Here is a 114,438-nt window from a genome sequence, read left to right as displayed (position 1 = left end):
CTCCCAGCCGTCCGCCATGATGCTCAATTCACCTGTGCGCGAAGCGATCACCTCGCCGTGCACGAATACGAAATCGCCCAGATCGACATCGGACTTCCAGGCCGCCAGCGATTCGGCGCCGACGCCATTGAGGCTGATCATCGCCTGCAGCTTGGTGCCGTCACCCTCCTGCAGAGTGGCGAAACACAACTTGCCGCTATTGCGCTGAAAAATAATGCGACCCGCAACTCCGACCTGCTGACCGGTCTGCGTATCGGCGGGCAGATCCGGGTATGCGGCACGAATTTCGGCGAGACTGTGCGTCCGCCCGACCACCACCGGATAGGGCTCGCGCCCCTCGGCCAGCAACCGCTCCCGCTTCTCGCGGCGAATCCGCATCTGCTCCGGGACATCCTGTTCCACGAGCGGGGCCGCAGTGCGCTTTTGACCTGCGGATGACGTGGTGCCAACGGGAGAAGAGGGGGTGGGGGTGCTCACGGGGCTCTAGCCTATCTTGCGGCGGAAACCCTTTTCTTCCCACACCCGGGCAAACCGCAATCAGAGCCAGGCGAGTGTCGCGACCTCACGCTCGAAGTGCGGTGCGGTGGCCGCGACCATGAGCAGTCCGGCCGCTTTCAATGCCTGATATCCACCCACCAGATCGGTGGCGCGGCGCAGTCCCAACTGCTGCAGCGAGGAGGCAGCCAAACTGGACGTATAACCCTCGGAGCAGACGATTATCCACTCCCGATCGTGGTCGTCGGCCAGCGCCAAACGCGCCGAACTGGTCGGATCCAGCCGCCATTCCAGGACATTTCGCTCGATCACCAAGGCGCCCGGCAGGGTGCCCTCCCGCAATCGCTGCGCCTGCGGGCGAATATCCACCAGCAGCGCGCCGCGGGCAATGGCCTGGGGTATTTCCACCGGATACAGCCGTCGCAGCCGCTCGCGCGCCTCGGCGAGCATGCCGTCGATCGTCAAGTGGGTCATTCGAGTTCGCCTTCGGGCTGGTCGGTGAGGACGGAACGAGTGCGCCGCAGGGTGCCGTGACCGGTGACCTCGTAATAGGACATGGCCGTCAGCGGCGGCGAATAGGCATGCACGCTCAATGTCGGATCCAGCGGACCGGAGATTCCGGCCTCCGCCTCCGGGGCACGCACCACATCGTGCACCCAGCCCAGCGGGAAGGACGCCTGGTCACCGGCCGTCAAAGTGCGGCGGCGCAGTTCCGTTCCATTCCAGCGGAATTCCGACAGCGCGCCGGAGAGCACGGTCAGCGCACCCAGTGAACCGGCGTGATCGTGCAATTCGGTGCGTGCGTCCGGCACCCAGCTGATCAACCACAGATCGACCTCGTCGTCGGCGAGAAGCCTTACCGCCCAGCGCTTTTCGACGGGCCAGAGGCCATCGGCGGGAAGGAGATGATCGTAGCGGCCGGCCAGCGTGTCCTCGGCGCCCTCATCGGTGAGACGCAGCAGGTCAGCGGGACGGAGCCGGGTGGGCAGCGCGGAAGCGGTAGCCCGCTCGGTCACCTCGGGCAGCAGCCGCGAAGTACGAGCGAGGGTGGACGCCGAATCGGCGACAGGGATCGGAAGCAAAGAAGATCGCATGGGCGAAACTCCAAGAAGTGTGTTTTACGGTCGAGGGCTTGAAAACGCAACCTCGACAAAGCCGAGGCGAATCAGCCTCGACAACACTCCTGGGTGCTCACACGGGAATACACGTGGGCGAGCTTAGCAGGCCATCGCCGCGGAGCAATAGCACCCGCCGCAGAGGACTGCGTCACAAACCATGAGGTCTGCATTCTTTCCGCCCACCCCGCCTCAGCGCAGCCGGCGCTGCTGGTTGCGCTCGTAGACCAGGCGCAGACCCTCGAGCGTCAGATGCGGTTCGTGGTGGTCGATGGTCTCCGACTCCGGGACGATCAACGGCGCCGTCGCACCCGTCGCGACTACCGCATGATCACTTCCGGAGAAAATATCGAATTCATCGCGAATGCGGTCGATGAGACCGTCGACCATGCCGGCGAAACCGAAAACCGCGCCGGACTGCATGCACTCCATGCTGTTCTTGCCCACCACCGACCGCGGGCGGGCCAACTCGGCGCGGCGCAGGGCGCTGCGTTCCACCAGCGCCTCGGTGGAAATCTCCACACCGGGGGCAATGATGCCGCCGAGGAACTCACCCTTGGCCGACACCAGATCCACACAGATGGCGGTACCGAAATCCACCACGATCGCCGGGCGCTGGAAACGGTGATAGGCGGCAAGACAATTCACAATGCGATCCGCGCCCACCTCCTTGGGATTGTCCACCAGCAGCGGAATACCGGTGCGCACACCGGGTTCCACCACAATGTGCGGCACGTGCTCCCAATAGCGGCCCAGCATCTCGCGTAGCTCGCGCAGTACCGGCGGCACCGTGGACAGCGCCGAAACGCCCACCACCTGATCGGCGTCCGCGCCGATCAGACCCCGCACCTGCAGCGCGAATTCATCGGCCGTCAGCAGGGGGTTGGTGTGGGTCCGCCAGTGCCGCACCAGCTTCGAGTGCTCACCGCTGCCGGAGAACAGCCCCAGCTCGATACTGGTATTGCGGACATCGATGGTCAGCAGCATGGGTGTGCCCGGCCCTCCGTCAGTTCGCGAAGGTCAGGGAACGCGGCGAGATGAGATCCGAGCCCTCCGGCGCGTGCGCCGGATCGCTGCCCAGTTCCACCTGCCGGTTGCGGTCGTCGACGAACACCACGCGCGGCGCGTACGCCTGCAGTTCGGCCTCGTCCATCATGGCGTAGGCGATGAGGATCACCAGATCGCCCGGATTGACGAGATGCGCTGCGGCGCCGTTGATTCCGATGACACCACTACCGCGCTCCCCCGCGATGATGTAGGTCTCCAGGCGGGCGCCGTTGGTGATGTCGACAATGCAGACCTGCTCGCCCTCCAGCAGATCGGCGGCGTCCAGCAGATCCTGGTCGACCGTCACCGATCCGACATAGTGCAGGTCGGCGTGGGTCACCGTGGCGCGGTGGATCTTGGACTTCATCATGGTGCGCAACATCGGCGTTGCCTCCTAACGGGTTGCCGCAGCGGGCTGTTCGGGTGTGGTCGGATTGCCGTCGATCGGCGTACCGAGGGTGACGGGCAGATTGTCGATCAGGCGGGTACTGCCGATCCGGGCCGCGACCAGCAGGCGCGCATTGCCGCTGGCCTGTACCGCGCCCAGGTCGGAGCCACGCAGCTCCAGGTAGTCGAGATCGATGTCCGGTGCGGCCGCGAGCACCGAATTCGCCGCCGTCAGAACGGCTTCCGGGCCCAGCCCGGCGGCATGACGGCCGGCGGCCAGCGCCGCCGACAGGGTGGTGGCCAGCTCGCGCTGCACCGGATCCAGGAAGCGATTGCGCGAGGACAGCGCCAGGCCGTCCCGCTCGCGCACGGTCGGCACCGCGACGATCTTCAGATCGAAGTTCAGGTCCCGCACCATCTGCCGGATGAGCGCCAGCTGCTGATAGTCCTTCTCACCGAAGAACGCCTCGACCGGACGGCAGATCTGGAACAGCTTGGCCACCACGGTCAGCATGCCCGCGAAATGACCGGGGCGGACCGCGCCCTCGAGCTCGTCACCGATCGGGCCCGGGTGCACCGTGGTGCGCGGGCCCTCCGGGTACATCTCGGCGGCGCTCGGCGCGAAGACCAGCTCCACACCCTCGGCGCGCAGCAGCTCCACATCGGCGTCCAGCGTGCGCGGGTACTTGTCCAGATCCTCGCCCGCCCCGAATTGCAGGGGATTCACGAAGATCGACACAATGACAACCTGATTGGTGCGCTTGGCCCGCCGCACCAGCTCCAGGTGCCCCTCGTGCAGTGCGCCCATGGTCGGGACGAGCGCGACCGTACGCCCCACCGACCGCAAGGCCTTGGCAACCGAGGTGACCACCGCCGGATCGTGCAGCACGGTCAGCTCGCCGCGCTTATAAGTACCACGCAGTTTCGGGTCCATCAGTTACCTTCCTTCGGCTGCTCGGAGCCCTCCGTGGTTACGCTGCGCTGCCGCCTCCGGGCTTGACCGCCCAGCCGAGGTCCTTCCAGCAGATCGAAAAGGGCGGGATTGCTGCGCGCGCGTTCCGCCGAACGCAATGACAGGGCGCGATAGCCCGCTGCCAGCCGGGGATCCAGGGATTCCAGCGCCGTCAGATGCGCCGCCACCGCGGGCACATCGCCGCGCGCCACCGGACCGGTCAGCGCGGCCGGACCACGCCGCAGCGCATTGTCCAGCGCCGCCGAGGCGAGCGGGGCCAGCATTCTTTCGGCAAGCCCGTTGGGCTGATCGTCGATCACCTGCTGACCGAGCAGGCCGGGGCCCGCCAGAGCGGCACGCAGCGCCTCGACAGCATCCACCACGAGGGTCACCAGATGGTTGCTGCCATGCGCCAGCGCCGCGTGATAGAGCGTGCGGTTCTCCTCCGAGACCCGCACCGGCTCGCCGCCCATCTCGATCACCAGCGCCTGTGCGATGGCATAGCCGATGTCATCCGCGGCGGTGACGCCGAAGCAGGCGTTGGCCAGGCGCGCCGCATCCTCGTCATGCCCGGTGAACGTCATGGCCGGATGAATCGCCAGCGGCAGCGTCCCCAAGGCGGTGAGCGGCGCGAGAATTCCGACGCCGTTCGCACCCGAGGTGTGCACCACGATGGTGCCCGGCCGCACCGCCCGCGCAGCCGCCAAACCCGCCACCAGACCGGCCAATTCACTGTCCGGCACCGCCAGCAGCAGCAGTTCGCTGCGCGCGGCCACCTCCTCGGCGAGCAGGATCCGGGAGTCCGGTAGCCGGGTCTCGGCACGGCGAATCGACGCGTCCGAAATAGCGGAAACGCCGAAAACCACATGACCGGCGCGCTCGAGCGCCGCACCCAGGACGGAGCCGACGCGTCCCGCCGAGACGATTCCCACCGTCAACCGTGCAGGCGCAAGATCGGTTCCGCAGACATCCTTGTCCGAGGTCACCCTTGTCCTCTCGAAGTCGTTCCAGTCCCGCATGGCGGGTACCGGACGTTACGGCCCGAGAATATCGGCCCCGATACGCCGGGGCCACCGTGTGTGGGATGTCTTACAACACCCCTACCGATCACCCTCGGAACGCAGATTGGCCATGATCTCCGCGACCGACAGGCGGCGCGTGGCATCACTGCCCGCATCGTCGTCGGAACGGCGGCGGCGCCGCGCGCTCGCGGTGCCGATGGGCGCCGCGGGCGGTGTGGGCTGCGCCAATCGGGCGGGCGCGGGCTGGGATTCGGCGGCCGCGGGCTGCGGTTCAGCGGCCGCGGCCGACTGCGCGGCGGCATTCGCCGGCGGTCCGGTCGGCGGCACCGGGGCACTGCCACCGGCGCCGAGATCGGTCTCGAACCACGCGACCTGCGCCGGCTGACCCAGGGTGGTGAGCGGTTCGGTCCGCTTTTCCGTGGCCGCGCTCGCATTGTCCGGACGCTGCCCACCGGAACCGGCGCGCAGCGCATCGGCGGCCGTGCGGGCGGCGTCGGTGTCCTCCCGCGAATCGTCCTGCTCGGCTTCGGCTTTCGCCGCGGCGCCGGCGAGGTCGTCCTCGAAGGGCCGCAGGTGCTCGAAGTCGTGCGGGGGTTCGTAATCGCGGGTGCGGTCGGCCGGGTGATGCGGGATGCGCATGCGCTCCAGCGCCTCCGGAGTGACGATGGAGGTCTCCGCAGTCACCGGATCGTCGAAGGGGCTGGCGAAGGCCGGGGGCTCGGGATGATCGGCGTCGAAGACCGGGGTGATGCGGCTGCGCGGGTCCTGCTCCACCGGATCTGCGGGCGTCGACCACGGATCCCAGTCGCGGGTGTTCTCCCAGTTACCGTTCGCCGACGGACCGGGAATCTTATTGTCCGCACTGGGCAATTCCTGGACCCGGACGGCATCCGCACGCAGGGCGGGCCGCTCGTAGGGCAGGTCGCCGTCGAAGAGTCGCTGCAGGCTCTCGCGCAATACGGTCAATTCGACGCGCAGCGCGGCCATCTCCTCCGAGTCCGCGCCCACTTCGCGGCGGACCCGGGTTTCGACGCCGAGCTCGTACTCGCGGCGCGCAGCAACCTCACGTTCCAGCTGGAGTTGGTAGACCTTCTGGAGGTCACCCACTTTTGCCTTGTCCGTGGCCGACTCCCTGCGATAACGGGTCGCGGCGAGGGCTCCGATAGCGGCCGCCCAGAGCGCCGCAACCAGGCCCACACGGATCATGTGGACGTTGTCGCTGAAGACCAGGAAAACACTGGCAACCAGACCGAGAAGAAGCAGAACGCCGGTGAAGAATTTTCCCGCGTCCTCCCGTCGTCGACGGGAAGAGCTGCTCCGGGAGGGTGAAACCATGTCCACCAACATAGCTTGAACTAGTCGGTACGGCTTCAACCTTGCCGATCATCCTCGGCAATATGTTAACTATGAGGTAGCTGCTTCATCGGGCGGATCGATCGGCGCTCGACAGCAATATTCCAGCCACAGCGCCGCCGCGACCAGCACCAGACCCGCGATCAGACCGACGACCGCACCGGGCGTGTCCGAGGCCGCGGCCCGCATTTCCGGCCGCTGCGGCAGCAGCCAGATCAGGAAACCCAGCCAGATACCGCCCACCAGCGAACCCACCTGTACCGAGGCCTTCGCCAGCGCCACCGCCCGCGCCGCCGTGATCGGATGCAACTGCCCCGGCCCCGGCCCGATCCCCCGGTTCTCCACCCGGGACCGAATCACGAACGCCAGCACCACCTCCAGCACGGCCACCGGCAGCAGCGACGCCCCCGAGAACACCGAGATGGGCGGAAAACTCGAATACGCCACATTGGTCGCGATCCAGGCGACCACAGCCGCCAGCGCCACATTCGCACACAGATCCAGAATGCGAGTCGGCTTCACGCGGGCCAGCCCAGCGTGTGCTCGGTGCGGCGCACCCCGTCGACCTCGGCGGCATCGAGTGCGGCGAGCAGTTCGCGCAGCAATTGCGGGACACCGGCGGTCACCTCCAGCGCGGCCTCCGGCTCCACCTCCAGCCACGGCACCAGCACGAAGGCGCGATGCTGCGCCTGCGGGTGCGGCAGCGTGAGGGTCGGGTCGGTGCTGCGGCAGGGCACCTCTCCGTCGCGGCGGTGCTGTGCGGCCCAGACGATATCCACATCGAGAGTGCGCGCACCCCAGCGGACTTCACGCACCCGCTCGGCGGCCTGCTCCAGCTCCTGGCCGACCCGCAGCCAATCACTGGGCTCCAGATTCGGATCCTCCGCGATCAGCACGGCATTCAGATAGTCCTGCTGCGGCACCCCGCCCCACGGCGGCGTCGAATACACCGAGGACACCGCGAGCAGCCGCGGCCGCAGCGCCTCGATCACGCTGCGCAGATGCGCGAGCCGATCACCGAGGTTCGATCCGATCGACAGGACTACCCGGCTCACCGCTACTCCTCCACGCTTTGCTCGAGCCCCGTCCGGCGACGGGACGTGACCACCCGGACATCCTCGAAGGTATGCGGAATCGGTGCGGAAGGCTTGTGCAGCACCACTTCCACAGCCTGAATTCGCGGGTCGTTCATCACCTCGTCGGCGATCTCGGACACCACCGCCTCGATCAGGTCCCGCGGTTCGCCCGAGACGATCCGCACCACCTGATCGGCCAGCTCGCCGTAGTGCACGGTATCGGCGACGTCGTCGGATTTCACGGCGGCCGTGAAGTCCGTCCAGAGCGTCACGTCCACCAGGAACTCCTGGCCGTCCCGCTTCTCGAAGTCGAAGACGCCATGGTGGCCGAAGACGCGCAAGCCGCGCAGTTCGATCCGGTCTGTGCTCAAAGCTGTTCTCCCTGTGCACTTCCCGGCCCGCCGGACGCGGAGCGGGGATTCGTCCATGTCCATCTGTCCACCGGAGTGCGCGCCGCCGCCCGCCGGGCCGCATTGCGCCAGGCATCGTTGACCGCGATCGCATCCAGCGAGGCGCGCACATCGTGCACCCGCACGCCCCAGCCGCCGTGCTCGGCGGTCAGGGCGGAAATAGTGGCGGTGGCGACCTCCCGGCCGTCGGGCGGACGCGGCGTATCGGCATCGGCCAGCAGCGATCCCAGGAAGCGTTTGCGTGAGGCGCCGATCAGGATCGGCAGGCCGGTCGCCACGAATTGCGGTAGCGCACCGAGCAATTCCCAATTGTGGCCGGCGTTCTTGGCGAAACCCAGGCCCGGATCCAGCACCAGCCTGCCCGGATCGACCCCGGCCGCGACGGCCAGATCGACCTGGGCGCGCAATTCCGCGAGCACCTCGGCGACCACATTGTCGTAGTGGTCGGCGGCGCCCGTGTGGTGATAGTTCGCCCCCGCCCGCCAGTGCATGAGAATCCACGGAACACCGGCCGCGGCAACAACTTTCGCCATATCGGCATCGGCGCGGCCACCGGAGACGTCGTTCACCACGGATGCCCCGGCCTCGACGGCCGCCTCGGCCACCCGGGCGCGCATGGTGTCCACACTGGTGGGCACCCCGAGCGAAACCAGTTCGCGAATCACCGGAGTCACACGACCGGCCTCGGTGTCCGGATCGACGCGGGTGGCGCCGGGCCGGGTGGATTCACCGCCGACATCGATGATGTCCGCGCCCATGTCGTAGAGCCGCCGGCCGTGCGCGACGGCCGCACCCACATCCAGGTAGCGGCCGCCGTCGGAGAACGAATCCGCGGTGACGTTCACGACACCCATCACGACACAGGAGCGGCCGCCACGGGGAACAACCAGTTGTGCCCCGCGCGAACCGCTTTCGGTCATGGTGGGAGCGCTCACTTCCGCAGAATGAGGTCCAGGGCCTCGGAGCGCGAGGACGCATTGGTCTGCAGCAGGCCGCGCACCGCCGAGGTGGTGGTGCTGGCGCCCGGCTTGCGAATACCGCGCATGGCCATGCACAGATGCTCGGCCTCGATCACGACGATCGCGCCGCGCGGATCCAGCTTGCGCATGATGGCATCGGCGACCTGACTGGTGAGCCGCTCCTGCACCTGGGGCCGCTTGGCGTAGAGATCCACCAGGCGGGCCAGCTTGGACAGGCCGGTCACCCGGCCGTGCGCACCCGGGATGTAGCCGACGTGCGCCACCCCGTGGAAGGCCACCAGATGGTGCTCACACGTGGAGAACATAGGGATGTCGCGCACCAGCACCAGTTCCTGATGCCCCTCGTCGAACGTGGTGTTGAGCACCGAGTCCGGTTCGGTGTAGAGACCGGCGAACATCTCGCTGTAGGCCCGCGCGACGCGCGCGGGGGTCTCCGCCAATCCGGGCCGATCCGGATTCTCGCCCACCGCGATCAGCAGTTCGCGAACGGCAGCCTCTGCCCGCGCCTGATCGAACGGCCGGCCGGTATCGAGTGCGATCGGGCCGGAGACGACACGGCTGTTGGCCGACAATCGACACCTCCTGTATTGAATTGCCGCACCTGCGAGCGCGGCGTGTTCGCGGCTGTACAACCCGTTTGCGGGCGGATTACATTCCGCCCGCAAACGGGCCTGACCCGAACCTGTGGATCGTATCGGGGCCGCGATCAGCGACGCCCGTTCGGTCCGTCCCATTCGCTGTTCTCGTCCTCGGCAGCAGGCTGCTGCCCGGACGGGTATTCCGGCTGGCCGTATCCCGGCTGCGAGTACCCCGGCTGCCCGGGCTGATACCGCTGCCCGCCGGCCGGAGCCCAGCCGCCGTACGCCTGCCGTGGCTGCTGCGCACCGCCACCCTGCTGCGCCTGCGGGTCGTCCTCCTGCGGAGGCCAGCCCGGCGCCGACCAACCGGCCGGGGCGCCGTAATCCGGACGCGAACCGTGCGTGCCACCGTGCCGCGGTTGCTGCGGCAGCGGATAACCCACCGGTGCGGGCGCGGCCGGATAACCGCCGTACTGCGGTTGCGCGGCGGGATAGCTCGGATCCGCCGGATAACCGTTGGCGGGCTGCCCGACCGGAACGACCGGACGCACCGGCTCCTCCGGCCACGGCTCGCCGCGTTCGGTGGCCAGCTCGCGCGGGGTCTTCACCGGCGGGCGGTCCGAGGGGGTGCGACCACCGAAATCGTTGAAAGCGGTAATGCGCGGCCGCTTTTCGATGGTGGCGAGCACCACCTCGAGATCCTTGCGGTGCAGGGTCTCGCGCTCGAGCAGTGCGGTGGCGAGGGCATCGAGCTCATCGCGGTAATCGTTGAGCACCGCCCACGCCTCGGTGTGCGCGGCCTCGATGAGGTTGCGCACCTCCTCGTCGATCTCGCGGGCCACCTCGTGCGAATAGTTCGAGTTGGTGCCCATGGAACGGCCCAGGAACGGGTCGCCCTGCTCCTCGCCGTAGCGCACCGCACCGAGGCGGGCGCTCATGCCGTACTCGGTGACCATCGCCTTCGCGATCTTGGTGGCCTGGTCGATATCCGAGGACGCACCGGTGGTCGGCTCGTGGAACACCAGTTCCTCGGCCGCACGACCACCCATGGCCATGACCAGGCGGGCGATCATCTCCGAGCGCGTCATCAGGCCCTTGTCGTCCTCGGGCACCGTCATGGCGTGGCCGCCGGTGCGACCGCGGGCCAGGATGGTGACCTTGTAGACCGGCTCGATATCGGGCATCGCCCACGCGGCCAGGGTATGCCCGGCCTCGTGGTACGCGGTGATCTTCTTCTCGTGCTCGCTGATGATGCGGGATTTGCGGCGCGGGCCGCCGATCACGCGATCCACCGACTCCTCGAGCGACGCACCGGTGATGACGGTGCCGTGCTCGCGGGCCGTCAACAGCGCGGCCTCGTTGAGCACGTTCGCCAGATCAGCGCCGGACATGCCGACCGTGCGCTTGGCCAGACCGTCCAGATCGGCATCGGGCGCGACCGGCTTACCGGCCGAGTGCACCCGCAGAATCGCGCGGCGACCCGCGAGATCCGGATTGCTGACCGGGATCTGACGATCGAAGCGGCCCGGACGCAGCAGCGCCGGGTCCAGGATGTCGGGCCGGTTGGTCGCGGCGATGATGATGACCCCGGTGCGCTCACCGAAGCCGTCCATCTCGACCAGCAGCTGGTTCAGCGTCTGCTCACGTTCGTCGTGGCCACCGCCGAGGCCGGCGCCGCGCTGGCGGCCGACCGCGTCGATCTCGTCGACGAAAATAATGCAGGGGGCGTTCTGCTTGGCCTGCTCGAACAGGTCGCGCACCCGGGAGGCGCCGACACCGACGAACATCTCGACGAAGTCCGAACCGGAGATGGTGAAGAACGGGACACCGGCCTCACCCGCGACCGCGCGGGCCAACAGGGTCTTACCGGTGCCGGGCGGGCCGTACAGCAGCACGCCCTTCGGGATTTTCGCGCCGAGGGCCTGGTAGCGGGCCGGCTGCTGCAGGAAGTCCTTGATTTCGTAGAGCTCTTCGACGGCCTCGTCGGCACCCGCGACATCACCGAAGGTGGTCTTGGGCATATCTTTCGACAGCTGTTTGGCCTTCGATTTACCGAAGCCCATCATGCCGCCGCGGCCACCGCCCTGCATGCGGGACATCACGAAGATGAACAAGCCCAGCAAAATCACCATGGGCAGCATGAACAGGAGAATCTGGCTCAGCCAGGAATCCTGTTTGACGGAAGTGTTGACCTTCGCACCCGAATTCTGTGCGGCTTGGAAGACCTGTTGAGAGATCTCACCGCCGCCGGGATACTTCGCGATGATCTTCTTGTCACCGCCGGTGGCATCATTGCCGTTCTTCAGCGTGATGCGCAGCTGCTGCTCTTTATCGTCGATCTGAACCGAGTCGACGTTGGACTTATCTTGAAGCTGAGAGAGCGCCACCGACGTGTCGACGCTCTTCCAGCCGCGCGTGTCGTTGCTGAAGTAGCTGACCAGGTAGATCACGAGCAGGAAGCCCGCGACTATGGCCAGGTTGCGGAACACAGTCTTGCGGTTCATAGAGCGTCGGCCGACGGCCAGTCCTTTCCGGGGGGTGTATCCGGTTTGCCTGCGATGCGTTCGTGGCGCGCCCGTTCCGACGAACGGATGCGGACATGCCACGTTACCGCGTACGGTCTAGTCGATACATCGCGCAGTTCGCCAGCTAGTGCAGTTCAACAGGTAAACGGCTAAAGAACGCAGGTGGTTCCCCGACCAACTGCGGCAACACGTCGGATCGATCACCCCCTGGTGTCGGACCGAGTGGTCACAATGATGGCATGGTCGTCCAATCGTGAGCGACGACACAACAGAGCGCAGGGGGTATGGACATAGTCGAGCTACGGACACCCACAGCGATTGTGCGGCACGGCAACGGGCGTCTGACGGTGCTGCGCCCCGGAACGGACGGCGAGCGAGTACTCGACGTCCCGGTCGCCGAGCTTCTCAAGGTGCGGTTGAATCGCCGCGCGGATGATGCGGTCGTGATCGAGATCTATCTCCGCTATCCCACCCCGGTTCTCACCGGCGTCCCGGCCGACCGGACGCCGCTTCCCGTTCTGATCGCCGAGCACGATGTGCCCGCCGCGACCGTCATCGTGCAGCGGATCAACAATCAGATCCTGGGCACGCAGCGCCTGGATGTGGCCGCTCCCGATCTGACTCCGCCCACTCCGTCCTGGGGTCGCGGCGGCCCGACCCGCGCCGATGTGGACCGCGCGGTGCGGCGCATGACGCCCAAGCGGGATGCCAAAACGGCCGTCGCCGCCCTGCACCGCTATGTCACCCCCGACGAGTTCGTGCTGGAATCGGCGATCGTCAGTGCGCAGCCGCCTGCGGCGAAAGGCGCCGGGCTGCTTGCCATCACCACCACCCGGATGATTTTCGTCTCGCTCGGTGCGAGTAAGCGTTTCGCGCACGAGCTACCCATCGCGGCGCTGCTGTGGGCCCGCACCGCGGACGAGGCGTCCACCACGGTGGCGGTGCCGGGCGAATTCGGCGTCGAGGTCAATGACGGCAATCTGACCTGGCATTTCACCGCCGCGGATCATGCCGATATCGAACGTGTCACCGGTGCGCTGAATTTCGCGATCCAGCGCGAATCCGCGGACGGGGCGGCCGGTCCCGCCGATCCCGGTGTGCAGAAGCTCTATTCGGAGTGGGAACTGCTGGTGGAACGGCATTCCCTCGCCATGGTCGACGATGCGCAATTCCAGCGCTACGGCCGCGGAATTCTCCGATCCCTCCCGGATTGACCTCAGGGCCAAAGGAATTCGGCCTGTCCGACCCGCCGGGATGGCGGGTCGGTTTGCTGCCGTCTAGTCCTCCGGCTCCGGCACTTCCTCCGCCTGCAGTTCGATGCGGCGCCAGGGGCTGGTCGGGCGCATCCAGAGGCGGAGCAGTTCCATGCGGCGGTCCACGCCGCCGGATTTGAGTTCGGCGAGGTCTTCGCAGGCCTGCCAGTAGGTCCAGCCGGCGAGGTAGGCGTCGCCGAATTGCCGCCAGTTGCGGTATTTGCGCTGGGCGAGCGGCAGGGCGCGCATGAGGTAGTCCCAGGCGACATTCGCTTCCAGATACCCGGCCGTATAGGCCATGCGGCTCACGGCGACCACGCGGGCGAGATCCCAGGCTTGGATATCGGTGGGCAGCGGGCGGACCAGATGTTCGGTGAGGCCGAGTTTGATGGCCTGGGACCAGATGTCGTAATCGCGGACCAGGGCTTCCGGATTCTCCATCCCCCGGAACGAGCCGACCTGACGCAGGAAGGCGCGATGCCGGTCGGCGCGCTCGCCGAAGCGATCGCGTTCAGGGGAGTTGATGCCGGCCATGACGAGTGGATGCACCAGCGAGTAGAGCGGCGAGTGCATGCCCTCCAGCAGTTGCTCCATGGATGCCATGGCCTCGGTGCCATCGGTGATGCCCCAGGCGCCGGTGAGCGTATCGATGGCGAGTTCGCGGCGGTCGCCGAGGGGATGTTCGCGTTCGGGGCCGAGCAGCAGGGCGTCGTGGAAGGCGTCCCAGCGGGCGGAGTAGAAACCGCCCAGCGCCAGAGCGCGCAATTCGTCGTCGGAGACCTGCGCGCCCGACCAGTGGTCGTCCTCGCGCTGGTCGAGCTCCGGGTAGGGGAAGGTCGTCAGCGTGGGCACGTCGCGGGCGGGCATACCTCGATTGTGTCTCATCGATCTTGGAGTGGCCCAGTATTCGCCGATAGCGTGTGGCGGCTGTCTCGGATGCGCTTTCGTGTGACTCCTGAGCAACCGCCTGATTCTTCACCTGTCACACAATGAAATCCGGCACTACTCTCTGGGCCATGTGTAGAAATATCACCATCCTGCGTGGGCTGGAGCCAGCCGCTACGGAGCAGGAAATCTACGCGGCGGCGCAGGAATTCGTGCGCAAGGTCAGTGGCGTCTCGGGTTTGACCACGGCGACGAAACCAGCGGTCGACAAGGCGGTGGAGGCCATTGCGGCAGCCACCACCCAGTTGCTGGCGGAGTTGCCCGATCGCCAGGCGCCGCCGCCGTCCGAGCCGCCGCTGCGCCGGATCGCCGCCCGGAGCGCCGCCCTCGACGAGGATGCGAGTTAACCCCCGCTAGACGCCGTAGACGGCCACGCAGTCGAGCGCGATTTCCAGACGCGGGCCGCGCTGGTCGAGCGAGCGCCCGAGGAGTTCCTCGATGCGCTGAATGCGGTAGCGCACGGTGTTCTTGTGCACGCCCAGCATTTTCGCGGCCGCATCCGGACTGCGCCGCGCGCGCAAATAGGCGTGCAGCGTTTCGCGCAGGCGTGCGGAGTGCGCGTCGGGCGCCGCGAGCGCGCCCAATTCCCGTTCGATGAGCGCCCGCATGGCCGGCTCGTCGGTTCCGGCCAGGTAGGCCACTTCGATCTCCGGATAGTGCAGGACTCGCGGCAGGTCCGGCCGGGCGCGTTCGGCGACCTGCCGGGCCGCGATCGCCTCGCGGTGGCTGCCGCGGAATCCGGTCACGTTCGCCGCGGGCATTCCGACTGCCACCCGGACGGGCGCGTCCACCGGCCAGTCGGCCAGTACGGGGTCCGGGAGGTCGTCGTCCAGGCCGATCCAGGCCCAGAGCGCGGAGGCACCGGACGGGACGGCCAGGACGCTGCCGTTGCCCAGCGCGAGCGCGCACCGGGTCGCCACGCGATCCAGCAGCCCCGCCACATCGTCGACGCCGTCGGGCGGGGCCAGGCCGGGGCGTTCCTCGGTCCAGAGCACCAGTGCGAGATGCCGTTGTGCGAGCCGGTATCCGAGCCGCGCCGAAGCGAGTTCGATATCGAGGTCGCCGACATCGAGCAGGGCGCGCACGATTTCGGCGCGCTGGTTGAGGGCGGCGCGCAGTCCGCTCTCCCGCTCCTGCATGTAGGTATCGGTGAGGGTTTCCACCGAAGTACTGATCCAGCGGGTGGAGCGGTCGAAAAGCCTTAGCAGTACGGCTCTTTCGATGTCCTGCGGCAATTGCTCCTGTCCGAGGACGACATCGGTCATATAGTCGAGCAGAGCCTCCTGGCCGACGTGGTAGACGCGCAGCAGCAGGCGTACATCGTGACCGCGGCGGGCGATGGTGCGGGCGAAGGCGTGCGCCTGTTCCGGCACCGGGTAGTCGAAGCGGTCCTGGGTGAGCCCGCTCAGCACTTCGAAGGCGTGGGCGCGGGTGCTGGCGGCGAGATCGCGGCGCATATCCCGGTCGCGCAGTTCCGGGATGCGGGCGATGATGACATTGTCGAGCTGGGTGATCACCTGCTCGAGGGTTTCGGTGCGCAGGGTTTCCGCGACGAAGTCGGCGATCCACTGCCGCACGACCGGGCTGGTCTCGGCCATAACCACGAGTGGACCTCCAAATTTATGCCGAAAGTACAAAACCGCACGGAATCCTTGACTCCCCAGGCCAAGAATGTGCCACGGAAATTGTGTCACGATCATAGTTCAGTGAGTTGTCGCACAGTTCACAGAGCCGATCCGGTTCGCAATGCAGCGCACGTGGGAGAGCACATCGTGACCAATACCGAACCCGCCGAGACGGGCACCGTCCGCAAGACCGCGGCACGTAAGCCCGCCGGTACCAAGACCGCGCCGAAACCGGCCGTCGCGACTGCCCCGCAGCCTGCCGCGCCGACCGAGTTCGAGGTCCGCAATCCCGCGACCGGTGAGCTCGCGGGCACGGTGCCGATCGATTCGGCCGAGACGGTCGCCGCGAAGGTCGCGCAGTTGCGCCTGCATCAGCCGGAATGGGAGGCCATCGGGGCCGACGGCCGCAAGGAGTGGCTGCTGAAATTGCAGGACTGGTTCGTCGACAACACCGATCACCTCGCGGACGTACTGCAGTCGGAGACCGGTAAGGCGCGAATCGACGCCCTCATCGATCCGGCGTTCTCCATCGACCTCACCGGCTACTACGCCCGCCGGGCCGCGAAATTCCTTGCGGACGAACATCCTTCACCGCACAGCCCGCTGGCCCGGGTGAAGTCGCTGACCCGGGTGTTCCGGCCGTATCCGGTCGTCGGTGTCATCACACCGTGGAACTTCCCGCTGGCCATGCCGGTCATCGATGTGATCCCGGCGCTGGCGGCGGGCGCGGCCGTCATTCTGAAACCCTCTGAGGTGACACCGCTTTCGGCGATGGAGCTGGCGCGGGCCTGGCGTGAGATCGGCGCGCCGCCGGTGCTCGAGGTGGTCACCGGTGCGGGCGAGACCGGTGCGGCCGTGGTCGGCACTGCCGACTACGTGCAGTTCACCGGCTCCACGCCGACCGGTCGCAAGATCGCCGCGGCCTGCACCGAGCGCATGATTCCGTACAGCCTGGAGCTGGGCGGTAAGGATCCGGCCATTGTGCTGGCCGATGCCGATCTGGATCGGGCCGCGCACGGTATCGCCTTCGGCGGGCTGTTCAATGCCGGTCAGGTGTGTATCTCGGTGGAGCGGGTGTACGTCGAGGCCCCGGTCTACGACGAATTCCTGCAGAAGCTGACCGCCGCCGTCAAGGAGGTCCGCCAGGGCGTCGACGGCCGGGAACCCAAGTACGACATGGGCGCACTGGCCAACGAGGCGCAGGCGAATATCGTGCAGCGGCATGTCGAGGAGGCCGTGAAGCAGGGTGCGCGGCTGCTCACCGGCGGTAAGCGCACCGGTGTGGGCACGCTGTTCGAGCCGACCGTGCTGGCCGATGTGGATCACTCCATGACCTGTATGACCGAGGAGACCTTCGGCCCGACGATTCCGGTCATGAAGGTCGCCGATGAGGCGGAAGCCATTCGTATGGCCAATGATTCGATCTTCGGTCTCTCCGCCTCGGTGTGGAGCGGTGACAAGGATCGCGCGGAACGCATTGCGCGCCAGCTGAATGCGGGCGCGGTGAACATCAACGATGTGTTCTCCAATATGTTCAGCTTCGCACTGCCCATGGGCGGCTGGGGGCTGTCCGGGGTGGGTGCGCGCTGGGGTGGTGCGAACGGCGTGCGCAAGTACTGCCGCCAGCAGGCCATCACCAAGCCGATCCTGCCCACGCAGACCAAAGAGCTGCTGTGGTTCCCGTATTCGCCGACCAAGCTGGCGTTCTCGCTGGCGGCCATGCGGGCCGCGGGTGCGCGCGGGCTGCGCCGGTTGAGCGTGCAGGCGGTTTTCGACACCGTGAAGGGGACCAAGTGACCGACTTCAGTTCGATCACCGGCAAGGTCGTGGTGATCACCGGCGGTGCGCGCGGTATCGGCCTGGCCACCGGTAAGGCGCTGCAGGCGCTGGGTGCGAAGATCGCCATCGGCGATATCGACGAGGTCAGCGTCAAAGAGTCCGGTGCGGCACAGGGTTTCGAGGTGTACGGCCGCCTCGATGTCACCGATCAGCAGTCCTTCGAGGCGTTCCTCGACGAGGTCGAGAAGCAGCTCGGGCCGATCGATGTGCTCATCAACAATGCCGGGATCATGCCGACCGGGCGCGTGGTGGACGAATCCGATCAGGTCACCCGGCGCATTCTCGATATCAATGTGTACGGCGTGATTCTCGGTTCCAAGCTGGCGCTCACGCGCATGCTGCCGCGCGGGCGCGGGCATGTCATCAATATCGCGTCACTGGCGGGTGAGACCCATATTCCGGGTCTGGCCACCTACAACGCGAGCAAGCACGCGGTGCTCGGCTTCACCGATACGGTGCGGGAGGAGTACCGGGGCACCGGATTGCAGTTCTCCTCGGTGCTGCCGACGCTCACCAATACCGAACTGGGATCGGGTGTCACGGCTCCCAAGCTGCTGCGCCCGGCCGAGCCGGAGGAGATCGCGGACGCGATCGCCAAGCTGATCGTGGAGCCGAAGGCCAAGGCGCGGGTGACCGCGGTGGCCGGAATCATCTCCCAGGTGGTCGGGCTGCTGCCGCAGTCGGTCGGCGATGCCATCGGGCGGGCGCTGGGTGCGCAGAGCGCCTTCCTCGACGATGTCGATTCCGATGCCCGCAAGGCGTACGAGTCGCGGGTGCGCGGGACCGGTAACTGACACTCGCACACTACGATCGGGCCGCGAACGGGGAAATCCGTTCGCGGCCCGCGTATTTCGTGTGCCCGGTCAGTGCACAGTGGCCAGGACGAATCGCTTGCCCGGATCGACCATTTTGCTGACCGTCGCGCCGTCGCCGTATTCGCCGAGGGCGGTCATATTCCAGCCCTGCGCGCTCCGGGTGAGCATGCACATGAACAGGCCGGTGCGCGCCTCGCCGCGGGACAATTCGAAACGCACCAGTTCGGCGCCGGAGTTGTCGTCCACCAACCGGCAGAAGGCGCTCTTGATCTCGTCGAATTTCTGGCCGGAGTACGAGTTCACGGTGAATACCAGCGCATACACATCGGGCGGCAGCGCGGACAGGTCCACCGAGATCACCTCGTCATCGCCTTTACCGGCGCCGGTGAGGTTATCGCCCGAATGCCGAATGGCCCCTTTGAAGCCCGTGAGTTTGACGAACCAGACCTTGCCGAGATCCTTGGCGCGTTTGTTGTAGGCGACCACGGAGGCGTCCAGATCGATGGATTTGCCGCGCCGTGCCGGGTCCCAGCCGAGCGCCATGCGCACCCGGGTGAGCGACGGTGCGCCCTGTTTGGTGAGTGAGACGGTCTCCCCCTTGCTCAGGGAGACCCGGCCCTTGTCCAGGTTCACCGTCGACTCGCCGAATCTCGGCGGCGGCGCGGGGACCGGCGGCGGTCCGCCGGGCGGCGGTGTTCCGATCGGCGGAAAGGCCGACGGCTGTGGATAACCCGGAGGCTGTGGATAACTCGGCGACTGTTGGTAGGAAACCGGTGGTGGGGGCACTGGTTGTGGATAAGTCGCAGGCTGTGGATAAGTCGGCGGTGGCCCGTACGGCGCGGGCTGTGTGTACACCGGCGGCTGATAGGGCGCGGCCGGGCGATACGGCGGCGAGGCGGTCGGCGGCATCGGCTGCGGGACCATCGGCGGCACGGGTGCGGCCTGCGGCAGGGGTGGTGGCGCATCGTCGACGGTGATCCCGAAGTCGGTGGCAATGCCCGCGAGCCCATCGGCATAACCCTGGCCGACCGCGCGCACCTTCCAGACACCCTGCCGCCGGTACAGTTCCACCGCGATCAAGGCGGTCTCGGTGGTCAGATCGGCGGGGGTGAAGGTGGCCAGGGTGGTGTGGCGGCGCGGATCGATGAGTGCGACGCTCAGCCGCCCGGCGGTGCCCCAGTTGGCGGGCCCGGAACCGTCCAGACTGGCGGTGACCACCACCTTGTCGATATCGGCGGGCACCTGGCGGGTGGCGATCCGGATGGTATTGGGCGGTTGCGCGGTGACGCCCGGCCCGTTCGGCTGGTTGTAGAAGATGAAATCATTGTCGGAGCGGACTTTTCCCGCGGCGGTGAGCAGCAGCGCCGCCACATCCACCGGCGCCGACGCGGTGACCTCGACGACGACCTCGTCGGTATCGATCGGCGCATTCGCGCCCTTGGTCAATTCCATTGTCTGCCTTATCTCCCCGTTTCCTCAACGGTAGCCCCGTATCGTCGGCGAATGAACAACAACGGAGCGGTGTTCGCCGGACTGTCGACGCTCGATCTCGCCTATGCCGTGCCGCGGTATCCGGCCGAGGACAGCAAGACCCAGGCCGATGAGCTGTTCCTCGGCGCGGGCGGGCCGGCCGCCAATGCGGCGGTGGCGTACGCGTTCCTGTCCGGCCGGGTGCCCACGCTGGTGACGGCGCTCGGCAAACATCCACTGGCGGAACTGATTCGCGGTGATCTGCAGCAGCACGGGGTGGGGATCACCGATCTCACGCCGGACGGTGATCAGCAGCCGCCGGTGTCCTCGATCATTGTCGCCACCGCCGCGGCCACCCGCACCATCGTGTCGCTGGACGGGTCCCGGGTGCATGCCCCGTTCGACAGCACCGCCGCCGAACATCTGCATCATGCGGCGGTGGTGCTGCTGGACGGCCACTATGCCGAGCCCGCACTGCGTCTCGCGGCGGCGGCGCGGCGGGCGGGCGTACCGGTGGTGCTGGACGCCGGACGATGGCGCGCGGTGCACACCGAACTACTACCGCTGGTCGATATCGCCATCTGTTCAGCGGCCTTCACACCGCCTGGTGTGCAGGCGGATTCGGATGATGCGGTGGTCGGCCACCTGCACGGTGTAGGCGTGCCGCAGGTCGCGATCACCCATGGCGCGCAACCGATCACGTACTCGATGCCGGGTGAACGCGGCACGATCGCGGTGCCGGCGACCGAGGCGGTGGATACGCTGGGCGCGGGCGATATTCTGCACGGCGCCTTCTGTCACTTCCTCACCGCGGCTGAGCCTTTCCCGCTCGCACTGCGGCACGCGGCGGAGGTGGCGACGCGGTCCTGCGCTTCGGTCGGCACGCGGGCCTGGATGCGCCGCTAGACGATGCGGTAGGCCCGGCCGGATTTGCGCAGCACCAGATCGGCACGCAGCCGGGTGCCCTCGACGAGCCGGGCATTGACCAGATCACTCTGCGCGACTTTGATTTTCGCGGCCTCCGGAGTGCGGCCGCCGCGAATATGCCTGCGCAGCAGGCGCTGTTCGATGATCGGGCGCGGGACGTCCAGGTACCAGGTCTCGTCGAGCAGCGGGCGGACGGCGGACCAGCCGGGGCTGATGTCATCGTCGAGCAGCAGATAGTTGCCCTCGGTGATGGCAATGGTCTGCTGGTCGAAAACGACTCCGCCGGGGACGGGTTCGTGGATTTCACGGCTGTAGGTGGGCCAGGGCACCGGGCTGCCGAGAGGCGCGCAGCGCAGCGTGCGCAGCAGGTCGACGTACGCCCCGGCGTCGAAGGTATCGGGTTCGCCCTTGCGGCTCATGTCCCCGAGCGCGACCAATTGCGCATTGGTGAGATGAAAGCCGTCCATGGGCGCGACTTCGGCGATCGCCGCACCCTCCGCCAGATTGAGTTCATCGCGAACGCCACGGGCAAGAGTGGATTTGCCCGCACCAGGCGGTCCGGCGATCCCGAGGACGAATCGGCCGGAATGACCGTCCGCCCGCCGCCGGATACGCGCCGCGAGTTCCGCCAGGGAAGTTTCGACACTGCCGCGGTTCACGGGGGCCAACCTTACGTAATCACCGGGCGCCCCGGGGTATGGCGCGCACCAGTGCCTCCAGGTCCTCTTCCAGCACCCGGAACAGCCGGTAGGAGACCACGAAGGCCAGGATGCCGCCCACGCTCAACCACCGCACGGGCACGATCACCAGTTCCAGATCGACCGGCGAGACGAAGGTCGCGGTGGCCACGCCGAGCAGCGGCACCGAGGCCGCCGCGGCCAGATACACACTGCTGCGCCGGGCCAGCGCCGCGAGTTGCCGCCGGTCGGCCGCGCCCACCGCACCGCGCGCCAGCAGCTGCGGATACAGCGAGCGCACCGAATACACCGTGATCAGGAAGTACGGATACGCCAAAGCGATAGCCGCACAGACCAGTTGGGCCGCGAGGAAATGCGCGAAGGTGTGCCGCGGCAGATGCGCCCCCGCGGCCGACAGCGCCAGCGGCCACACCACGCCCGCGATCATCCAGGCCGCGAACGGCACCCATACCGCCCGCTCCCCGATCAGCAGGGTGTCGGATCGGGCCCGCGCCAGTTCGGCGGCGCTGTACCGGCGGCCGTGCGCCAGCCGGTAGGACACGGTGAGCGGCCGCCGGGCCAGCCAGAAGAGCAGCAGCGCGGCGAGCGGGAAGGCGATGGCATTGTTCACCAGCGCGACCGTCTCGAAGCGGTGCTGGTCCGCGATCGGCATGCGGTCCACGATGAGGCTCTGATTGAGCCGGATGTTGTACATGCTCGCCAGCGCATTCGGCAGCCCGACGCAGACGGCCGCAATGGGCACCGGCCAGCGCCGGGCCCGGACGCGCAGGCTCTTCGGCGGTGGGTCCACCAGATCGCGGGCGCGGGCGTCCAGGCACAGGTCGAGCTGTCCGGCCAGGTCCGCGCCGTTCTGCCAGCGGCTCTCGGGTTCGGGATGCAGGCATTCCAGCAGTACGCGCCGAAGTGCGGCCGGGGTGTCCGCGGGCAGCGCGGCAAGCGCGGACTCCGGCACCCCCGCCCGCCGCCGGGCCAGCATGTCGGTCACCACCTCGTGCCCCGGCGCACCGTCCGGTGCCGGATCATCGAAAGGTGCTGTGCCGGTGAGCATCTCCCATAGCAGTACAGCGAGCGAATAGATATCGCTCCGAGTGTCGGGCAATGTCGCGGTGGGATCGAGCCGGGCCGCGAGCGCCTCCGGCGACCGCCAGCGCAGCCCGGCCGGATCATCCGCCGTCACACCCGCGGCACCGGGCAGCCCGGTATTCCAATACAGCGCCCCGAGCGCGAAATCCGCCAGCTTCGGCACGCCCTCCGCCGTGAAAAGCACATTGCCGGGCCGAATATCGTGATGCTGCACCCCGTGCCGCTCGGCATGATCGAGCGCCTCCGCCAATCGCCGCCCCACCCACGCCACCGTCTCCGGCCAGCTCAATGCCGAAATATCCCGCCGCACCCGGGAATCCGCCGGCCGAATCTCGCCCCGCTCCTCCATGGCCGCATCCACCGCCCGCAGCAGCAGCGCTCCCCCGAACGCAGTCCCCTTCGCCACCGTGCCGATATCCCCCGCGACCTGAATGTGTGCGCCCGCCGCATGCGCCTCGTCTGCACCCGCTCCGGCGTCCCCGACAGTCCCGGTCCCATCGGCGGCCCCGGCGGCAAGGGCAGCTTCGACACGATCGAACTGCTCAGGACTCCCGGAATACGATTCGGCGCCCGAACTTTCCGCCACTCCGGGCGCGTTCACCGCGACGGATACCGCTGGGCCGGAGACCGCGGCTGCCCGTCGGGCGCGCAGGAGGGTGAGGACGCCTTCGGCGGTGCCGCCGGGGAGGTACTGCATGTACAACAGGCGCAAAGGTTTTCCGGTGCTGCCGTCGGCGATGAGCCGCTGATCGAAGACGCGGACTATGTAGTGGTGGTCGAGTTGGGCGACGGTGGGGGCGTCGCTGTCGCCGCCGGGTTCGACGCGGACGGCGACGAGGCGCTGCATGGAGAGCTGGCGGGCCAGGAACATGCGGCTGTTCTCGGCGCCGCCCAGATCCGTGAGCAGGTCGAAATCGTCCAGGCGGCGGCCGATTTCGATGCCCTCGGGGAGGGTGGGCGCCGGGGCCGCAGCGGCACCGTCGGCATCGGCGAAACGGCGGCGGATCTCCCCCGCGACCTCCGGGTACTCGGCGCTGAAGGTTTCGATGTCGAGGGGCCGGTAGCGGCTGCGGACCAGGTATTCCTCGCACACCAGATCGGCGAACTCCGGACTGTCGCTGACTTCGGGAAATTCCCTGCGGTAGTCCGCGATTCGCTTCTCCAGGCCCGCCCGCCGCCACCGCTGCCGCATATCGATGCGCACCAGCGTGGCGAGAACGTCCAGCCGCAGTTCCCGGCCTTCGGGCACATACACTTCCAGTCGCGGCGGCTCCTCGCGATCACCGCGCAGCGTGGACTCCCAGTCCGCGGCGAAACGCGAGACTGCCAGTCCCGGAGACTCGTTCACGATCCGGCGCCCGTCGGTTCCCCGGCATGATGCACCCGATGCCCCGGCGCCACCACACGCTCCAGCGCCTGCAGATCGGCCTCGAGGGCCCGGAACAGCACGTACACACCCACGAATGCCACGATCCCACCGACGCTGAGCACTCGCACCGCGACGATCACGAGCGGAATGTCGGTAGGCGGCAGGAAGGTCACGCCCGCCACGGCAAGCAGCGGCACCGAGGCCGCCACCGCCAGATACGTGGTGCAGCGGCGGCCCAGCCGGCGCAGCCAGACGGCATCCTCGGCGCTGATATCGCCGTGCCGCAGGAAGATCGGATAGATGCAGCGCACCAGATAGAAGGTGACCAGGAAGAACGGATACGCGACGGCCATGGCCCCGCACACCACGATCGACACCACGAAGTGCACCATGCCGCGGGTCGGTATCTCACCGGTGGCCAGGCGCAGGGCGATCGGAAAGGTGACGCCCGCCAGCACCCAGGCGGAGAACACCACGAACGAAATGCGTTCCCCGCACAGCAGTACATCGGCGCGGGCCCGCCGCAGCGTCTCCGGATCGTAGACGCGGCCCTTGCGCAGCCCGCGCGGTACCGAGATCACATACCGGCACAGGTAGATGATCAGCGCGATGCCGATCGGATAGAACAGCCCGTTCACCGTCGCGGTGACGAGGGTGAACGTGTGCTGGGCGTCGGCCGGGAGGCGGTCGATGATCAGCGTGTTGTTGTGCATGATGTTGTACACGGTGGCGATCAGGTTCGGGATCGCGACGGCAATGGTCACCAGCGGAATCAGCCACGGCCGCAACCGCATCCGCCAACTGTGCGGCGGCGGGTCGACGAGATTGCGGGCGCGTTCGTCCAGGCACATCTCCAGCTGGGCGGCGAGCAGCGCGCCGCTGCTCCAGCGGTCCTCGCGATCGGGCGCGAGGCAGGTGAGCAGGACCCGGCGCAGCGCGGCCGGGCAGTTCCCGGGCACCCGTTCCAGCGCGGCCGCGTCGACTCCGCCGCGCCTGCGGTCCAGCATGGCCTCCAGGGTGGTGCGGTCGCCGTGGTCGCCGGGTCCGGCGGTGGAATCGTCGAATGGTTTTGCGCCGGTGAGCAATTCCCACAGCACCACGCCGAGCGAGAAGATATCGGCGCGGGTGTCCAGGTCGGCGGCGGCGCGGGCGCGACCCGGGTGGCAGGCCTCCAGCTGTTCCGGCGACATGTAGGACAGCGATCCGCCGAAGTAGGCCACCGGGCTGGCGTCGTCGAGATTGCGGCTGAAGCTGATATTGAAATCGGCCAGTTTCGGCACGGCTTCGGCGGAGAGCAGCACATTGGCGGGCTTCACATCGCGGTGCAGCACCCCGTGCCCGTCGGCGTAATCGAGCGCTTCGGCGAGCCTGCGGCCCAGCCAGGCAACGGTTTCCGGCCAATCCAGCCCGGCGAGCTCGGCGCGCACACTGGAATCGGTGGGGCGGATCTCGCCCTTCTCCTCCATGGCGGCGTCGACGGCGTCGAGCAGCAATTGCCCGCTGCGTTCGGCGTTCGGGGTGGCGCGCACCCAGCGCAGCACGCTGAGCAGGGTGCCGCCGGGCAGGAACTGCATGTACAGCAGCCGCAGCCGTCGCCCGGATTCGGTGCGGATACCGGAGATGATCCGCTGATCGAACACCCGCACGATGTAGTCGTGATCGAGCTGCGCGAGCGTCTGCGGTTCGGTCCCGTGATCGGCCGAGACCTTCACCGCCACCAGCCGTTGCAGCGACCGCTGCCGCGCCAGGAACACCCGCGCGAAGGCGCCGCTGCCCAGCTGGGTGAGCAGATCGAAATCGTCTATGCTCTGGCCGATTTCGATGCGGTCGAGCAGTTCCCCGGTTTCGGGTGTGCTGAGACCGCCGCCGGTGGCCCGGGTGCCGTCGTCCGGCTGGAGGGTCGGCTGCGCGGCGTCGGTGTGCTGGGTGAGTTCACCGGCTTCCGGGACCCGCGTGCTGTCCCCGTCGAGCGGAGTCCCGGCGTGCGTGGATTCGCCGAATGCGTCTGTGCCCCGGCTGGATTCATCGAGCGGTCCGCCGACGAAGGTGGATTCGCCGAAGGCGTCCCCGGCGGCGCGGGTGAGCTCGTCGAGCACCTGCGCGGCCCGGGTGAATTCCTCGGACGGTGCGCCCGCACGGGTGGACTCGTCCCCGCCCGCGCCGATGGGCTCGCCCCCGCCCGCCGCCGTCGCCTCCCCGGTCGGGGATTCACCGAGCCCTGCCCGGGTGGATTCCTCCAGCGCCGCCCGCCGGGTGCTCTGGTCCTCGTCATCGGCATCGGCATTGAGCAGTTCCCGCAGCTCGGATGCCTGGTCCGGATATTCGCGCAGGCAGTCGCGCGGGTCCACGCGGGCGCCGCTGTGCCGGCGGATGACGAATTCCTCGTACACCAGCCCGGCGGGCAGATCCGCCGGCGTGAGTTCGGGGAACTCCGCACAATATTCGGTGAGCCGCTTCCGCGGCCGATCGGGCGTAGCGCCCGGTCGGCGCAGCCAGCGATGCCGCATATCCACCCGGATCAGGTCCAGCAGCGCGGCGCGGCGCAGGGCGCTGGCATCGGGCAGGAAGTCGGCGATCTCCGGCGGCGCGGCTCCGGCGCCCCAGGCCGCCGTGAAGGCGGCGATCACACTGAATTCCGTTCCGGCCGAGTGACGGCCGGAGCGCTGCTCGGAACCTGAAGCCATGTCCGCATCCCTCTGGCTCGAGTACGGATAATAATCCGCCACACCCGACATCATCATCCCCGAGCAATTGCCGGAATGATAACTTGCGGCTGAACAGCGGATCACCCGATTTCGAACTCGAGGCGACGGGGGAACACCAGCATGTACGACGAGGGCACCGCGCTAGCGGGGCTCACCGCGGTGAGCGAGGCAGCAGTGAATGCGAACGATAAGACCGATAAGAACATCGATCTCGAAGCGCAACCGACCGCAGACAGCGACACCGGCTCGACCTCCCCCCTCCCCGCCGACCCCCTCGCCCAGGCCCCCGAAGTCCTCGATTCCCCAGCTCTCGCCGCAGCGGTCCCCGCGGATTCGGTCCACACAGCCCCCGATGACTCGGTCGCACCGGCCCTCCTGGATTCGGGCGCGCCGGACCCCGCGGAGTCGGATGCGGCCGATATCGCCCTGGACTCCCTCCCGCCGCTGGACACCACGACCGCGATCGGTATCGCCGCCGCCGTGCAGAACGGTTCGGTGACCGCCGAACAGATGGTCGAGCAGGCCCTGGGCCGTATTCACGCGCTGGATCGGAAACTGAACGCCTTCAGCCTGGTTCGCGACGATGCCGCCCGCGCCGAGGCGCGGGCGCTGGCCGAGCGCCCGGATCTGGATGTGCTGCCGCTGGCCGGGGTGCCGGTCGCGGTGAAGAACAATATCGATGTGCGGGGTGAGGTGACCCGGGCCGGTTCCCGGGCGGGCACGGATGCGCCCGCGGCCGCCGATCATGTGATCGTGCGCCGACTACGGTCGGCCGGCGCGGTCATCGTCGGCCTCACCACGGTTCCCGAATTCGGCCTCTGGGGTGTCACCGATACCCCGGATCGCATTACCCGCAGTCCCTGGAATCCCCGCTTCAGCGCGGGCGGTTCATCGGGCGGTTCCGGCGCCGCGGTCGGCTCCGGCATGCTCGCCGTCGCGCACGGCAACGACGGCCTGGGTTCGGTGCGCATTCCCGCCGCCTGCTGCGGTGTGGTCGGCATGAAGCCGGGCCGCGGCCTGGTGCCCGCCGACGTCGGCGTGGATTCCTGGGGCGGCATGACCGAAAACGGTGTACTGGCAACAACTGTCGCGGATGCGGCGCTGATGCTGTCGGTGCTCGCCGACCGTCCCGCACTCGCCGAACTGGGTTCGCCCAAAACGCTGCGCATCGGCCTGGCCACCGCGCCGCCGATCGCGCTGTCCCGGGTGGATCGCGCCTGGATCGCGGCGGCCGATCGCGCCGCCTCCGCCGCGTCGCTCGCCGGGCACACCATCGGTGTGGCCGAACTCCCCTATCAGGGTGCGACTTTCGCGCTCGCGCTGCGCTGGCTGGCCAATGCCGCGCGCGAGGCCGCCGTCGTCCCGCATCCGGAACTGCTGCAGCGCCGCACCCGCACCCATGTGGCGCTGGGCAGGCTGGTGCTGAAATCCGGAATCCTGCGCCCGGCTCAGGTGGATCGGGTGGAGGCGCGGCTGCTCGATTACTTCGAGCGCTACGACGTGGTCATCACCCCCACGCTCGCGGGACCGCCGCCCCGGGCCCGCCGCTGGCATTCCCGGCCGTGGCCGGCCAATGTTGCTGCCAGCGTGAGGTTCTCACCGTTCACACCGCTGTGGAATCTGGTCGGCTGGCCCGCCATTTCGGTGCCGATGGGTGTGCACCCGCGCACCGGGACGCCCTTGGCCGCACAGCTGGCGGGCCCGCCCGGCAGCGAAGGCACGCTGCTGGAGTTGGCGGCCCAGCTCGAGGCCGCACAACCGTGGCAGCGCACCGCACCCTGAGAGCTGCTCCCGCCGCACAGCTTCCTCGTCACAGCTCCCCCGTCTGCATACAAGAAGAGGCAGTCCCGCCGGTTCAGGCGGTACTGCCTCTTTTCGTTGTTGCCCGCACGGTGACGGCATTGCCTCCGACTCATTGCCGTCGCCCGCTCGGGCTCGGTCGCTACTGTGCGGCGACCGGCTCCCGATCGGCGAAACCGCCGTCGAGCACGCGGGCCGCGAACTCGAGGATGGTCGGTCGATCATCGTCGGCGCGCCAGGCGACGGCGAGTTCGCACGGTGCCAGTCCGGAGACGGGTCGTGCGGTCAGGCCGGGCCAGCGGTACATCGGCACATTGTTCTCGGCGAGCAGGCAGACACCGAGTCCGAGGGAGACCGCCTCGAGGCGCTCCTCGGCGGTGGCCGCTTCCGCGCCGATCTTGGCCTGGCGACCGCCGCGGGCGTCGGCGCCGAGCCAGAAGTCACGGGCCGCACCGGCTTCGGCGGGCATCGCGACGAAGGCTTCGTCGGCGAGATCCGCGAATTCGATGGTCTCCTGGTTGGCCAGTGCGTGGTTCTCCGGCAGCAGCACCCACCGTGGCTCGGTACGCAGCACCTGCCAGCGGTAGCGGCCGGTGTCGGGTACGGGCAGCCACATGAGCGCCAGATCCGCCTGGCGGCCCGCCAGGCCACTGGACGGGTCGGTCCAGGACGCGGAGTGCAGGGCGAGCCGATGCCCGCTGGCGCTCTCCAGATCCGTGATCAACCCACGCCCGATGGAGGACTGGATGCCTACGCGCAGCACCTCACCGGCCTCCTGCAGGGCGACGTTGGTGACCTCCCAGAGCTCGAGGATGCGCCGGGCGCCCTCGAGCAGTTCTTTGCCTGCGACAGTCAGTGCCACACTGCGCTGATTGCGGTCGAACAGGACCACGTCGAGCTGACGCTCCAGCTGCCGAATCTGCCGGGACAGTGTCGGCTGTGCGATGTGCAACCGCTGGGCGGCGTTGGTGAAATGCAGTTCCTCAGCGACGGCGACGAAATACCGCAGGTCGCGCAAATGCGGGTCCATAGCCCCTTGCTATCAGAATCGGTCTTGAATTGCCAGCGGTATCCGACCCAAAAGTTTGAATGAGAAGCGGAAAACAGCCGTCAGGTTTGTTACAGACAGCATAGGTCCAGCCCGAAACATTCCGGTAACCGGCACCGCGAACTCCTGGCCATTGCGCCTTGTGGGCGGCTCCGGAATCCATACGGACATGTGACCAGCAGTAACACAAACCACGCTACACACCCCCGCCGACCGGCGCGACTCCACCGCCGACACCCAGCAACAGCCCCTGGCTACCGTCCACGCGGTAACCCTCGAGCGGCAGTGAGTTTCCTCACATCAAGGCAAAAGCCGCCCGCCGGAAAGGCAGGCGGCTCAGCCGCGAAGATCGATTCCAGGCGCCGGAAGCGGCGCCGCGGAGAGTTTTCTAGCCCCCGTAGACCTTCGGGTCCAGGGTGCCGATGTAGGGCAGATCGCGGTACCGCTCGGCGTAGTCGAGGCCGTACCCGACCACGAACTCGTTCGGGATATCGAAACCGACCGCCATCACGTCCACCTGGGTGCGCAGCGCGTCCGGCTTGCGCAGCAGCGTCACGACCTCGAGCGAGGCCGGATTGCGGCTGGAGAGATTGCGCAGCAGCCAGGACAGCGTCAGACCGGAGTCGATGATGTCCTCGACGATCAGCACATTGCGCCCGGCGATGTCCTTGTCCAGATCCTTCATGATCCGCACCACGCCCGAGGACGAGGTGGAGGACCCGTAGGACGAGACCGCCATGAACTCCATCTGGGTGGGCACGGTCAGCTTCTTGGCCAGATCCGTCATGAAGAAGATGGCGCCCTTGAGCACACCCACCAGCAGCAGATCACCCTCGGGCGAATCGGCGGGATAACGCTTGGCGACCAAGGCGGCCAGCTCGTCGATCTTTTCCGCGATCTGGTCTTCGCTGATCAGCACTGACGCGATGTCATCCCCGTACACGTCCGCTGGTTTCCCTTCAGTGATGATGTCGACCCCGATCAGATTCGCCGTGGTCCGAGCCCAGTATGAGCCTGCCATGTTCACGCGCGGCAACCAACCTGGTCCCGGTGGCCGAACCGGACACCGCGACCCCGCCCTGCCCATGCCAGTCGGTGACCAGCGCCTCCACCGCACGTAAATTGCTGTCGGTCAATGATTTTGCGCCGCCGCCCAGCAGCCAGGCGCGAATGACGCGCCGCCGCAGCGCGGGCTCGGCAGTGGTGAGCGTCTCGAGCTCGAGCCCACTGCCATCACGGACTGCTTCCAGCAAATTCTCGGCGACCGAATCCAGGGCCGCGCAGTCCTCCCGCAGCTGGGCGGCGGTGCGGGCCAGCGCGGCCGCCACTCCCCCGCCGAGCACCTCCTCCAGCAGCGGCAGCACCTCGGTGCGCAACCGGACCCGGGTGAACTCCGGCGCGCTGTTGTGCGGGTCCTCCCAGGGCGTCAGCCCGAGATCCGTGCACAGCTGCCGGGTCACCGCGCGCCGCACTCCCAGCAGCGGCCGCCCCCACGGTTCCGCGAACTCCGTCATGCCCTGGATCGAGCGGCCGCCGGACCCGCGCGCCAATCCGAGCAGCACGGTTTCGGCCTGATCGTCGAGGGTGTGCCCGAGCAGTGCGGGCAGCCCGTCCCGAGCCTCGTCCAGCGCCGCATAGCGCGCCCGCCGGGCCGCCGCCTCGATGCCACCGGCACTCCCGACCTCGACGGCAAGCACCCGTGCCGTGCGGCAGCCCAGACGCAGCGCTGTGGCGGCAGCCTCCGCCGCCACAGCGCCGGACCCGTCCTGCAACCGGTGATCCACGACAAGGGCATCCACGGCCTCGGCCTCCGCCACGGCGGCAGCGGTCAATGCCAGCGAGTCCGCCCCGCCCGACAGTCCGATCGCCACCACCCCGACCGGGGCATACCGGCTCAGCCAATCTCGCACGGCATGACGCATTTTCAGCGCCGCACGCGTCTCAGGCAGCCGAGGACGAGAGTTCACGCCCCGATCGTCGCACGCCCGCACCGCTCATCGACCCGGCACATAGCCTGTTCAGCCCACTCGGCACCGGCACGGCCGGAGTCCCCCGTCATTCCGGCATGCTTTCGGCCGGAATCTACGCACAGCGGCAGCCGCGGACCTGTGGATCCCGGCCGAAAGCGCGCCGGGATGACGAGGGTGGCTCAGCCCAGGACGCGGGTGACCCAGCGGTGCGGTTCGCCGATCTCGTCGGTGCGCGGGAGGGTTTCGGCGTCGGTCCAGATGGTGTTGAAGCGTTCCATGCCAACGGTGTCCACCACCTCGTCGACGAAGGCCTTGCCCCGAACGTATTGCGCCACTTTGGCATCCATGCCCAGCAGCGCGCGCAGTAGTCGCTGCAGCGGATTACCGGGCCGTTTGCGGCGCTGGTCGAAGGCCGAGCGAATGCGGGTGACCGACGGGACCACGGCCGGGCCGACGGCATCCATGATGTGGTCGGCGTGACCCTCGAGCAGGGTGCCGAGCATGAGCAGGCGGTCCAGGGCCTCGCGCTGTGGTTCGGCCTGGGTGGCGCGCAGTAGTCCGACCATGCCGCCGGCCGGATCCTCGATCCCGCGGCGGCGATCCCTAACGGCCTCGGCCAGGCGGCCGAGCACATCGGCCATGGGCTCGTCCCCGGCCTCGCCGAGCAGTTCGACATTGCGCTGCATGTAGTCGGCCAGCCAGGGCGCGGAGGAGAACTGCACCCGGTGCGTGACCTCGTGCAGGCACACCCAGAGCCGGAAGTCGCTGGGCGGCACACCGAGTGCGCGTTCCACGGCCATGATGTTGGGCGCGACCAGCAGCAAGGTGCCGTCGGGCCCGCTGAACGGGTCGTACTGCCCGAGTATGGCGGTGGACAGGAAGGCCAGCATGGCCCCGGCCTGCAGTCCGGCCGGCTTACCGGCGAATCTGCCCTTCGCGCCGGATTCGACGCCGGTGCCGGTGAGCTGCGCCATGGATTCGGCGGCGGCGGCGATCCAGCCCGGCCGGTCCACGATGCGGGCCTCGGGTATCGCGGAGCTGTCGAGCAATCGGCTCACCTCGCGCACCGGGCCCTCGGCCCGCCGGGAGGCCGCGGCCAGCTCGACGACCGCCTGTTCGGCGGAGTACCTGGAGGTTTTCGGCCCCGACGGCACCAGCAGGGTGCCGGTGCGGGCGGCCAGACTCCAATCGACGGAACCGGCCAGCCCGGATTTGGCGGGGCGGGGCAGTTCGCGAATTCCGGTGCTCACCAACGCCTCTCCACGATCATCAGCGCCCGGCCGGGCGGCAGGGAGTTCGGGTCCGGTCATAGTCATCCACCCGTCAGGAGCAGCCACAATTGCGCAGTGTGGTCGCGATGGCGTCCAATGCCGGGCGGCTCTGTTCGGGCAGCCGCTGATTCGACATCAACGCGAAGGTGAGTACGCGCCCATCGTGGTCCAGCACATACCCCACCAACGCGCTTGCCACGTCCAGAGTTCCGGTCTTGGCTCGAACCCAGCCCGCGCCCACCCGATCCTGGCCCGTATAGCGGTCCGACAGCGTACCGGTGGCGCCGGCGACGGGCAGGTAGTCCAGCAGGGTCGCGAGCGGGTCGTCGGCCGTGCCCGCGGCACTGACGCCGGAGGAATTCGACTGTCCGCCACCATTGTTCGGCAGCGCGGCCACGGTGACGATGCGGTCCAGCAGCCGCGGCGGAATGGTGTCGTCCACCGAGAGCCCGCTGGCATCGTGCAGGGCGAGGCCGGTGGTATCGAATCCGGCGGCGCGCAGGGTCGTGGCCATGGCGTTCACCGCTCCGGTGAACGAGGCCTCCGAGCCGGTGGCGAGGGCGATTTCGCGGCCGATCGCCTCGGCGAGCACATCGTCGGAGTCAACCATCATGTCCCGCAACCGATCCCGCAGCGGTGCGGACTGCACGGAGGCGAGCTTCGCCGCACCCGTGGGCGCCGTGCCCAGATGCACCTTGCCGGGATCGATACCGAGTTCGGTGGCGAGCTGCCGACCGGCGTCCAAACCCGGTGTGGCACTGCGCGGGGAGTAATCCTTCAGCGCGCTCTGCCGGCCGCCGTCGATCATGACCGAATCGATGGGTGCGATGGAACCGCCCGCGATATCCGCCGGATCCCAGCCCTGTGCCATCGAGGATCCGGTGAAGGCCGAGGTGTCGACCGCGATGCTGTCGGCCCGATGACCGGAATTCTTCAGCTGCGTCACCAGATCCGACAGTCGCGCACCGTTGGTGTAGTAGCCCTTGCCGTCCGGCTGCGCGGTCAGCGTGGGGTCGCCGCCGCCGACGAGCACGATCTCACCGGGCGCCGTACCGGCGACGACCTGCGTAGTCACCCGGTGGTCGGGCGGTAGCGCCAGCAGCGCCGCGGCGGTGGTGAGCACCTTGGCGGTGGAGGCCGGAATCATCGGCTTGTCGGGATCGGCGGTCCACAGCACGTTCCCGCTACCGGCATCGGAGACCGATCCGGCGAAGACGCCCAGATCCGGATTGCCGACCACCGGCGCGAGGGCCGCTGCCAGGCCTTTCGCGCCCGGAGCCGGTGCGGTCGCGGGCGCCGGAGCGACCTGCGGCAAGGGCTTGACCGGCGAGGGCTGCGCGGCGATCGTCAAACCTCCGTGCCGGAATTCCTCCGTCCACGGTTTCAGCGTCACGATCACCCCGGCAGCCACACCCACCACAACGACCAGGGCGGATGCCACTACGATCCAGGTTCTGCGACGCCGCTTGGCTTCCAGCCCACCGATGTTCTGCTTGTTCCGAGCCACCTGCCGCTGTCTCCCTGATACCTGTGATGGGGATAGGCCCGAGCGTCCCTGCCGGACCCACGTACCCGGGCACCACACTATCCTCGTTGCGCAGTCGTTCCCCCGAACGAGCTGGCGAGTCGGCAGCCATACCCGCACCGAAGAAGGAGATGACGTGGAGTTCGACGTCCTCATCGAGATCCCCCGGGGTCAGCGCAATAAGTACGAGGTAGACCACAAGACCGGTCGGATTCGTTTGGACCGCTACCTCTACACCCCGATGATGTACCCGGCCGACTACGGCTACATCGAGAACACCCTCGGCTCCGACGGTGATCCGCTGGACTGCATGGTGCTGCTCCCCGAGCCCGTGTTCCCCGGTGTTCTCGTGGAGTCCCGCCCGGTCGGCGTGCTGATCATGAGCGACGAGGCCGGCGGCGACGAGAAGGTCGTGGCGGTGCCCGCCGGCGACAAGCGCTGGGACCACATCCAGGACGTCGAGGACATCCCGGAGTTCCAGCGCAAGGAGATCGCGCACTTCTTCGAGCGCTACAAGGACCTGGAGCCCGGCAAGTGGGTCAAGGTCGAAGGCTGGGAAGGCCGTGACAAGGCCGAAAGCCTGTACGTCGAGGCGGTCCAGCGGCTGAAGGACCAGGGCGAGCACTGATTTCGCCTGTTGTACGAAGTGGGTGGCGCAGAAACGCGCCACCCACTGCTGTTTTCGAGCCGCTGTTTTCGGATGATCAGCCGATGCCGGCGGCCGGTTCGGCCGGGGCGTCGCCCACGGTGGTGCGCAGCGGCACCTCTTTCCAGAACGCGACCAGCACCAGCGCCACCAGCGCCACCGCCGAGGTGGTCAGAAAGACCGTGGACAGCGATTCCGCGAAGCCGACCTGGAAAGGCTTGGCCAGCACCGGATTCAAGCGCTGAATCACCGAACTGTCGGCCAGTACGTGCTGCGCGGCCGAGGTGTCGTGATTGAGCAGACCCTGCGAGAGCGCCATATCCGCCGGATTGCCGTCGGTTCTGCCATTGAGCAGCGCCTGCTGGAACTTCTGATCATGTCCTGCCGCAATGAGTTCGGTGCGGATATTCGGCGCCAGCCGGGTGAACAGCACGGACAGGAATACCGCCGCGCCCAATGTCCCGCCGATCTGCCGGAAGAAGGTGGCCGCGGCCGTCGAGACGCCCATATCCTTGGGCGGCAAGGCATTCTGCAGTGCGATGATGAGCGGCTGCATGAGATTGCCCAGTCCGAATCCCACGCACAGCATGAACAGCACCACGATCCAGTACGCGGTATCGGCGCGCAGATAGTGCAGCAGGAACAGGCCGAGGGTGATCATGCCCGCGCCGATCAGCGTGTACGCGCGGTAGCGGCCGGTCCGCGAGATCAGCTGCCCGGAGACCACCGAGCCGACCATCATGCCCAGCACCATGGGCATCATCTGCAGGCCGCCGATCATCGGGCTGGCTCCGCGCACCGCCTGTAAATACTGTGGCAGCAGCAGAATTCCGCCGAACATGCCCGCGCCCACCACGAACGAGATGACCACGCCGAGCGCGAAGGTGCGGTTCCGGAAGATGCGCAGCGGAATCAACGCGGCGTCCCCGAGCATTCGCTCCACCCGGACGAAGACGATCACGCCGACCACGCCGACCGCATAGCAGAGCACCGATCGCACACTGCCCCAACCCCATTCGCGCCCCTGCTGGGCCACGATGAGCAGTGGTGTGAGCGCGATGGCCAGTACCGCCGCACCCCAGTAGTCCACCCGGTCCGGCGATCGCTCCCGCACCGGCAGGTGCAGGGCGCGGGTCACCACCACCAGGGTGAACAGCCCGATGGGCACATTCACCAGGAATACCCAGCGCCAGCCCGCAATGCCGAGAATGCTGTCCTGCCCGGCGAACAGCCCGCCGAGCACCGGCCCGACCACACTGGAGGTGCCGAATACCGCCAGGAAATAGCCCTGGTACTTGGCCCTTTCGCGCGGACTGACGATATCGCCGACGATGGTGAGCGCCAGCGACATCAGCCCGCCCGCGCCCAGCCCCTGCAGCGCCCGGAACGCGGCCAGTTCGTACATCGACTGCGAGAACGCGCTCAGCAGCGAGCCGATCAGGAAGATGGTGATGGCGGCGAGATAGAAGGGCTTGCGCCCGTACATATCCGAGAGTTTGCCGTAGAGCGGCGTGGCCAGTGTGGCCGTGATCAGGTACGCGGTGGTCGCCCAGGCCTGCAGCGAATAGCCGTTCAAATCATCGGCGATGGTGCGGATCGCCGTGGAAACAATGGTCTGGTCGAGCGCGGCCAGCAATATGCCGAGCAGCAGCCCGCTGAGTATCACCAGAATCTGCCGGTGGGTGAAACCGCCTTCACCCGTCGATTCCGTCACCTCGGATGTCGCCATGGTCAACCTCCCGGTCCCTCGCACCACGATAGGCGTCGAACCGGAGGTTGGCAGTCCTTTTCCGGCCCGGCGTCAGGGCTCGGAGACCACTCGAGACCGCTTGCGGCGCAAGCGGTCTCGGTGACCAGCGTTAGCAACGTGTTTGCCGGACCCGGAGCGCGGCACCGGACCTCGGACAGGGTTTCAGGGGCACAGCCCCTGAAAGGTTACGAGAGTTGTCATTTCCCCTGGAAGCGCGGCTCGCGCTTCTCGAAGACCGACTGAATGGCCTCGGTCAGATCCTCCGAGGGCAGGAATGCGGCATTCCAGGCCGAGACGTAGCGCAGGCCGTCGGCGACCTTGCCCACCTTGGGCTGATCCAGCACATCCTTGATGCCCTGCACCACCAGCGGCGGGTTCGCGGCGATTTCCCGCGCCAGCGCGTAGGCCGCGTCCAGCGTGGCCTCCCGATCGGCGTAGACATCGTTGATCAGGCCGATCTTCTCGGCGCGCGCGGCGTCGATGTCCTTGCCGGTATACGCGAGCTCGCGCAGATGCCCCTCGCCGATGATCCCCGGCAGCCGGTGCAGCGACCCGATATCGGCGACGATCGCCACCTTCGCCTCGCGCAGGCTGAATTTCGCGTCCGCACTGGCCAGCCGAATATCCGCGGCCGCGATCAGATCCAGGCCGCCGCCGATGCACCAGCCCGCGACCGCCGCGATGACCGGCTTGTGCGAATCGGCGACCGCGGTCACCGCGGCCTGCATGACGCGCACCTCCCGCAGGAACCCGGTCCGGGGCCCGGCCAGCGCCCGATCGGCGAGCAGCGCGCCGAACGTCGGAGCCATGGCGGGCAGGTCCAGCCCATAGGAGAAGTGCTTGCCCGCGCCCGTAAGCACAACGGCCCGCACCTCCGGATCGGCGTCGAGTTCGCCGAAGATGAGCGGCAGCTCGCGCCAGAAGTCCGGGCCCATGGCATTGCCCTTGCCGGGACCGGTCAGCGTCACGGTCGCGATGTGGTCCTTGCTTTCGACCTCGAAAGCCTTCCAATCGGTCATCGGTCCAGCGTATCGGGGGTACGGGCGGTCCGGGCGGGCGGTGTTAATCCTGTGCTAAATCTGCTGCGTCGCACTGGTTTACCGGTGGTGTCGAACGGGACGATTGAACGGTCCGCCAGCTGCACTCCCCAGTGTGGAGACTCGATGTTGATGCATCATGGAATCGGTCTCGACCGATTCAATACGCTTCCCCGGCACCGCGCGGTGCACGCCCTGTACGAATGCTGCTGCAGCATCACCTGGGCGGCCAAGATCGCCGACGGCCGGCCCTACCCCGGCTACGACGCGCTGCTCACCGCCGCCGACGGGGAACTGCACGCCCTCTCCCCCGTCGAACTCGACAGCGCCTTCGATTCGTGTGCGCACGAAACCATTTCGGAGCGCACCGTCACCGAGCTCGTGCGCATCACCCGCGCCCGGCTCGCGCGGATGCTCGGCCCCGAAGAGGGCTACCCCGAATACTGATACCCCGCACATCCACCGCAATCGCTCTACTCTGGTGCCATGCGCAGGTCCCTGCCGCCGGTCGCTTCCAAAGTCTCCGACACGCTCATCGCCCGCGGCCATCACGGGGTGATTCTCACTCAGCCGCAACCCACCCACACCGCCGCGGATGCCGCCCACGCCCTCGGCGTGGATATCGGGGCCATCACCAAATCCCTGGTCTTCCTGCTCGACGACGATCCGGTGCTGCTGCTGGTCTCCGGCGCGCACCAGGTCGACCTCGATCACACCGGTCAGCGCCTGGAAGGCACCCTCACCCGCGCACCCGCCGCCATGGTGCGGCAGGTGACCGGGCAGCCGGTCGGCGGCGTCGCCCCGGTCGGGCACCCGATCAATCTGCCCACCTTCATCGACACCGCACTGGCCCGGCATTCGGAGCTGTGGGCGGCGGGTGGGCATCCGAATACGATGTTCCGCACGACTTTTGGCGAATTAGTACGAATCACCGCAGGTCTCGCCATAGACGTGGACTGATCCCCACCCCACCCCCTACCGTCGTTTCGGGGGACCCCAAATCCGCGCAACACTTCGCACCCCCGCGCGATATTTCACACTCCCCGGAATATCCAGCCCCCGGACGACGTAGGTTCGGAATGTGACCGATTCTCCGCCGCCCGGCACCGAGCTATTCACGCACGGCGCCGACTTCCAAGCGCCCGACGACCTGAGCGGCATCACCGCCCAGCAGTACCGGGCCGCCATGCGGCACTATCCCGCCGGCGTCACCATCGTCACCCTGCACTCCGAGGCCGGTCCGGTCGGTTTCACCGCCACCTCCTTCGCCTCCCTCTCGGCGGAGCCGCCGCTCATCTCCTTCAATATCGCCGCGACCTCCTCCAGCCTCACCGCCCTGTCGAACGCCGATTCGGTGGTTGTGCACTTCCTCGGCGAACATCAGAAGCATCTGGCCCAGCGATTCAGCCGCAGCGCCGAGGAGCGCTTCACCGATCGATCGCTGTGGACCACCCTGCCGAGCAGCGAACCGGTACTGCACGGCACTCCGATCTGGGTGCGGGCCACCGTGCATCAGCTCATTCCCATCGGCGATCACACGCTTGTGGTCGGATTGGTCACGCGCGTGCACGACAACACCGAGGACGCACCCGCCGTCGGGCCGCTGGTCTATTACAACGGCGTCTACCACCGCGCCGAGATCGCCGACTGAGCCAGCGCGCTATTGCGCCCAGGTCGCATGCGCTCAGGCCGCCGAGGCCACCGTGCCGAGGCCCAGCGCCGCCAGGATGGCCGCGCTCACCTGTTCCAGCCGATCCCGCACCTTGGGCTTGCGCAGCAGCGCCACCGCGCGCGAGGCGGCGACCGCCAGCAGCACCATTTCGATTGCGGCAATGGTGCATTCGATGGCGCCGAGGCCGAGCGTGTTCGCGAAGGTCACCTGGGACAGGAACTGCGGGAGCACCGCGAGATAGAACAGCCCGACCTTCGGGTTGAAAATGCAGGACAGCAATCCCGCAGCGAATGCCGAGCGAACGGATACCCGCTGCGACTGGACCCCGTCCGCGGTGAGTTCCGGGGCGCCCGCCGCCTGGCCGCGCCGGTGTTCGAGCAGGGCGCGAACGCCCAAGTACAGCAGGTAGATTCCGCCGATCACCTTCAAGCTGCGATAGGCCGTCGCCGACTGTTCCAGCAGCGCCGCGACACCCGCCGCGACCACCACCGCCCAGACCAGCCCGCCGAACGACGATCCGACCGCCGCGGCGATACCGGGGCGGCGCCCGGCCATCGTGAAGCGCAGCACCAGAAAGGTATCCGGGCCGGGAGTGAGGGCCAGCAGTACGCACAGCCCGATAAAGCTCAGCAGCAGAGGGAAACTCACACCTCTATCGCAACGCACCCCGGCACTCCGGCGCAAGGGCGGGCCGGAGCCCCTGCGGGAGAAACAAATAGAAAGCCGCCGACCTTATCCGGAGGGAACGGCCGGCGGCTCCCCCGAGCAGCAGAGATTCAGTTCCGCGCGCTGAATTCCGCGCCCAGTTCGCGGAACACATCGGTGTTCATCGAGAACGCGAGACGAGCTTCGTCGAGCACCGGCTCGACCTCCGGACCGGCGATCGGCAGCGCGTCCAGGTTTTCCCGGTATTCGCGCTTGAACGCGGCCGGGTTGGAGATGTCGTCGAAGACGTAGAAGCGGACGCCGTCACCCTTCTTGGGCAGGTCCCACAGCTTCTCCGCAGTGCCCCGAATGACCTGTCCGCCCGAGAGATCGCCCAGGTAGCGGGTGTAGTGGTGCACCACGTAACCGGCCGGCCAGGTGCGCGCGCACTCGTCGATGCGGGCGGCGTAGGCGGCGGTGGACGGCAGGGCCACCAGTTCATCGCGCCAGTTCGCGCCACCGAGGTGGGCGAGGTCGATTTCGAGGGCCGCCAGGCGATTCAGCTCCGGCTTGACGAACGGCCCGGCGATCGGGCCGGAAGCCAGTGCGGCGGAATTCTTTTCGAGGGCGTCGTAGACGAACCAGAGCTGCGAGGTGTAGCGGTAGAAGGCCTCGACGCCGAGCTTCCCCTGCAGCAGATCGCTCATGAACGTGGAGTGTTCGGCCTCGGTGTGCTGCTGCTCGGTCGCGGAACGAATGAGCGTCGAGAACGGCGCGGTATCCAGCATGGTCGAGCTCCTCGTTTCGAACCGGGGGCGCCCACCTTTGGCTACCCTAACTTCCCCCTTGACGATACGCGTCAGCAACGATCGCGCGATTCGAACTTTGCGGCCCACCCACTCCAACTTTCGGATGATTTTTCCGAAGGGGTTGACAAGACCCCGGCACATCTGCCAGCCTTCCACATCAGGTCATGAGTACCAGCGTCAAGCCCTGGCTAGCTGGTCGGCAACCCTCCTCCGCGGTGGGGTGCTCCAGGTGACGACCGGGCCGCCGCCCGACCGGGCGCGGCAAGCGCGGACTCTCGATCACTCTTTTTCTGATCGCGCGTCCCTTGCCCGAATGGGATTTCGTGATGACTGCATTTGCCGACCAGTCCTGTGCCGCTCTCGCCACCGTCTCCGGTTGTGATCTGCGGGTACCCCTCGTGCAGGGTGGGACCACCACGTACGCCAACTTCGACTATGCCGCCAGCGCACCGGCATTGACGCAGGTCACCGACCGGGTGCAGCAGCTGCTGCCGTTCTACGCCAGCGTGCACCGCGGTGCCGGTTACGCCTCCCGCGTCTCCACCGACTGCTACGAAGGCGCCCGCGGCTCGGTCGCCCGATTCCTCAATGCCGCCGACGACCAGGTGGTGGTCTTCACCCGCAACACCACCGATTCGCTGAATCTGCTCGCCGCCTGCGTGCCCGGCGACACCGTGGTGCTCGACGTGGAACACCACGCCAACTTCCTGCCGTGGACCCGAGGCGGTCGCCGGGTGGTGCCGGTCGCGGACACCATCGAGGAGACCATTCAGCGCCTGGTCGCCGAACTGTGCACCAAACCCGCTGCGCTGCTTGCCATCACCGGAGCATCGAACGTCACCGGCGAACTGCTGCCGCTGGAGCGGCTGGCCTGGATCGCGCACCAGTGCGGCACTCGGATCCTGGTGGACGCCGCCCAGCTGGCGCCGCACCGGCGCATCGATCTGCAGACCAGTGGCATCGACTACCTGGCCTTCTCCGGGCACAAGGCGTACGCGCCGTTCGGCGCGGGCGTGCTGGTCGGGCGGCGGGACTGGCTCGATGCCGCCGAGCCGTACCTCGCGGGCGGCGGCGCGGTCCGCTCGGTGACCGCCGACGGCGTCGAATGGGCCCCCGCACCGCAGCGGCACGAAGCCGGCTCCCCCAATGTGCTGGGTGTGGCCGCGCTGGCCGCCGCCTGTGACGCCCTCGCCGAACTCGACGAGACCACCGTCCGCGAACACGAGCAGTACCTCACGCACCGCCTGCGCTACGGCCTGAAAACCGTTCCGGGCGTGAACTTCCTGCGCATCTGGCGGGACAGCACCGATGCCGTCGGCATTGTCGCCTTCACCGTCGACGGTTTCGAACCCGGCCAGGTGGCCGCGTACCTCTCCGCCGAACACGGCATCGGCGTCCGCGACGGCCGCTTCTGCGCCCACCCCCTGCTCGCCCGCCTCGGCGTCGACGCGGCCCTGCGCGCCAGCATCGGCCTCGGCAGCACCGCCGCGGCCGTGGACCGCCTGATCGACGCCCTCTCCACCCTGGTCGAAAACGGCCCCACCTGGACCTACGCCAAAACCGAAGGCCACTGGAACCCCACCCCCGAAACCCGCCCCTTCGGCAGCAGCGCCGAGGGCGGAGCCCCCTGCGCCATCTGATCAGCGCTCGAATCGACCTACGCTGGAGGGCGGCCGCCCATCGGGGCCGGGCGCCCTCGAAATCTCCGGGGTCGGGGGCGTAGCCCTGAAAGTCCCGCGAGTTGAGCCAGTCCCGAAAGGTGGGTTACGGCACCAGGTAGCGCTCGGCGAGTTCCTCGACGAACGGGTCGTCGTCGGAAACGACGTTCAGCAGATCCAGATCGTCCTGGACCGAAAGCTGGCGTCCGTCATCGCGTTCCTGGTCCGGCCCGTCCTCCGCGAGCTGGCGGATCAGCTTCGCTCGCACACGGTCTTTCAGAGAATCACTCATATCCAGAGCATGCCCTGATCGGCGGGAATTACGCGAACAGGCACGCCGGACCCCACCTGGAGACCGGCCCCGCGGATGGGCCGGGCGAATTACACCGGGGCCAGCCATGTTCCCCACGGCGTATTGCGCAACACCGTATATAGGAGAAGCAACGCCAGCGCCGCCCAGAGCGCCGGCTTCGGCAGCACCTTCGGGATCCGCGGTATCGGCTTCCCCTGCCAGCCGAACACCAGCGCGGTAGCCAGCCAGCCGAGGAAACCCAGCAGCAGCGGCAGAATCAGCACATTGCTGTGCAGGGCATCGACCACATGCCCCTCGGTGAGATTGTGCAGCCCGCGCAACCCGCCGCATCCGGGGCACCAGTACCCCGTCAACTCCTTGAACGGGCAGAACCCGTACGCCCCCTGCACATGCGGATCCCGGAAATGCAGCAGCGCCAGCCCTCCCGCGACCGCACCCCCGGCGAGCAGCGGCAAACCCATACCCAGCCATCTGGGGCGGGGGGCGGGTTCGACCTCGGTCGGGGGCATGGTGTGCACGCGAACAACGGTAGTCGCGGCCACCGCAACCTGCCAGATCGCAGCCGACTTCGCACCCCCCGGCGCACCCCCGGACAGCTTTGTCCGATATGACCTATTTGAATGGTGAGCTGGCCGAACGGACACGGACACTCGTCCAGAACCGTGGGTATGCTGCCCCCGCAACAGTTTTCGATCGGGGGAATTCCATCCTATGAGCCAGAATCAACCAGGCAGCAGCACAATCGCCCGCGCCTCCGCCGCCGCCGGCGCACTCGCCATCATCATTCTCGCCAAGGTCGGCGGCCGCGTCATCGGCCACATGTTCGGCCTCCTCGGCGTCCTGGTCCTACTCCTCATCTCGGTAGGCGTCTACTTCGTCTTCAAAAAGAAGGACACCCCACCCGCCACCCCGGAGCCGACCCAGTTCGACCCGAACCTCCCACCCCGGGGCTACCCCGCCCACCCTGCCCCACAAGACTTCTCGCCCCAGCCCGCCCCACAAGACTTCTCGCCCCAGCCCGCACAATCCAGCCTGCCCGGCCTATCCGCCCCCCAGCCCTACTCCGCCCCACTTACCCCGCACAACTTCTCAGCTCCGCCCGCCCCACCCGCCTTCTCCGGCCGGCAAGCCGATTCCGCCCAGCAGGCCTACTCCGTAGCGCCTGCCCCGCAGGGCTTCTCGGGCGGTCCTGGCCAGCCGAACTTCGCCGGTCAGCCGGCACAACCCAACTTCACCGGCCGGCCAAGCATGTCCGCACAGCCCGCGCAGACGGAGTTCCAGGGCTATTCCGCTTGGGATGGCCGGCAGGGGTACGGAAGTCAGCCCGCTCGAGCGGACTTCCCGAGTCAGCCCGGTCCGGCCGCGCAGCCGGGCTACGCCGCCCAGCCTGTCCAGCAGGGATTCTCCGGACAGCCGGGCGGCTATGCGCCACAGCCGAATTACGCGGCACCGGCGGCGCACACCCAGTTGCCGTCGATGCCGCCCGCGCAGCAGGGGTACCCCGGTCAGCCCGGCGGTTATCAGGAGCCGTACGAATACGGCCAGCCGCAGCAGGGTTTTCAGCAGCCGCCACAGCAGAATTACCCGCCGTCCGGTTATCAGCAGTAGGCCGCTATCAGCAGCAGGCTAGAGAATTCAGCGATCGGCCCGGCTCGGACAGAGCCGGGCCGATGCTGTTATGCCGGAGCCGATTTCACCGGATCGGCGCACGCTCGCTGGCCGGAGCGGTGAGTGCGCCCGCCAGCATGTCGATGGTTTCCGCCCAAGCACTGACCGCACCGGCGGCGACGCGACCCGCCTCCACGGCACGCTCATGATCGGCCAGGAGCGCGAAAAGCATGGTGGGCAGCGCGCGCAAGCGGTGCACGCGCAGGCGGGGCGGAAGTTCGGTCATCTCGTCGCCGAGGCGCTGCATGATCACCCGGACCGAGGTGCGCTGTTCGCTGTCCAGGTTGGAGGCATCGGTGACGGCCGGATGGGTGTGGATCTGTTCCAGGAATCGCGCGTAGTGATTGCTGCCGTGCCGTTCGCTGAGTTCGAACATGGGCACCACCAGCGCCTCCAGCAGCGCGTGCACCCCCGCGCCCGAACCCACCTGCTCGGCGAGCAATTCCAGCCGCCGCACCTCGAGGGTCGCCATCCGCAGCTCGACCACGGCTTCGATCAGCCCGTCGCGCGACCCGAAGTGATACTGGATGGCCGAATTGTTCCGCTGCCCGGCGGCGGCCGCGATATCGCGCAGCGGCACCGCCTGCCCGCGCTCGGCGATCAGGCGCTCGGCCGCCAGGATGATCCGCTCCCGCGCCTCGGTCACCGCCACGCGAATCCCTCCCTCGGTCCAAAAACACGCGTCGTCACAGGTGCAGAGTAGCTGCCCACCAGCCCGTAAAGAACTAGTCCTTGACAGTTAAGCATCATTTCTTAAAGCTCTGAGTGATGATCCTAGATACCTTCCGACTGGACGGCCGCGTCGCTGTTGTCACCGGCGCCGGTCGCGGCATCGGCGCCGCAACCGCCCTGGCCCTGGCCGAAGCGGGCGCCGATGTCGCGCTCGCAGCCCGCACCCCCGAACAACTCGACGAGGTCGCCGGCAAGATCCGCGCCCTGGGCCGCCGCGCCGTCACGGTCCCCTGCGACCTGTCGGACCTGTCCACCGTCACCGCCTTCGCCGAAACCGCGGCGGCCGAACTCGGCCGCATCGATATCGTCGTCAACAATGTCGGCGGCACCATGCCCAATACCTTCACCACCACGTCCCCCGAGTTCCTCGAGGACGCCTTCCGCTTCAATGTGTCCACCGCGCACGCGCTCACCCAGGCCGCGGTCCCGCACATGCTGAAGACCGGCGGCGGCTCCGTCGTCAGCATCTCCTCGATGATGGGCCGGGCCCCCGGTCGCGGCTTCCTCGCCTACGGCACCGCCAAGGCGGCGCTCGCGCACTGGACCCGCATGGCCGCCACCGATCTGTCCCCGCGCATCCGGGTCAATGCCATCGCCGTCGGCTCGGTTCTCACCTCCGCACTGGAAGTTGTTGCGCAGCAACCGGAAATCAAGGCCCGCATGGAGGGCGCCACCCCGCTGCGCCGCCTCGGCGAACCGTGGGAAATCGCCGCCGCGATCGTCTTCCTCTGCTCACCGGCCGGCGGCTATATCACCGGCAAGATCCTCGAGGTCGACGGCGGGATCGAAGCGCCCAATCTCGAACTCGGCCTCCCCGACCTGTGAACCGGAGCCAGCTGTGAAATATCGCGTAGTCCAGTGGAGCACAGGCAATGTCGGCCACCGCGCCCTGCGTTCCATCATCGCCCGGCCGGAGCTCGAGCTCGTCGGCGTCTGGGTGTCCAGCGACGCCAAAGCCGGTAGGGACGCCGGCGAACTCGCGGGCCTCGACCTCGAAACCGGTGTTCTCGCAACCAATGACGCCCAGGCTCTCCTCGATCTGAAGCCGGACTGCATCATCCACACCGCCATGGCCGACGACCGCCTGATGGAAGCGGTGGAGGACCTGAAGACCTTCCTCCGCGCCGGCATCAATGTGGTCTCCAGCAGTCCAGTCTTCCTCCAATTCCCTTACGGCACACTGCCGGACGAGGCGATCAACCCGATCATCGAAGCCGCCATCGAGGGCAATGCCTCCCTCTGGGTGAACGGTATCGACCCCGGCTGGGCCAATGACTGGCTGCCGCTGCTGCTTTCGAGCGGCTCCGAGCGCATCGACAAGGTCATCTGCTCGGAGATCATGGACTACTCCACCTACGACAACCCCAAGGTCGTCTTCGACATCATGGGCTTCGGCAGCGCGCTGGACGAGCTGCCCATGCTGTTGCAACCGGGCATTCTCACCCTCGCCTGGGGCAGTGTCATCCGCCAGCTCGCGGACGCCCTCGATATCGAACTCGACTCCGTCACACAGCATTTCGAACGGCTTCCCGCCACCGAAGAGCTCATCGTCGGCAAGCGCACCATCGCCGTGGGCACCGCGGCCGCCCTGCGCTTCCAGGTGCACGGCGTCCGAGGGGATCGCGAAATCCTCACCCTCGAACACGTCACCCGCCTGCACCCCGATCTCGCCCCCGAATGGCCGCAGCCCGCCGGAAAGGGTTGCTACCGAGTCGAAATCAAGGGCGAACCCGACTACCTGCTCGACCTGCAGCTCTACAGCAATGGCGACCACGCCGAGGCAGGCGTCGTCGGCACGGCGGCTCGCCTGGTCAGCGCCGTCCCCGCCGTGGTCCAGGCGCGGCCCGGACTGCTCACCGCCACCGATCTCCCCCTGACCACCGGCCGCGGCCTGGTCTCGTAACGAGCCTGCCGTCACCGCGTCCGATCGGACGCGGTGACGGTGCCTCAATTCTCTTCGTATTGGGCCTTGATCTGCGCCGCGTCGACGAGCGCAAGGACACGGCCCTCCCGCACCACCAGCACCGGCCCGCTGTGCGCGGTGAGCCGTGCGACGGCGCCGTCCAGCGATTCGGTGGTACCGATCGTGGGCAACGGTGCGGCGAGATGCGCACTCACCGGATCGTCACCGCGGGCATCAGCGAGGTTCGCAGCGGTAACGGAACCGAGCACCTCGGCAACCACCGCCGATCCGGATGCCTTGCGCTGCAAGACCACCGGCAGGGCCGTGCCCGAACCGAGCAGCCGCCACGCCTCGGCGACGGTCGCCCCGGAGGGAACCACCACCGGATCGGCCGGATCGGCGAGCGCGGCCAGATCGCCGACCGTCCGCCCTTCGACAACCGCCGTCAGCGGAAATCCCAAGGCCCCCAGCCACTCATCGCTGTAGTACTTGGACAGGTAGGCGCGCCCGGAGTCGGGCGCGACGACCACGACCACATCCTCCGGCCCGAGCTCCCGCGCCAGGCGCAGCGCCGCCGCAATTGCCGTCCCGGAAGAACCGCCCAGCAGCAGCCCCTCCTCCTTGGCCAGCCGGTGCAGCACCCGAATCGCCTCGACATCGGGAATCCGCTCGATCCGATCCACCACCTCCGGATGGTACGAATCCGGCCACAGATCGGTCTCCGTCTCCGGATGCACGAAGTGCCCGACCGCCTCGACGTACCAGATACGACCGTCGCCGCCGCCGTACACCGAGCTCTCCGGATCGGCCCCGATCACCCGCACCGCATCGCCGGACGCCTCCTTCAGGTACTCGCCGGTGCCGGTGATGGTGCCGCCGGTACCGATACCCGCCACGAAATGCGTTATCCGCCCGCCGGTTTGCGCCCAGATCTCCGGGCCCGTGGTGGCGCGGTGGGCAGCGGGATTGGCGGGATTGTCGTACTGCCCGGCGAACCACGCACCCGGAATCTCCGCCGTCAGCCGCAGGGCGACACTGCGCAAATGCTCCGGATGATCGACGGGCCGCAGCCCGGGCGTCAGATGCACCTCGGCGCCGTGCGCGCGCAGCAGCGCGACCTTCTCCCGGCTCACCCGATCCGGCACCACCACGATGGTCCGATATCCGCGCGCGGCGGCCAGCGCGGCCAGACCCAACCCGGTATTGCCCGAACTGGCCTCCACCACGGTCCCGCCCGCACCCAGTTCACCGGATTCCTCCGCGGCCAGCAGCATGGCGCGAGCGGCGCGATCCTTCACGCTCCCACCGGGATTCAAGTACTCGAGCTTCACATAGACGGTCGCGGTGATCTCGTCGGTGACACGGTTGAGCCGGACCAGCGGCGTATTGCCGATGGCATCGGCGAGCGAGTCGTACACGCCCGCGGCGTGCGAGGAGACGGTGGTCATGCGGCAGCCCTGCCTGTCTCGCCGAGCGCGATCCACAGCTCCCGGCGTAGTCGAAGGTATTCGGGATGATCGTCCTACTCGACCTCCCACACCGTTATTCGATGCCCGGACGCCACCGGCTCCGGGCCATCCGCCGGAGCGCGGCTCCGTCAGACTCGCAAAACCCGGCTGCCACGAACAGCTTTCGAGTCACCGCGAACACAAGTCGGCAACTCTCACACATGGTCAATTCGTCGGCCGGCCCCGCGGTGATGGTGACCAGCACCCGAACCGCCGCCGAATCCCTCGACCCCGACGACCTCCGCCTACACGTCCTGGCCGAACTGACCACCACCGCCTGAAGCGTCGCCTGCCGCCAATGGGTCCGCACCGACGGCGACGGCGGCCGCCCCACCCTCACCGACCGCCTCCGCAACGCCTTCACCGCCATCCCCGCCGGCTGACCCTGGCCACCACACAAAAAGGCCCCCGATGCTGCTGCATCGAGGGCCTCTCCTGGAGCCGCCTGCGAGAATCGAACTCGCGACCTTTTCATTACGAGTGAAGCGCTCTACCGACTGAGCTAAGGCGGCGTGCCTTCCGGCGGTGCGAGTCTATCGTCTCGGTGCCGGATCGCGAAAATCGGTGGTGACGGTCACGCGGAGCGGGCCGCGATAAGGCCGGCGACCATGGCGGCGACGGCGAAGCGGGGCTTCACATTCGTTTCCAGGGCCTCGCGGCAGTCGAGTATCGCCTGGATCGAGCGCAGCAGGCCCTCGGGGCGGACATCGGTCGCCAATTCTCGAATCTGGTCGGCCATATCGGGATGTGTGAGCGTGACACCAGCTTTCGAGTCCACGGTCGCGGCGCCGAATCCTACGGCCAGGGCATCCCGATACAGCCCGGCCACATCGATGAGCGCCCGGTCCAGCGCATCACGACCGGTCCGGGTGGCGCGGGACTTCTGCCGCTTCTCCAAATCCTTGAGCGCACCGGCCGAACCGCGGGTCGCCCCCGCCGCGCCCTTACCGGTACCGCCGGCGCCGAGCGCCATCGCCAGCGCGTCCCGCTCCTTGTCGTCGCGGACCGCGCTCATCTGCTTGGCCTCGTCATCGGCGGACTTCACCAATTCTTCGGCGGCGGAGTAGGCCATACCCGGACGTGTGGTCGCGGCGACCAGGGCGAGGGCCCGTTTGCGCTGAGCTCGGGCCTGATCGTCGGTGGCCAATCGGCGCGCCCGGCCGACATGACCACCACTGACCGAGGCCGCCCAGGCCGCGGTATCGGTGGCGAGCCCGTCCCGCTCGCGCAGCACCTTCGCGATCGAATCCACCGACGGCGTCGCCAAATGCACATGCCTGCACCGGGAACGCAGCGTGATCGAAATATCCTCCGGATCAACCGAAGGCGCGCACAGCAGGAAGACGGTACGGGCCGGCGGCTCTTCCACCACCTTGAGCAGGACGTTTCCGGCCGCTTCGGTCAAACGGTCGGCATCTTCGACCACCACCACCTGCCAGCGGCCGGTGCTGGGCCGCCGCGACGCCACCTGCACGATCTCGCGCATCTCCTTGGTGCCGATGCTCAACCCCTCCGGCACCACGCGGCGCACATCGCCATGCGTTCCGGCCATGGTGGTCGTGCACGCATGACACCGCCCGCACCCCGGACTCCCCGCATCGGTGCACTGCAACGCCGCCGCGAAACACAGCGCCGCCACCGAACGCCCCGACCCCGGCGGCCCGGTGAACAACCACGAATGCGTCATGGCCGACGACGACACCAACTCGCCACCCCGCGCCGCCACCGCCGCATCCGTCAGCGCGGACTCGACCGTATCCTGTCCCACCAGTCGATCGAAGACTCCTGCCACGCGGTACAGACTACTGTCGCCCACCGACATGACGGCCCTGCCGGTCCCCTGTCAGACCGCGCGCTGGTGCGTCGTGCTCGCGCCGTCGAAGGATTCGCGAATGATGTCGGCGTGGCCGGAGTGGTGGGCGATCTCGCGCAGGATGTGCAGGATGATGTAGCGCGCGGTCAGCCACTCCCGCTCGGGCGCCCAGGGAGCGGTCGGGGTGGGGATCGAATCGTCCAGGTCGGGCAGCTCACGAATCAGCTTCGCGGTCTGCTCGGCGAGCACATCCCACTCGGCGAGCAACCCCTCGACCGTCTCGTCCGGACCGAGCTTGTACTCGGAATCCATTCCGGAGACATCGAATTCGGAGTTCGGATCACGCTCGACGAGGACCGTGGTCCAGTGCCGCTCGACATTGATCACATGATGTAGCAGACCGCCGAGCGTGAGCTCGCTGACCGTACTCCGCTCCCGCGCGTCGTCCTCTTCGATCCCGCGCAGGGTGATCCGGAAGATATCCCGCTGACTCGCCAGGATACTGATCAGCTGTTCACGCTCGTGGTCGACGGTCATCGAATGTCCCTCCGCTGGTGCGTATTCGGGACACACGCTACGGCAGGGCACCGACAATCGGGCTGGTTGACGAGAACCCTTGACACCGGAAATCACCCGCACGAGGCGGGTGATTTCCGGTCAGAACTATTGGCCCGCGGACTACTTGGAAGCGGAAGCTTTTTTCGCCGCGGCCTTCTTGGTGGTGACCCCGTCCGCGGTCTTGGCCGCGGCCTTCTTCGCCGCCGCCTTCTTCACCACCGTGGTCTTCGACGCCGTAGCCTTCGCCGCGGTCTTCTTGGCCGCGGCCTTCTTCGCGGGCGCCTTCTTGGCAGCGGTCTTCTTCGCGACCTTCTTCACCGGCCCGCGCGCCCGCCGATCCGCCAGCAGCTCCGAAGCACGCGCATCGGTGATGGACTCCACCGCATCGTCCTTGCGCAGGCTGGCATTGGTCTCACCGTCGGTGACGTACGGCCCGAAGCGGCCGTCCTTGATCACCATCGGCTTCTCCGAGACCGGATCGACACCCAGCTCACGCAGCGGCGGCGCACTGGCCGACTGCCCGCCGCGCCGCTTGGGCTCGGCGTAGATCTTGAGCGCCTCCTCCAGCGTGACCGTGAAGATCTGATCCTCACCGGTCAGCGACCGCGAATCGGTGCCCTTCTTCAGATACGGCCCATAGCGGCCGTTCTGCGCGGTGATCTCCTCATTGGAGGCCGGATCGACACCCACAACACGCGGCAGCGACAACAACTTCAGCGCGTCATCGAGCGTAATGCTTTCCAAATCCATGGATTTGAACAGCGATCCGGTGCGCGGCTTCGGCGCGACCGCCTTCTTCGCGCCCTTCTTGGCCTCGGGCTCCGCGGCCGGTTCCGGCAGCACCTCTGTCACGTACGGACCGAAACGTCCTTCCTTGGCGACGATTTCGTGCCCGCTGACCAGATCGATGCCGAGCGAGCGACCCTCCTGCGGAGTCGAGAACAGCTTCTCCGCGACATCGAGTGTCAGCTCGTCCGGCGGCAGATCATCGGGCAGATTGGCGCGCTGCGAGATCGAATCGCCTTCTGGGTCATCAGGATTGATGACCATGCGCTCCAGGTACGGACCGAACTTGCCGACCCGGACGACCACATCGCGGCCTTCTTCATCGGCGAAAAGCTTGATCGAGTTGACCTCGCGGGCATCGATACCGTCGAGCCGCTCGCTCACCATCTTCTTCAGGCCGCCGGAGCGTGCCACCGAACCGTCGGCGCCGTCGTCACCGCCGAAGTAGAAGCTGGACAACCAGTTTCCGCGCTGGGCGCGACCACCGGCGATGGCGTCGAGATCATCCTCCATGGCCGCGGTGAAATCGAAGTCCACCAGCCGGCCGAAGTGCGACTCCAGCAGGCCGATCACCGCGAACGCCACCCACGACGGCACCAGCGCACTACCGCGCTTGTACACATACCCGCGATCGAGAATCGTCTTGATGATCGACGCGTAGGTCGAAGGACGCCCGATGCCGAGCTCTTCCAACGTCTTGATCAGCGACGCTTCCGTGAAACGCGGCGGCGGATTGGTGGTGTGCCCGTCCGGCGCCAGCTCGATGGCCGTCACCGCCTGGCCCTCGGTCAGCGCCGGCAGCCGGGATTCGGCGTCATCGGACTGGCCGCCCGCCTCCTCGTCGACACTCTCCACGTACGCCTTCAGGAAGCCCGCGAAGGTGAGCGTGCGACCGGAGGACGAAAACACGCACTCCTCACCGGTATTCGCGACACCGGTGATGCGAACGGTCAGCGTGGTGCCGCGCGCATCGACCATCTGCGAGGCCACCGTGCGCTGCCAGATCAGCTCGTAGAGCCGGAATTCGTCATTGTCGACCCGCGAATGCAACTGCCCCGGGGTGATGAAGACATCACCGGAGGGACGAATCGCCTCGTGTGCCTCCTGCGCGTTCTTCACCTTGCGGGTGTACTGCCGCGGAGTCGGGCTCACATACTCCGCGCCGTACAGCTGCGTGGCCTGGGCCCGCGCCGACTGGATGGCCGACTCCGACAGCGTGGTCGAGTCGGTACGCATGTAGGTGATGTAGCCGTTTTCATACAGCCGCTGCGCGACCCGCATGGTGCGCTCGGAGGTGAAGCGCAACTTGCGCGCGGCCTCCTGCTGCAGCGTCGAGGTCATGAACGGCGCATACGGCTTGCGGGTATACGGCTTGGACTCGACCGAACTGACCGTCAGCGCCTCGCCCTGCAGCGATTCCGCCAGCCGCTGCGCGTAACCGGCGTCCAGCACCGTGACACCCGAGGACTTCAGCTGCCCATCGGCGCCGAAATCGCGACCGGTCGCCACGCGTGCACCCGAGACGGTGACAAGACGGGCACCGAAGACCCGCGGATTGCCCTCGCCCTGATCGCCCGCGTCCAGCTTGGCCGCGATATCCCAGTACTCGGCAGAACGGAACGCCATGCGCTCCCGCTCCCGCTGCACGATGACGCGCGTCGCCACGGACTGCACCCGGCCCGCCGACAAGCGCGGCATGACCTTCTTCCACAGCACCGGTGAAACTTCGTAACCGTAGAGCCGATCGAGGATGCGGCGTGTCTCCTGAGCGTCGACCAAATCCTTATCGAGGTCGCGCGTGTCGGCGGCCGCGGCGAGGATGGCCGGCTCGGTGATCTCGTGGAACACCATGCGTCTGACCGGGACCTTGGGCTTCAGCGTCTCCAGCAGATGCCACGCGATGGCTTCGCCCTCGCGGTCGGGGTCAGTGGCGAGGTAAAGCTCGTCGGCGTCGGCGAGCAGGCTTTTCAGCTCTGCGACCTTGGCCTTCTTATCCGGGCTGACCACATAGATGGCCTCGAAGTCATGGTCGACGTCGACGCCGAGCCGGGCCCACTGCTCGCCCTTGTATTTGGCAGGCACATCCGCCGCACCACGCGGCAGATCCCGAATATGCCCGACCGACGCCTCGACTACATAGCCGCGGCCCAGGTAGGGCGCAATTTTCCGGGCCTTTGTCGGCGACTCGACGATGACGAGACGACGCAGGGGCCGACCCTGGTCGGGCGCTGCCTTGGAGTTCGGCGCTGCACCGCGGTCTCGTGTTGCCACCGGCGAACACACCTTTCCTGTCGATCCGCGCTGCGTCGTTGTCATGTCACGGCGCGCGATACGCGGCTGGGGCAAAGCGGCTGCGATTACTGATTATCGCTGCCAGCAACGTTTATACCGTGTTCAGAGGCTCGGCCTCGGTCGCAGCGACGATATGGCCCCGGGTTGTGATCGAGTGTAGTGGGTCCGGATATGGCTCGTCCCCCACCGCCGTGAGGCGATGGGGGACGGATACCTAGATGGGTGAGCCCGCTCAGGCGAGCGCGCGAACACCGGTGGCCTGCGGGCCCTTGGTGCCCTGGCCGACCTCGAACTCGACCTTCTGGTTTTCTTCGAGGGTGCGGAAGCCCGAACCCTGGATCTCGGAGTAGTGGACGAAGACGTCAGCGGACCCGTCCTCGGGCGCGATGAAGCCGAACCCCTTCTCCGCGTTGAACCACTTCACAGTTCCCTGTGCCATTCTGTTCCTTCTCTTTCCATACCGGAACGGTAGACAAGTAGGTTCGTCCACCGGGTCCGTTGAGACCGCTGTACTCTGTTCCCCCTGCAGGAAAGCCATCAGTACACCGTTCGCAACATCGATCCTGCTTGATGGTTTGGACTTTAGATCCGTTCCCTCGAACACAGAAGCTTGCGACCAGGAACCAGTGAACCATGTCCGCGAGCAATTCAACAGCTGAGTTACCCACAATTTGCAAAAAAGTTGATCTTGCGAATGCGCAGGTGAGGGGCATAATGCCCAAATCCGTACTCGAAGTAGGTTTGCTTCCGGATAACAGAGCGAGCATCCGGCAAACCCCCTGCGACACAGGACGCTACTCTGTAGTGAAATGGCAGGTAGAGGACCAGACATACACACGTTTCGCACCCCACACGCCCAGCAAGGCGGCCTGACCATGATTCCGGCGGACCCCGCGAGCGTTCTGGGAAGCCCCCACGACACCAGCTATGGCCAATCGTTGCTGAATCGTGTCCTTACCGGGGCAGGAGCCGGCGACACCCGCCTCACCCACGTCGCAGAGTTGCCGCCACGTGCGGCTCAGGTCACGAATTGGCCCGAATGGGCGTCTTCCGAAGTAATAGCCGCGGTGCGTGCTGTGGGGGTGGAAGCACCGTGGATTCATCAGACGCAGGCCGCCGACCTGGCCGCAGGGGGACGTCACGTCGTCGTTTCCACGGGCACCGCCTCCGGCAAATCGCTCGCCTACCAGCTGCCCGTACTTACCGCGCTGCAGCAGGACCCCCGGGCCACGGCCCTTTATCTGGCGCCCACCAAAGCGCTCGGGGCCGATCAACTGCGGATGGCCACCGAGCTGACCAGCCACGATCCGCTGCGCGGCATTCATCCCGCGCCCTATGACGGCGATACCCCCACCGAAATAAGGCAGTGGGTGCGGGCCAATTCCCGCTGGGTCTTCACCAATCCGGACATGCTGCACGTCGGAATGCTGCGATCGCATCAGCGCTGGGCCCGGCTGCTGCGGCAGCTGAAATACGTGGTGGTCGACGAATGCCATACCTACCGGGGCGTATTCGGGTCGCACGTGGCGCTGGTACTGCGACGGCTGCGGCGGCTGGCGGCGCGATACGGGGCCGATCCGGTGTTCATCCTGTGCTCGGCCACCACCGCCGAACCGGCGGCGACGGCCTCCCGGCTCATCGGCGCACCCTGCGTCGCGGTCACCGAGGACGGGTCGCCGCAGGGCTCGCGGACGGTGGCGCTGTGGGAGCCGCCGCTCATCGGCGGGGGTGTGACCGGGGAAAACGGTGCGGCCGTGCGGAGATCGGCCGGGGCGGAGGCCGCCAAGATCATGGCCGACCTGGTGACCGAGGGCGCGCGCACGCTCACCTTCGTGCGGTCCCGGCGTGGGGCCGAAGCCATTGCCATGGATACCCGGCGGCTGCTCGCCGACGTCGACGCCACGCTGCCGGAACGGATCGCGGCCTACCGGGCCGGCTATCTGGCGGAAGATCGGCGGGCGCTCGAAGCGGCGCTGTCGGAGGGGTCGCTGCTGGGTGTGGCCACCACCAATGCCCTCGAGCTGGGCGTGGATATCGCGGGGCTGGATGCCGTAGTGGTCGCGGGATATCCGGGCACGGTCGCCTCGTTCTGGCAGCAGGCCGGGCGGGCCGGGCGGCGCACACAGGGGTCATTGGTGCTGCTCATCGCCCGTGACGACCCGCTGGACACCTATCTCGTGCATCATCCGGAGGCGCTGCTCGGGCGGCCCGTCGAGGCCACCATCACCGATCCGCACAATCCCTATGTGCTCGGCCCGCACCTGCTGTGCGCGGCCATGGAACAGCCGCTCACCGATGCCGAGGTGCTCGAGTACCGGGCTTGGGAATTGCTCTCCGACCTGGCCCGACAGGGTTTGATCCGGCGGCGGGCAGGGGTCGGAAGGGATGGGACCGCACGCTGGTTCGTCACCGCCGACGCCCATCCGCACGATGCGGTGGACGTGCGCGGCGGCATCGGCAGTGCGATCGCGGTGGTCGACGGGGAGAGCGGGCGCATGCTCGGCACCACAGATGCCGGACGGGCGCCGGCCACCCTGCACGAAGGGGCCGTCCACCTGCATCAGGGCGAGAGCTATGTGGTCGATGAGCTGGACCTGGAGGAAGGCGTCGCGCTCGTGCACGCCGAGACTCCGGGCTGGACCACCAGCGCCCGGGCCGTGACGACCGTCGAGGTCGAGGAGATGACCGAATACGAGACATACGGCCAGGTCACCATTGCTTTGGCGCAGGTGCTGGTGACCCGGCAGGTGATCGGATACCTGCGCCGGCTGCCCAGCGGCGAGGTCCTGGACATGGTGCCGCTGGAGCTGCCCGCACAGATCCTGCCGACCCGGGCTGTCCTCTATACCGTCACGCCGGACCTGCTGTCGCGGGCCGGAATCGACCCCAGGCAGGCCGCGGGGGCGCTGCACGCGGCCGAACACGCCGCCATCGGCATGCTGCCGCTGGTCGCGACCTGCGATCGCTGGGATATCGGCGGGGTATCGACCGCGGAACATCCCGATACCGGGCTGCCCACCGTATTCGTCTACGACGGGCATCCCGGGGGTGCGGGTTTCGCCGAACGCGGGTTCGCACGGCTGCGCCAGTGGCTGGCGGCGACGCTGGCGGCCATCGAATCCTGTGGCTGCGGTAGTGGCTGCCCGTCCTGCGTACAGTCTCCGAAGTGCGGAAACGGCAATAATCCGCTGGATAAGACGGGCGCGGCGCGACTACTGACCGCAGTGCTTACAGCCCTCGGCGATGGTGACGGGGACCACACCGAACCGTGATCGGGGCGTCGCCGGAGCGCGGCCGGAACGCCATCCTGCCGACCTGCCGGTACCAGGCCGTGAGGGGTACGAGGCGGCGTGGCGCAAGACTCGTAACGAGTCATGCACAGCGCACCTGATAGTCGAATAAAGAGGGATGTGATCCGGTTAACTGCACAGTTGCCCCGTTCGATAATGTCGATCACGCATTTACCAGTGCATTTAGTCGATTCCACGTTTTGGAACGAATAGGAAAGTCATGGGCGGAGAAACTATTCGCCTACCACTTTCATCCAATATCGACATTGATCGACACGCAGTGTGGTGCGCGCCATCCATTCTCTAACCAACCGCTCAGTACGAGATAGTTGCATTGGGCAAGTAGTCCTCGCTATTGCGGCTACTACTACTACTGCCGCGAGTACTACACGTCCTCTCCGATAGGTCCGGCCCGAGCCATAGCGCGCACCGATCGCGTACCCAGTGGACCGAGCGCCATTCGCGCTTCGACCGTGATCGTCACATCCCACTCGGCCACGGTGCACCCGACAATCCGCACTCCCATTCGGCGTGCGATCTCCTCGGCTCGCGCGCAACCCGCCGCGGTGCCACGGTCCAGCCCGGCGGCTGCGGCCAGTGCGGCGAGGTCCGCCGCGGACTGCGCGCGGTGACGGCCCGCCACCGCCACCCCGACCTGTGCCACCAGCACCGTGAGGGTCAGCAAAGCGAGCAACGCCACACATGCGACCACCGTCACTCCCCCTGACTCGTCGCCCGCATCCCGCGCGCGGGGCCCGCCACAACGACCGCCGCACCTCATTGCGGCTCGCCGGGTTCCCGCGCCGACACGGCCTCCGCGCGCAAGGTCAGCGGTAGCAGTGGGGATCGGACGCTCACCGAGGCCACCACCAGCTCGCCGTCCGTGCGGACAGTGATCACGGCACTCGGGGGCGCCATGCGCCGGGCAGCCGCTGCCGCCCCGGCACTGTCGCCGCGGGCTGTGAGGCGGGCCGCCTCGCGCGCGGCATCAACACAGCGCACCTGTGCCGATACCGCGAGCAATGCGCCTATACAGAGGACCAGCACGGCGACCAGGGCTGCCAGCGCGATGGCGGCCTCGACGGTCGCCATGCCCCGGTCACCGCCGCGAACGGGCGGCCGGGACAGTGCGGCGGGCGGGCCCGCACTCAGCCGGTCGAGGTCTTCAATGCCTTGTCGATGATCTTGGTCAGGGCGTTGACGATGCTGTCGCCGGTCACCACCGCGTACAACACGGCGCCGAACGCCGCGGCCGCGATCGTCCCGATGGCGTACTCGGCCGTACTCATGCCCTCCTCGCCGACCGCGACGAGGAGCAGTCGCTCGCGCAGGCCCCAGCTCAGGCTTCGCACCGAAGATCGCACGATCTCTCCTCTCCTCACTCCGATGCGGCCGATCCGCATCGGCACAGTTGCCGTTCACAGCAGGCCTCCGCCCAGGACGTGGCCGGCCAGGCCGATCACCACCGGCACAATCCCCAGGCATACGAAGGCCGGCAGAAAGCACAGGCCGAGGGGCCCGCCGATCAGGACGCCGGCGCGTTCGGCCCGTGCGGCGGCCACATCCTCGACCGCTCCTCTGCGCTGCTCGGCCAATTCGGTTACCGCCGAGGCCAACCCGGCCCCCGAACGCGCCGACCGGCGGGCCATGCGCGCGAGTGCGGCCACTCCGTCGTCACCGCACCCGGCGGTGGCCTGCTCCCACGCCGTCACCGGATCCGCCCCCAGCGCAAGCAGATCCGCTGCTCGTCGCAATACCGAGGTCAGTGGTTCCGGGGCGCCCGGCGCCACGGCGCCCGCCGCTGCCGCCGCGGGCAGGCCCGCGCGCAGGCAGGCCGCGAACAGGTCCAGGGTTCCCGCCACACCCAGCGGATCAGGTACGGCCCGAACGGACTTGGCACGCACCGCACGATCTCGCTCCCGCAGGCCGCGCAATCGTCGTGCAGCGGCAATACGCCCCGGCAGCAGCGCCAGCGCGAGCGCGGTGAACAGCAGCGGCCACGAAAGGCTGTTCATCGCAGCACCTTTGCGGTGATGGCGTCGGTCCAGAGCAGACCGGCGCAGGTCAGGGCCGCTCCGAGCGGAAGGAGATAGGCACCGGCCGGAGACAGGAAGAGCACGTGCACCGGAGCTGCTCCCATCAGTTGACCGAGTGCGATACCGAGCAGGGGCAGCAGGGCAAGCACCGCGGCGGTCGCGCGGGCACCCGCGAGCGCGGCTCGGGTGCGGTCGCGGAAGCGCTTGCGGCCCAATAGGTCCAGCCGGGTCGCCGTGAGCAGCTCCGCGAGTGCCAGCCCGTGCCGATCGGCCACCTGCCAGGCTTCGCCGATGCGGGCCAGCTCCTGCGGGATCGCGGTCTCCGAGCGACGAAACGCATCGGCCCCCGATCCCCCCAGACGGCTGCGCGCTGCGCTCACCGCAAACGCGTGCGCCACCGGACCAACGGTCTCGTACGCGGCGACTTCCGCGGCCGCACTCGGATGCGCACCGATCCGCAGCTCGCCGATCACCGTCTCCAACCCCTCCAGCAGCTGCGCACTCTCCTCCCCTCTCATACGTTCCCGCCCCGCCCGCCGCCGGCGCAGTCCCAGCGTCCCCACCACCAAGATCGCGGCAAACAGCGGACCGACGCCGACCACGAGCGCCGCAGGCAGCCCCGCCACCACGGCCAGCCGAACTGCCCGGCCCACCCCCGGCCTTCGAATCTTCCTCGCGCACCGAAACAGTCGGGCGAACCTGCGACGGCCCGCCGGATCCGGAACCACCACCAGTGCGAGCGCGAGACAGCCGAGTATCGAACCCCAGTGCCCGGCAATCGAAGTCATCGGTCACCGCTCTCGGCCGCTCGCGGCGGACCCTCCCGCCGCGACACACACCCACTGCGCCACCCATGACGTAGTCCTGGCGGCTGACTGTGACGCCACTGAAACAACTTGCCGCACCGCTGATCCCGCCCGGAACACTGATCCTCAGCGCAACAGCCCGGCCTTCTCGCCTCCGGCACGGCAGGCCGAGGCTCCGGTCCCGACGACGCAGTCATCGACCGCTCCTCTCGCCGATAGACCGCCCGCAGGAGTCGCTGATCGGACAAACACAGACCAGCCCGCTGGGCGAGGCACTCGATCGACCCTGTTGACAGGGAGTGAAAACATGCAGCGGCAGTGAGTCATCGAGCCGCCCGCCACCGGGCCGAACCGGCAGCGGCGGAAGACCGTCATCAGCTCGCGCCTCCCCCGCGGCAACGAGCGGAGCTCGAGCCACCTCCGCCGAACCGGAGTCAGCTGGAAATGCGGCAGTCATCAAGGTGTCCTTTCGTCGAAGAGTAAGCACGGGCCGCGACCGACGCGGCGATCATCAGTGCCGGAATGCGGCGGTCGCCCAACTGCTTTCGCCGCAGCCGTGGCAACTTCGGACGCGGCGACCATGAGATCTCCTCTCGTGATGGCAGCGGGTAGGGAGGCTGCGACGGACGCGGTAGTCGCGAAACTTCCCGTTCGTTGAGAAGAGGGACGAGCGAGGCGACGGCGGACGGCGCGGCAATCGGGGTGCCTTTATCAGGGGGACCGACGAGCGAAGCGGCGGCCGACGTCACGTCGCTGGGCGCCCTTCATGGAGGAGACCGGCGAGCGAGGCGACGGCAGGCATGACGGCATTGGATAGCGCCTCGCCGAGGAAGTTGGTGAGCGAGGTGGCGGCGGACGTCGTGGTCATGGGGTGGTTCTTTCGTCGAGGAGGTCGGTCAGGGCGGCGGACGCGGGGGTGGGGCGGGGGTCGGCGGACCAGGCGGGGGTGATGTGGACTCGGCCGGCGGTGGAGGTGACCAGGCCTATTTCGCGGAGGGTGCGGGTGCCGTCGGGTCGGCGGTGGACGTGCAGGACCACCTGGATGGCGGCGGCGAGTTGGCTGTGCAGGGCGTCGCGGCTCATACCGCCCAGGGCGGCAAGGGCTTCGAGGCGGGCGGGGACCTCGCGGGGTGAGTTCGCGTGCACCGTGCCCGCGCCGCCGTCGTGGCCGGTGTTCAGTGCGGTCAGCAGGTCTGCGACTTCGGCGCCGCGTACCTCGCCCACGACTATGCGGTCGGGGCGCATGCGGAGGGCCTGGCGGACCAGGTCCCGGACCGTCACCTCGCCTGCGCCTTCGACATTGGCGGGGCGGGCGACCAGGCGCACCACGTGCGGGTGGGGCGGGGCCAGCTCCGCGGCGTCCTCGACGCAGATAATGCGTTCGGCGGCATCGACCTTGGCGAGCAGGCCGGAGAGCAGGGTGGTTTTGCCCGCGCCGGTGCCGCCGACCACCAGGAAGGCGAGGCGGGCACGAATTATGCGCTCCAGCAGGGCTTTCGCCTCGGCGGTGACCGCGCCCGCGGCGGCCAGCGCATCCAATCCCTGCGAGGCCGGGCGCAGTACCCGCAGCGAGAGACAGGTGCCGCCGTGCGCGATGGGCGACAGCACCGCATGTAGCCGGACACCGAACGAATTACCCAGGGCCGCTTCCGTTCCGGTCAGCCGGCCGTCCACCCACGGTTGCGCATCGTCGAGCCGGCGCCCCGCCGACAGGGCCAGCCGCTGCGCCAAACGCCGCACCGCCGCCTCGTCCGGAAATCGCACCGAGGCCCGTCGCAGCCCGTGCCCCCGATCCACCCACACCGCATCCGGTGCGGTGACCAGCACATCGGCCACCTCCGGATCGTGCAGCAGCGGCTCCAGCACCCCCGCCCCGGTCATCTCCGTCTGCAGCAGCCGCAGCGCCCGGAGCAGATCCGTATCCCCCAGCACGCCACCGGCTTCGGCCCGAATAGCCGCGGCCACCTGTGCCGGATCCGGCTCGACCGCCCCCTCCGCCAACCGCTCCCTCACCCGATCCAGCAGATCCGCCGTCACCAGCGCACTCATCGCGACACCCCCGAATACCCGCTGATCGGCATCCGCCGCGCCCGCGCCACTCGCGCGCCCCTGCCAACCGGTAAGCGCCGTACCCGGGACCTACCGGCAGGCTCCCCAACCAGCGACCGCCACACCTGCTGCCCGCCCGCAGATGGCCCGAACAGCCAGCGATCCACCCGGGGCCTACCCGCACGCGGGCCGACCGGCAACCGATGTGCCCGTCGCGTATTCACGCACTTCTGCGGCTGCGGAGCCCGCCCGAACACAGCCCGACCTGCGACCGTATCCAGGGCGCATTCACGTGCTTGCCGCACGAGCGGATTGGTGGGCGGTGCCGTGGGCGGTCGAGAGCAGCGGGAGAGGTGGTCTGCTGAGCACTGGGCTGCTGAGGCAGGCGTTCCGCGCAGGCTCGGTTCGCCGCCGAGGCCTTCGAGCTCGGGGCGGCGGGTCCGGGTCATCGGTATGTCCCGGTGAGGGCGGGGGTGCTGATTCGTCTGGACGGCAGGCGATTACGGGGAGTTGGTGGCGCGCTGGCGCGGTGAGTGTTCGAGACCAGGGCCGTGAGGACGGATTCGGCCGCCGTACGGAGGGGTCCTCGGCGCGGGAGGATAAGGGGGCCGCGTTCGAGGGATTGGGAGAGGGCGGGGTGGGGTGGGACTGCGGACAGGACGGGGAGGGCCAGGGTTTCGGAGATTTCTCGGGCCCGGAGGCCGCCCGGGGAGGGGCCTCGGATAATCAAGCGCACATGGGGATTTCGGCTGATGAGGTGAGCAGCTACGGATTCGGCCGCGGCGGTGGCGCGCAGGCGGGCGGGGGTGATGAGGACTATCAGGTCGGCGGTGTCGAGGAGCCGGTCGGTGTGCGGGCCGCGTTCGGTGGACAGGTCGCAGACCACCAGATCGCCGGCGGCGCGGCCCGCCTCGACCACGGCGTGCAGGGCGACGGGGCTGAGTTCTGTTGCGGCTGGCCCTCTTCCGCAGGAGAGAACGGCCACGCCCGCGGCGGCGGGGAGGGCGTCGTGCAGGGCCGCGGCGGAGACGCGACCGTCTTCGATGACGAGGTCGGGCCAGCGCAGACCGGTGGTCTTCTCCAGTCCGAGGAGCAGGTCGAGACCACCGCCGTGCGGAGCGGCATCCACCAGCAGCGTGTGATCGCGGAAGCGTTCGGCGGCGGCGAGTGCCACGGCGGTTGCCAGGGTGGAGGCGCCCGCGCCGCCGACGGCGCCGGCAATGGCGACCACCGCCCCGTCGCCGCTGCCGCGCTGGTCGTGGGCGGCGAAGGCGGCGATCAGGGCATCCGCCTCGGCCGGCAGCGGAAGCACCTGCTCGGCACCGATTTCGGCGGCCGCCCGCCAGTCGAGCAAACCCGGCTCCCCGTCGGTCACCAGCAGAATTCCGGTGCGGCGGGGGGAGTCGGCGGATGCGCAGCAACGTGCGGCAGCGGAGTCGAGCACGATCACCGAGGCCGCTGTCCACGCGTGCCGGCCGAGTGGCGGAGTGCGTTCATCCAGTGGACGGTCGGCGGCCGCCGCAATGCGCCGGACCTCGTCTCGCAGTCTGTGATCCGACACCAGGGCGAGGGCTCGGAATGAAGCATCGGCTTGAGAGTTCATGCAGGTCAGCGTCACCCAAACGAGCAAGCGCCGAAAGAGCCTCAATAGCGATTGTGGATAACACGCGGCCTGTGGATAAAAAGCCGGGTGATCCACTGGGACATAACAGTCCGTAAATAGAGGACGACCCCAGCCGGGGGGGGAGGAGGCTGGGGTCGTCGGGTTCAGCCCCGGGGGGTCGGGCTGAACGCTGCCTGGACTAAGTCCAGGCACCGCCAATACTACACCCAAGGCCTGGAGCGTTTGCAAGTCCGCCGGGCGAGTCTTTTTCCCGCTGCCACGGCCCCGCTTCCGACTGGCTAACTCCGGCAAACACCGCAAAATCCCGCACCGAGCGGACCGCACCGCCCGCCCGCCGCCTCCGAAACATAAGCTGGTCGCTGTGACAGCCGAGCGCGGACGAGTCGCCGCCTTCTTCGATCTCGACAAGACGGTGATCGCGAGGTCGAGTGCCTTCGTGTTCAGCAAGCCGTTCCTGGACCAGGGCCTGCTCAGCCGACGAGCAGTACTGGAGAGCAGCTACGCGCATTTCCTGTTCCTGCTCTCCGGCGCCGACCACGATCAGATGGAGCGCATGCGGGAGAACCTGACCCGCATGTGCGCGGGCTGGGATGTGGATCAGGTGCGCTCGATCGTCGCCGAGACCCTGCACGACATCGTGGATCCGCTCATCTACGCCGAGGCGGCGGATCTCATTGCCGACCATCGCATTCGGGGCCACGATGTGGTCATCGTGTCGGCCTCGGGCGCGGAGGTGGTCGCGCCGATCGCGGTCGCGCTGGGCGCCGACCACTATGCCGCGACCCGCATGGTGGTCGAAAACAACAAGTACACAGGCGAAGTCGAGTTCTACTGCTACGGCGAGGGCAAGGTCGAGGCCATCGAAAAGCTTGCCGCCACATACGGATACGACCTGTCGCGGTGTTATGCCTACTCGGACTCGGTGACCGATCTGCCGATGCTGAGCATGGTCGGGCATCCCACCGCGGCCAACCCGGATCGCGGTCTGCGCAAGGAGGCGGTCGCCCGCGGCTGGCCGATTCTCACCTTCTCCAATCCGGTGTCGCTGTGGGCGCGCATTCCACAACCGTCGACGACCACTGTGGCGGCCAGTGCCGTGGTCGCCCTGAGCGCGGTGGCCGCGGGCGCGGTGAGCTACCGGCTGCTCCGCCGGCGCAGATGAGATCGCCCCCAGACACGCCCCAGCACAAAACGGCCGGACACGCCGGGTATTGGAAAGTTTTCTCAGCACTTGATGTGAGGGCCGTCACAGGGTAACAATGGACGCACGGAAGTAAGGAAGGCCAAGATCGGAATCGGAAGAGAAGATTCGGTCTCCCGTCCCACCCTTCCCAGCACGGACACCCGGCACCCACGCGGAGCACGCCGCGACAGGGCATGAGTGTTGTGGGCCTGCGTTATCTGCGGTCCGGTCGGTAATGGCCTCGCAAATCTGCGGGGATGATCCGCATCGGAACCCGGAGAGCTCGCCGAGGCCGGAACACAACCCGAGAAGCACGCTTGGTAACCAGGCGATCCGTGCTATGCGGGCGGTGAAGTCGCAACAGCGGCTACGCCGCCCGCATTGACGTGCAGGGGGCTATCCGCTCGCCGCGTCCGCGATCGAACGGGCTTCGCGCGCACCGTCTTCGAGTGCGCCGCAGGTGAAGATCACCCAGCCGCCGACACCGTCCGCGGTGCCCATGCCGAATCCGGCGGCCGCATCCAGATAGGCCTGCCGCCGCCGCAACCAGAAGACTTCAGGTACGCCGAGGCTGTGCGGGTCCAGCCCACTGGACGCCGCAACCAGTCGCGACGCCGCCCGCGCGACGATCCCGTCACCGGTGCCGAAGGGCCGCAGGGACAGCAGTTCACCGTGCACGATGGCCGCGATGACCGGGGCGGGAGCCTTGCTGGTGAGCACCGTCTGCGCGAGCAGGTCGAGTCGTTCGGCCACGCCCGGAACATTGCGCGGGCGGCCGAGCTGCTCTTCGTCCTCGACCATATCGGCGGCCGCGAGCAGGTGCAGTCGCGCCAGCGCCTGCAGCGGCGCCCGCTCCCACACCCCAACGAAGGTTCGCAGTGCGTCCCCGTCCAGGGCCTGTCCGATGCGCAGCGCGCCGGCGAGGATCGGGTCCTCGACATTGCCGTCCGCGGGCAACTCGATGCTGCCGCCCTCGATGGCCGCCGACGAGCGCGCCGCCCGGACCGCGGCCTCCGCGGCGGTGGTCGGCCAGCCGCGCCGATTCGCCTGGTGGCGATGCACTCCGGCGAGCGCGTCCCGGGCCTTGTCAGCGGCATCGCGCACACCGGGCAGTTCGACGAGTGGCTCTAGCGGATCGGTCACGACTGCCCAGGCTACTTGCGGCCGAATCCAGTGCGCGGTGAGCCCCGCGCATAGGCAGACGAGCTGGTCCGGCGGCGAAACCACAGTTCTCGGCCGCCAGCCGAATCAGCCGACCAGCAGGTCGCGGCCCGGGATGGCGTCCAACAGGCGCTGGGTGTAGTCGGAACGGGGGTTGTCGAAAACCTCGCCGGTGGTGGCGGCTTCGACGACCTTGCCCTGCTGCATGACCACGACATTGTCGGCGATCTGACGGACCACGGCGAGGTCGTGGGTGATGAAGAGGTAGGAGAGGCCGAGCTCGCCTTGGAGCTGGTTGAGCAGTTCCAGGATCTGGGCTTGGACCAGGACGTCGAGGGCGGAGACTGCTTCGTCGCAGACCACGAGTTCCGGTTCCAGGGCGAGTGCGCGCGCGATGGCCACGCGCTGACGCTGGCCGCCGGAGAGTTCGCCCGGATAGCGGCTCGCCACACTCGACGGGAGGGCCACCAGGTCGAGCAGTTCGCTGACACGACGGTCGCGTTCCTCGCGGCTGCCGATGTGATGGGTGCGCAGGGGTTCGGCAATGGTGCGGTGAATGGAGTAGGTGGGATCGAGGGAACCGTAGGGGTTCTGGAAGATCGGCTGCACCCGCCGCCGGAAAGCCAGCGGGGTGCGCTTGACGAGGTGCACAACATCCTCGCCGTCGAAGCTGACGGAACCGCCGGTCGGCGCGGTCAGGCCCAGCACCATGTGGGCGACGGTGGTCTTGCCGGAACCGGATTCGCCGACCAGCGCGGTGGTGGTTCCGCGCCGCAGCCGGAACGAAACATTTTCGGCGGCAACAAGTTCGGTGTGCTTCCAGGGCACCGAGCCGCGGATTCGGAAACGTTTGGTGAGCCCGTCCGAGACCAGGATGTCGTCGGGCAGTTCACCTTCCGCCTCGGCATCGGCCACATCCACCGCGAGTTCGCGAATCCGCGCCCGATACTGCACCGCCGAGAGTCGTTGCGAGGCAAGGGAGGGCGCGGCGTCCACCAGCCGGCGCGTGTACTCGTGCTGCGGATCGCGCAGGATCTCCAGTGCCGGACCGGATTCCACGACCTTCCCGCGATACATGACAACAAGATGTTCGGCGCGCTCGGCAGCGAGCCCCAGATCGTGGGTGATGAGCAGTACCGCGGTCCCCAATTCGCGGGTGAGACCGTCGATATGGTCGAGGATCTGCCGCTGCACGGTCACATCGAGCGCGGAGGTGGGCTCATCGGCGATGAGCAGTTTCGGCCGCGCCGACAGTCCGATCGCAATGAGCGCCCGCTGCCGCATACCGCCCGAATACTCGTGCGGGTACTGGTTGATTCGCCGCTCGGCGTCCGGAATCCCAGCCTCGGCAAGCAGTTCCACGGCGCGCTGCCGGGCGGCGCTGCCGCGGGCGATGCCATTGGCGGCGAGCGTCTCCTTGATCTGGAAGCCCACCTTCCACACCGGATCCAGATTGGACATCGGATCCTGCGGTACGAACCCGATCCCGTTGCCGCGCACCGCGACCAGCTCGCGTTCGGAGGCCCGGGTCAGATCCTTGCCGTCGAAGCGAATGCTTCCCGATTCGACCCGCCCCGCACCGGGCAGCAGTCCGATGATGGCGTGCGCGGTGGTGGATTTCCCGGAGCCGGACTCCCCCACGATCGCCACGGTCTGGCCCGGATACACGGTCAGATCGACCCCGCGCACGGCATCGACCCGACGCTCGCCGGAGCCGAAAGCGATGTGCAGATCCCGGATTTCGAGCAGCGGCTCGCTCATCGCCGTTCCTTCGGGTCGAGCGCATCGCGCAGGGTGTCGCCGAGCATGATGAAGCCCAGAACGGTCAGGGCCAGTGCGGTCGCCGGGTAGAAGAGAATGAGCGATCCGGCGCGCAACTGCCGCTGTCCGGCGGCAATGTCCGCGCCCCAGGACACTTCGGTCGGCGGCAGTCCGACACCCAGGAACGACAGGGTGGCCTCGGTGACGATGAAAACACCGAGTGAGATGGTGGTCACCACGATGACCGGCCCCAGCGCATTGGGGATGACGTGCCGCAGCAGAATCCGGAATCGGGTGACGCCCAAGGCCGTTGCCGCCTGGACGTAGTCGCTGTTCTTGGCCGACAGCACGGAGCCACGGGCGATGCGCGCCACCTGCGGCCAGGTGAAGGCGGCCAGAATGGCGATGACCACCCAGATGGTCCGATGCTTGGCCAGCTGCATGATGACGATGGCGGCCAGCATGAGCGGCAGTGCGTACACGATCTCGGCGAGCCGCGAGATCACCGAATCCAGCACTCCCCCATAGAATCCCGCGAGCGCGCCGACGGTGCCGCCGATGCCGAGGAACAGGATGGTGGCCCCGATGCCGGTGAGTACGGAGGCGCGGGCGCCGTAGATGGTGCGCGCGTAGATATCGCAGCCCTGCAGGTCGTAGCCGAACCAGTGATCGTGATTGGGCGGCGCGAGGCTGAAATCGACGACGCAGTAGCGCGGATCCTGCCCGGTGAACAGCCCCGGGAACGCCGCGACCAGCAGTACCAGCACGATCAGGGCCACCGCCACCAGGAACAGCGGTTTGCGCCGCAGTTCCCGCCAGGCCGAGCCCCAGAATCCGGCGGGCGCGCCGACCACGTCGACCTTGTCGGTGACGACGACTTCGACCTCGTCGGGCGGTGCGACCCAGCGCTGCTGTCCGGGTCGCGGATCAGCCTGCGGCGCAGGTGTTTCGGACATCTCACGCTCCTCAGGCATAGCGGATCCGGGGGTCGAGGACCGCGTAGAGCAGGTCCACGATCAGGTTGGAGAGCAGGAAGATCACAATGAGCGCGGTCACGAACGACACCACAGTGGGCGCTTCACCGCGCACCACCGCCTGGTAGAGCGTGCCGCCGACGCCGGGGATATTGAAGATGCCCTCGGTGACGATCGCGCCGCCCATGAGCGCCCCGAGATCGGCGCCCAGGAAGGTCACCACCGGGATGAGCGAGTTCCGCAGAATGTGCACGACCACCACGCGCCGGCGCGGCAGTCCCTTGGCGGTGGCGGTGCGCACGAAATCGGCGGCCTTGTTCTCCGCCACCGAGTTCCGGGTCAGCCGCAGCACATACGCGAAGGACAGCGAGCCCAGCACCAGCGCCGGCATGATGAGCCGCGAGAAGCTCACATCGGAGCCGACGGTGACCGGCGCGATATGCCAGGTCACCCCGAACAGGAACTGGGCGAGGAACCCGATCACGAAGATCGGCACGGCAATGACGATGAGGCTGACCACCAGCATGGTGGAGTCGAACCAGCCGCCCTTGCGCAGTCCGGCGATGACGCCGAATCCGACGCCGAAGACGGCCTCGAACAGCACCGCCAGGATCGCCAGCCGGAAGGTGATCGGGAAGGCGTGCGCCAGCACCTCTTTCACCGGCCGCCCGGAGTAGGACGTGCCGAAGTCGAGAGTGAAGATGCCCTTCAGATAGTGCAGGTACTGCCACCAGAACGAATGATCGAGCCCGTACTGCGCCTTGAGCTGCGCCTCCAGGGCGGGCGTGAGCGTGCGCTGTCCGGCCAGTGCGGCGACGGATCCGCCGGTGACCTTCCAGATCAGGAAGTAGATGAGCAGCGTGGCCCCGAAGAACACCGGGATCATCTGCAGCAGTCGCCGCGCTATGTACCAGGCCATGCGCTTACCTCCCTACCGCAGCACGCGAAAAACTCTGCGGCGCCGCTCATTTCAGTTCGATGTTCTCGAAGTCGGGCAGGCCGTTCCAGGTCTGGACGACCTTGGTGACGCGTTTGGAGTACCCCGCGGCATTGACGTAGTCGAAGATCGGGATGACCGGCAGATCGTGCAGCAGCACCTGCTGCGCCTGCCCGACCAGCTGCCAGGACGCCTGCTCGTCCGGCGCCGCCTCGGCCGCCGCGATCAGGGCGTCGAACCGCGGATTGTGATAGTCCGAGTCATTGGAATCGGAGGTGGACAGGAACGACGGCTCCAGGAACTGCAGCATGGTCGGATAGTCGCCCTGCCAGCCGTACCGGAACGCCTTGCCGATGGTGCGGTGCACCACCTGATCGCGCAGCTGTTTGAAGGTCGGATAGGGCGCGCCGACGGCGTCGATGCCGAGAGTATTGCGAATGCTGTTGGCCAGCGCGTCGATCCAGGACTGGTGACCGCCGTCGGAGTTGTAGGCGATCTCGAATTTCCCGCTCCAGGGCGCGATGTCGTTGGCCTGCGCCCACACTCGCCGGGCCTGGTCCGGGTTGTACTGCAGCACTTCGGAACCGGGCAGTGTGCCATTGAACCCCGGCAGATCCTGTGAGGTGAAGTCGCGCGCCGGAACCCGGGTGCCGTGGAAGATCTTCTGCCCGATCTGGGCGCGGTCGACGGCCATGGAGATGGCCTCCCGGCGCAGCCTGCCCTCCTCACCGGTGAAGTGGGCCAGGTTGCCCTGCATGCCGATCCACTGATTCTGCGCGGTCGGCGCCTCGATGGCGCGGTCGCCGAGATCCTTCTTGTACACCGGGAGCGCACTGTCGGGCACGGTGTCGAGCACATCCAGATTGTCGGCCAGCAGATCCGAGTAGGCGGCGTCGAAGTTGGAGTAGAACACGAAGGTCAGGCCCTTGTTGCGGGGCGGCCGGCCGCCCTTGTAGCTCTCGTTCGGCACCAGGCTCAACTGCACGTCGTGCTGCCAGGCATCGCCGTTCGCGAAGCGGTAGGGCCCGTTCCCGATCGGATGCTGGCCGAACGCCTTCATATCGCGGAAGGCGGACGCGGGCAGTGGATAGAACGGCGCGTACGCGAGCCGGGTGCGGAAGTCGATGGTCGGCGCGGTGAGGTCCACGGTGAAGGTCAGATCGTCGAGCACCTTCAGCCCCGACATGGTCTGTGCGCGTGGCGGATCCGCCTGCACATCGGCGAATCCGACGATCGGGCCGTAGGTGTAGCTCTGCAGCTGGGCATTGGTGACCAGGGCGCCGAAATTCCAGGCGTCCACGAAAGAGTGTGCGGTGACCGGTGTTCCGTCGCTGAAGGTCCAACCTGGCTGCAATCGGATCCGATAGTGCTGCTGATCGGTGGTGTCGATGGACTGCGCGACCTCGTCGTGCAGGGCGCCGCTGGCGTCGATGAAGCGCAGCCCCGCGAACAGCCGGTCCACGACCCGGCCGCCGCCGTTCTCATTGGTATTGGACGGAATCAGCGGATTCTGCGGCTCGGTGCCGTTCACAGCGATCATGTCGCCGTACACCGGGGTGACCGTGCACCCGGACAGCAGGGCGGCGAGCAGTGCGAACACCGCTATCAGAATGGCGGTCGCCCGGCGGGCCGCCGCGTTCGTCAGGTCCACCGGCACCCCGTTCGATCCATGAATACCACGATCACGATTCGGTCATGAGAACCCTGCAAAGTTAGGTGCAGACCCTAGCCGCCGGCGGGGCTTTCCGCAGGGAGAGCGCGCCGTCAGGACGGAAATCGGGGTATCCGCCGAGTGGGACCGATGGTGGCTGCCGGGCCCCGCGCAGGTCACAGTCGGTTAGGGTCGAACGTGGCCGCGGTCACCCCGTGACCTGTACGCGCGAGAGAAGAAGAGAGAGATGACCGAAACCACCGCCGACCATCCGGATGCGTATCCACCGAGCGCTGACTTCGCCGCCTCCGCGAACGCCGATGCCTCTCTCTACGACCGAGCCGCGGCGGACCGCGAGGGCTTCTGGGCCGAGCAGGCGCAGCGACTGCACTGGGAACAGCCGTGGACTCGCGTCCTGGACTGGGACGACGCACCTTTCGCCCGCTGGTTCGTGGACGGCAAGCTGAACGTCGCCTACAACTGCGTGGACCGGCACGTGCTCGACGGGCACGGCGACCAGGTCGCCATCCACTGGGAGGGCGAGCCCGGCGATTCCCGCGACCTCACCTACGCCGATCTGCTGGCCGAGGTGTCCCGCGCCGCCAACTACCTGACCTCACTGGGCCTGGTGGCCGGTGACCGCGTCGCCATCTACATGCCGATGGTCCCCGAGGCCATCGTGTCCATGCTGGCGTGCGCCCGCCTGGGCCTGACCCATTCGGTGGTCTTCGCCGGTTTCTCCCCCACCGCACTGCGCCAGCGCGCCGACGACGCCGCGGCCCGGCTGATCATCACCACCGACGGCCAGTGGCGGCGCGGTAAGCCCGCGCCGCTCAAGAACGCCGTGGACGAGGCTCTGGCAGAAGGTGATTCGAGCGTCGAGCACGTACTGGTCGTGAACCGCACCGGTATCGACACCCCGATGGTCGAGGGCCGCGATGTGTGGTGGCACGAGACCGTCGCGAACGCCTCGCCCGAGCACGAGGCGCAGGCCTTCGATGCCGAGCACCCGCTGTTCATCCTCTACACCTCCGGCACCACCGGCAAGCCCAAGGGCATTCTGCACACCACCGGCGGCTACCTGACGCAGACCTCGTACACCCACAACTACGTGTTCGACCACAAGCCGGGCAACGACGTGTACTGGTGCACAGCCGATATCGGCTGGGTGACCGGGCACTCGTACATCGTGTACGGGCCGCTGTCCAACCGCGCCACCCAGGTCGTCTACGAGGGCACCCCGAACTTCCCCGATGAGCACCGGCACTGGCAGATCATCGAAAAGTACGGCGTCACAATCTATTACACGGCACCCACGCTGGTGCGCACGTTCATGAAGTGGGGTCGCGAGATCCCCGAATCGCACGATCTGTCGAGCCTGCGACTGCTCGGCTCCGTCGGTGAGCCGATCAATCCGGAGGCCTGGCGCTGGTACCGGGAAGTGGTGGGCGCGGGCAAGACTCCCATCGTGGACACCTGGTGGCAGACCGAGACCGGGTCCATCATGATCTCCCCGCTGCCCGGCGTCACCGCGGCCAAGCCGGGCGCGGCCATGACCCCGCTGCCGGGCATCTCCTCCAAGGTGGTCGACGAGGAGGGCAAGCCGGTTGTGCTCGGTGAAACCGAGGCCAATGGCTACCTGGTCCTCGATGAGCCGTGGCCGTCCATGCTGCGTGGCATCTGGGGCGACAACGAGCGCTACAAGGAGACCTACTGGGCGCGCTACGGCGACCAGGGCTGGTACTTCGCCGGCGACGGCGCCAAGCTCGACAAGGACGGCGACCTGTGGGTCCTGGGCCGCGTCGATGACGTCATGAACGTCTCCGGCCACCGCATCTCCACCGCCGAAGTCGAATCAGCGCTGGTCGGGCACTCCGGCGTCGCCGAGGCCGCCGTTGTCGGCGCCTCGGACGAGACCACCGGTCAGGGCATCGTCGCCTTTGTCATCCTGACGGCCGAGGCCAAGGACACCGGCGCGGATCTGGTGGCGGAGCTCAAGGCCGAGGTCTCCCGCGAGATCTCCCCCATCGCCCGCCCCCGCGAGATCCACGTGGTCCCGGAACTGCCGAAGACCCGCTCGGGCAAGATCATGCGCCGCCTGCTTCGCGACGTCGCCGAGGGCCGCGAACTGGGCGACACCTCAACCCTGGTGGACCCCAACGTCTTCGAGGCCATCCGCGCCGGCAAGGCGTAAAGCAACACCGACCGCACGTAAAGCACTCTCGTACAACATCTTCGGCCCCCGCGACCAGCCGGTCACGGGGGCCGAAGCATTCCCCGCCACTCGCTGTCCCCGCCACACCCACGCCCGTCGCCGCATCACATGCCCTTCGCCGCCCATCCCACGTCACCCGTCGCCGCACCACATTGCACAGCAGGCCCAAGCCACGGCCGACGTAATGCGAGCCGTGTTGCACGTCCAAATCCATGCGCCTCACCTAGTTGCCAGCGCGATGCCATGGCCTGCCGTTCTGCTCCACAAGGGCGTACCCGAACGCCATCGGTCCGCGCACGATTTCGTATGGCGCGCACAGAATCCGCTGCGGCGTCCTGCGCAGTAGACAATCCGCTGCGCAGCATCCGACAGGCGCGCGATGCGGCGACAGCGGGTCCGCCGGTGGTGCTGAGAGTGTGCCCGAATGCATAGCCCTGTCGGATCTGGGCGGTTTCACCCGTTAGGATTGCGTAAGGTGCGCCGGGAAGTCTGGTCGGCATGCGGTTTGCGTCGATCACGTCCGGTGGAGTCGCACGCCGCTGGTTCAGTCGACCGTACTGCCCGAAAGGCACACCCAGATGCGTTCCGAACTCGCCCGCTATCTACGGACCGAAACCTTCGGTGGCGCACTGCTTCTCATCGCGGCGGCGACCGCGGTGCTGTGGGTCAACTCGCCGTGGGGCGCGAGCTATACGACGATGATCGACGCTCATCTCGACATCCCCGCACTGCATCTGAACCTCACCCTGGCCGACTGGACCAAGGACGGTCTGCTCGCCGTCTTCTTCTTCGTCGCCGGACTGGAACTCAAACGCGAACTCGTGGTCGGCGAACTCGCCGACCCGAAACGCGCAACGCTGCCCATTCTCGCGGCCGTCGGCGGTGTGGTCGTGCCCGCCCTGATCGCGGTCGGCATCGGCTGGGGCGTGGACGGTATGGACCGCGGCTGGGCGGTGCCCGTCGCCACCGATATCGCCTTCGCGCTGGCCGTGCTCGCGCTCACCGGTTCCCGCATCCCCGCCGGCGCGCGCGTCTTCCTGCTGAGTCTCGCGGTGGTGGACGATCTGATCGCCATCATCCTGATCGCCGTCCTGTTCACCACCACGCTGAAAATGCTGTGGCTGCTGCTCGCCATCGCGTGCTGCGCGGTCTGGGCGCTGGGCCAGTGGAAGCGGATCGGCACCCCGTTCCTCTACATCCCGCTGGCCCTGCTGGCCTGGTACTCGCTGCACGAGGCGGGCATCCATCCGACCCTGGCCGGTGTGGCCCTCGGCCTGCTCACCCGGGTCCGCCCCGATGCGGGCGAGGACGAGCACTGCGTCCCCGCGGCCAAGCTCGAGCACTTCTTCCAGCCCATCTCCGCCATCCTGTGCGTACCGCTGTTCGCGCTCTTCGCCTCGGGGGTGCCGCTGGATACGAAGGTGTTCTCGCAGCTGTTCACCGACCGCGTGTCGCTGGCCATCATCGCCGGTCTGCTGGTGGGTAAAACGGTCGGCATCTTCGGGTTCTCTTGGCTCGCGGTACGTCTCGGCATCGCCCAGCGACCCGACGATCTCGGTTATCGGGACATGTTCGCCCTGTCGGTACTGGGTGCGATCGGGTTCACCGTTAGCCTCTTGGTGGCAGAACTCGCACTCACGGACGTCGGCGACGGCTCGGAGGTCGAACTGGCGAAAGCAGCGGTGTTGCTGACGTCATTGGCGGCTTCCCTGCTGGGTTCGGCGCTACTGTTGCGTCGTGGCCGCGCCCATCAGGCGCGCCGTGACGAGCGGGAACTGCTAGGACAAGAGTGACTTCGCCGGGCAGTTCCGGGACATGGAGAAGGGTCGAGCAATTGAGCTTCACACAGGGCGGTAACGGGCGGGACGGGAACCGCACCCGCACCATCACCTCGATTCCGCTGTCCGATGTCGATACTCACGAATCGGCGAGCATCGGCAGTCTGGTCCGCGATGCGACCGAACAGATGTCGACACTGGTGCGGGCCGAGGTGGCACTCGCCAAGGCCGAGGTGACCGGTGAGGTCAAGAAGGGCCTGCAGGGCAGCGTCTTCTTCATCGGGGCGCTGACCGTACTGCTGTTCAGCTCGTTCTTCTTTTTCTTCTTCCTGGCCGAGCTGCTGGACGTGTGGGTCTACCGCTGGCTGGCGTTCCTCATCGTCTTCCTGCTGATGCTGGTGACGACGGGTCTGCTCGCCCTCTTCGGCTATCTCAAGGTGCGCAAGCTGCGCGCGCCGGAGAAGACCATCGAATCGCTGAAGGAGGCGAAGACCCTGCTGCCCAGTGGCTTCGGGGCCGCTTCCGAGAATTCGGTCGACGCCACGACCGAACTCGGCAGGCACCGCGCCTAGTCGGTCGATTACGCTCCCGGCGTGTCGTCGAATTCGCCCCCGGACCCGTCCACCGTCCGCTACGACGGACCGTGGACCCATCGGGATGTGCATGCCAACGGCATTCGCTTCCATGTCGTAGAGGCCGATCCGGCCGTGAGCGGGTCGGCGTCCTACGGCGACCCGGATACGCCGCTGGTGGTGCTGCTGCACGGCTTCGGCGACTTCTGGTGGTCGTGGCGGCACCAACTGACCGGGCTGGCCGCTCGCGGCTACCGGGCCGTCGCCGTGGACCTGCGCGGTTACGGCGACAGCGATAAACCGCCGCGCGGCTACGACGGCTGGACGCTTGCCGGGGATATCGCCGGCCTGATCCGCGCCCTCGGGCATACCGAGGCCACCCTCGTCGGCCATGCCGAAGGCGGTCTGGTCTGCTGGGCCACCGCGGTCCTGCACCCCCGCCTGGTGACCTCCATCGGACTGGTCAGCTCACCGCATCCGGCGGCGCTCAAGAGTTCCATCCTGCGGGATCGCAAGCAGCGCAAGCAGTGGCTGCCGGACTTCCTGCGGTATCAGCTGCCCCGCATACCGGAGAACCTGCTCACCGCCGACGACGGCGCCGAGGTGGAGCGCCTGCTGCGGCAGCGGGCCGGTGAACACTGGTCGGCCACTCCCGAATTCGCGGACACCGCCCAGCGCATGCGCCTGGCCATCCGGATTCCGGGTGTGGCGCACTGTGCCCTGGAATACCAGCGCTGGGCCTTCCGCAGCCAGTGGCGGCCCGACGGCGCGCGTTTCATGCAGACCATGCGGGAGCCGGTGCGCATCCCCGTGCTGTCGCTGTACGGCGACCGCGACCGGTACATCCTGGCGAGCACCATCCGGCGCGGGCAGGAACTCTCCCCCGAGCGGCGCGTGGTGGCCATCCCGGACGCGGGTCACTATGCGCACCAGGAGAATCCGGAGGCGGTCACCGCCGAGCTCGCCAAACTCCTGAGCTGAAGCCCCTTTTCACCCCGTCATCCCGGCATGTTCTCGGCCGGGATGCACGCCTACCGTGTGGATCCCGGCCAAAAGCGCGCCGGGATGACGGGGGAACTCAGCTCAGGACGCAGCTGCTGGTCCCGACCGGAGCCGAAACCCCTGCCGCCTGTTCCACTTCCGGCCGCACCTCGTCGAGGGTCAGCACGTAGCCGGTGTCGTCGTCGGTGACGGCCGCACCGAAGACCACGCCGAGGATATTGCCGTCGGTGTCCACCAGCGGACCGCCGGAGTTGCCCGGCTGCACCTTGCCGCGCACCGTGTACACCTCGCGCTGCACATTGTTGTCGCGATAGATGTTCGGGCCCTTCAGATCCAGGGTCTCGCGCACGCGGGCGGCGCTGGCGGTGTAGCGACCGCCGCCCGGATAACCGAGCACAATGGCGCTCTCACCGGAATTGGCGGCCTTCGGAGCCAGCGGGATCACCGGCGCGGTCAGCCCCGGCACCGCGAGGATGGCCACATCCTTGGACGGATCGAACAGCACCACACTGGCGGTGAGCGGACCGCGCGCGGTATCCACGCTGACACTCGCGGTGCCCGCGACCACGTGCGCATTCGTCATGATGCGCTCGGGCGCGACCACGAAGCCCGAACCCTCCAGCTGCCGTTGGCAACTCGGCGCGATACCGCGAACCCGCAGCACACTGCCCTGCAGCGACTGCGCGACCGGCAGCTGCAGCACGCTCGGATCGGGCGGCTCCACCGCGGCGATCGGCACCCGGCCGAACGGGCCGATCACATCCGGCAGCCCGGAGGTGTTCAGCAGATTCGAGAACTCGTTCGGCACCCGGCGCAGCCAGTCCGGCGCGACCCGGTCCACATTGACCAGCACCTGAGAGTTCTTGACGGCGGCCGCGATTCCCGGCTGCGACGAGTTCGCGAGCGGCAGCGCCAGCAGCCACGCGGTGGCCAGCACGGCCGCCATCTGCAGGCCCGCGCCCACCACGCTGTCCAGACTGCGGGTGAACGGATCACGCATACCGCCGCGCGCGGCGCGGCCGAGCACCATGCCCGCCACCTCGCCGATGATCACCAGCACGACGATCAGCAGCACGCCGACGATCACCCGCGAACGACCCTCACTCAGATGAATGAGGATGTGCGGCGCGATCAGAATGCCCGCGACCGCGCCCAGCACCACGCCTAGGAAGGCCAGCGCGGAGGCGACCGCACCCTGCCGCCACCCGGAGGTGGCCGCGAGCAGCGCCAGAATCACGATTCCGAGGTCGAGCCAGGCCGAGGAGCTCATAAAGTCATCCCTACCGCGGCCAAGGAGGCCTGCAGATCACGCACATCGTGATGGTCCCATTCATGTTCCCAGCCGGACACCGCAAGCAGTCCGGCCAGCACGCCCGCGGTGAATCCCCACACCAGCATCCCGTCCACCGCGAAGGCCGGACCCATGTACCCGAGCGGATGCCGCACCACGAACCGGTTGGCGGGATCGATGAGATCCGCGATCGGCACCCGCACCACGCGCGATGCCTCGGTCTCACTCACCACACCCACCTCGCCGGGCGTGCGCCAGTAGGCCACGATCGGCGTCACATCGAACCGCGAGGGCGGTACGAAAATCTTGGGGAGCACCCGGATCGGCTCCACACTCTGCGGGTCCAGGCCGGTTTCCTCCTGGGCCTCCCGCAGCGCGGTACTGATCGGGCCGGTGTCCTGCGGCTCCACCCCGCCACCGGGGAAGGCCACCTGGCCGCTGTGCTGCCGCAGGGTCGCGGCACGCTGGGTGAGCAGCACATCCGCATCCGCGGGCAGACCGCCCCGCGCCTGCGGATCGGACTGCACCGACCCGCTGAACAGCACCAGCACCGAGGCATCCCGCGAACGCACCGCGGCGGAGACGAAGCGGCGCATGGTGGTTCGGCTCAACACCGGATTGGTCCCGGTGGGATCCTCCGGGTCGTGTTCCGCGACACCGCGCAACCATTCCGGTACCGAGCCCGCAGGCACCTCGAGTCTCATGCCCACACTCCCGAACCTGCGATAGCAATACCGGCAATCATGCAGCAGCACACGAAATTCCGGCGCAGCCCTGGACCGACGCAGATCGTAACGGCCGCGCGGCCGGGGCGCACCGGCAACGCACCGATCGATACCGGGTGAGTCACGCCACCGCTCCCTGGCCGGCGCCGCTGCGGACGAGGTCACGCACCACATCTCGCGACGACACCGAGGCGGCGCTTGCGGGCGCAACTCGCCGAGGCGCGGCAACAGAGCCGGGCGAGGCGACTGGCATTGCGGGCCTCACGCTTTCACGCCCAGCTCGGCGGCGACGGTGGCGGAGATATCGTCGACGCTCTTGAAAGGGCGGACGATCAGCTTGGCGACGGTCCCGTCGGGGCGCAGCAGCACGGAGATAGGCAGCACCGCGGGCGCACCGACCGCATTGCGCACCTTGGTATCCGGATCCTCCACGCCGGGCAGATGAATACTCAGGCCGGTCAGGCGGGAAAGCCCCTTGGCCGTGCCCGGATCGCTGTGCACGGTGAGGACGGTGACCGCACCGGCGGCACGGTCCGAGAACTGTTGCAGCAGCGGCAGCTCCTCGGCACACGGGCCACACCAGTAGGCCCAGAGATTGAGCAGCGCCGGTTTCCCGGCCAGCGCGGCGGTCAGATCGATTGGGCGGCCGTCTGCGAGACAGTTCAGGGTGAGACCACGCAGCGGGCCGCCGGCCACCGGCGCACCGCTCGGATTCGGGCAGTCCGCGAGAGCGGCCTGCGCACGATCCGCCGCGGAGACGGGATTGCCCGCAGGAACCGGCGCACCACCGGTTGACGGGTCGCCGGCGCTCGTACAAGACGCCGCCGCCAGCCCGAGTACGGCAATCACCGCGGCCAGGGCACCTCGCCGCCGAACCCGCCGACGGCCGTGAGCAGTCCGGCCGACCTGATGTAAACCCTGCAGTCCAAGGCTGTTCCGACGCTGCTCGAACCCGTCCCGGCCGTGCCCGACGAACCCGTCCCAGCAGTGCCCGACGAACCCGTCCCGGCCGAGGCCGTCTTCGCTGTGCCGTTCGAGGGCGTTCCAGCCGTGCCCACTGTGCACGTCCGTAACCGGGGCCGTGCCCTGGGGAACGCTGTCCTTGCCGGGAGGCGCAGGCCTCACAGCCCCACCAATTCGAGCAGATGCTCGGTCTCGGGGCCCTTGATCAGGGCCGCGGCCGTGGCCGGGTCGGTCGGTCCGGTGCCGTAGGAGGGGCAGTCCTTGGCCAGGATGCAGGCGCCGCACGCGGGTTTGCGGGCATGGCAGACGCGCCGGCCGTGAAAGATCACCCGGTGCGAGAGCATGGTCCACTCTTTGCGCTCGATGAGGTCGCCGACAATGTGCTCGACCTTCACCGGATCCTCTTCGTCGGTCCACCCCCAGCGGCGGACGAGCCGGCCGAAGTGGGTGTCGACAGTGATTCCGGGCACACCGAAGGCATTGCCGAGAATGACATTGGCGGTCTTGCGCCCGATGCCCGGCAGCTCCACCAGCTGCTTCAGCGTGTGCGGCAGTTCCCCGTCGTAGCGCTCGACCAGGCCCTGCCCCAGGCCGATGAGCGAACTGGTCTTGTTGCGATAGAAGCCGGTGGGCCGGATGTACTCCTCCAGCTCGGCCCGATTGGCCTCGGCGTAATCGCGGGCACTGCGGTACCTGGCGAACAGCGCCGGCGTGGTCAGGTTGACCCGCACGTCCGTGCACTGGGCGGAAAGGATTGTGGCCACGGCCAATTCGAGGGGCGTGGTGAAGTCGAGTTCGCAGTGCGCGTCCGGGAAGGCCTCCGCGAGCATGCGATTCATGCGCCGGGCGCGCCGCACCAGACCGGTGTGCGTCTCCTTGGAACGTGATTTCGCTTTCCCGCCGGCGGGCACAGCTGCGCCGCGAGCCGGGGCCGCTACGCCCGAAACGGGTGCCGCTTTGCCGGTTTTCGGCGCTTTGTCGCCCGCACTCGGCGCTGCCTTCTCGCTGGTGGGCACGGCAGTACCGCCCGATTCGGCCCCATTTGCGGCCGCGCTGGATGTGGAGACACGCACCCGTCCACCTTACGGAACCAGCCTGCCGCGACAACCGGGCTGAGTGGACGCCGTGTTCCATCTGAGACCTTCGCCGTGTTTACTCCTCCCTATGCAAGGACTCGCTGTGGTGCTGTTTCCGATAGCGCTGATGCTGTTCGCACTGGTGATGGAACGGGTCGAGAACAGGCTGCGCAAGCTGCTCGAACCGGACCCTGAGGTTCAGCAGTACTTGGATCGAGCGACGAATGCCGAGGTCAGTGACCTCACCAAGCTGGGCTTGCCCGCTGCCGCCGCCCGCCCGCGGCGCGCCCGGACGGCCGCCAAGGGTATGGACGTCGCGCAGGCCAGTTGAGGCGCTTCGCTCAACCGTTCACCGTGTTCGGCCCGGGTGCGGAAAATCGCACCGATCAGCACGGATTTCGATCTCCTGTGGGTTGCCGATACTGGCGTGTCGCGAAAATGCAGCTAGCGTGTCGCGAGACCGTCCGTGCGTGTCGCGTAATCGGACTCCGCGTGTCGGAGAATGAGCGTGCCGCGTGGTGTCTATCACTACCCGGACGTATTGCAAAGTAGACTGCACTGTCGGCCGAATGCTTCGGTCCAGAACAGAGCCATTTCCCATAAGGAGCACATTCGTGGACGAGGCCCTCGCCAGAGCAGGCATCTTCCAAGGCGTCGAGCCCACCGCGGTGGCGGCTCTCGCCAAACAACTTCAGCCCGTGGACTTTCCGCGCGGTCATGTCATCTTCAACGAGGGTGAACCGGGAGACCGGCTCTACATCATTACCTCCGGCAAGGTGAAGATCGGCCGACGTTCCCCTGATGGTCGCGAGAATCTGCTGACGATCATGGGCCCGTCGGACATGTTCGGCGAGCTGTCGATCTTCGACCCGGGTCCGCGCACCTCGACGGCCACCACCGTCACCGAGGTTCGCGCGGTCACCATGGATCGGGACGCGCTCAAGGCGTGGATCGATCAGCGCCCGGAGATCGCCGAGCAGTTGCTGCGGGTGCTTGCCCGCCGTCTGCGCCGCACCAACAACAACCTGGCCGATCTCATCTTCACCGATGTGCCCGGCCGTGTTGCCAAGGCGCTGCTGCAGCTGGCTCAGCGTTTCGGGACCCAGGAAGCGGGCGCGCTGCGCGTGACCCACGACCTGACCCAGGAGGAGATCGCCCAGCTGGTCGGAGCTTCCCGCGAAACCGTGAACAAGGCCCTGGCCGACTTCGCGCACCGCGGCTGGCTGCGACTGGAGGGCAAGAGCGTCCTCATCTCCGACTCGGAGCGCCTGGCCCGCCGCGCGCGGTAGGGGTCACAGGGAACAGAGACTCGTAAGGACCGGGTCGTCACCGAGGTGACGACCCGGTCCTTACGTGTATTCGAACGGGCTACTTCTCGGCGCGCAGATAGGCCAGCTGAGCATTGACCGAGCTGTGGGCGGCCGGCCAGAGGCGCTTGTCGACGTCGGCGTAGACCTTGGCGACGATCTGCAGGGCCTTCGCATTCGGGCCCAGCTCCGCAAGAGCCGCGCGAACCTGGTTCAGGCGCTCCTCGCGGTGCTTGATGTAGAAGTCGATGACCGGGAGCGCGTCGACGTGGTCCGGGCCGTGCGCCGGGAGCAGCACGCGGGCGGGCGCCACCGAGGCCAATCGCCGCAGGGATTCGAGGTAGTCGGCCAGCGCGTCGTCCCGAGACTCCAGGACGGTGGTGCCGGTGCCGAGCACGGTATCGCCGGTGAGCAGTGCGGCATCACCGTCGTCGGGGCCGTCGAGCAGGAAGCTCACCGAATCCTGGGTGTGCCCGGGCGTTGCCAGCACGGTGATCCGCAGCCCTGCGGCCTCGATGACCTCACCGTCCGTCAGAACGGCTTCCGAGCCATGCAGGAATTCGGGATCCGCGGCACGCACCGGCGTTCCGGTCGCCTTGACCAGACGGCCGATGCCGCCGGTGTGATCGTGGTGATGGTGCGTGATGAGGGTGAGCGCGATATTGCCGCCGGTCGCGCGCACGATCGCCTCGGTGTGCTTGCGATCCTTGGGACCGGGATCCACCACGATGTAGTCCACGCTGCGCGGCGCGCGCAGCAGCCAGGTGTTGGTGCCCTGCAACGTCATTCCGCTGGGATTGTCGGCCAGCAGAACGGCGGCGGACGGAGTCACTTGCCGTAATTGCTCATATGCGGGGTGAGTGAGCGTCATATCACTTCCTAACCGAATCCCCTCCGTCCCACCACTATTCACCTCGCCGCGATTCCATCCCTCACCCGCCCCGAGTTCGCGGCCCGCCCGGTTCTGGACTGAGCGGAGCGATGCCGCGAAGCAGCGGGCGGAGGGAGGGAGGGAGGGAGGGAGGAACCGGGTAACAGGGCCGCGAACCCGCCGGAGCGAAGCAGGGGCAAATTAGACGGAGCGAACTTCCGCGATGAGTTCGACCTCGACGGGGGTGTTCTTCGGCAGTTCCGAGACGCCGACAGCGGAGCGTGCGTGCACGCCCGCATCGCCGAAGACCTCGCCGAGAAACTCCGACGCGCCGTTGATGACCAGCGGCTGATCGCTGTAACCCGGTGCGGAGGCGACGAATCCGACGACCTTCACGATCCGCACCACATTGTCGAGCCCGACCAGATCATGCACGGCGGCAAGCGCATTGAGCGCGCACAGCTGTGCGGCCTCGGCGGCCTGCGCGGTGGAGACCTCCGCGCCGACCTTGCCGGTGACCGTCAGCTGCCCGTTCACGAAGGGCAGCTGACCGGAGGTGTAGACGAGATTGCCGGTGCGCACGGCCGGGATGTACGCGGCCACGGGTGCGGCCACGGCAGGCACGGTGAGCCCGAGCTTTTCGAGGTTCTCCGCCCAGGCGGTGGCGGCGGCCATCAGTTCTTCGGTCGCTTCAGGTAGGCGACGTGCTGTTCACCGGTCGGGCCGGGCAGCACGGAGACGAGCTCCCAGCCATCGGAACCCCACTGGTCGAGGATTGCCTTGGTGGCGTGCGTCAGCAGCGGCACGGTCGCGTACTCCCAGGCGGTCAGATCACTCATGCCGTGAGATTAGCCCCGGACCACGACGTCCCATACTCCGGACCCTGCTCTGGCGCACCCGATATCGGGAAAGCAAAGATTTCAGAGTGGTGTATCAGACAGTTGGTGTCTCTTCTGGGCATGAACCAGGAACGAGTTATAGGCTCGCGAGCGTGGGAGTACCGATAGCAGTGCCCGTTTCGGTTGAGCCGGGGGTCGAAGCAGGTTGGCCGGAGCGGGCAGACAAAGCCCGTCTGCATTACGTATCCGGAAAGGGCGGCACCGGGAAATCCACGGTCGCGGCCGCATTGGCACTGGCACTCGCGGCGGGGGGCCGCCGCGTACTGCTGGTCGAGGTCGAGGGCAGGCAGTCCATCGCCCAGCTCTTCGATCTGCCGCCGTTGCCGCCCACCGAGACTCGCATCGCCGCCGCGGACGGTGGCGGCGAGGTGCTGGCGCTGGCCCTGGATGTGGAGCACGCCTTCCTCGAGTACCTCGACATGTTCTACAACCTCGGCTTCGCGGGCCGGGCCATGCGCCGGGTCGGTGCCATCGAATTCGTCACCACCATCGCGCCGGGCCTGCGGGACGTCATCCTCACCGGCAAGATCAAAGAGTGCGCGGTGCGCGTCGACAAGAGCACCGGCAAGCTGGCGTACGACGAAATCGTCATCGATGCCCCGCCGACCGGCCGCATCGCCAGCTTCCTGGACGTCACCCAGGCCATGGCCGAAATCGCCGGCGGCGGCCCGATCGCCTCGCAGGCCGAGAGCGTCTCGAAGCTGCTGCACTCGCCCCAGACGATGATCCACCTGGTCACCCTGCTGGAGGCGCTGCCGGTCCAGGAGACCGCCGACGCACTCGCCGAGCTGAAGGCCAATGACCTCAATGTCGGCACGGTCATCGTGAACCGCGCCAGCGAGGGCTTCCTGCCCAAGCCCCTGCGCGAGCGGGCCGCCGCGGGCGACCTCGACACCGACGCCCTGCGCGCCGGACTGGCCGAGGCCGGAATCACCCTGTCGGAAGCCGACTTCCAGGGTCTGGTCGCCGAAACCGTGGAGCATTCCGCCCGCCTGCACGCCCAGGACGAGAACGCCGCCGATCTCGCGAAGGTCGATATCTCGCGGCTGTACCTGCCGTCGCTCGCCGACGGCATGGACCTGGGCGGGCTCTACGAGCTGGCCGAACACTTGACCGCACAGGGAGTTCGCTGACCATGATCGTTCCGGCCACCACCGTCCCCCTGAATATTTCCAAGCTGATCGCCGACCCGTCCGCACGAATTGTGGTGTGCTGCGGTTCCGGTGGCGTCGGCAAGACCACCACGGCCGCGGCCATCGCACTGCGGGCGGCCGAGGCGGGCCGCAAGGTCGTGGTGCTGACCATCGACCCGGCGCGCCGGCTGGCGCAGTCGCTGGGCGTCAGCGACCTCGGAAACACCCCGCAGAAGGTGGAATTGGGCGACGGCGTCAAGGGCGAGCTGTTCGCCATGATGCTGAATATGCGCCGCACCTTCGACGATATGGTGCTCGAGCACACCAGCCCGGAGAAGGCGGAGCAGATTTTCGCCAATCCGATCTATCAGACCGTCGCGTCCTCCTTCGGCGGCACCTCGGAGTACATGGCCATGGAGAAGCTGGGCCAGCTGGCGAGCAAGCGCGAGTGGGACCTCATCGTGGTCGACACTCCGCCTTCGCGGAACGCCCTCGACTTCCTCGACGCGCCGAAGCGTCTCGGCAATTTTCTGAACGGGAAAATGATCCGCGTGATCATGGCCCCGGGCCGCGGCGTGGGCAAACTGGTGGCCGGCGCGATGAGTCTGGCGCTGCGTGGCGTGTCGACCATTGTGGGCGGTCAGCTGCTCAAGGACGCCTCGCTATTCCTGCAGTCGCTGGAATCGATGTTCGGCGGCTTCCAGGATCGCGCGGATCGCACCTACGCCATGCTGTCGCGGCCGGGCACGCACTTCATCGTGGTGGCGGCGGCCGAACCGGACGCGCTGCGCGAGGCGTCGTTCTTCGTGGACCGGCTCTCGACGGACAAGATGCCACTGGCCGGTCTGGTGCTCAACCGCACGCATCCGGTGCTGCTGACCTCGCTGTCGGCCGAGCAGGCCCAGGTGGCCGCGGATCGGCTGGCTCCGGCGGCCGCGGTGAATGGCGCATCTGAGACACCGGCGGCTTTGGCCGCGGCGGTCCTGCGCATTCACGCCCAGCGGGCGACCACCGCCAAGCGGGAACAGCACCTGCTGCAACGGTTCACCGGCGCGCATCCGAGCGTGCCGATCGCCGCCGTGACGGCACTGCCGTTCGAGGTCGCGGATGTCGAGGCGCTACGGGCCGTGGGCAATGAGCTGGCCGAGGCCGGCGATAAGCGTTCGGCCTGAGCCGAACGTGATGATCGCGCAACCCCCCTGATCAGCACCGGAGGATTTGCCTGTTCTGCCCGTTATTACCCCGGACACGGATCGAGCCCGCAGTTGCGGGCTCGGTCCGTTCTGCTTATGGGGGATCAGGATTACATAGCTACTTTCTGCGTCCGCTGGACCTGGAAGAAGTCGGCCCAGGATGTCACCTCGGGATGCTGCTTGAGCAGCGCTCGGCGCTGCCGCTCGGTCATGCCGCCCCACACACCGAACTCCACACGGTTGTCCAGGGCATCGGCCCCGCACTCCATCAGTACCGGGCAGTGCCGGCAGATGGTTGCCGCTTTGCGCTGCGCTGCGCCACGCACGAACAGCTGATCGGGATCTACTTCCTTGCATCGGGCCTGGGAAACCCAGGCGATTCTCGCTTCGGCCTGCTCCACGTCCAATCGAGCAATCGGGGTAGTCATGTGCATTTGGTATGCCCCTTTGCAGTCCGAACACCGGGTCACGGCGCTCCAGAATCGCGTGTACAAAGCGCAGCTACCCAACCCCACTGCGTTCTGCACCACATTCCACTTTGAGTGTTAGCTCTATCACACTGGGTTCTCAATCTAGGTAATCAAGTGCGCCAAGCGCAAGACCGTGCCGAGATTTTCTGGTACGTCCGTCCATGCATTCGTCACCAAAAACCGGGCAGTCGGCACTATTGCGACTGAGGGACACCAGAGCCGGGCGGGCACCGGCCGCCGCAAAGGGCAATTAGGCTAGGGCTCGTGCCGATCACACGAACGCTCGCGAGACTGGCCGGCAGCTGCATCCTGGCCGCTGTCCTTCTCGCTGGGCTGCTGTTCCCACTCGCCGGCGGCTTCGGCTATATCTCGAACCGAGCCGCCGACGCCGTCGACAATGTCTCCGCCGAACTGGTCGAGGGCGCGGTGCCCGCGGTCTCGACCATGGTCGATGCCAGCGGTACGCCGTTCGCATGGCTGTACGAGCAGCGGCGCTTCGAAGTTCCGAGCGACAAGATCTCCAACGATATGAAGCTGTCGCTGGTCTCTGTCGAGGACAAACGCTTCGCCGAACACGGAGGTGTGGACTGGCAGGGCACCTTCCGGGCCTTCCTGACCAATACCTCCGGCGGTGAGGTGCAGCAGGGCGGCTCCACCATCGACCAGCAGTATGTGAAGAACTACCTGCTGCTGGTGGTGGCCAAGACCGACGCCGAACGCCGCGCCGCCACCGAGACCACTCCCGCCCGCAAGATCCGCGAGATCCGGATGGCGCTGACGCTGGACAAGCAGCTCACCAAGGATGAGATCCTCACCCGCTATCTGAACCTGGTGCCGTTCGGCAACTCCTCCTACGGCATCCAGGACGCCGCCCAGACCTATTTCGGTGTGGACGCCAAGGATCTGACCATCGTGCAGTCCGCCATGCTCGCGGGCATGGTGCAGTCCAGCTCCAAGCTGAACCCGTATACCAACCCCACGGGTGTGCTGGAGCGCCGGAACACCGTGCTGGACACGCTGATCGGGAACATCCCGAGCCGCGCCGACGAATTCCGCGCGGCCAAGACCCAGCCGCTGGGCGTGCTGCCCGAGCCGAAGGGCCTGCCGCGCGGCTGCATCGCGGCCAATGATCGCGGGTTCTTCTGCGATTACGCGCTGCAGTATCTGGCCAATGCCGGCATCAGCCGCGACCAGATCGACAAGGGCGGCTACCTGATTCGGACCACCCTCGATCCGGATGTGCAGAACGCGGTGAAGGCCGCGGCCTCGCAGAACGCCGATCCGAATCTGGACGACATCGCCTCGGTCACGAATATCGTGGCCCCGGGCCAGGATTCGCATCCGGTGCTCGCCATGGCCTCGAGTCGCACGTACGGGCTGGACGGAAACGCGCATCAAACCGTTCAGCCACAGCCGTATTCGCTGGTCGGTGACGGTGCGGGCTCGATTTTCAAGCTCTTCACCACGGCCGCGGCCATGGAGAAGGGCCTGGGTATCAGCGCGCAGCTGGATGTGCCCGCGAACTTCCAGGCGAAGGGCATGGGTAACAGCGGCACGCCGGGCTGCCCGGCCGAAACGTACTGCGTCAAGAACGCCGGTAACTACAAGTCGCCGATGTCGGTGACCGAAGCCCTCGCCACCTCGCCGAACACCGCCTTCGTCAAGCTGATTCAGGCGGTGGGCGTGACCCCGACGGTGGATATGGCCGTGCGCCTGGGCATGCGGTCCTACGCGCAGCCCGGCACCTCCGGGCACGGCAACCAGAGCCTGGCCGACATGGTCAAGGAGCAGAACCTCGGTTCGTTCACGCTCGGCCCGGTCGCCGTGAACGCTCTGGAACTGTCGAATGTCGCGGCGACGCTGTCGTCCAGCGGCCGCTGGTGCCCGCCCACTCCGATCAAGGAGGTGGTGGATCGCAGTGGCAAGCAGGTCCCGCTCACGCAGCAGGCCTGCGAGCAGGTGGTGGATCCCGGATTGGCGAATACGCTCGCCAATGCGATGAGCCATGACGTGATCGGCGGCGGTACCGCGGCCGGGTCCGCCGGATCGATCGGCTGGAACCTGCCGCTGTCGTCCAAGACCGGAACCACCGAGACGCACCGCTCGTCGGCCTTCCTGGCTTTCAGCGGCTCGTTCTCCGGTGCGACCTACATCTACGGTGACAGCCCGACGCCGGGCGAGATCTGCTCGTACCCGCTGCGCAACTGTGGCAGCGGAAACCTGTACGGCGGTAACGAACCGGCGCGCACCTGGCTGAGCGCGATGAAGAACGTGCTCGGCAAGTTCCCCCCGCTGGGCCTGCCACCGATCGACGACAAGTACGTGCGAGGTTCGAATAACTCGCAGATCCCGGATGTCATCGGCCAGCAGCAGGCCGAGGCCACCTCGACGCTGATCGCGGCGGGCTTCCAGGTGTCGGTCTCCTCGGCGCCCGGCCCGAACAAGGGCTCGGTGCTGAGTTGCTCGCCGGATGGTTCGGCGATTCCGGGTTCGGTGATCACGATCTCCGTGAGCGACGGCAGTCAGCGCCCCGCGCCGCCGCCGAGCGACCCCGCGGCGCCGACCATCCCGGGTCTCCCCCAGATCCCCGGATTGCCCCGCCTCCCACCGATCCCCATCCCGATCCCGATTCCGCGCTAGGCGGAATCCGATCGGCCCGACCAATTGACTGCGGCCCCACACCGATTCGGTGCGGGGCCGCAGTCATGCTCCAACGCCACACAGCCTGTTTCCCGCGCCACAGCCCGTTTCCCGCGCCCACTCTGCCTGTTGGCCGCGCCGCAGTCTGTTTCCGCGCCACACAGCCCTTTTCCCGCGCCACACAGCCCGTATCACAGCCCCGAATAACGCCTGCGCGACTCCCACAAGGCCTGCGCGGTACAGCGGTCTCAGGCTGTGCGCGTGCGTGGTCGCCGAAAGCGCGAGGCCCCTCGCCGGTGTGGCGGGGGCCTCGAGTCGTTCAGCGGTGAGCCGGGCTCGGCGTCAGAGGCGCGCTTTCACGGCGGCCGAGACGCGGGAGCCGTCGGCGCGGCCCGCGGCGAGGGCGGTGGCGATCTTCATGACCTGGCCCATCTGCTTCATATGCGGCCGCTCCCCGAGCTGCTCGGCCACATCGGCGATGGCGGTGTCGGCAATGTCGGCGACCTCGGCGTCGGTGAGCGGGGTCGGCAGGTATTCGTCGATGATGGCCTCTTCGGCGCGTTCGGTGGCGGCGAGTTCGCCGCGGCCGTTCTGCTCGTAGATGACCGCGGATTCGTTGCGCTTCTTCGATTCCTTCGACAGCACGGCGATCACTTCGGCGTCGGTGAGTTCCTTCGCCGCCGTGCCCGCGACCTCGGCGGTCTGGACGGCGGCGAGCAGACTGCGCACGGTGTTGAGGCGCAGCGTGTCCTTGGCCTTCATGGCCGTGGTGAGATCGGCACGCAGCTTCGATTTGAGTTCCGACATGGCCGCCACGCTACCGTTCATCACCTGCGAGCCTGTACGCATTTTCCGTGGGTCGCCTATTCTGGGCAAATGCCCGTTATCTCGACCGCCACCCTTCGCCGTACCGCACTGGGAGCCGCAGGGGCCGCGGTCGCCGGAGTCGGATACGCCACGCTGATCGAGCGCAATGCCTTCACGCTGCGTGAGGCGACGCTACCGGTGCTGGAGCCGGGCAAGCCGTCGCTACGGGTATTGCACATCTCCGACCTGCACATGATGCCCGGCCAGCAGTTGAAACAGGCCTGGCTGCGCGAGCTGGATCGGCTGGAGCCGGATCTGGTGGTCAATACCGGCGACAATCTCTCGCATCTGAAGTCGGTGCCCGCGGTGGTGCAGGCGCTGGGCGGGCTGCTGGCGCGTCCGGGCATTTTCGTGTTCGGCTCGAACGACTATTTCGCGCCGGTGCCGAAGAATCCGCTGAAGTACTTCAAGAAGGATCACAAGCGCGTTTTCGGCGACCCGCTGCCGTGGCAGGACATGCGGGCGGCGTTCACCGAGCGCGGCTGGCTGGATCTGACGCATGTGCGCCGCGATATCGAGGTCTCCGGTGTGAAGATCTCCACCGCGGGCGTGGATGATCCGCATCTGAAGCGCGATCGCTACGACACCGTCGCCGGTGCCCCGAATCCGTTGGCGGACTTGAGCATCGGGCTGACGCATTCGCCGGAGCCGCGGGTGCTGGATCGTTTCGCCGCGGACGGCTACGACCTGGTGATGGCCGGTCATACGCACGGCGGTCAGCTGTGTGTGCCGGGTTTCGGTGCGCTGGTGACCAATTGCGGTATCGACCGGTCGCGGGTGAAGGGTCCCTCGCAGTGGGGTTCGCATACGCAGCTTCATGTTTCGGCCGGCCTGGGCACCTCGCCGTGGGCGCCGTACCGGTTCTGCTGCCGCCCGGAGGCGACGCTGGTGACACTCGTCGGCGCGCCGCCGAAGAAGCCGGTCACGAAGTCGGGTCGCGGGCGTACCGCGTCGGAGGCTGTCGCGCGTTAGGCGCTTGCCGCGATATACATCGCGGTATGTAGTCGTCAGTCAGGGGACAACCGTGGCCAGTGGTAACGAACCGAACGAGGATCCGACAACACGGGGTCCGGATCCGAACTGGTGGCAGGGTGCGCCCGAACCGGATTCGCCGTGGCAGTCGAATCCGCAGCCCACGACGCCCTATACGGGTGGGCCGTACAACCCGCAGCCCGGGCCCGATCCATATCAGGCACAGCCTTATCCGGGTCAGGGGCAGCCTTATCCGGGTCAGGCGCAGCCCTATCCGGGTCAGCCCCAACAGAATCAGCCGTACCAGAGTCAGCCCTATCAGCAGTCGCCGTATCAGTCGGGGCCCACGCCGTATCAGACGTCGCCGCCGGCCCCGTACGGACCGCAGCCGGGGTATGGGCCTCCCCCACCCGGTGGCGGTGGCCGCAAAGGCTGGCTGATCGCAGGCATCGGCCTGCTGATCGTCGTGATCATCGGCGCTGTCATCACAGTTGTTCTGGTGAACCACAATTCGAGCGAGCCGTCGGCGAAGTCGACCACGACGCCGTCGCTGATCAGTGCGCTCACCCCGAGCAATTCCGCCGCCCCGTCGGGCAGCAAACCGTCGTCCGCACCGAAGACGACCTCCGGTAGCGGCACCACTCCAGCTCCGGTCATTCCCGGCTATCAGGTGGTGGCTATTCCGGATAACGGTGCGGCATACGACATTCCGACAACCTGGAAGGTCGATACCAGCGGCCAGACCACCTTCTCGGGCGGCAACGATTCGGTCCCCATCGCGGGCCTGGCCCAGGACGGCCTCGAATACTGCCCGAACTACGTGCGCACCAACGTATTTCTGAGCCAGTCGACGGAAACCGATCCTGCCAAGGCGGCCGCCGACATCGGCACCCGCATGGGCCGCATCGGCTGGTCCACCTCCACCGGCGCAACCCCCGGCCCCGCCGAATCGTTCACCAGCACCGACGGTCAACTGCAGGGCATCTACATGGAGACAAAGGGTTCCGCCCCCGCCCCCGCCGCCGGCTGCGCCTCGACCTACTCCGTCTACACCTTCGCCTTCCCCGGCGGCAATGACGGTGCCTTCGTCTTCACCATCGCCGCCGACACCGGCGTAGCCAACTCCGTAGACGCCACCTTCGCCAAGAAGATCCTCGCCAGCATCCGCCCGATGTAACCCCCACACCCCCGATTTCCGCCCGTTTTATACCACCTGACCAGCAGATTTAGTATCCCCCGCACCAATAAGTTAAGCTACTCCACGTTCGCCTCACGGGGTGTGGCGCAGCTTGGTAGCGCGCTTCGTTCGGGACGAAGAGGTCGCAGGTTCAAATCCTGTCACCCCGACGTGTTGGTTGAGACACATGAAAGGCCCCCGGCCATTGGCCGGGGGCCTTTCTGCTGTTCGGGTCAGGTTGCGGTGGGGCGGAGGCTGCGGGTGCCGAGGCGCTGGGCGCGGGCGGTGATGAGGGTGGCGAGGGCGGTTTCGGTGGTCGGGTCGGCGGGGGTGAGGACGAAGAGGCAGTGGTCGGAGCCGTCGGGGGAGATGAAGGTGTCGTAGTGCACGGTGAGGACGCCGTGCCGGGGGTGGCTGATGCGTTTGCGGCCGTGCTGGCGGTCGTGGATGTCGTGGTCGTTCCACCAGGCGGCGAATTCGGGGCTGGCGGTGCGTAGTTCGTCGATGAGGGTGCGCAGGCGGGTGTCGTCGGGGTGGCGGGCGAGGGTGCGGCGCAGATTGCCGACGGTTTCCCGGGCCACCTGGGGCCAGTCGAGTTGCCCGGCCAGGGTGGCGGGGTCGAGGAAGATGAGGCGGGCGGTATTGAGGCCGGGGCCGAAGTCCTCGCCGAATAGTGCTGCGGCGGCAGCATTCCGGGCCAGCACGTCGTAGCGGAAGTCCATGGCGTAGGCGGGCAGCAGCGGCATGCCGTCGAGGATGGCCTGCATGGTGGGGCTCAGCGGTGCGGGTGCGTTGCGCGAGGGCGGTTGGGCGCCCCGGGCGATCAGATGCAGATGGGCGCGCTCGGAGTCGGAGAGCAGCAGCGCGAGCGCGATCGCGTCCAGAACCGCGGCTCCGGGGGTGCCGACCCGGCCCTGTTCGAGGCGGATGTACCAGTCGATGCTCACCGCGGCGAGCTCCGCGACCTCCTGGCGGCGCAGCCCGGGCGTGCGGCGCTTTCCGGAACCGGGCAGCCCGGCCGCTTCGGGGGTGAGGCGTTCGCGCATCGCACGCAGGAAGGAGCCGAGTTCGACTCCGGAGTCCGCTTTGTCCACGCTGTCCATCCTTGCCGATCGGGTGGCACGCCGGATACCAGGATGCGCGCAGCCTTCCCCGGATTCCCATATTTCAAGATGATTGTCTCAGTTCTTGAAACACAGTTCGAGGAGGGACGCCATGAACCGCACCGCACGCACCCTGTCCATCGCCGGTGTCACGGCCGCTCTGCTGCTGGCCGCGGCCTGCGGGAACGACACGCAGTCCGCCCCCGCGACCACCGCCGCCGCACCGGCGCACCCCGCCGACTACGTCCAGGTCCGCTCGGCGGTGCCCGCGACAGCGGCCCAGTTCACCGTGACGAGCCCCGGCGTCCCGTCCGGCGGGACGTTCCCGGCCGACGGTTTCGCCGCCGCATTCGGTTGCACCGCCGCCAATCACGCACCGCAGCTGCACTGGTCCGGAGCTCCGGCGACAGCGAAGAGCTTCGCGGTGACCATGTTCGATCCCGATGCCCCGAGCGGCGCCGGTTTCTGGCACTGGATGGAGTGGGATATCCCCGCCACCGCAACCGATTTCACCGAGGGCGGCCCGGCGGTCGCCGGAACCAATGACGCGGGCGTGACCGGCTACCTGGGCCCGTGCCCGCCCAGCGGCGACAAGGCCCACAACTACCAGATCACCGTGCTGGCCCTGGACACCCCGAGCCTGGGCCTGCCCGCGACCACCTCCCCCACGGTGACGTCCTTCAGCATGAACAGTCACATCATCGGCTACGGCCGCCTGACCCTGACCGCTCAGCGCCCCTGATCAGCACGCCCGCAACAGCTTTCGCTGCCGGTCGAGTGACGTTGCCCTACGAAGACTGCGCCGCTGATATATCCACACCCCACCTGCACAACGCTGCTGACACGCAAAGACCCCGGCCTGCATACAGGCCGGGGTCTTTGCGCTACAGGCGATTTCAGCCCAGGTGCAGGCGCTTCATGAGCCGCAGCGTCATGAGCGTGCTCTTGAGCTGCTTCTCGTAGGGCATACCCGAACGAGCGGCGAGAATCTGCTTCTTCTGCACGCCCACATTGATGGTGTCGGTGTACTTGAGGATCCCGGCCGCACCGTGGCGGGTGCCGACGCCGGAGCTCTTGACCCCGCCCGAGGGCGTGCCCTTGGCGGCGTAGGTGGTGACGAAGCCGTCGTTGATATTGATGGCCCCGGATTCGATCTTGGCGGCAATGCGGCCCGCGCGGTCGAAGTCCCCGGCCCAGACGCTGGCATTGAGCCCGTAGGTGGTGTCGTTGGCGAGGCGGATGGCCTCGTCATCGGTGCCGAACTTGTACACGGCGACAACGGGTCCGAAGGTCTCCATGGTGGCGTGCGCCATATCCTTGGTGACGCCGGTGAGCACGGTCGGCTCGAAGAACGCCGGGCCGATATCCGGGCGCGGCTTGCCGCCGGTCAGCACATTGGCGCCCTTGTCGCGGGCTTCGTCGACATGCGCGGCGACGCGCTGCATATGCTCGACGGAGACGAGCGAACCCATTTCCGGGTCGAAGTCGTAGGTGGCGCCCATCTTGGCGCCCAATTCCTCTGCGGCGGTGACGAATCGGCGCACGAACTCGTCGTACACCTTCTCCTGCACATAGATTCGCTCGATGTGCATACAGGCCTGCCCGGTATTGCCGAAGACGGCGAAGGTGGCACTGGGGATGCATTCGTCGAGGTTGACGTCGTCGAGCACGATCATCGGGTTCTTGCCGCCGAGTTCCAGCGAGCAGCCGATGAGATTGCGCCCGGCCTGCTCACCGATGGTGCGCCCGGTATTGGTGGACCCGGTGAACATGACGAAGTCGACATTGTCGATGAGGGTCGGGCCGACATCGGGGCCGCCGCCGCAGATGACCTGCACCAGCCCGCGCGGCAGACCGGCCTTGTGCAGCAGTTCGATGCCGAACAGCGTGCACAGCGCGGTCTTGTTGTCCGGCTTGAGAACCAGGCCGTTGCCCGCCATCAGCGCCGGCATGGAATCGGACATGGAGATGGCGAAGGGGAAGTTCCACGGCGCGATGACCGCGACGACACCCTTGGGCCGGTGCTCCTCGGTGGAAGTGGTGATGATCGGCATGGGCCCGCTGCGCTTCTTGGACCGCAGCGTCTTCTCGGCGGTCTTGAGGTAGTGCGCGATGACCATGGGGGTGTCGCAGGCCTCTTCGATGGCCATGCGCCGCGCCTTGCCGCACCCGATCTGAATCAGGTCCGCAATGGTCTCGATCTCGGAGAGGATGAGCTCGTGCGCGCGTTCGAAGACTTCGAGCCGCTGCTTGAGCGGGCGACGGGCCCACTCGACCTGGGCGGCGCGGGCGATGTCGACAGCGGTCTTGACGTCCTCGGGCGAGGACTGCGGCAGCAGGCCGACCACATCGCCGGTGTAGACCTCGATCATTTCGTACGGTTCGCGAGCTTCGCCCGCCTTCCCCGCGGTCACCATGGCGGTCAGCCGATTGATCAGCGATTCCGTGACGCGCGGCGGCAGCTTTGCGCTAGCGCTGGTCGAAGGAGCGGAGCCGCTCTGCGTACTCGTTGTGCTCATGGCGTTCTCTCCATAACTTGCCGCCCCGTGACGGCGGTCACCATGTCCCAAACTAGAACACGTTATTGTTCATGACAACGGCGCGGGGTAGTTTCGTCCCGGAATCTGCGGAAAGAAAGGTCGGCGATGACGACAGCCACTGCTGAAACAAGTAGCAATACCGAGCCTCATGCTCTCGTGGAGAAGCGAGGCGCGACGCTCATCGTCACCATGAACCGCCCGAAGTCCCGGAATGCGCTGACCGGCGAGATGCTGGCCATCATGACCGAGGCGTGGGAGCGGGTGGACAGCGATCCGGAGATCCGCTCCTGCATCCTCACCGGTGCGGGCGGCTCGTTCTGCGCGGGCGCGGACCTCAAGGCCATGAACAAGCGCAACCCCAGCGACGGCATGTCCGAGGGCAGCGCCTTCGATCCGACCCGCATGCCGGGTCTGCTCAAGGGCTACCGCCTCAGCAAGCCGCTGATCGCCGCGGTCGAGGGCCCGGCCATTGCCGGCGGCACCGAGATCCTGCAGGGCACCGATATTCGCATTGCCGGCGAGAGCGCCAAATTCGGTATCTCCGAGGCGAAGTGGAGCCTGTTCCCGATGGGCGGCTCGGCCGTGCGCCTGCCCCGCCAGATCCCGTACACCATTGCCGCGGAGCTGCTGCTGACCGGCCGCCACATCACCGCGACCGAGGCGCTGAACTTCGGCCTCATCGGCCATGTGGTCCCGGACGGCGCCGCGCTGGACAAGGCCCTGGAGATCGCCGAGCTGATCAACAACAACGGCCCGCTGGCCGTGCAGGCGATCCTCAAGGTCATTCGTGACACCGAGGGTATGCACGAGTTGGACGCCTTCCAGATCGATGCCAAGGTCGGCTTGCCGGTCTTCCGCAGTGACGATGCCAAGGAGGGCCCACGCGCCTTCGCCGAGAAGCGTAAGCCCAACTTCCAGGGCAGGTAACCCCAACACTGCGATGGTCCGGTGCGGCCCTGCACCCGCCGGACCGTCGTCAGCGGGCGAGGATCTCCTCGTCGAGGAAGCCACCCGATTGATGACGCCACAGCTGCGCGTACATCCCTTCCGCGTGCAGCAGTTGCTCGTGGGTGCCCTCCTCGATGATTCGCCCGCGATCGAGCACCACCAGCCGATCCATACCGGCGACGGTGCTCAATCGGTGCGCGACCACCAGCGCCGTACGCCCTTCCATCAATTCCCAGAGCGCTTGCTGCACAAGCTTTTCGCTCTCGGAGTCGAGGGCGCTGGTGGCCTCGTCGAGCAGCAGGATCGGTGCGTCGCGCAGAATGGCCCGCGCCAGCGCGACCCGCTGTCGTTGCCCGCCGGACAGTTTCACACCGCGTTCGCCGAGCAGCGTCTCCATGCCCTGCGGCAGCTTGTCCGCGAATTCGGTGACGTGCGCGGCGTCCGCGGCGCGCCGGATATCGGCATCGGTGGCGCCGGGCCGCGCGAACAGGATGTTCTCCCGCAGGCTGCGGTGGAACATGGCCGGATCCTGCGGCACATACGCGAGCTGACTGCGCAGATCGGCCTGCCGCAGCCGTGAAATATCCTGCCCGCCGATGCGAATGCTGCCGTCGTTGATATCCATCAGGCGCAGCAGCAACTGGGTGATCGTGGTCTTGCCGCCGCCGGAGCGGCCGACCAGGCCCAGCTTGTGTCCGCTCGGCACCTGCAGATCCAATCCCGTGAACAGCGGTGCGGCGCCCGCGTGCGTGAAGTGCACCCGATCGAACCGCACATCGGAACCCTTGGGCTGCAACGCTTCCGGCTCCTGCGGATCCAGCACGGTGGCCGGCTTCAGCAGCAGTTCGGTGAACTGCGCCGATTCGGTGAGCGTGCTCTCCAGCCGCCGGTAGATCTGATTGAACCGGAACATGATCGCCGTCGCGTTCCAGTAGTACGTGAAGGCCACCATGATGGCCGAGACCGAGGCGTGCCCGCCGCGCAGCCCGAGCACGATCAGCAGTCCGGCCACATTGGCGATCACCACCAGCGGTGTGACCACGGTGTCGATCCGCAGGTTCGCATAATCCCAGGAGCGCAACGACTTCCGCCGCTGTTCGGCGACCCGCCGCCGATGCTCGGCCGCCTCCTGACGTTCGGCCGCGAAGGCGCGCACAATCTGCATATTGGCCAGGCTGTCGGCCACATGACCGGACACCAGCGCGATGGCGGCCTCGCGTTCGTCCACCCGCGCCTGCCGCCGCGCGATGAGCGGCGCGATGACCAGCCCGGTCAGCACGAGCAGGCCGATGAGCACCACGACCAGCAGCGGGTCGTAGCGCCACAGCACCACCGAGGCGAAGCCGAGCGGCACCACGGCAGCGAAGATCTCGAAGGCGAAGGTGTCGACGAACTGCTCGAAGCGAGTGGCGAAGCTCAGCGCCCGCTTGGTGAGCGATCCGGCGAAGTTGTTGTGGAAGAACGCCGCGTCCTTGGCCAGCAATTCATCCATGGCGATGATGTACAGGCTCTCGATACCGTAGGCATCGAGCCGGTTGAGGCAGTGTATTCCTATGCGCCACAGCACTTCCGCCGCGAGGATCGCGGCCGCGAAGCCGAGCACGTACGGTCCCACCGTGCCGAGGCCGGAGTCACCGGTCGCGGCGACGCGGCCGATGAGCACCGCGACAAGCAGTGGTGCGACATAATTTTGGCAGGTGGCGCCCAGTGCGGGTCCCAGCATGCCGATGGCGGTCAATAGCTTTCGCCGGGCCATTTCCCGGCCGTAATAGCGCAATACCAGTCTGATCGCAGGCGCGCGCGAGCTCATCCGTCCCCTCTCGAATTGGATGTTCGAGCAGTGCAGAAGAGCTATCGTGCCTCGCGGGGACGAGTTCGGGCCAGCGATTATTCGCTAGGTAGTTGCAGGAGGAGGGGTCGGCGCTGGGCAATCGCAGAGCCCCGATTGCCCAGCGCCGGGACGGATACCGGTCGGAGCACGAGCCGGTATCCGCACGACGGTTTAATCCGTCGGCTTGACCATGCGACCGACTATCCGGCGCATGACGCCGGGCAGGAAGCGCCGCATGAGGTAGGTGGGGTAGGCCTGCCCGGGGAAGACGAACAGCGGGTTCTTCGGTTTGGCGAGAGCCTTCTCCAGCGCGTCGATGACGCCTTCGGGACTCATACCGCCCTCACCGCCGAGTACCGAGGCGTTCTCTTCCCGGACCTTGTCCAGGAAGGCGGTTTCCACCATGGGCGGGCACAGACCGAGCAGCCGCACACCGCTGCCCTGCAGTTCATAGGCGAGGCTGTCGATGAATCCGATGACCGCGAATTTGGAGGCCGAGTAGCCGGCCATACCGGGTGAGGGCAGCCAGCCCGCCACGGACGCGAACAGCACGACGGTGCCGGTCCCCGCCTGCTTCATGGCCGGGATGACGGCCTGACACAGGTTGACGGTGCCGATGTAGTTGACGTCGATCATCTTCCTGATCTGCGCCACATCATGATTCAGCGCAGAGGCGTGCACATGGCACATTCCGGCGGCGTGCACCAGCCGGTCGATGGTGCCGAGTTCACCGCGCACCTTGTCCACCACCGCGCGCACCTGCTCCGGATCGGAGACATCGCAGGTATAGGTGGACATATTGGGCGACCGCCGCGCGGTCTCGGCCAGCCCGTCGGGATTGAGATCGACGGCCGCGACCTTCCACCCGGCGGCGGCGAGGCGCTGCGCGACGATCCTGCCCATACCGCTCGCGGCGCCGGTGACGAGCGCGGTCTGTGTCATCGGTCCCCCCTGGTCTGCAACACCGTCGCGGCATTGTCGAAAGTCATTGCGAGCGCACCGATCCGGCTGGCGAACAGCGCACCCCTCGGCAGGCCGAGGGCACGCAGCTGATCGGAGACGGGGTGGTCGCCGAGTTCGACGCGGACACCGCCGGGCCGCCCGCGCACCCGGCTCGGATTCATGAGCCAGGGCGTGCGCCGCAAAATGCCGTTGCGGAAGGTGTACGCGTCGATGGACGCGCCGCCCGCGCCGCCGGGCATGGGCAGCCCGTCGGCCACCCGCAGCGCGATGACGAGTTGTCCGTCCGCCCGCACCTCGCAGCGATGGCCGCCGCGCACGGGGGTGATATCGATATCCGCCATCAGCTTGGGGAAGCCCCAAATCGATTGCCCGGCTTCACAGGTGAAGCTCTGATTGACCGGCAGCCAGTGGATGTAGGCCCCGGTGCTGCCCTTGTGTCCCGGCTGTTTCGCCATGAGCGAGAAGGCGAATTCGTGGTACGGCCCCAGGTCTCCGTCGATGTATCGCACGAAGGCGAGGGACAGGACGGCCCGCCCGAGCACGGTGATCGGTTCCAGGCCGGCCGGGGCGAGCAGTGCGCGCGCCGCGCCGGCATGCACCAGGAAGAGCGCGGAGCTGGCATCGGCATGACGGATTTCGACCGGCATGCGGACCTGCTCACCGAGTACCGTATGCGCCTCCACCATGTCCAGATTAGAACAGGTTCTTGTGACGTTCGCCATGGATTCGGCCAAGGTGTCCCGCTGATCGGTGCCCGATGTGGCATTACTTTCCATAACCGGTTATCGCACCTCGTGGTCGGCTTCGCGGGCCGCGGCGTACCCCTTGGCCCAGCGGTAGTCCGGTTTGCCGCTCGGCGTGCGCGACACCGTATCGACGACCCAGATGCGGCGCGGCAGCTTGTAGGCGGCGAGGTGCGCGCGCACATGCCGCTCCAGTGCCGGGAAGTCGACGGCACTGTTGGCCGAGACGATCGCGCCCACCTGCTGCCCCCAGCGCTCGTGCGCGATGCCGATCACCACGGCGTCGTACACCGATTCGTGCGCCTTGACGACGGATTCGACCTCCTCGGGGAACACCTTCTCGCCACCGGTATTGATCACCATGTTCCCGCGGCCGATGAGGGTGATGGACCCGTCCTCCTCGACGCGGGCGCGATCGTCGGTGACCACCATGCGCCGGCCGTCCACGGTGTGAAACAGCTTGTCGGTCTTGGCCTGATCCTTGTAGTAGCCGATCGGCACATTGCCGGTCTTGGCCAGCCAGCCCTCGCCGCCCGGCGCGATCGGATGGCCGGTCTCGTCCACGACGACCGCGCCGCGACCGGTATTGACCCGCGGCCCGCGACCCGGATCATCATCCTTCTGCGCGAAACCGATACCGCCGAAACCGGTTTCGGAGGATCCGATGGATTCGCTGACCAGTGTGCTCGGAAACAGTTCCAGCAGTTCGTTCTTCACCTGCTGTGTCAGCTGCGCGGCCCCGGAGCCGATGGAGAAGAGCGAGGAGGCGTCGACCGGCGCGGCCCGATAGGCGTCCACCAGCGGCCGGGCGATCGCATCACCGGTGATGACCAGGATATTCGGCTGCTCCCGCGCCACCACCTGCCAGATGCGGGCCGGATCGAAGCGTGGTTCGAACAGCACCGTATTGCCGGACCACAGCGCGGTGAAGGTCGGCATCATGGCGGCGGCGTGGATGAGCGGCGGCAGGACGAACCAGCGCATGGGCGGATTCTCCGCACCCAGCCGGGACTGCTGATACTCGTCGGCCACGGGTTCGCCGCTGTAGAAATCGATGCCGCCGCCGAGGACCCGCCACATATCCTCCTGCCGCCACATGACGCCCTTGGGCAGGCCGGTGGTGCCGCCGGTGTACATGATGAACAGGTCGTCGGGACTGCGCGTCTCGAAATCTCTTTCCGCAGTGGCATTTTCGAGCGCCGTCTCATAGGACAGCGACTGTGTCGGCAATCCCGCGCCGCCCTGATCGTCTTCCACGACCAGGGTGTGCCGCAGCTTGGGCAGCTGTGGCCGCACCTCTTCGATCAGCGGCGCGTAACAGCGATGGTGCACAACCATTTCCAGGTCGGCATTGTCGTAGACGTAGCGCAGTTCCTCGGCCTGGTACCGATAGTTGATATTGATGGGTACGGCGCGAATCTTGAAGCAGCCCAGCAACGTTTCGAGAGTCTCGATGCTGTTGTGCATATGGAAGCCGATATGAGTGCCCGGTCCGGCCCCGGCGGCGGCCAGGTGATGCGCCAGTCGATTGGCGCGCTCATCCAGTTCCCGGAAGGTGCGCCGGCGGTCGCCCTCGATGACGGCTATCCGGTCGGGCACCGCGTCGGCGGAGTGTTCGTACAGGTCGGCGAAATTGCACACCATGGCGTTCGCTTTCTGGGGACAGCTGGCTACAGGACAATGAGCGGAAGCGACGCGCCCCGGTCGGTGAAATCGAAGGCCGCGCCGGTGCTGAAGCGGGTGATGGCGACCTCGGAGACTTCCGGGAAAGGTGTTGCGGCGAGCCCGATCTCGATGGTCAGCGCTCGATCGTCGGCCGCCCGCACCTCCGCGCGGAAACGCGGATTCACCCCGCGCACCAGTGCGTTCAGCGGCTCCAGATGATCGGCGTCGAGCAGCTCCGGCCAGGCGCCGTCGGTGCACGCACCGCAGTCACGATCGAGTCGCAGCTCGACCACCCGTTCCCCGCCATAGGTTTCGCTGCTGACCTCGGCCGCCACATAGGCCGCCGGATTCAATGCGGGGTGCAGGCGCAGTACCTTCGCCAGCGAGGCCGGATCATCGCCGAGTTTCAGCGCATTGCGCAGCCGCTCGGAGGTGAGCCCGGCAATGCCGGTGAACTGCTTGCGCGCGATATCGAGGGCGCGGGCGGCATCGGTGCGCGCCGCGAGGGCACGGCGGAATCCGAGGGTGAGCAGATGGTGTTGCAGGCACACCTCGTCGGCGATCCGGATGAGCGCCGAACGGGAGAAGTCGCCGAACCGGATATCGTTCAGGAGCGGTCCCGAATAGTCCGCCCGCCCTTCGTCTTCCGTATCGATACCGCCCAGCTCCACGCGCGCTGCCGCGGATTCGTTCAGCACCAGCGCATCCGCGGAAGGCACGAACGGCTCATGATCCTTGTCGATCGTTACCGTCCACGCGCACACCGGTTTCCGGTCCGCCGGCTGCCGCGGCGGCCGATGCACCGGCCGCACCTGCGCATACGGATTGGTGGCCAGCGCCGTCGCATCGAAGGTCGGATCTTCGATGTCGTGACACATGCCGACCACATAGGCCTCGCCCATGGGTTCCACATCCGCGAGCGCACCGCAGTGGTCGAGGTGGAATTCCCCGTGGTCGTGGTCCTGGACCCGGTATCGGAAGTCCATGAATTGCGGTGGCGCGCCGATATCGAGCTGGAAGCCCTTGAAGATGACGTCCACACCGTCGCCGGTGATGCCCAGCGCCCGCTGCATGCGCCGCGTGTACACCGGGCTGGCCAGCCGCCATTCCTCGATGGCCACCTCGGTCATGCCCTCGCGGCCGAAAGCGCCTATGGCATGCGCCATTCCGGATCGGTCGATGAGGTGCCCGCACAGCAGCAGCTCCGGCACCAGTACGGCGAGCTCGCTGCGGGACAGCGAGCTGTATCTGCTGTTCACCACAGTGGCGCCGGACCCTCTCCGACCGGATACCACCCGGCGAGCGGCTCCCCCGAGACGGACCGCTCGATCCGCTTCTGCATGCCGCCCGAGAGCGCGCCGTTCTGGATCATCTCCACGAAAAGCGCTGTCACATTGCCGAAGTCGAAGAAATCGCGCTGCCAGGACCACTGGCCGTTGCCGGCGTAGCGGAACCAGCTGCCGCCGATCCCCTCCGGGCTGTAGGGCCGTCCGTCCGCCCGGTGCTTCTCATTGATCTGTTTCCAGAATCCGATGACGCTGCCACTGCGCTCGTCCACCACGAATTCCTGGTACGGGTAGGTCCAGCCCTCGAGGCCGAACATCTCCTGTCCGAGTGCGATATCACGGATCTCATCGCGCCCGACGGCCATGAACTCCTGGGTGGGCCCGTAGTTCCAGCCGTAGGTGGCGTCTTCGGTATAGAAGTCCGCCAAGGGTTTCCAGTCGCCGAGCGCTTCGCAGCGCTGGTTCTCCTGCACCCATTTGGCGATCGTGTCGTCGAGTTCGTCACGGGACCAAGCCATGGTCGTTCCTTCAGTCTGTGGGATCGTCTTCGCGGAGCGAGAGCGCCTGGGTGGGGCAGTAGCGGACGGCGGCGCGAGCCGCGTCCAGGTCGTCACCGGGATCGGCGCGGAGTATGTCGACCTGCCCGTGTTTGGGTACCTGGAAGAGTGCGGGGGCTTCGTCCTGGCAGACGGCATGCCCTTGGCAGAGGTCGAGATCGACCACGAGGCGCATCTACTCTCCTTCTGAATCCTTCTTCGGTGCAGGGGTTTTCAGCGGCGCTTCCGGTTGCACCTCGACGAGCACCAGGTGTGCCCCGCGCGGCGTCGAGACCACGGCGACGATCGCGGCGGCGATATCGGAGGCCCGCAGGAAGTAGGAGTGCCGGGCGAAGCCCCACTTCACCCAGTCCTCGAGCAGCGGCCCGACCACCTCGGGGGTGGCCGTCATACCCATACCGGTCTGGGTCTGGCCCGGGCGCACGATGGACGAGCGCACACCGGTGCCCTCCAGTTCCATGCGCATCTGCCGGGCGAGGGCCTCGACGCCCATCTTCGCGGCGTTGTACGCGCCCATTCCCGGTCGCGGCCGATCGGCGCAGTCCGAGCCGATGACGACGAAATCCCCGCGCTGCCTTGCGATCATGCCGGGTACGACCCGGTGCGCGAGGCGCTGCGCACCCACCAGGTGCACCTGCACCTGCGAGTCGAACAGTTCGGGGTCCACGTCCCAGCCCTGCCCGAATTCCAGGTCACCCGCGCCGTACACCGCGATTTCGATCGGCCCGAGCGCGTTTTCGGCGGCGACCACGAATTCGTCGACGGACGCGGTATCGGAGACGTCTAGCCGATGGGCGAAGGCCTCACCCCCGTCGGCGCGAATCTTCTCGGCCAGGGTCTCGCAGATCTCCACCCGCCGGGCGCCCAGCGCCACCGGATATCCCAGTTCGGCCAGCGCCATCGCGGTGGCGGCCCCGATGCCAGAGGAAGCGCCGGCAATGAGAACCGGCCTGCGGGCGGGATGTGGTGCGAACCGCGGCATTACCGAACCTCCACTGTCACCGGCAGTTTCGCGAAGCCGCGCACATTCACCGAATGCACGCGCTCGCTGCCCGCCTCCAATCCGTAGGAGCGCACCCGATCGGTGAACTCCCGCAGCACGATTCCGGCCTCCAGCCGCGCCAGATGCGCGCCCAGGCAGAAGTGCACGCCGCGCCCGAAGCTGATCAGCCCGCCCTTGTCGGCCCGTTCGATGTCATAGCGGTCCGGATCGTGGAATGCCGCGGTATCGCGATTGGCGGATCCGATGAGCAGCAACACCTTCGAGCCCTGCGGGATGGTCTGCCCGTAATACTCGAGATCCTCGGCCGCGGTGCGCGCCAGGATCTGGCTGGACGCGTCGTAGCGCAGCGTCTCCTCCACCCAGTCGCCGACGAGGTCGGGATGCTCGGCCGCCTTGGCGTACTGCTCGGGGTTCACCCCGGCCCAGTACAGGGCATTGCCCAGCAGTTTTGTGGTGGTCTCGTTCCCGGCGACCACCATCAGGAACATGAAGCCGATGATCTCCTGATCGGTGAGCCGATCGCCGTCGGCTTCGGCCTCCAGCAGTGCGGAGGTCAGATCGTCCGCGGGCCGTTTGCGGCGGGCGGCGACCATATCGGTGTAGTAGCCGAACAGGCTCAGTGCCGCCTCCATGGCGGGGACTGGCACATCGAGCACGCCCTCCTCACGATGCAGCAGCAGATCGGCGAGCCTGCGCAATTCGGCGCGGTCGGCATCGGGCACACCGAGCAGTTCCGAGATGACGTCCATGGGGAGTTTGCCCGCGACATCGTCGATCCAGTCGAAACTCTTACTCGCCAGCGCGGGTTCGAGATGCTGCAGCGTGATCTCGCGAATGCGATCGCTCATCTCGGTCACCCGGCGCGGGGTGAAGCCCTGGTAGACGAGTTTGCGCAGGCGCAGATGCCGAGGATCGTCCATGGCCAGGAAGGACATGGTGTGGTGGGCGTGCGGCCCCCAGGCGGCCGGATCCAGCGATACCCCGTTGGCACTGGACAGCCGCACATTGTCGCGGAATCCGGCGCCCACATCGGCATGCCGGGACAGCGTCCAGAAGTCCAGCCCCGGATTGTGATACACCGGCGCTTCGGTGCGCAGCCGCTGGTAGACGGGGTACGGGTCCTCATGGATGCCGTAGTCGTAGGGGTCGAACAGCAGCGGCTCGAGGGAGGCTGCGGTCATCGTCTCTGCACCTCGTATTCCATAACACGTTCGCCGGCTCCGGCGAACGCCGTCCGGTCATCAGTACAACTGACTGGACACGTGTCTGCACGGTACTAGCGCGGCGGGCTGCTGGCAACGGATCGATGAATCGAACCTGAGAAACAGTCTCCCAAACTGAAACATGTTCTTGCGCGTTTCCGAGCTCCGAACTTATAGTCCGTACACGTGTCCGGACAGCATGGGAGCTACCGTTGAGCCCGAGCAATCTCAGCCCTGACGGCAACGGATCGGTGGTCCGCGAATGACCGGTGCCGAACGCTCCGTCGGCTTCATCGGCCTGGGCAATATGGGCGCGCCCATGGCCCTGCGACTGCTCGAATGGCCGGGCGGCCTGGTGGTCTGCGATATGCGGCCGGAGGCGGTGCAGCCCTTCACCGAAGGCGGGGCCACAGCGGTCGGCTCGGCGACTGAAGTCGCCGAGCGGTGCGGCGTGGTGTCTATCGCGGTGCTGAACGACGACCAGGTGCGCACGGTGGTCAGCGGGCCGGACGGCATTCTGCAGACTGCCGAGCCTGGCACCGTGATTGCCGTGCACTCCACCATCTCGGACCGGACCGCCACCGAACTGGCGGCCGAATGCGCCGAGCACGGTGTGGAATTCGTGGACGCGCCGATCAGCGGCGGGGCGCCGGCCGCACAGCGGGGCGCGCTCGCGATCATGGTCGGCGGCAGCGAGGCCGCCTTCACGACCGTGCGGGAACCGTTCTCCCGCTTCGGATCGCTCATCGTGCACGCGGGCGAGGTCGGTGCGGGCACGCGAATGAAGCTGGCGCGCAATCTGCTCCACTTCATCGCCTTCACGGCGGCGTCGGAGGCGCAGCGGCTGGCCGAGGCGGCCGGGCTCGATATTCGCGAGCTGGGCAAGGTGGTCCGGCACTCCGACAAGCACACCGGCGGTCCGGGCGCGATCATGCTGCGCGACACCACCGCGGCGGTGGCCGAGGACGATTTCTGGTTCCCGATTCTCACCCATGTGCGCGATCTCGGTGAGAAGGATCTGTCGCTCGCGCTCGAACTCGGGCAACGGTTGGGTGTGGAGCTGCCCCTGGCCGATCAGGCGCTCGGCGGACTCGGCGACGGGCTGGGTGTCGGGCGCGGCGCGATCGCGAAGGAGCAGTGGTGATTTCACGCATGGCAACAGCTCATATCGATACGACAGGAATGGCGGGGAACTCATGACCGACGAGCGCAGAGAACGCGGACTGAAGAAGATGAGCGAGGTGTACGGCTGGGAATTCCAGGACGGCCCCGGTGAGCACTTCGCGGTCACCGCCGATCATCTCTTCGCCGATATCTGGTCGCGCCCAGGGCTTTCCATTCGCGACCGGCGGCTGCTGCTGCTCGGCGCGGTCACCGCACAGGGCCTGTTCGATATTGCCGAGATCCAGGTCGGCGCGGCCCTGCGCAATGAGGAACTGGACGAGGAGCAGCTGCGGGAGATCGCGCTGTTCCTGTGCCACTACGTGGGCTGGCCCGCGGGCACCACCCTGGACGGCGTGGTCGGCAAGGCCGTCAAACAGCACAAGAAGCAGTAATTCCCCTCCCCCCGTTAGGAATTGAACAGAACATGGCTGAAACCGCCACCGTACGACCGCTCCGGTCCAGCGAGGTCGACTCCTGGGACTTCGAGGCCGATGTGGTCGTCGTCGGATACGGCATTGCCGGGGTGTGCGCCGCCATCGAGGCGGCCGGCGCGGGCGCCGACGTGCTCGTGCTGGAACGCACCGGCGGCTGGGGCGGCGCGGCCGCCCTGTCCGGCGGTTTCATCTACCTCGGTGGCGGTACGGCATTGCAGCGGGCGCTCGGATTCGAGGACACCGCCGAGAACATGGAGAAGTTCCTGACCGCCGCGCTCGGGCCGGGCGTGGACAAGAACAAGATCCACGATTACTGCCAGGGCAGCGTCGAGCACTTCGATTGGCTTGTCTCGCAGGGTGTTCCGTTCAAGGAGGAGTTCTGGGGCGAGCCCGGCTACGAGCCGCCGGCCGACCAGGGCCTGATGTTCTCCGGCGGCGAGAACGCCGCACCGTTCAACACCATCGCCGATCCCGCGCCGCGCGGGCACCTCGCCTGGACCAAGGACAAGAAGCTGGGCGAGAAGGGCGGCGGCTACATGCTGATGGAGCCGCTCGCCCATACCGCCGAAAAGCTCGGCGTCCGCCGGGAATTCGATGTGCGGCTGCAGCGGCTCGTGGTCGACGACGCCGGCCGGGTGGTCGGGGTGGCGGCCAAGCGGTACGGCAAGGAGCTGTTCGTCCGGGCCGAGCGCGGCGTGGTGCTGGCCACCGGCAGCTTCGCGTACCAGCACGAAATGGTCGAGCGGTTCGCGCCCAAGATCGCCGGGCGGCCCGCCGCGACCGTCGAGGAGCACGACGGCATCGGCATCCGGGTCGCGCAGGCGCTGGGCGCGGATCTGGCGCATATGGACGCCACCGAGGTCGCCCTGGTCGCGGACCCGCAGGTGGTGGTGCGCGGCATTCTGGTGAACGGCCGCGGGCAGCGGTTCGTCACCGAGGACACCTACCCCGGCCGACTGGGCCAGGCGGTACTGCAGGACCAGGACAACCAGGCGTATCTCATCATCGACGAGACGGCTCTGGAGGAGGCGTTCGAGACCAAGTCCTCCATGTCCTTCCTGCGCATCGCGCCGACGTGGGTCGCGGAGACCGTCGCCGAGCTGGAGAGCGAAATGGGACTCCCGGCCGACACTCTCAAGTCCACCATCGACCTCTACAACAAGCATGCCGAGAACGGGGAAGATCCGTTCCTGCACAAGAAGCCGGAGTGGGTGAAGCCCATCGGCACTCCGCTGGGCGCGTACGACCTGCGCGGGTACACCGGCGGATTCACCCTCGGCGGGCTCCGCACCGATCTGGATTCGCGGGTGCTGCACGTGTCCGGCGAGCCGATCCCGGGACTGTTCGCGGCGGGTCGCGTCACCTCCGGCATCTGCGCGGGCGGTTATGCCAGCGGTTGTTCGCTGGGTGACGGAAGTTTCTACGGCAGGCGCGCGGGCATCGCCGCCGCCAAATCCTGAGAGAGGGGATGACGCATATGCGATTCGGCATCGTTCAATTCACCAGTGACCGCGGCATCACCCCCGCGGTCGCCGCCAAGGCGGCCGAGGAGCAGGGCTTCGCCTCGTTCTTCGTGCCCGAGCACACCCACATCCCGATCAAGCGCGAGGCGTTCCATCCCGGCACCGGCACCGCCGAACTGCCCGACGATCGCTACACCCGCACGCTCGATCCGTGGGTGACGCTGGGGACCATCGCCGCGGTGACCTCCCGCATCGAATTGTCCACGGCGGTGGCGCTGCCCACCGAGAGTGATCCGATCACCCTCGCGAAGACGATCGCCACGCTCGATCACCTCTCCGGCGGGCGCGTCACGCTCGGCGCCGGATTCGGCTGGAACACCGACGAACTCACCGATCACGGGGTGCCCGGCAACAAGCGGCGCACCGTACTGCGCGAGTACATCGAGGCCATGCGGGCGCTGTGGACGCAGGAGGAGGCCAGCTACTCCGGCGACTTCGTCTCCTTCGGTCCCAGCTGGGCGTGGCCGAAGCCGGTGCAGGCGCATGTGCCGCTGCTCATCGGGGCGGGCGGCACCGACAAGACCTTCAAGTGGATCGCCAAGTCGGCCGACGGGTGGATCACCACTCCCACCGAATCGGATGTCTTCGCCTCCACCGCACTGCTCATGAAGCACTGGGAGGAAGCCGGGCGCGAGGGCGCACCGCGCGTGGTCGCACTGGACTTCAAGCCCGATGCGGAGAAGCTGGCGGCCTGGGCCGAGGCCGGGGTCACCGACGTGCTCTACGGCATGCCGGACAAGCCGGAGGCCGACGTCCTCGCCTACCTGGAGCGGCTGGCGGGCAAACTCGAGCCGCTCGGCCTCGTGCGCTGATTCCCGAGCCGCCCGGCCGATACGCCGGTCGGCCGGCGCGACTTCTGAAATTCACACTCCCCCAGTAAATTTCACTGCGCCCTACGAAAGGCCGTGACGTGCGTATTGCCCTGCTGTCCTACCGCAGCAAAACCCACTGTGGAGGACAAGGGGTCTACGTCCGCTATCTCAGCGCGGGCCTGGCGGAACTGGGACATGAGGTCGAGGTGTTCTCCGGGCAGCCCTACCCCGAAAACCTCGACCCCCGGGTGCGGCTCACCGAGGTCCCCAGCCTGGATCTGTACCGGGACGAGGACCCGTTCCGCACCCCCCGGCCCGGCGAGATCCGCGACGGCATCGACCTGCTCGAGGTCGCCACCATGTGGACGGCGGGCTTCCCGGAGCCGCGCACCTTCAGCCTGCGCGCCGCCAGACTCCTGCGCGCGCGGGCGGCGGAATTCGATGTGGTGCACGACAATCAGTGCCTCGGGTACGGGCTGCTGGATATCGCGCGACATCTGCCGCTGGTGGCGACCATCCACCATCCGATCACCCGGGACCGGGAGGTCGATCTGGCCGCCGCGACGTGGCGGCGAAAACCCTTCCTGCGCAGGTGGTATGGGTTTCTCGGCATGCAGCAGCGGGTGGCCCGGCAGATTCCGGAGCTGATCACCGTATCGTCGTCCTCGGCGAACGATATCGCCGCGGACTTCGGGGTGTTGCCGGAGCAGCTGCGCACGGTGCCGCTGGGTGTGGACACCGAGCTTTTCCGGCCGCGCACGTCGCCGCGGGTGCCGGGGCGCATTGTCGCCGTTGCCAGCGCGGACAAACCGTTGAAGGGCATCTCACACCTGCTGAATGCCGTTGCCCAACTGCGTAATACGCATGCTCTGGACGTGCGGTTGGTCGCGAAACTGGAGCCGGAGGGCCCCACCGAGAAGCTCATCGCCGAACTCGGCATCGCCGATATCGTCACCGCCGTCAGCGGACTCGGCGACGAGGAATTGGCCCAGCTGCTCAGCTCCGCCGAGATCGCCTGCATCCCCTCGCTGTACGAAGGCTTTTCCCTGCCCGCCGTGGAGGCCATGGCCAGCGGCACCCCCCTCGTCGCCAGCCGCGCGGGCGCCCTGCCCGAGGTGGTCGGCGGCTGCGCGGAGCTGGTCGAACCCGGCAATGTCGCGGAGCTGACCCGGGTACTCGGCGAACTGCTCGACTCCCCCGAACGCCTGCGCCACCTGAGCGCGGCCGGGCGGCGACGCGCCCTCGAGGTCTTCAGTTGGGAAGCCGTTGCCGCCCAAACGGTCTCCGTCTACGAACAAGCTATAACCCGGCACGGCTCCCGTCCGGCCATCACCCCGATCCGCCAGGAGGCGCACCAATGCTGACCGTCGACTTCGATCGCCTGGGCATCGGCCCCGGCACCCGCGTCATCGATGTGGGGTGCGGGGCCGGCCGGCATTCGTTCGAGGCGTATCGGCGCGGTGCGGACATTGTGGCGTTCGACCAGAACGGTTCCGACCTGGCCGATGTGGACGTCATGTTCCAGGCCATGGCCGAGGTCGGCGAGGCGCCCGGGTACGCCAAGGCCGAGACGGTGCGCGGCGATGCACTGGATCTGCCCTACGGGGACGGGGAATTCGATGTGGTGATCGCCTCCGAGATCCTCGAGCACGTGCCGCAGGACGAGGCGGCCATCGCCGAATTGGTGCGCGTGGTCAAACCCGGTGGGGCGCTGGCGATCACGGTGCCACGATGGTTGCCGGAACGGATCTGCTGGGCACTGTCGGACGAATACCACGCCAACGAGGGCGGACACGTCCGCATCTACCGCGCCGACGAACTCCGCGACAAGGTCGCGGCGCAGGGTATGCGATTTATCCACAGGGCCCACGCACATGCGCTGCACTCCCCCTACTGGTGGCTGAAATGCGCGGTCGGCGTGAAAGATGAGAAGAACCCGCTGGTCAGCACCTATCACCGAATGCTGGTGTGGGACATGATGTCCGCGCCGCAGCTCACCCGAGTCACCGAACGACTGCTCGATCCGTTCATCGGCAAGAGCGTCGCCCTGTACTTCGCGAAACCGGCGGTTCGCAGTGCCCGGCGCTGACCTACCCCGCGTCCCCGGTGTCCTGACCGCCCGCCAGTTCCTGCAGAGCGCCGAATCCATCGCCGCCACACAGGAATCCGACGGTGCGCTGCCCTGGTTCACCGGCGGGCACACCGACCCCTGGGACCACATCGAAAACGCCATGGCATTGACGGCGGCCGGGCTGCGGGACGAAGCCCGCGCCGCCTACCTCTGGAGCGCGAAAACCCAGCGCGCCGACGGTTCCTGGCCCAGTCAATTCCGCGACGGCGTCATCGAGAACGAGCACAGCGACACCAACTTCTGCGCCTATATCGCCACCGGCGTGCTGCACTACTCCACCAGCACGGGCGATTCCGTCTTCACCCGCGAAATGTGGCCGGTGGTCCGCGATGCCGTCAACTTCGTCCTCTCGCTCCAACAGGGCCGCTTCGGCGAAATCCATTGGTCCGCAGGCCCCCAGGGCTCTTCCGGCGAAGCCCTCCTCACCGGCTGCTCCAGCATCTTCCACAGCCTCCGCTGTGCCCTCGCTCTGGCCGACCAACTCGGCGACCCCCAACCCGAGTGGGAGGTAGCCGCCCTCCGCCTGGGCCACGCCCTCCGCGACCACCCCGAAGCCTTCCTCGACAAGGCCCGCTACTCCATGGACTGGTACTACCCCGTCCTCTCCGGCGCGATCCGAGGCCGAGCCGCCCAAGCCCGAATCAACACCCACTGGCCCACCTTCGTAGTCCCCGACCTGGGCATCCGCTGCGTCTCCGACCAACCCTGGGTAACCGGCGCAGAAACCTGCGAACTGGTCCTGACCCTGGACGCCATAGGCGACACCTCTCGAGCCCTTCACCTCTTCACCAACATGCAACATCTCCGCGAGTCCGACGGCTCCTACTGGACCGGCCTCGTCTTCACCGACGGCAAACGCTGGCCCGAAGAACGCACCACCTGGACCGCCGCCGCCACCCTCCTAGCCGCCGACGCCCTAACCCGAACCACCCCCGCCCACAACATCTTCCGCACCCTCCTCCCCCAACCCCCCACCCCCACAACCTGCACCTGCCCCGAACCCAGCACCCCCTAACCCCCACCCTCTCCTCCCCGCCTTCACTCGCCGAACCTTCACCTTCCGCGTCTCGCCCTCTCAGCCCATGTCTTCCGAGTCTTCGTTCTTCGTGTTTGTCTCTGAAACCGGACCACAGCCGGTCGACTGAGCTGGTACCGCAGATAGTTCTCCCAACCGCGGAAGGTAGGCCGGGTACGGCTCCTGACGTGCCCAGCACGGCCATCTCGGGCTTTGCCCGCACCCTCCTGCTGATCAACCCTGCCCGGGAGGCAAGCAACCCAGGTGCACCGACGGTTTCGGTATAGAAACCGTCGGTGAACCTGGGTTGCTTGCGCCGAGAGGCGGTGGTGGGTCACCGGGTGCGGGCAGGGCCCGAGATGGCCGTGCTGGTGACGCCGGGTGGGGTACCCGATTTACCTTCCGGACCAAGGAAATACCCGCGGTACCGGCGGGGTCGACCGGCTGTGGTCCGGTTTCACAGACAAAGACGAAAAGACCAAAGATTCAAGAACAAGGACGCCCGGAAACAAGGGATCGAAGAACACGAACCCGAAACACCCTGTCCGGCAACGACCTCTAGCACCGACAGGATCAACCTGTCGGTGACACCAGGGGCGGGAAACCTATTGTCGCGGTGGGGGTATGGCGACCCGGCGCAGCACCCGGTACCGAACCGGGGACAACCCCGAGGCACGACAGACCCTGCGCGGCCGCAACGACGGCGGAACCTCGGTCAACAACTCACCCGGGTGATGCAAGTGATTGACCCGCGGCGTCCGGGACGGATCCACATGCGCCGGAGCGATCCACGCCGTCCGACCCGGGAAATCCGAATCCTCA

At 67.4% G+C, this 114,438-nt stretch carries 106 protein-coding genes, 2 tRNA genes and 1 riboswitch (1 of these 109 only partly in view); of the genes, 37 read left to right on the top strand and 71 right to left on the bottom strand.

Annotation, left to right across the window (positions count from 1 at the left end; all coding sequences use genetic code 11):
* The 14 genes from lysS to ftsH all read right to left on the bottom strand — a co-directional run.
* Positions 1-378: the 5' end (the start) of a lysine--tRNA ligase gene (gene lysS / locus ABZX86_RS35905; protein WP_355130278.1), read on the bottom strand. The gene continues 1,089 nt to the left of window position 1, outside the view; 378 of the gene's 1,467 nt are visible here — the first part of the coding sequence; the start codon lies at positions 376-378; the stop codon falls past the left edge of the window.
* A gap of 159 nt (positions 379-537) precedes the next feature.
* Positions 538-960, bottom strand: coding sequence for a rhodanese-like domain-containing protein (locus ABZX86_RS35900; protein ID WP_297607889.1), 423 nt, complete (start codon positions 958-960; stop codon positions 538-540).
* Positions 961-965: 5 nt separating this feature from the next.
* On the bottom strand, positions 966-1,589 hold the full coding sequence (locus tag ABZX86_RS35895; RefSeq protein WP_355130195.1) for a cysteine dioxygenase family protein: 624 nt from the start codon (positions 1,587-1,589) through the stop codon (positions 966-968).
* Positions 1,590-1,802: 213 nt separating this feature from the next.
* A complete protein-coding gene (locus tag ABZX86_RS35890) occupies positions 1,803-2,597 on the bottom strand; it encodes a type III pantothenate kinase (protein ID WP_355130193.1) in 795 nt (264 codons plus the stop codon).
* 19 nt (positions 2,598-2,616) lie between these two features.
* The gene (gene panD, locus ABZX86_RS35885) at positions 2,617-3,039 is read right to left on the bottom strand and encodes an aspartate 1-decarboxylase (RefSeq protein ID WP_297607704.1); all 423 of its coding nucleotides are present in this window, start codon (positions 3,037-3,039) and stop codon (positions 2,617-2,619) included.
* Positions 3,040-3,051: 12 nt separating this feature from the next.
* The gene (gene panC / locus ABZX86_RS35880) at positions 3,052-3,978 is read right to left on the bottom strand and encodes a pantoate--beta-alanine ligase (RefSeq protein ID WP_355130191.1); all 927 of its coding nucleotides are present in this window, start codon (positions 3,976-3,978) and stop codon (positions 3,052-3,054) included.
* Entirely contained in the window at positions 3,978-5,015 is a 1,038-nt protein-coding gene (locus ABZX86_RS35875; RefSeq protein WP_355130189.1) for a DUF2520 domain-containing protein, read from the bottom strand. Before ABZX86_RS35875 ends, panC begins: the two co-directional genes overlap by 1 nt.
* Before the next feature lie 81 nt (positions 5,016-5,096).
* A complete protein-coding gene (locus tag ABZX86_RS35870; RefSeq protein ID WP_355130187.1) occupies positions 5,097-6,224 on the bottom strand; it encodes a DUF6779 domain-containing protein in 1,128 nt (375 codons plus the stop codon).
* Positions 6,225-6,422: 198 nt separating this feature from the next.
* A complete protein-coding gene (locus tag ABZX86_RS35865; protein ID WP_355130185.1) occupies positions 6,423-6,893 on the bottom strand; it encodes a DUF3180 domain-containing protein in 471 nt (156 codons plus the stop codon).
* Positions 6,890-7,426 (bottom strand): 2-amino-4-hydroxy-6-hydroxymethyldihydropteridine diphosphokinase, encoded by a 537-nt coding sequence (folK, locus tag ABZX86_RS35860; RefSeq protein ID WP_355130183.1) that lies wholly within the window; start codon positions 7,424-7,426, stop codon positions 6,890-6,892. Before folK ends, ABZX86_RS35865 begins: the two co-directional genes overlap by 4 nt.
* A gap of 2 nt (positions 7,427-7,428) precedes the next feature.
* On the bottom strand, positions 7,429-7,818 hold the full coding sequence (gene folB, locus ABZX86_RS35855) for a dihydroneopterin aldolase (RefSeq protein WP_355130181.1): 390 nt from the start codon (positions 7,816-7,818) through the stop codon (positions 7,429-7,431).
* A complete protein-coding gene (folP, locus tag ABZX86_RS35850) occupies positions 7,815-8,711 on the bottom strand; it encodes a dihydropteroate synthase (RefSeq protein ID WP_355130276.1) in 897 nt (298 codons plus the stop codon). Before folP ends, folB begins: the two co-directional genes overlap by 4 nt.
* 77 nt (positions 8,712-8,788) lie before the next feature.
* A complete protein-coding gene (gene folE, locus ABZX86_RS35845) occupies positions 8,789-9,409 on the bottom strand; it encodes a GTP cyclohydrolase I FolE (protein WP_327143343.1) in 621 nt (206 codons plus the stop codon).
* 134 nt (positions 9,410-9,543) lie between these two features.
* A complete protein-coding gene (gene ftsH / locus ABZX86_RS35840; protein WP_327143342.1) occupies positions 9,544-11,919 on the bottom strand; it encodes an ATP-dependent zinc metalloprotease FtsH in 2,376 nt (791 codons plus the stop codon).
* A gap of 305 nt (positions 11,920-12,224) precedes the next feature.
* On the opposite strand from ftsH, the gene ABZX86_RS35835 reads away from it, so the two are divergent.
* The gene (locus tag ABZX86_RS35835; protein WP_355130179.1) at positions 12,225-13,154 is read left to right on the top strand and encodes a hypothetical protein; all 930 of its coding nucleotides are present in this window, start codon (positions 12,225-12,227) and stop codon (positions 13,152-13,154) included.
* A gap of 63 nt (positions 13,155-13,217) precedes the next feature.
* On the opposite strand, the gene ABZX86_RS35830 is transcribed toward ABZX86_RS35835, so the two are convergent.
* The gene (locus tag ABZX86_RS35830; protein ID WP_327143340.1) at positions 13,218-14,060 is read right to left on the bottom strand and encodes a DUF1266 domain-containing protein; all 843 of its coding nucleotides are present in this window, start codon (positions 14,058-14,060) and stop codon (positions 13,218-13,220) included.
* A gap of 149 nt (positions 14,061-14,209) precedes the next feature.
* On the opposite strand from ABZX86_RS35830, the gene ABZX86_RS35825 reads away from it, so the two are divergent.
* Complete coding sequence (locus ABZX86_RS35825) at positions 14,210-14,485, top strand: DUF2277 domain-containing protein (RefSeq protein ID WP_355130176.1); 276 nt, start codon at positions 14,210-14,212, stop codon at positions 14,483-14,485.
* A gap of 6 nt (positions 14,486-14,491) precedes the next feature.
* Here the strand turns inward: ABZX86_RS35825 and ABZX86_RS35820 are convergent, their stop codons facing one another.
* Positions 14,492-15,736, bottom strand: coding sequence for a helix-turn-helix domain-containing protein (locus tag ABZX86_RS35820; protein ID WP_355130175.1), 1,245 nt, complete (start codon positions 15,734-15,736; stop codon positions 14,492-14,494).
* Between the two features lie 174 nt (positions 15,737-15,910).
* On the opposite strand from ABZX86_RS35820, the gene ABZX86_RS35815 reads away from it, so the two are divergent.
* Together ABZX86_RS35815 and ABZX86_RS35810 are read left to right on the top strand one after the other, a co-directional pair.
* Positions 15,911-17,560, top strand: coding sequence for an aldehyde dehydrogenase family protein (locus tag ABZX86_RS35815; protein WP_355130173.1), 1,650 nt, complete (start codon positions 15,911-15,913; stop codon positions 17,558-17,560).
* Positions 17,557-18,396 (top strand): SDR family oxidoreductase, encoded by an 840-nt coding sequence (locus tag ABZX86_RS35810; protein ID WP_355130171.1) that lies wholly within the window; start codon positions 17,557-17,559, stop codon positions 18,394-18,396. The genes ABZX86_RS35815 and ABZX86_RS35810 overlap by 4 nt, the downstream gene beginning before the upstream one ends.
* A gap of 69 nt (positions 18,397-18,465) precedes the next feature.
* Here the strand turns inward: ABZX86_RS35810 and ABZX86_RS35805 are convergent, their stop codons facing one another.
* The gene (locus ABZX86_RS35805; protein ID WP_355130170.1) at positions 18,466-19,869 is read right to left on the bottom strand and encodes a TerD family protein; all 1,404 of its coding nucleotides are present in this window, start codon (positions 19,867-19,869) and stop codon (positions 18,466-18,468) included.
* A 51-nt stretch (positions 19,870-19,920) separates the two neighbouring features.
* On the opposite strand from ABZX86_RS35805, the gene ABZX86_RS35800 reads away from it, so the two are divergent.
* Positions 19,921-20,793, top strand: a complete 873-nt coding sequence (locus tag ABZX86_RS35800; RefSeq protein ID WP_355130169.1) for a PfkB family carbohydrate kinase — start codon at positions 19,921-19,923, stop codon at positions 20,791-20,793.
* On the opposite strand, the gene ABZX86_RS35795 is transcribed toward ABZX86_RS35800, so the two are convergent.
* Genes ABZX86_RS35795 through ABZX86_RS35785 form a run of 3 tightly spaced genes read right to left on the bottom strand, consistent with a single transcriptional unit; the run spans position 20,790 to position 26,648 of the window.
* Positions 20,790-21,473: a nucleoside/nucleotide kinase family protein gene (locus ABZX86_RS35795; protein WP_355130167.1), complete on the bottom strand. Its 684-nt coding sequence runs from the start codon at positions 21,471-21,473 to the stop codon at positions 20,790-20,792. The genes ABZX86_RS35800 and ABZX86_RS35795 overlap by 4 nt on opposite strands.
* A gap of 19 nt (positions 21,474-21,492) precedes the next feature.
* On the bottom strand, positions 21,493-23,943 hold the full coding sequence (locus ABZX86_RS35790) for a protein kinase (protein ID WP_355130165.1): 2,451 nt from the start codon (positions 23,941-23,943) through the stop codon (positions 21,493-21,495).
* Complete coding sequence (locus tag ABZX86_RS35785) at positions 23,940-26,648, bottom strand: serine/threonine-protein kinase (protein ID WP_355130163.1); 2,709 nt, start codon at positions 26,646-26,648, stop codon at positions 23,940-23,942. Before ABZX86_RS35785 ends, ABZX86_RS35790 begins: the two co-directional genes overlap by 4 nt.
* A gap of 141 nt (positions 26,649-26,789) precedes the next feature.
* Between ABZX86_RS35785 and ABZX86_RS35780 the strand changes: the two genes are divergently transcribed.
* Entirely contained in the window at positions 26,790-28,451 is a 1,662-nt protein-coding gene (locus ABZX86_RS35780; protein WP_355130161.1) for an amidase family protein, read from the top strand.
* Between the two features lie 160 nt (positions 28,452-28,611).
* Here the strand turns inward: ABZX86_RS35780 and ABZX86_RS35775 are convergent, their stop codons facing one another.
* The 5 genes from ABZX86_RS35775 to dacB all read right to left on the bottom strand — a co-directional run bounded on the left by ABZX86_RS35775 (position 28,612) and on the right by dacB (position 34,265).
* Complete coding sequence (locus ABZX86_RS35775; protein WP_355130159.1) at positions 28,612-29,499, bottom strand: LysR substrate-binding domain-containing protein; 888 nt, start codon at positions 29,497-29,499, stop codon at positions 28,612-28,614.
* A 406-nt stretch (positions 29,500-29,905) separates the two neighbouring features.
* On the bottom strand, positions 29,906-30,460 hold the full coding sequence (gene hpt, locus ABZX86_RS35770; protein ID WP_327143328.1) for a hypoxanthine phosphoribosyltransferase: 555 nt from the start codon (positions 30,458-30,460) through the stop codon (positions 29,906-29,908).
* A 16-nt stretch (positions 30,461-30,476) separates the two neighbouring features.
* Entirely contained in the window at positions 30,477-31,439 is a 963-nt protein-coding gene (tilS, locus tag ABZX86_RS35765) for a tRNA lysidine(34) synthetase TilS (protein WP_355130274.1), read from the bottom strand.
* 227 nt (positions 31,440-31,666) lie between these two features.
* Complete coding sequence (locus ABZX86_RS35760; RefSeq protein WP_355130157.1) at positions 31,667-32,737, bottom strand: zinc-dependent metalloprotease; 1,071 nt, start codon at positions 32,735-32,737, stop codon at positions 31,667-31,669.
* 73 nt (positions 32,738-32,810) lie between these two features.
* A complete protein-coding gene (gene dacB, locus ABZX86_RS35755; protein ID WP_355130155.1) occupies positions 32,811-34,265 on the bottom strand; it encodes a D-alanyl-D-alanine carboxypeptidase/D-alanyl-D-alanine-endopeptidase in 1,455 nt (484 codons plus the stop codon).
* Positions 34,266-34,419: 154 nt separating this feature from the next.
* On the opposite strand from dacB, the gene ppa reads away from it, so the two are divergent.
* Positions 34,420-34,911 (top strand): inorganic diphosphatase, encoded by a 492-nt coding sequence (gene ppa, locus ABZX86_RS35750; protein ID WP_327143325.1) that lies wholly within the window; start codon positions 34,420-34,422, stop codon positions 34,909-34,911.
* Between the two features lie 76 nt (positions 34,912-34,987).
* On the opposite strand, the gene ABZX86_RS35745 is transcribed toward ppa, so the two are convergent.
* Together ABZX86_RS35745 and ABZX86_RS35740 are read right to left on the bottom strand one after the other, a co-directional pair.
* A complete protein-coding gene (locus tag ABZX86_RS35745; protein ID WP_355130153.1) occupies positions 34,988-36,658 on the bottom strand; it encodes an MDR family MFS transporter in 1,671 nt (556 codons plus the stop codon).
* 218 nt (positions 36,659-36,876) lie between these two features.
* Positions 36,877-37,698 carry a crotonase/enoyl-CoA hydratase family protein gene (locus ABZX86_RS35740; RefSeq protein ID WP_355130151.1) on the bottom strand — a complete coding sequence of 274 codons (822 nt, stop codon included), beginning with the start codon at positions 37,696-37,698 and terminating at the stop codon, positions 36,877-36,879.
* A 144-nt stretch (positions 37,699-37,842) separates the two neighbouring features.
* Between ABZX86_RS35740 and ABZX86_RS35735 the strand changes: the two genes are divergently transcribed.
* From ABZX86_RS35735 to ABZX86_RS35725, 3 genes are all read left to right on the top strand, one after another.
* The gene (locus ABZX86_RS35735; RefSeq protein WP_355130149.1) at positions 37,843-38,163 is read left to right on the top strand and encodes a 2-oxo-4-hydroxy-4-carboxy-5-ureidoimidazoline decarboxylase; all 321 of its coding nucleotides are present in this window, start codon (positions 37,843-37,845) and stop codon (positions 38,161-38,163) included.
* A gap of 39 nt (positions 38,164-38,202) precedes the next feature.
* Positions 38,203-38,676, top strand: coding sequence for a YbaK/EbsC family protein (locus tag ABZX86_RS35730; protein WP_355130147.1), 474 nt, complete (start codon positions 38,203-38,205; stop codon positions 38,674-38,676).
* A 226-nt stretch (positions 38,677-38,902) separates the two neighbouring features.
* The gene (locus tag ABZX86_RS35725) at positions 38,903-39,367 is read left to right on the top strand and encodes a flavin reductase family protein (RefSeq protein ID WP_355130272.1); all 465 of its coding nucleotides are present in this window, start codon (positions 38,903-38,905) and stop codon (positions 39,365-39,367) included.
* 33 nt (positions 39,368-39,400) lie between these two features.
* On the opposite strand, the gene ABZX86_RS35720 is transcribed toward ABZX86_RS35725, so the two are convergent.
* Together ABZX86_RS35720 and ABZX86_RS35715 are read right to left on the bottom strand one after the other, a co-directional pair.
* Positions 39,401-40,036 carry a LysE family translocator gene (locus ABZX86_RS35720; protein ID WP_355130145.1) on the bottom strand — a complete coding sequence of 212 codons (636 nt, stop codon included), beginning with the start codon at positions 40,034-40,036 and terminating at the stop codon, positions 39,401-39,403.
* 128 nt (positions 40,037-40,164) lie between these two features.
* A complete protein-coding gene (locus tag ABZX86_RS35715) occupies positions 40,165-40,821 on the bottom strand; it encodes a biliverdin-producing heme oxygenase (protein ID WP_355130143.1) in 657 nt (218 codons plus the stop codon).
* 181 nt (positions 40,822-41,002) lie between these two features.
* A riboswitch (SAM riboswitch) is annotated at positions 41,003-41,116 on the top strand.
* A gap of 52 nt (positions 41,117-41,168) precedes the next feature.
* On the opposite strand from ABZX86_RS35715, the gene ABZX86_RS35710 reads away from it, so the two are divergent.
* Positions 41,169-42,482: an aminotransferase class V-fold PLP-dependent enzyme gene (locus ABZX86_RS35710; RefSeq protein WP_355130141.1), complete on the top strand. Its 1,314-nt coding sequence runs from the start codon at positions 41,169-41,171 to the stop codon at positions 42,480-42,482.
* Positions 42,483-42,606: 124 nt separating this feature from the next.
* On the opposite strand, the gene ABZX86_RS35705 is transcribed toward ABZX86_RS35710, so the two are convergent.
* Together ABZX86_RS35705 and ABZX86_RS35700 are read right to left on the bottom strand one after the other, a co-directional pair.
* Positions 42,607-42,792 (bottom strand): hypothetical protein, encoded by a 186-nt coding sequence (locus ABZX86_RS35705; protein WP_355130139.1) that lies wholly within the window; start codon positions 42,790-42,792, stop codon positions 42,607-42,609.
* 89 nt (positions 42,793-42,881) lie between these two features.
* Positions 42,882-43,322, bottom strand: a complete 441-nt coding sequence (locus tag ABZX86_RS35700; protein ID WP_355130270.1) for a DUF2752 domain-containing protein — start codon at positions 43,320-43,322, stop codon at positions 42,882-42,884.
* 202 nt (positions 43,323-43,524) lie between these two features.
* Here ABZX86_RS35700 and ABZX86_RS35695 point away from each other — a divergent pair, with 202 nt between their 5' ends.
* Positions 43,525-44,421, top strand: a complete 897-nt coding sequence (locus ABZX86_RS35695) for a hypothetical protein (RefSeq protein ID WP_355130137.1) — start codon at positions 43,525-43,527, stop codon at positions 44,419-44,421.
* An 85-nt stretch (positions 44,422-44,506) separates the two neighbouring features.
* Here the strand turns inward: ABZX86_RS35695 and ABZX86_RS35690 are convergent, their stop codons facing one another.
* Positions 44,507-45,133, bottom strand: coding sequence for a TetR family transcriptional regulator (locus ABZX86_RS35690; RefSeq protein ID WP_355130135.1), 627 nt, complete (start codon positions 45,131-45,133; stop codon positions 44,507-44,509).
* A 116-nt stretch (positions 45,134-45,249) separates the two neighbouring features.
* On the opposite strand from ABZX86_RS35690, the gene ABZX86_RS35685 reads away from it, so the two are divergent.
* Positions 45,250-46,038 (top strand): SDR family oxidoreductase, encoded by a 789-nt coding sequence (locus ABZX86_RS35685; RefSeq protein WP_355130133.1) that lies wholly within the window; start codon positions 45,250-45,252, stop codon positions 46,036-46,038.
* A gap of 13 nt (positions 46,039-46,051) precedes the next feature.
* Positions 46,052-47,116: a diacylglycerol kinase gene (locus tag ABZX86_RS35680; protein ID WP_355130131.1), complete on the top strand. Its 1,065-nt coding sequence runs from the start codon at positions 46,052-46,054 to the stop codon at positions 47,114-47,116.
* Positions 47,117-47,160: 44 nt separating this feature from the next.
* Here ABZX86_RS35680 and ABZX86_RS35675 read toward each other — a convergent pair whose 3' ends face one another.
* The 6 genes from ABZX86_RS35675 to ABZX86_RS35650 all read right to left on the bottom strand — a co-directional run bounded on the left by ABZX86_RS35675 (position 47,161) and on the right by ABZX86_RS35650 (position 54,512).
* Positions 47,161-48,564 (bottom strand): pyridoxal-phosphate dependent enzyme, encoded by a 1,404-nt coding sequence (locus ABZX86_RS35675; protein ID WP_355130129.1) that lies wholly within the window; start codon positions 48,562-48,564, stop codon positions 47,161-47,163.
* Positions 48,565-49,060: 496 nt separating this feature from the next.
* A tRNA-Thr gene (locus ABZX86_RS35670) sits at positions 49,061-49,136 on the bottom strand.
* Between the two features lie 62 nt (positions 49,137-49,198).
* Entirely contained in the window at positions 49,199-50,416 is a 1,218-nt protein-coding gene (locus ABZX86_RS35665; RefSeq protein ID WP_355130127.1) for a DNA polymerase III subunit delta', read from the bottom strand.
* A 51-nt stretch (positions 50,417-50,467) separates the two neighbouring features.
* A complete protein-coding gene (locus ABZX86_RS35660) occupies positions 50,468-50,974 on the bottom strand; it encodes a DinB family protein (RefSeq protein WP_355130125.1) in 507 nt (168 codons plus the stop codon).
* 141 nt (positions 50,975-51,115) lie between these two features.
* Positions 51,116-54,097, bottom strand: a complete 2,982-nt coding sequence (topA, locus tag ABZX86_RS35655) for a type I DNA topoisomerase (RefSeq protein ID WP_355130123.1) — start codon at positions 54,095-54,097, stop codon at positions 51,116-51,118.
* A 208-nt stretch (positions 54,098-54,305) separates the two neighbouring features.
* Entirely contained in the window at positions 54,306-54,512 is a 207-nt protein-coding gene (locus ABZX86_RS35650; protein WP_297626431.1) for a cold-shock protein, read from the bottom strand.
* Between the two features lie 436 nt (positions 54,513-54,948).
* On the opposite strand from ABZX86_RS35650, the gene ABZX86_RS35645 reads away from it, so the two are divergent.
* Positions 54,949-57,345, top strand: a complete 2,397-nt coding sequence (locus ABZX86_RS35645) for a DEAD/DEAH box helicase (protein ID WP_355130120.1) — start codon at positions 54,949-54,951, stop codon at positions 57,343-57,345.
* A gap of 403 nt (positions 57,346-57,748) precedes the next feature.
* On the opposite strand, the gene ABZX86_RS35640 is transcribed toward ABZX86_RS35645, so the two are convergent.
* The 8 genes from ABZX86_RS35640 to ssd form a co-directional block, all read right to left on the bottom strand.
* The gene (locus tag ABZX86_RS35640; protein ID WP_355130118.1) at positions 57,749-58,144 is read right to left on the bottom strand and encodes an Rv3654c family TadE-like protein; all 396 of its coding nucleotides are present in this window, start codon (positions 58,142-58,144) and stop codon (positions 57,749-57,751) included.
* The gene (locus ABZX86_RS35635; protein ID WP_355130116.1) at positions 58,141-58,455 is read right to left on the bottom strand and encodes a TadE family type IV pilus minor pilin; all 315 of its coding nucleotides are present in this window, start codon (positions 58,453-58,455) and stop codon (positions 58,141-58,143) included. The genes ABZX86_RS35640 and ABZX86_RS35635 overlap by 4 nt, the downstream gene beginning before the upstream one ends.
* 56 nt (positions 58,456-58,511) lie before the next feature.
* Complete coding sequence (locus tag ABZX86_RS35630; protein WP_355130114.1) at positions 58,512-58,766, bottom strand: DUF4244 domain-containing protein; 255 nt, start codon at positions 58,764-58,766, stop codon at positions 58,512-58,514.
* 15 nt (positions 58,767-58,781) lie between these two features.
* Positions 58,782-59,378 (bottom strand): type II secretion system F family protein, encoded by a 597-nt coding sequence (locus ABZX86_RS35625; protein WP_355130112.1) that lies wholly within the window; start codon positions 59,376-59,378, stop codon positions 58,782-58,784.
* Entirely contained in the window at positions 59,375-60,052 is a 678-nt protein-coding gene (locus ABZX86_RS35620; RefSeq protein WP_355130110.1) for a type II secretion system F family protein, read from the bottom strand. Before ABZX86_RS35620 ends, ABZX86_RS35625 begins: the two co-directional genes overlap by 4 nt.
* A gap of 898 nt (positions 60,053-60,950) precedes the next feature.
* Positions 60,951-61,073, bottom strand: a complete 123-nt coding sequence (locus tag ABZX86_RS35615) for a hypothetical protein (RefSeq protein ID WP_355130108.1) — start codon at positions 61,071-61,073, stop codon at positions 60,951-60,953.
* The gene (locus tag ABZX86_RS35610) at positions 61,070-62,254 is read right to left on the bottom strand and encodes a TadA family conjugal transfer-associated ATPase (RefSeq protein ID WP_355130106.1); all 1,185 of its coding nucleotides are present in this window, start codon (positions 62,252-62,254) and stop codon (positions 61,070-61,072) included. Before ABZX86_RS35610 ends, ABZX86_RS35615 begins: the two co-directional genes overlap by 4 nt.
* A 445-nt stretch (positions 62,255-62,699) precedes the next feature.
* Positions 62,700-63,857: a septum site-determining protein Ssd gene (gene ssd / locus ABZX86_RS35605; protein ID WP_355130104.1), complete on the bottom strand. Its 1,158-nt coding sequence runs from the start codon at positions 63,855-63,857 to the stop codon at positions 62,700-62,702.
* Positions 63,858-64,230: 373 nt separating this feature from the next.
* On the opposite strand from ssd, the gene ABZX86_RS35600 reads away from it, so the two are divergent.
* Positions 64,231-65,040: an HAD-IB family hydrolase gene (locus tag ABZX86_RS35600; protein ID WP_355130268.1), complete on the top strand. Its 810-nt coding sequence runs from the start codon at positions 64,231-64,233 to the stop codon at positions 65,038-65,040.
* A gap of 417 nt (positions 65,041-65,457) precedes the next feature.
* On the opposite strand, the gene ABZX86_RS35595 is transcribed toward ABZX86_RS35600, so the two are convergent.
* The 5 genes from ABZX86_RS35595 to ABZX86_RS35575 all read right to left on the bottom strand — a co-directional run bounded on the left by ABZX86_RS35595 (position 65,458) and on the right by ABZX86_RS35575 (position 71,434).
* Positions 65,458-66,204, bottom strand: coding sequence for an oxidoreductase (locus tag ABZX86_RS35595; RefSeq protein ID WP_355130102.1), 747 nt, complete (start codon positions 66,202-66,204; stop codon positions 65,458-65,460).
* 105 nt (positions 66,205-66,309) lie between these two features.
* Entirely contained in the window at positions 66,310-67,983 is a 1,674-nt protein-coding gene (locus tag ABZX86_RS35590) for an ABC transporter ATP-binding protein (protein ID WP_355130100.1), read from the bottom strand.
* On the bottom strand, positions 67,980-68,939 hold the full coding sequence (locus ABZX86_RS35585) for an ABC transporter permease (protein ID WP_355130098.1): 960 nt from the start codon (positions 68,937-68,939) through the stop codon (positions 67,980-67,982). The genes ABZX86_RS35590 and ABZX86_RS35585 overlap by 4 nt, the downstream gene beginning before the upstream one ends.
* Positions 68,940-68,949: 10 nt before the next feature.
* Entirely contained in the window at positions 68,950-69,876 is a 927-nt protein-coding gene (locus ABZX86_RS35580; protein ID WP_355130096.1) for an ABC transporter permease, read from the bottom strand.
* Positions 69,877-69,922: 46 nt separating this feature from the next.
* Positions 69,923-71,434 (bottom strand): ABC transporter substrate-binding protein, encoded by a 1,512-nt coding sequence (locus ABZX86_RS35575; protein ID WP_355130266.1) that lies wholly within the window; start codon positions 71,432-71,434, stop codon positions 69,923-69,925.
* Between the two features lie 358 nt (positions 71,435-71,792).
* On the opposite strand from ABZX86_RS35575, the gene acs reads away from it, so the two are divergent.
* From acs to ABZX86_RS35555, 4 genes are all read left to right on the top strand, one after another.
* Positions 71,793-73,739: an acetate--CoA ligase gene (gene acs, locus ABZX86_RS35570; RefSeq protein WP_355130094.1), complete on the top strand. Its 1,947-nt coding sequence runs from the start codon at positions 71,793-71,795 to the stop codon at positions 73,737-73,739.
* A gap of 599 nt (positions 73,740-74,338) precedes the next feature.
* Positions 74,339-75,553 (top strand): Na+/H+ antiporter NhaA, encoded by a 1,215-nt coding sequence (nhaA, locus tag ABZX86_RS35565; RefSeq protein ID WP_355130092.1) that lies wholly within the window; start codon positions 74,339-74,341, stop codon positions 75,551-75,553.
* A 41-nt stretch (positions 75,554-75,594) separates the two neighbouring features.
* Positions 75,595-76,110 carry a phage holin family protein gene (locus tag ABZX86_RS35560; RefSeq protein WP_327143293.1) on the top strand — a complete coding sequence of 172 codons (516 nt, stop codon included), beginning with the start codon at positions 75,595-75,597 and terminating at the stop codon, positions 76,108-76,110.
* A gap of 21 nt (positions 76,111-76,131) precedes the next feature.
* Positions 76,132-77,091 carry an alpha/beta hydrolase gene (locus ABZX86_RS35555; protein ID WP_355130090.1) on the top strand — a complete coding sequence of 320 codons (960 nt, stop codon included), beginning with the start codon at positions 76,132-76,134 and terminating at the stop codon, positions 77,089-77,091.
* A gap of 97 nt (positions 77,092-77,188) precedes the next feature.
* Here the strand turns inward: ABZX86_RS35555 and ABZX86_RS35550 are convergent, their stop codons facing one another.
* The 4 genes from ABZX86_RS35550 to nth all read right to left on the bottom strand — a co-directional run bounded on the left by ABZX86_RS35550 (position 77,189) and on the right by nth (position 81,002).
* A complete protein-coding gene (locus ABZX86_RS35550) occupies positions 77,189-78,382 on the bottom strand; it encodes a MarP family serine protease (RefSeq protein ID WP_355130088.1) in 1,194 nt (397 codons plus the stop codon).
* The gene (locus ABZX86_RS35545; RefSeq protein ID WP_355130086.1) at positions 78,379-79,107 is read right to left on the bottom strand and encodes a CoA pyrophosphatase; all 729 of its coding nucleotides are present in this window, start codon (positions 79,105-79,107) and stop codon (positions 78,379-78,381) included. Before ABZX86_RS35545 ends, ABZX86_RS35550 begins: the two co-directional genes overlap by 4 nt.
* Before the next feature lie 282 nt (positions 79,108-79,389).
* Positions 79,390-80,052, bottom strand: a complete 663-nt coding sequence (locus tag ABZX86_RS35540; protein WP_355130264.1) for a TlpA disulfide reductase family protein — start codon at positions 80,050-80,052, stop codon at positions 79,390-79,392.
* A 197-nt stretch (positions 80,053-80,249) separates the two neighbouring features.
* Positions 80,250-81,002 (bottom strand): endonuclease III, encoded by a 753-nt coding sequence (gene nth / locus ABZX86_RS35535; RefSeq protein ID WP_355130262.1) that lies wholly within the window; start codon positions 81,000-81,002, stop codon positions 80,250-80,252.
* A 253-nt stretch (positions 81,003-81,255) separates the two neighbouring features.
* On the opposite strand from nth, the gene ABZX86_RS35530 reads away from it, so the two are divergent.
* Positions 81,256-81,498 carry a hypothetical protein gene (locus ABZX86_RS35530; RefSeq protein ID WP_327143288.1) on the top strand — a complete coding sequence of 81 codons (243 nt, stop codon included), beginning with the start codon at positions 81,256-81,258 and terminating at the stop codon, positions 81,496-81,498.
* A 283-nt stretch (positions 81,499-81,781) separates the two neighbouring features.
* The gene (locus tag ABZX86_RS35525; protein WP_019044571.1) at positions 81,782-82,456 is read left to right on the top strand and encodes a Crp/Fnr family transcriptional regulator; all 675 of its coding nucleotides are present in this window, start codon (positions 81,782-81,784) and stop codon (positions 82,454-82,456) included.
* 79 nt (positions 82,457-82,535) lie between these two features.
* Here the strand turns inward: ABZX86_RS35525 and ABZX86_RS35520 are convergent, their stop codons facing one another.
* From ABZX86_RS35520 to ABZX86_RS35510, 3 genes are all read right to left on the bottom strand, one after another.
* The gene (locus tag ABZX86_RS35520; RefSeq protein ID WP_355130084.1) at positions 82,536-83,345 is read right to left on the bottom strand and encodes an MBL fold metallo-hydrolase; all 810 of its coding nucleotides are present in this window, start codon (positions 83,343-83,345) and stop codon (positions 82,536-82,538) included.
* Positions 83,346-83,546: 201 nt separating this feature from the next.
* Complete coding sequence (locus tag ABZX86_RS35515) at positions 83,547-84,020, bottom strand: RidA family protein (RefSeq protein WP_355130082.1); 474 nt, start codon at positions 84,018-84,020, stop codon at positions 83,547-83,549.
* Positions 84,020-84,184 (bottom strand): DUF4177 domain-containing protein, encoded by a 165-nt coding sequence (locus ABZX86_RS35510; RefSeq protein WP_297628122.1) that lies wholly within the window; start codon positions 84,182-84,184, stop codon positions 84,020-84,022. Before ABZX86_RS35510 ends, ABZX86_RS35515 begins: the two co-directional genes overlap by 1 nt.
* A gap of 170 nt (positions 84,185-84,354) precedes the next feature.
* On the opposite strand from ABZX86_RS35510, the gene ABZX86_RS35505 reads away from it, so the two are divergent.
* Positions 84,355-85,377, top strand: coding sequence for an ArsA-related P-loop ATPase (locus ABZX86_RS35505; protein WP_355130080.1), 1,023 nt, complete (start codon positions 84,355-84,357; stop codon positions 85,375-85,377).
* Between the two features lie 2 nt (positions 85,378-85,379).
* On the top strand, positions 85,380-86,549 hold the full coding sequence (locus tag ABZX86_RS35500) for an ArsA family ATPase (protein ID WP_355130078.1): 1,170 nt from the start codon (positions 85,380-85,382) through the stop codon (positions 86,547-86,549).
* Positions 86,550-86,680: 131 nt separating this feature from the next.
* Here ABZX86_RS35500 and ABZX86_RS35495 read toward each other — a convergent pair whose 3' ends face one another.
* A complete protein-coding gene (locus ABZX86_RS35495) occupies positions 86,681-87,004 on the bottom strand; it encodes a WhiB family transcriptional regulator (protein WP_297628127.1) in 324 nt (107 codons plus the stop codon).
* Positions 87,005-87,304: 300 nt separating this feature from the next.
* On the opposite strand from ABZX86_RS35495, the gene ABZX86_RS35490 reads away from it, so the two are divergent.
* A complete protein-coding gene (locus ABZX86_RS35490) occupies positions 87,305-89,680 on the top strand; it encodes a transglycosylase domain-containing protein (RefSeq protein WP_355130076.1) in 2,376 nt (791 codons plus the stop codon).
* Between the two features lie 342 nt (positions 89,681-90,022).
* On the opposite strand, the gene ABZX86_RS35485 is transcribed toward ABZX86_RS35490, so the two are convergent.
* A complete protein-coding gene (locus tag ABZX86_RS35485; protein ID WP_327143281.1) occupies positions 90,023-90,487 on the bottom strand; it encodes a GatB/YqeY domain-containing protein in 465 nt (154 codons plus the stop codon).
* A 69-nt stretch (positions 90,488-90,556) separates the two neighbouring features.
* Here ABZX86_RS35485 and ABZX86_RS35480 point away from each other — a divergent pair, with 69 nt between their 5' ends.
* The 3 genes from ABZX86_RS35480 (at position 90,557) to ABZX86_RS35470 (ending at position 92,866) form a co-directional block, all read left to right on the top strand.
* Positions 90,557-91,519, top strand: a complete 963-nt coding sequence (locus tag ABZX86_RS35480) for a metallophosphoesterase (RefSeq protein ID WP_327143280.1) — start codon at positions 90,557-90,559, stop codon at positions 91,517-91,519.
* A gap of 52 nt (positions 91,520-91,571) precedes the next feature.
* Positions 91,572-92,696, top strand: a complete 1,125-nt coding sequence (locus tag ABZX86_RS35475) for a hypothetical protein (protein ID WP_355130074.1) — start codon at positions 91,572-91,574, stop codon at positions 92,694-92,696.
* Between the two features lie 96 nt (positions 92,697-92,792).
* A tRNA-Pro gene (locus tag ABZX86_RS35470) sits at positions 92,793-92,866 on the top strand.
* Between the two features lie 63 nt (positions 92,867-92,929).
* Here ABZX86_RS35470 and ABZX86_RS35465 read toward each other — a convergent pair.
* Positions 92,930-93,790: a helix-turn-helix transcriptional regulator gene (locus ABZX86_RS35465; RefSeq protein WP_355130072.1), complete on the bottom strand. Its 861-nt coding sequence runs from the start codon at positions 93,788-93,790 to the stop codon at positions 92,930-92,932.
* Between the two features lie 121 nt (positions 93,791-93,911).
* Here ABZX86_RS35465 and ABZX86_RS35460 point away from each other — a divergent pair, with 121 nt between their 5' ends.
* Positions 93,912-94,541, top strand: coding sequence for a YbhB/YbcL family Raf kinase inhibitor-like protein (locus ABZX86_RS35460; protein WP_355130070.1), 630 nt, complete (start codon positions 93,912-93,914; stop codon positions 94,539-94,541).
* Positions 94,542-94,695: 154 nt separating this feature from the next.
* Here ABZX86_RS35460 and ABZX86_RS35455 read toward each other — a convergent pair whose 3' ends face one another.
* Entirely contained in the window at positions 94,696-96,318 is a 1,623-nt protein-coding gene (locus tag ABZX86_RS35455) for a succinic semialdehyde dehydrogenase (RefSeq protein WP_355130068.1), read from the bottom strand.
* Positions 96,319-96,444: 126 nt separating this feature from the next.
* Between ABZX86_RS35455 and ABZX86_RS35450 the strand changes: the two genes are divergently transcribed.
* Positions 96,445-97,266 carry a crotonase/enoyl-CoA hydratase family protein gene (locus tag ABZX86_RS35450; protein WP_355130066.1) on the top strand — a complete coding sequence of 274 codons (822 nt, stop codon included), beginning with the start codon at positions 96,445-96,447 and terminating at the stop codon, positions 97,264-97,266.
* A 49-nt stretch (positions 97,267-97,315) separates the two neighbouring features.
* Here the strand turns inward: ABZX86_RS35450 and ABZX86_RS35445 are convergent, their stop codons facing one another.
* From ABZX86_RS35445 to ABZX86_RS35405, 9 genes are all read right to left on the bottom strand, one after another.
* Entirely contained in the window at positions 97,316-99,097 is a 1,782-nt protein-coding gene (locus ABZX86_RS35445; RefSeq protein ID WP_355130064.1) for an ABC transporter ATP-binding protein, read from the bottom strand.
* 192 nt (positions 99,098-99,289) lie between these two features.
* On the bottom strand, positions 99,290-100,060 hold the full coding sequence (locus tag ABZX86_RS35440) for an SDR family oxidoreductase (protein ID WP_355130062.1): 771 nt from the start codon (positions 100,058-100,060) through the stop codon (positions 99,290-99,292).
* Positions 100,057-100,767, bottom strand: coding sequence for an acetoacetate decarboxylase family protein (locus ABZX86_RS35435; RefSeq protein ID WP_355130060.1), 711 nt, complete (start codon positions 100,765-100,767; stop codon positions 100,057-100,059). Before ABZX86_RS35435 ends, ABZX86_RS35440 begins: the two co-directional genes overlap by 4 nt.
* A gap of 96 nt (positions 100,768-100,863) precedes the next feature.
* Entirely contained in the window at positions 100,864-102,468 is a 1,605-nt protein-coding gene (locus ABZX86_RS35430; protein WP_355130058.1) for an acyl-CoA synthetase, read from the bottom strand.
* Between the two features lie 26 nt (positions 102,469-102,494).
* Positions 102,495-103,751 (bottom strand): hypothetical protein, encoded by a 1,257-nt coding sequence (locus ABZX86_RS35425; RefSeq protein WP_355130056.1) that lies wholly within the window; start codon positions 103,749-103,751, stop codon positions 102,495-102,497.
* Positions 103,745-104,293, bottom strand: a complete 549-nt coding sequence (locus tag ABZX86_RS35420) for a nuclear transport factor 2 family protein (protein WP_355130054.1) — start codon at positions 104,291-104,293, stop codon at positions 103,745-103,747. Before ABZX86_RS35420 ends, ABZX86_RS35425 begins: the two co-directional genes overlap by 7 nt.
* Before the next feature lie 10 nt (positions 104,294-104,303).
* Entirely contained in the window at positions 104,304-104,507 is a 204-nt protein-coding gene (locus ABZX86_RS35415) for a ferredoxin (protein WP_355130052.1), read from the bottom strand.
* On the bottom strand, positions 104,508-105,314 hold the full coding sequence (locus ABZX86_RS35410; protein ID WP_355130050.1) for an SDR family oxidoreductase: 807 nt from the start codon (positions 105,312-105,314) through the stop codon (positions 104,508-104,510).
* Positions 105,314-106,516 (bottom strand): cytochrome P450, encoded by a 1,203-nt coding sequence (locus ABZX86_RS35405; RefSeq protein ID WP_355130048.1) that lies wholly within the window; start codon positions 106,514-106,516, stop codon positions 105,314-105,316. The genes ABZX86_RS35410 and ABZX86_RS35405 overlap by 1 nt, the downstream gene beginning before the upstream one ends.
* 283 nt (positions 106,517-106,799) lie before the next feature.
* Here ABZX86_RS35405 and ABZX86_RS35400 point away from each other — a divergent pair, with 283 nt between their 5' ends.
* The 7 genes from ABZX86_RS35400 to ABZX86_RS35370 all read left to right on the top strand — a co-directional run bounded on the left by ABZX86_RS35400 (position 106,800) and on the right by ABZX86_RS35370 (position 113,616).
* Positions 106,800-107,681, top strand: coding sequence for an NAD(P)-dependent oxidoreductase (locus ABZX86_RS35400; protein WP_355130046.1), 882 nt, complete (start codon positions 106,800-106,802; stop codon positions 107,679-107,681).
* A gap of 52 nt (positions 107,682-107,733) precedes the next feature.
* Positions 107,734-108,093, top strand: a complete 360-nt coding sequence (locus ABZX86_RS35395) for a carboxymuconolactone decarboxylase family protein (RefSeq protein WP_355130044.1) — start codon at positions 107,734-107,736, stop codon at positions 108,091-108,093.
* Between the two features lie 32 nt (positions 108,094-108,125).
* Positions 108,126-109,595 carry an FAD-dependent oxidoreductase gene (locus tag ABZX86_RS35390; protein ID WP_355130042.1) on the top strand — a complete coding sequence of 490 codons (1,470 nt, stop codon included), beginning with the start codon at positions 108,126-108,128 and terminating at the stop codon, positions 109,593-109,595.
* A gap of 17 nt (positions 109,596-109,612) precedes the next feature.
* Positions 109,613-110,470 carry an LLM class F420-dependent oxidoreductase gene (locus tag ABZX86_RS35385; RefSeq protein ID WP_355130260.1) on the top strand — a complete coding sequence of 286 codons (858 nt, stop codon included), beginning with the start codon at positions 109,613-109,615 and terminating at the stop codon, positions 110,468-110,470.
* A gap of 98 nt (positions 110,471-110,568) precedes the next feature.
* Positions 110,569-111,834 (top strand): glycosyltransferase family 4 protein, encoded by a 1,266-nt coding sequence (locus ABZX86_RS35380; protein WP_355130040.1) that lies wholly within the window; start codon positions 110,569-110,571, stop codon positions 111,832-111,834.
* Positions 111,828-112,559, top strand: coding sequence for a class I SAM-dependent methyltransferase (locus tag ABZX86_RS35375; RefSeq protein WP_355130038.1), 732 nt, complete (start codon positions 111,828-111,830; stop codon positions 112,557-112,559). Before ABZX86_RS35380 ends, ABZX86_RS35375 begins: the two co-directional genes overlap by 7 nt.
* Positions 112,546-113,616, top strand: a complete 1,071-nt coding sequence (locus tag ABZX86_RS35370) for a prenyltransferase (protein ID WP_355130036.1) — start codon at positions 112,546-112,548, stop codon at positions 113,614-113,616. Before ABZX86_RS35375 ends, ABZX86_RS35370 begins: the two co-directional genes overlap by 14 nt.
* Positions 113,617-114,438 lie beyond the last annotated feature (822 nt).

Origin of the sequence: Nocardia sp. NPDC006630 (assembly GCF_040611495.1) — a bacterium.
Classification (GTDB): Bacteria; Actinomycetota; Actinomycetes; order Mycobacteriales; family Mycobacteriaceae; genus Nocardia.
This window is presented reverse-complemented; position numbering and strand designations above follow the sequence as displayed.

Coding starts and splice junctions, on each gene's coding strand:
- ABZX86_RS35895 (WP_355130195.1), bottom strand. CDS start 1,589: ATGCGATCTTCTTTGCTTCCGATCCCTGTCGCCGATTCGGCGTCCACC.
- ABZX86_RS35890 (WP_355130193.1), bottom strand. CDS start 2,597: ATGCTGCTGACCATCGATGTCCGCAATACCAGTATCGAGCTGGGGCTG.
- panD (WP_297607704.1), bottom strand. CDS start 3,039: ATGTTGCGCACCATGATGAAGTCCAAGATCCACCGCGCCACGGTGACC.
- panC (WP_355130191.1), bottom strand. CDS start 3,978: ATGGACCCGAAACTGCGTGGTACTTATAAGCGCGGCGAGCTGACCGTG.
- ABZX86_RS35875 (WP_355130189.1), bottom strand. CDS start 5,015: ATGCGGGACTGGAACGACTTCGAGAGGACAAGGGTGACCTCGGACAAG.
- ABZX86_RS35870 (WP_355130187.1), bottom strand. CDS start 6,224: ATGATCCGTGTGGGCCTGGTTGCGGCGCTCTGGGCGGCCGCTATCGGA.
- folP (WP_355130276.1), bottom strand. CDS start 8,711: ATGGGTGTCGTGAACGTCACCGCGGATTCGTTCTCCGACGGCGGCCGC.
- ftsH (WP_327143342.1), bottom strand. CDS start 11,919: ATGAACCGCAAGACTGTGTTCCGCAACCTGGCCATAGTCGCGGGCTTC.
- ABZX86_RS35835 (WP_355130179.1), top strand. CDS start 12,225: ATGGACATAGTCGAGCTACGGACACCCACAGCGATTGTGCGGCACGGC.
- ABZX86_RS35830 (WP_327143340.1), bottom strand. CDS start 14,060: ATGCCCGCCCGCGACGTGCCCACGCTGACGACCTTCCCCTACCCGGAG.
- ABZX86_RS35825 (WP_355130176.1), top strand. CDS start 14,210: ATGTGTAGAAATATCACCATCCTGCGTGGGCTGGAGCCAGCCGCTACG.
- ABZX86_RS35820 (WP_355130175.1), bottom strand. CDS start 15,736: ATGGCCGAGACCAGCCCGGTCGTGCGGCAGTGGATCGCCGACTTCGTC.
- ABZX86_RS35805 (WP_355130170.1), bottom strand. CDS start 19,869: ATGGAATTGACCAAGGGCGCGAATGCGCCGATCGATACCGACGAGGTC.
- ABZX86_RS35800 (WP_355130169.1), top strand. CDS start 19,921: ATGAACAACAACGGAGCGGTGTTCGCCGGACTGTCGACGCTCGATCTC.
- ABZX86_RS35785 (WP_355130163.1), bottom strand. CDS start 26,648: ATGGCTTCAGGTTCCGAGCAGCGCTCCGGCCGTCACTCGGCCGGAACG.
- ABZX86_RS35780 (WP_355130161.1), top strand. CDS start 26,790: ATGTACGACGAGGGCACCGCGCTAGCGGGGCTCACCGCGGTGAGCGAG.
- ABZX86_RS35775 (WP_355130159.1), bottom strand. CDS start 29,499: ATGGACCCGCATTTGCGCGACCTGCGGTATTTCGTCGCCGTCGCTGAG.
- tilS (WP_355130274.1), bottom strand. CDS start 31,439: ATGCGTCATGCCGTGCGAGATTGGCTGAGCCGGTATGCCCCGGTCGGG.
- ABZX86_RS35745 (WP_355130153.1), bottom strand. CDS start 36,658: ATGGCGACATCCGAGGTGACGGAATCGACGGGTGAAGGCGGTTTCACC.
- ABZX86_RS35740 (WP_355130151.1), bottom strand. CDS start 37,698: ATGACCGATTGGAAGGCTTTCGAGGTCGAAAGCAAGGACCACATCGCG.
- ABZX86_RS35735 (WP_355130149.1), top strand. CDS start 37,843: ATGTTGATGCATCATGGAATCGGTCTCGACCGATTCAATACGCTTCCC.
- ABZX86_RS35730 (WP_355130147.1), top strand. CDS start 38,203: ATGCGCAGGTCCCTGCCGCCGGTCGCTTCCAAAGTCTCCGACACGCTC.
- ABZX86_RS35725 (WP_355130272.1), top strand. CDS start 38,903: ATGCGGCACTATCCCGCCGGCGTCACCATCGTCACCCTGCACTCCGAG.
- ABZX86_RS35715 (WP_355130143.1), bottom strand. CDS start 40,821: ATGCTGGATACCGCGCCGTTCTCGACGCTCATTCGTTCCGCGACCGAG.
- ABZX86_RS35710 (WP_355130141.1), top strand. CDS start 41,169: ATGACTGCATTTGCCGACCAGTCCTGTGCCGCTCTCGCCACCGTCTCC.
- ABZX86_RS35705 (WP_355130139.1), bottom strand. CDS start 42,792: ATGAGTGATTCTCTGAAAGACCGTGTGCGAGCGAAGCTGATCCGCCAG.
- ABZX86_RS35700 (WP_355130270.1), bottom strand. CDS start 43,322: ATGCCCCCGACCGAGGTCGAACCCGCCCCCCGCCCCAGATGGCTGGGT.
- ABZX86_RS35695 (WP_355130137.1), top strand. CDS start 43,525: ATGAGCCAGAATCAACCAGGCAGCAGCACAATCGCCCGCGCCTCCGCC.
- ABZX86_RS35685 (WP_355130133.1), top strand. CDS start 45,250: ATGATCCTAGATACCTTCCGACTGGACGGCCGCGTCGCTGTTGTCACC.
- ABZX86_RS35675 (WP_355130129.1), bottom strand. CDS start 48,564: ATGACCACCGTCTCCTCGCACGCCGCGGGCGTGTACGACTCGCTCGCC.
- ABZX86_RS35660 (WP_355130125.1), bottom strand. CDS start 50,974: ATGACCGTCGACCACGAGCGTGAACAGCTGATCAGTATCCTGGCGAGT.
- topA (WP_355130123.1), bottom strand. CDS start 54,097: ATGACAACGACGCAGCGCGGATCGACAGGAAAGGTGTGTTCGCCGGTG.
- ABZX86_RS35650 (WP_297626431.1), bottom strand. CDS start 54,512: ATGGCACAGGGAACTGTGAAGTGGTTCAACGCGGAGAAGGGGTTCGGC.
- ABZX86_RS35645 (WP_355130120.1), top strand. CDS start 54,949: ATGATTCCGGCGGACCCCGCGAGCGTTCTGGGAAGCCCCCACGACACC.
- ABZX86_RS35640 (WP_355130118.1), bottom strand. CDS start 58,144: ATGAGGTGCGGCGGTCGTTGTGGCGGGCCCCGCGCGCGGGATGCGGGC.
- ABZX86_RS35635 (WP_355130116.1), bottom strand. CDS start 58,455: ATGGCGACCGTCGAGGCCGCCATCGCGCTGGCAGCCCTGGTCGCCGTG.
- ABZX86_RS35630 (WP_355130114.1), bottom strand. CDS start 58,766: ATGCGGATCGGCCGCATCGGAGTGAGGAGAGGAGAGATCGTGCGATCT.
- ABZX86_RS35625 (WP_355130112.1), bottom strand. CDS start 59,378: ATGAACAGCCTTTCGTGGCCGCTGCTGTTCACCGCGCTCGCGCTGGCG.
- ABZX86_RS35615 (WP_355130108.1), bottom strand. CDS start 61,073: ATGACCACGACGTCCGCCGCCACCTCGCTCACCAACTTCCTCGGCGAG.
- ABZX86_RS35610 (WP_355130106.1), bottom strand. CDS start 62,254: ATGAGTGCGCTGGTGACGGCGGATCTGCTGGATCGGGTGAGGGAGCGG.
- ssd (WP_355130104.1), bottom strand. CDS start 63,857: ATGAACTCTCAAGCCGATGCTTCATTCCGAGCCCTCGCCCTGGTGTCG.
- ABZX86_RS35590 (WP_355130100.1), bottom strand. CDS start 67,983: ATGAGCGAGCCGCTGCTCGAAATCCGGGATCTGCACATCGCTTTCGGC.
- ABZX86_RS35585 (WP_355130098.1), bottom strand. CDS start 68,939: ATGTCCGAAACACCTGCGCCGCAGGCTGATCCGCGACCCGGACAGCAG.
- ABZX86_RS35580 (WP_355130096.1), bottom strand. CDS start 69,876: ATGGCCTGGTACATAGCGCGGCGACTGCTGCAGATGATCCCGGTGTTC.
- ABZX86_RS35575 (WP_355130266.1), bottom strand. CDS start 71,434: ATGATCGCTGTGAACGGCACCGAGCCGCAGAATCCGCTGATTCCGTCC.
- acs (WP_355130094.1), top strand. CDS start 71,793: ATGACCGAAACCACCGCCGACCATCCGGATGCGTATCCACCGAGCGCT.
- nhaA (WP_355130092.1), top strand. CDS start 74,339: ATGCGTTCCGAACTCGCCCGCTATCTACGGACCGAAACCTTCGGTGGC.
- ABZX86_RS35550 (WP_355130088.1), bottom strand. CDS start 78,382: ATGAGCTCCTCGGCCTGGCTCGACCTCGGAATCGTGATTCTGGCGCTG.
- ABZX86_RS35545 (WP_355130086.1), bottom strand. CDS start 79,107: ATGAGACTCGAGGTGCCTGCGGGCTCGGTACCGGAATGGTTGCGCGGT.
- ABZX86_RS35530 (WP_327143288.1), top strand. CDS start 81,256: ATGCAAGGACTCGCTGTGGTGCTGTTTCCGATAGCGCTGATGCTGTTC.
- ABZX86_RS35520 (WP_355130084.1), bottom strand. CDS start 83,345: ATGACGCTCACTCACCCCGCATATGAGCAATTACGGCAAGTGACTCCG.
- ABZX86_RS35515 (WP_355130082.1), bottom strand. CDS start 84,020: ATGGCCGCCGCCACCGCCTGGGCGGAGAACCTCGAAAAGCTCGGGCTC.
- ABZX86_RS35510 (WP_297628122.1), bottom strand. CDS start 84,184: ATGAGTGATCTGACCGCCTGGGAGTACGCGACCGTGCCGCTGCTGACG.
- ABZX86_RS35500 (WP_355130078.1), top strand. CDS start 85,380: ATGATCGTTCCGGCCACCACCGTCCCCCTGAATATTTCCAAGCTGATC.
- ABZX86_RS35495 (WP_297628127.1), bottom strand. CDS start 87,004: ATGCACATGACTACCCCGATTGCTCGATTGGACGTGGAGCAGGCCGAA.
- ABZX86_RS35485 (WP_327143281.1), bottom strand. CDS start 90,487: ATGTCGGAACTCAAATCGAAGCTGCGTGCCGATCTCACCACGGCCATG.
- ABZX86_RS35480 (WP_327143280.1), top strand. CDS start 90,557: ATGCCCGTTATCTCGACCGCCACCCTTCGCCGTACCGCACTGGGAGCC.
- ABZX86_RS35460 (WP_355130070.1), top strand. CDS start 93,912: ATGAACCGCACCGCACGCACCCTGTCCATCGCCGGTGTCACGGCCGCT.
- ABZX86_RS35455 (WP_355130068.1), bottom strand. CDS start 96,318: ATGAGCACAACGAGTACGCAGAGCGGCTCCGCTCCTTCGACCAGCGCT.
- ABZX86_RS35450 (WP_355130066.1), top strand. CDS start 96,445: ATGACGACAGCCACTGCTGAAACAAGTAGCAATACCGAGCCTCATGCT.
- ABZX86_RS35445 (WP_355130064.1), bottom strand. CDS start 99,097: ATGAGCTCGCGCGCGCCTGCGATCAGACTGGTATTGCGCTATTACGGC.
- ABZX86_RS35440 (WP_355130062.1), bottom strand. CDS start 100,060: ATGACACAGACCGCGCTCGTCACCGGCGCCGCGAGCGGTATGGGCAGG.
- ABZX86_RS35435 (WP_355130060.1), bottom strand. CDS start 100,767: ATGGTGGAGGCGCATACGGTACTCGGTGAGCAGGTCCGCATGCCGGTC.
- ABZX86_RS35430 (WP_355130058.1), bottom strand. CDS start 102,468: ATGGTGTGCAATTTCGCCGACCTGTACGAACACTCCGCCGACGCGGTG.
- ABZX86_RS35420 (WP_355130054.1), bottom strand. CDS start 104,293: ATGGCTTGGTCCCGTGACGAACTCGACGACACGATCGCCAAATGGGTG.
- ABZX86_RS35415 (WP_355130052.1), bottom strand. CDS start 104,507: ATGCGCCTCGTGGTCGATCTCGACCTCTGCCAAGGGCATGCCGTCTGC.
- ABZX86_RS35410 (WP_355130050.1), bottom strand. CDS start 105,314: ATGCCGCGGTTCGCACCACATCCCGCCCGCAGGCCGGTTCTCATTGCC.
- ABZX86_RS35405 (WP_355130048.1), bottom strand. CDS start 106,516: ATGACCGCAGCCTCCCTCGAGCCGCTGCTGTTCGACCCCTACGACTAC.
- ABZX86_RS35400 (WP_355130046.1), top strand. CDS start 106,800: ATGACCGGTGCCGAACGCTCCGTCGGCTTCATCGGCCTGGGCAATATG.
- ABZX86_RS35395 (WP_355130044.1), top strand. CDS start 107,734: ATGACCGACGAGCGCAGAGAACGCGGACTGAAGAAGATGAGCGAGGTG.
- ABZX86_RS35390 (WP_355130042.1), top strand. CDS start 108,126: ATGGCTGAAACCGCCACCGTACGACCGCTCCGGTCCAGCGAGGTCGAC.
- ABZX86_RS35385 (WP_355130260.1), top strand. CDS start 109,613: ATGCGATTCGGCATCGTTCAATTCACCAGTGACCGCGGCATCACCCCC.
- ABZX86_RS35375 (WP_355130038.1), top strand. CDS start 111,828: ATGCTGACCGTCGACTTCGATCGCCTGGGCATCGGCCCCGGCACCCGC.